Origin of the sequence: Kribbella deserti (assembly GCF_042434725.1) — a bacterium.
In the GTDB taxonomy this organism is placed as follows: domain Bacteria; phylum Actinomycetota; class Actinomycetes; order Propionibacteriales; family Kribbellaceae; genus Kribbella; species Kribbella deserti.
This window is the reverse complement of sequence record NZ_JBHLTC010000038.1, coordinates 1-87,494: the sequence shown is the minus strand read 5'-3', so window position 1 is coordinate 87,494 and position 87,494 is coordinate 1. Positions and strand designations below refer to the sequence as shown.

General features: G+C 67.6%; 76 protein-coding genes. 36 read left to right on the top strand and 40 right to left on the bottom strand.

The window, feature by feature from the left end; genetic code table 11:
- The first annotated feature begins 553 nt into the window (after positions 1 to 553).
- Positions 554 to 1,063 carry a PLD nuclease N-terminal domain-containing protein gene (locus ACFFGN_RS29920; RefSeq protein ID WP_380054397.1) on the top strand — a complete coding sequence of 170 codons (510 nt, stop codon included), beginning with the start codon at positions 554 to 556 and terminating at the stop codon, positions 1,061 to 1,063.
- A 256-nt stretch (positions 1,064 to 1,319) separates the two neighbouring features.
- Here ACFFGN_RS29920 and ACFFGN_RS29915 read toward each other — a convergent pair whose 3' ends face one another.
- Positions 1,320 to 1,613: a WhiB family transcriptional regulator gene (locus tag ACFFGN_RS29915; RefSeq protein ID WP_380054394.1), complete on the bottom strand. Its 294-nt coding sequence runs from the start codon at positions 1,611 to 1,613 to the stop codon at positions 1,320 to 1,322.
- Between the two features lie 182 nt (positions 1,614 to 1,795).
- Here ACFFGN_RS29915 and ACFFGN_RS29910 point away from each other — a divergent pair, with 182 nt between their 5' ends.
- The gene (locus ACFFGN_RS29910) at positions 1,796 to 3,205 is read left to right on the top strand and encodes a MerR family transcriptional regulator (RefSeq protein ID WP_380054391.1); all 1,410 of its coding nucleotides are present in this window, start codon (positions 1,796 to 1,798) and stop codon (positions 3,203 to 3,205) included.
- A gap of 36 nt (positions 3,206 to 3,241) precedes the next feature.
- Here the strand turns inward: ACFFGN_RS29910 and crcB (ACFFGN_RS29905) are convergent, their stop codons facing one another.
- The 4 genes from crcB (ACFFGN_RS29905) to ACFFGN_RS29890 all read right to left on the bottom strand — a co-directional run bounded on the left by crcB (ACFFGN_RS29905) (position 3,242) and on the right by ACFFGN_RS29890 (position 5,306).
- A complete protein-coding gene (gene crcB, locus ACFFGN_RS29905; RefSeq protein ID WP_380054389.1) occupies positions 3,242 to 3,586 on the bottom strand; it encodes a fluoride efflux transporter CrcB in 345 nt (114 codons plus the stop codon).
- Positions 3,583 to 3,981, bottom strand: coding sequence for a fluoride efflux transporter CrcB (gene crcB, locus ACFFGN_RS29900; protein WP_380054386.1), 399 nt, complete (start codon positions 3,979 to 3,981; stop codon positions 3,583 to 3,585). Before crcB (ACFFGN_RS29900) ends, crcB (ACFFGN_RS29905) begins: the two co-directional genes overlap by 4 nt.
- Positions 3,974 to 4,522, bottom strand: a complete 549-nt coding sequence (locus tag ACFFGN_RS29895; RefSeq protein WP_380054383.1) for a histidine phosphatase family protein — start codon at positions 4,520 to 4,522, stop codon at positions 3,974 to 3,976. Before ACFFGN_RS29895 ends, crcB (ACFFGN_RS29900) begins: the two co-directional genes overlap by 8 nt.
- An 82-nt stretch (positions 4,523 to 4,604) precedes the next feature.
- Positions 4,605 to 5,306 (bottom strand): hypothetical protein, encoded by a 702-nt coding sequence (locus ACFFGN_RS29890; RefSeq protein ID WP_380054380.1) that lies wholly within the window; start codon positions 5,304 to 5,306, stop codon positions 4,605 to 4,607.
- A 392-nt stretch (positions 5,307 to 5,698) separates the two neighbouring features.
- Between ACFFGN_RS29890 and ACFFGN_RS29885 the strand changes: the two genes are divergently transcribed.
- A complete protein-coding gene (locus tag ACFFGN_RS29885; protein ID WP_380054377.1) occupies positions 5,699 to 6,784 on the top strand; it encodes a 3-deoxy-7-phosphoheptulonate synthase in 1,086 nt (361 codons plus the stop codon).
- Between the two features lie 186 nt (positions 6,785 to 6,970).
- A complete protein-coding gene (locus ACFFGN_RS29880) occupies positions 6,971 to 9,052 on the top strand; it encodes a phosphocholine-specific phospholipase C (protein ID WP_380054374.1) in 2,082 nt (693 codons plus the stop codon).
- 6 nt (positions 9,053 to 9,058) lie between these two features.
- Here the strand turns inward: ACFFGN_RS29880 and ybaK are convergent, their stop codons facing one another.
- From ybaK to ACFFGN_RS29865, 3 genes are all read right to left on the bottom strand, one after another.
- Positions 9,059 to 9,547, bottom strand: a complete 489-nt coding sequence (ybaK, locus tag ACFFGN_RS29875) for a Cys-tRNA(Pro) deacylase (RefSeq protein WP_380054371.1) — start codon at positions 9,545 to 9,547, stop codon at positions 9,059 to 9,061.
- Positions 9,548 to 9,568: 21 nt separating this feature from the next.
- Positions 9,569 to 9,889 (bottom strand): hypothetical protein, encoded by a 321-nt coding sequence (locus tag ACFFGN_RS29870; RefSeq protein WP_380054368.1) that lies wholly within the window; start codon positions 9,887 to 9,889, stop codon positions 9,569 to 9,571.
- Between the two features lie 235 nt (positions 9,890 to 10,124).
- Positions 10,125 to 10,655, bottom strand: coding sequence for a suppressor of fused domain protein (locus ACFFGN_RS29865; protein ID WP_380054366.1), 531 nt, complete (start codon positions 10,653 to 10,655; stop codon positions 10,125 to 10,127).
- A gap of 62 nt (positions 10,656 to 10,717) precedes the next feature.
- Between ACFFGN_RS29865 and ACFFGN_RS29860 the strand changes: the two genes are divergently transcribed.
- On the top strand, positions 10,718 to 12,145 hold the full coding sequence (locus ACFFGN_RS29860; protein ID WP_380054362.1) for a 3' terminal RNA ribose 2'-O-methyltransferase Hen1: 1,428 nt from the start codon (positions 10,718 to 10,720) through the stop codon (positions 12,143 to 12,145).
- Positions 12,142 to 14,670, top strand: a complete 2,529-nt coding sequence (locus ACFFGN_RS29855) for a polynucleotide kinase-phosphatase (RefSeq protein ID WP_380054359.1) — start codon at positions 12,142 to 12,144, stop codon at positions 14,668 to 14,670. The genes ACFFGN_RS29860 and ACFFGN_RS29855 overlap by 4 nt, the downstream gene beginning before the upstream one ends.
- Before the next feature lie 97 nt (positions 14,671 to 14,767).
- Here ACFFGN_RS29855 and trpD read toward each other — a convergent pair whose 3' ends face one another.
- The 3 genes from trpD to ACFFGN_RS29840 form a co-directional block, all read right to left on the bottom strand.
- Positions 14,768 to 15,856: an anthranilate phosphoribosyltransferase gene (gene trpD, locus ACFFGN_RS29850; RefSeq protein WP_380054356.1), complete on the bottom strand. Its 1,089-nt coding sequence runs from the start codon at positions 15,854 to 15,856 to the stop codon at positions 14,768 to 14,770.
- A 1,075-nt stretch (positions 15,857 to 16,931) separates the two neighbouring features.
- A complete protein-coding gene (locus tag ACFFGN_RS29845) occupies positions 16,932 to 17,477 on the bottom strand; it encodes a flavoprotein (RefSeq protein ID WP_380054352.1) in 546 nt (181 codons plus the stop codon).
- Entirely contained in the window at positions 17,474 to 18,694 is a 1,221-nt protein-coding gene (locus tag ACFFGN_RS29840) for a helix-turn-helix domain-containing protein (RefSeq protein ID WP_380054350.1), read from the bottom strand. Before ACFFGN_RS29840 ends, ACFFGN_RS29845 begins: the two co-directional genes overlap by 4 nt.
- 283 nt (positions 18,695 to 18,977) lie before the next feature.
- On the opposite strand from ACFFGN_RS29840, the gene ACFFGN_RS29835 reads away from it, so the two are divergent.
- From ACFFGN_RS29835 to ACFFGN_RS29810, 6 genes are all read left to right on the top strand, one after another.
- The gene (locus ACFFGN_RS29835) at positions 18,978 to 19,112 is read left to right on the top strand and encodes a hypothetical protein (RefSeq protein ID WP_380054347.1); all 135 of its coding nucleotides are present in this window, start codon (positions 18,978 to 18,980) and stop codon (positions 19,110 to 19,112) included.
- A 201-nt stretch (positions 19,113 to 19,313) separates the two neighbouring features.
- A complete protein-coding gene (locus ACFFGN_RS29830) occupies positions 19,314 to 19,787 on the top strand; it encodes a hypothetical protein (protein WP_380054344.1) in 474 nt (157 codons plus the stop codon).
- Positions 19,788 to 20,154: 367 nt separating this feature from the next.
- Positions 20,155 to 20,433 carry a hypothetical protein gene (locus ACFFGN_RS29825; RefSeq protein WP_380054341.1) on the top strand — a complete coding sequence of 93 codons (279 nt, stop codon included), beginning with the start codon at positions 20,155 to 20,157 and terminating at the stop codon, positions 20,431 to 20,433.
- Between the two features lie 100 nt (positions 20,434 to 20,533).
- Positions 20,534 to 20,794 carry a hypothetical protein gene (locus tag ACFFGN_RS29820; protein WP_380054338.1) on the top strand — a complete coding sequence of 87 codons (261 nt, stop codon included), beginning with the start codon at positions 20,534 to 20,536 and terminating at the stop codon, positions 20,792 to 20,794.
- A 342-nt stretch (positions 20,795 to 21,136) separates the two neighbouring features.
- Positions 21,137 to 21,535, top strand: coding sequence for a DddA-like double-stranded DNA deaminase toxin (locus ACFFGN_RS29815; RefSeq protein ID WP_380054335.1), 399 nt, complete (start codon positions 21,137 to 21,139; stop codon positions 21,533 to 21,535).
- Entirely contained in the window at positions 21,535 to 21,960 is a 426-nt protein-coding gene (locus tag ACFFGN_RS29810) for an Imm1 family immunity protein (protein WP_380054332.1), read from the top strand. Before ACFFGN_RS29815 ends, ACFFGN_RS29810 begins: the two co-directional genes overlap by 1 nt.
- 258 nt (positions 21,961 to 22,218) lie before the next feature.
- Here ACFFGN_RS29810 and ACFFGN_RS29805 read toward each other — a convergent pair whose 3' ends face one another.
- A complete protein-coding gene (locus tag ACFFGN_RS29805) occupies positions 22,219 to 23,202 on the bottom strand; it encodes a carbohydrate kinase family protein (protein WP_380054330.1) in 984 nt (327 codons plus the stop codon).
- Positions 23,203 to 23,308: 106 nt separating this feature from the next.
- Between ACFFGN_RS29805 and ACFFGN_RS29800 the strand changes: the two genes are divergently transcribed.
- From ACFFGN_RS29800 to ACFFGN_RS29790, 3 genes are read left to right on the top strand one after another with little or no spacing between them, the layout of a single operon-like run.
- A complete protein-coding gene (locus ACFFGN_RS29800; RefSeq protein ID WP_380054327.1) occupies positions 23,309 to 23,956 on the top strand; it encodes an O-methyltransferase in 648 nt (215 codons plus the stop codon).
- Positions 23,953 to 24,582, top strand: coding sequence for an ABC transporter ATP-binding protein (locus ACFFGN_RS29795; RefSeq protein WP_380054324.1), 630 nt, complete (start codon positions 23,953 to 23,955; stop codon positions 24,580 to 24,582). Before ACFFGN_RS29800 ends, ACFFGN_RS29795 begins: the two co-directional genes overlap by 4 nt.
- Entirely contained in the window at positions 24,579 to 26,270 is a 1,692-nt protein-coding gene (locus tag ACFFGN_RS29790; RefSeq protein ID WP_380054321.1) for a DUF6297 family protein, read from the top strand. The genes ACFFGN_RS29795 and ACFFGN_RS29790 overlap by 4 nt, the downstream gene beginning before the upstream one ends.
- 207 nt (positions 26,271 to 26,477) lie before the next feature.
- Here the strand turns inward: ACFFGN_RS29790 and ACFFGN_RS29785 are convergent, their stop codons facing one another.
- Positions 26,478 to 31,331: a fibronectin type III domain-containing protein gene (locus ACFFGN_RS29785; RefSeq protein WP_380054318.1), complete on the bottom strand. Its 4,854-nt coding sequence runs from the start codon at positions 31,329 to 31,331 to the stop codon at positions 26,478 to 26,480.
- Between the two features lie 482 nt (positions 31,332 to 31,813).
- Between ACFFGN_RS29785 and ACFFGN_RS29780 the strand changes: the two genes are divergently transcribed.
- From ACFFGN_RS29780 to ACFFGN_RS29770, 3 genes are all read left to right on the top strand, one after another.
- Positions 31,814 to 32,149, top strand: a complete 336-nt coding sequence (locus ACFFGN_RS29780; RefSeq protein ID WP_380054315.1) for a PadR family transcriptional regulator — start codon at positions 31,814 to 31,816, stop codon at positions 32,147 to 32,149.
- A gap of 5 nt (positions 32,150 to 32,154) precedes the next feature.
- Positions 32,155 to 32,967 (top strand): HAAS signaling domain-containing protein, encoded by an 813-nt coding sequence (locus tag ACFFGN_RS29775; RefSeq protein ID WP_380054312.1) that lies wholly within the window; start codon positions 32,155 to 32,157, stop codon positions 32,965 to 32,967.
- Positions 32,968 to 33,148: 181 nt separating this feature from the next.
- The gene (locus ACFFGN_RS29770; RefSeq protein WP_380054310.1) at positions 33,149 to 34,063 is read left to right on the top strand and encodes an SGNH/GDSL hydrolase family protein; all 915 of its coding nucleotides are present in this window, start codon (positions 33,149 to 33,151) and stop codon (positions 34,061 to 34,063) included.
- 383 nt (positions 34,064 to 34,446) lie between these two features.
- Here ACFFGN_RS29770 and ACFFGN_RS29765 read toward each other — a convergent pair whose 3' ends face one another.
- Complete coding sequence (locus tag ACFFGN_RS29765) at positions 34,447 to 34,773, bottom strand: hypothetical protein (protein ID WP_380054307.1); 327 nt, start codon at positions 34,771 to 34,773, stop codon at positions 34,447 to 34,449.
- Between the two features lie 65 nt (positions 34,774 to 34,838).
- Here ACFFGN_RS29765 and ACFFGN_RS29760 point away from each other — a divergent pair, with 65 nt between their 5' ends.
- Complete coding sequence (locus ACFFGN_RS29760) at positions 34,839 to 35,369, top strand: GNAT family N-acetyltransferase (RefSeq protein WP_380054304.1); 531 nt, start codon at positions 34,839 to 34,841, stop codon at positions 35,367 to 35,369.
- Here the strand turns inward: ACFFGN_RS29760 and ACFFGN_RS29755 are convergent.
- From ACFFGN_RS29755 to ACFFGN_RS29735, 5 genes are all read right to left on the bottom strand, one after another.
- Positions 35,366 to 37,609: a pectate lyase-like domain-containing protein gene (locus ACFFGN_RS29755; RefSeq protein WP_380054301.1), complete on the bottom strand. Its 2,244-nt coding sequence runs from the start codon at positions 37,607 to 37,609 to the stop codon at positions 35,366 to 35,368. The genes ACFFGN_RS29760 and ACFFGN_RS29755 overlap by 4 nt on opposite strands.
- Before the next feature lie 57 nt (positions 37,610 to 37,666).
- Complete coding sequence (locus ACFFGN_RS29750) at positions 37,667 to 39,574, bottom strand: glycoside hydrolase family 3 protein (RefSeq protein WP_380054297.1); 1,908 nt, start codon at positions 39,572 to 39,574, stop codon at positions 37,667 to 37,669.
- A 246-nt stretch (positions 39,575 to 39,820) separates the two neighbouring features.
- Positions 39,821 to 40,219, bottom strand: coding sequence for a nuclear transport factor 2 family protein (locus ACFFGN_RS29745; protein WP_380054293.1), 399 nt, complete (start codon positions 40,217 to 40,219; stop codon positions 39,821 to 39,823).
- Between the two features lie 6 nt (positions 40,220 to 40,225).
- Positions 40,226 to 41,032 carry an MBL fold metallo-hydrolase gene (locus ACFFGN_RS29740; protein ID WP_380054289.1) on the bottom strand — a complete coding sequence of 269 codons (807 nt, stop codon included), beginning with the start codon at positions 41,030 to 41,032 and terminating at the stop codon, positions 40,226 to 40,228.
- 503 nt (positions 41,033 to 41,535) lie between these two features.
- Positions 41,536 to 42,030: a MarR family winged helix-turn-helix transcriptional regulator gene (locus tag ACFFGN_RS29735; RefSeq protein ID WP_380054284.1), complete on the bottom strand. Its 495-nt coding sequence runs from the start codon at positions 42,028 to 42,030 to the stop codon at positions 41,536 to 41,538.
- Between the two features lie 186 nt (positions 42,031 to 42,216).
- On the opposite strand from ACFFGN_RS29735, the gene ACFFGN_RS29730 reads away from it, so the two are divergent.
- Entirely contained in the window at positions 42,217 to 42,870 is a 654-nt protein-coding gene (locus ACFFGN_RS29730) for a 2'-5' RNA ligase family protein (protein ID WP_380054279.1), read from the top strand.
- 26 nt (positions 42,871 to 42,896) lie between these two features.
- Positions 42,897 to 43,418 (top strand): molybdenum cofactor biosysynthesis protein, encoded by a 522-nt coding sequence (locus ACFFGN_RS29725; protein WP_380054275.1) that lies wholly within the window; start codon positions 42,897 to 42,899, stop codon positions 43,416 to 43,418.
- Positions 43,419 to 43,491: 73 nt separating this feature from the next.
- Here the strand turns inward: ACFFGN_RS29725 and glnA are convergent, their stop codons facing one another.
- Positions 43,492 to 44,916: a type I glutamate--ammonia ligase gene (glnA, locus tag ACFFGN_RS29720; protein ID WP_380054269.1), complete on the bottom strand. Its 1,425-nt coding sequence runs from the start codon at positions 44,914 to 44,916 to the stop codon at positions 43,492 to 43,494.
- Positions 44,917 to 45,129: 213 nt separating this feature from the next.
- On the opposite strand from glnA, the gene ACFFGN_RS29715 reads away from it, so the two are divergent.
- On the top strand, positions 45,130 to 45,591 hold the full coding sequence (locus ACFFGN_RS29715) for an RDD family protein (protein WP_380054265.1): 462 nt from the start codon (positions 45,130 to 45,132) through the stop codon (positions 45,589 to 45,591).
- 285 nt (positions 45,592 to 45,876) lie between these two features.
- Here the strand turns inward: ACFFGN_RS29715 and ACFFGN_RS29710 are convergent, their stop codons facing one another.
- From ACFFGN_RS29710 to lipA, 3 genes are read right to left on the bottom strand one after another with little or no spacing between them, the layout of a single operon-like run.
- On the bottom strand, positions 45,877 to 47,136 hold the full coding sequence (locus ACFFGN_RS29710) for a class I SAM-dependent methyltransferase (protein WP_380054259.1): 1,260 nt from the start codon (positions 47,134 to 47,136) through the stop codon (positions 45,877 to 45,879).
- 9 nt (positions 47,137 to 47,145) lie between these two features.
- On the bottom strand, positions 47,146 to 47,841 hold the full coding sequence (locus ACFFGN_RS29705; protein WP_380054255.1) for a DUF4191 domain-containing protein: 696 nt from the start codon (positions 47,839 to 47,841) through the stop codon (positions 47,146 to 47,148).
- Between the two features lie 36 nt (positions 47,842 to 47,877).
- A complete protein-coding gene (gene lipA, locus ACFFGN_RS29700) occupies positions 47,878 to 48,849 on the bottom strand; it encodes a lipoyl synthase (RefSeq protein ID WP_380054250.1) in 972 nt (323 codons plus the stop codon).
- 24 nt (positions 48,850 to 48,873) lie between these two features.
- Here lipA and ACFFGN_RS29695 point away from each other — a divergent pair, with 24 nt between their 5' ends.
- From ACFFGN_RS29695 to ACFFGN_RS29675, 5 genes are all read left to right on the top strand, one after another.
- On the top strand, positions 48,874 to 50,238 hold the full coding sequence (locus ACFFGN_RS29695; RefSeq protein WP_380054247.1) for a sensor histidine kinase: 1,365 nt from the start codon (positions 48,874 to 48,876) through the stop codon (positions 50,236 to 50,238).
- Positions 50,239 to 50,252: 14 nt separating this feature from the next.
- Entirely contained in the window at positions 50,253 to 50,921 is a 669-nt protein-coding gene (locus tag ACFFGN_RS29690; protein WP_380054400.1) for a response regulator, read from the top strand.
- Between the two features lie 295 nt (positions 50,922 to 51,216).
- Complete coding sequence (locus tag ACFFGN_RS29685) at positions 51,217 to 52,116, top strand: ABC transporter ATP-binding protein (RefSeq protein ID WP_380054243.1); 900 nt, start codon at positions 51,217 to 51,219, stop codon at positions 52,114 to 52,116.
- Positions 52,113 to 53,339, top strand: a complete 1,227-nt coding sequence (locus ACFFGN_RS29680; RefSeq protein ID WP_380054239.1) for an ABC transporter permease — start codon at positions 52,113 to 52,115, stop codon at positions 53,337 to 53,339. The genes ACFFGN_RS29685 and ACFFGN_RS29680 overlap by 4 nt, the downstream gene beginning before the upstream one ends.
- Positions 53,340 to 53,447: 108 nt before the next feature.
- The gene (locus tag ACFFGN_RS29675; RefSeq protein WP_380054236.1) at positions 53,448 to 54,413 is read left to right on the top strand and encodes a LysR family transcriptional regulator; all 966 of its coding nucleotides are present in this window, start codon (positions 53,448 to 53,450) and stop codon (positions 54,411 to 54,413) included.
- Between the two features lie 221 nt (positions 54,414 to 54,634).
- Here ACFFGN_RS29675 and ACFFGN_RS29670 read toward each other — a convergent pair whose 3' ends face one another.
- Both ACFFGN_RS29670 and lipB read right to left on the bottom strand, forming a co-directional pair.
- The gene (locus ACFFGN_RS29670; protein WP_380054233.1) at positions 54,635 to 56,431 is read right to left on the bottom strand and encodes a hypothetical protein; all 1,797 of its coding nucleotides are present in this window, start codon (positions 56,429 to 56,431) and stop codon (positions 54,635 to 54,637) included.
- A 25-nt stretch (positions 56,432 to 56,456) separates the two neighbouring features.
- Positions 56,457 to 57,185 (bottom strand): lipoyl(octanoyl) transferase LipB, encoded by a 729-nt coding sequence (gene lipB, locus ACFFGN_RS29665; RefSeq protein ID WP_380054230.1) that lies wholly within the window; start codon positions 57,183 to 57,185, stop codon positions 56,457 to 56,459.
- A 72-nt stretch (positions 57,186 to 57,257) separates the two neighbouring features.
- Between lipB and ACFFGN_RS29660 the strand changes: the two genes are divergently transcribed.
- A complete protein-coding gene (locus tag ACFFGN_RS29660) occupies positions 57,258 to 58,727 on the top strand; it encodes a protein kinase domain-containing protein (RefSeq protein WP_380054227.1) in 1,470 nt (489 codons plus the stop codon).
- A 6-nt stretch (positions 58,728 to 58,733) separates the two neighbouring features.
- On the opposite strand, the gene ACFFGN_RS29655 is transcribed toward ACFFGN_RS29660, so the two are convergent.
- The 3 genes from ACFFGN_RS29655 to lpdA all read right to left on the bottom strand — a co-directional run bounded on the left by ACFFGN_RS29655 (position 58,734) and on the right by lpdA (position 63,299).
- Entirely contained in the window at positions 58,734 to 59,726 is a 993-nt protein-coding gene (locus ACFFGN_RS29655) for an epimerase (RefSeq protein WP_380054224.1), read from the bottom strand.
- Positions 59,727 to 59,774: 48 nt separating this feature from the next.
- Positions 59,775 to 61,763: a 2-oxoglutarate dehydrogenase, E2 component, dihydrolipoamide succinyltransferase gene (gene sucB, locus ACFFGN_RS29650; protein WP_380054222.1), complete on the bottom strand. Its 1,989-nt coding sequence runs from the start codon at positions 61,761 to 61,763 to the stop codon at positions 59,775 to 59,777.
- Between the two features lie 147 nt (positions 61,764 to 61,910).
- Entirely contained in the window at positions 61,911 to 63,299 is a 1,389-nt protein-coding gene (gene lpdA, locus ACFFGN_RS29645; protein ID WP_380054220.1) for a dihydrolipoyl dehydrogenase, read from the bottom strand.
- A gap of 145 nt (positions 63,300 to 63,444) precedes the next feature.
- Here lpdA and ACFFGN_RS29640 point away from each other — a divergent pair, with 145 nt between their 5' ends.
- On the top strand, positions 63,445 to 63,762 hold the full coding sequence (locus ACFFGN_RS29640) for a hypothetical protein (RefSeq protein ID WP_380054217.1): 318 nt from the start codon (positions 63,445 to 63,447) through the stop codon (positions 63,760 to 63,762).
- 254 nt (positions 63,763 to 64,016) lie between these two features.
- Here the strand turns inward: ACFFGN_RS29640 and ACFFGN_RS29635 are convergent, their stop codons facing one another.
- Positions 64,017 to 65,510, bottom strand: coding sequence for a leucyl aminopeptidase (locus tag ACFFGN_RS29635; RefSeq protein WP_380054214.1), 1,494 nt, complete (start codon positions 65,508 to 65,510; stop codon positions 64,017 to 64,019).
- Between the two features lie 215 nt (positions 65,511 to 65,725).
- On the opposite strand from ACFFGN_RS29635, the gene gcvT reads away from it, so the two are divergent.
- From gcvT to ACFFGN_RS29600, 7 genes are all read left to right on the top strand, one after another.
- On the top strand, positions 65,726 to 66,832 hold the full coding sequence (gcvT, locus tag ACFFGN_RS29630) for a glycine cleavage system aminomethyltransferase GcvT (RefSeq protein WP_380054212.1): 1,107 nt from the start codon (positions 65,726 to 65,728) through the stop codon (positions 66,830 to 66,832).
- A gap of 740 nt (positions 66,833 to 67,572) precedes the next feature.
- Positions 67,573 to 68,586, top strand: a complete 1,014-nt coding sequence (locus ACFFGN_RS29625; RefSeq protein WP_380054210.1) for an ABC transporter permease — start codon at positions 67,573 to 67,575, stop codon at positions 68,584 to 68,586.
- Between the two features lie 40 nt (positions 68,587 to 68,626).
- Positions 68,627 to 70,375 (top strand): ABC transporter substrate-binding protein, encoded by a 1,749-nt coding sequence (locus tag ACFFGN_RS29620; RefSeq protein WP_380054206.1) that lies wholly within the window; start codon positions 68,627 to 68,629, stop codon positions 70,373 to 70,375.
- A 101-nt stretch (positions 70,376 to 70,476) separates the two neighbouring features.
- Positions 70,477 to 71,466 carry an ABC transporter permease gene (locus ACFFGN_RS29615; protein WP_380054203.1) on the top strand — a complete coding sequence of 330 codons (990 nt, stop codon included), beginning with the start codon at positions 70,477 to 70,479 and terminating at the stop codon, positions 71,464 to 71,466.
- Positions 71,466 to 72,560 carry an ABC transporter ATP-binding protein gene (locus ACFFGN_RS29610; RefSeq protein ID WP_380054200.1) on the top strand — a complete coding sequence of 365 codons (1,095 nt, stop codon included), beginning with the start codon at positions 71,466 to 71,468 and terminating at the stop codon, positions 72,558 to 72,560. The genes ACFFGN_RS29615 and ACFFGN_RS29610 overlap by 1 nt, the downstream gene beginning before the upstream one ends.
- Before the next feature lie 8 nt (positions 72,561 to 72,568).
- Positions 72,569 to 73,594 carry an ABC transporter ATP-binding protein gene (locus ACFFGN_RS29605; RefSeq protein WP_380054197.1) on the top strand — a complete coding sequence of 342 codons (1,026 nt, stop codon included), beginning with the start codon at positions 72,569 to 72,571 and terminating at the stop codon, positions 73,592 to 73,594.
- Positions 73,595 to 73,715: 121 nt separating this feature from the next.
- Positions 73,716 to 74,282, top strand: coding sequence for an FHA domain-containing protein (locus ACFFGN_RS29600; protein ID WP_380054195.1), 567 nt, complete (start codon positions 73,716 to 73,718; stop codon positions 74,280 to 74,282).
- Between the two features lie 28 nt (positions 74,283 to 74,310).
- Here the strand turns inward: ACFFGN_RS29600 and ACFFGN_RS29595 are convergent, their stop codons facing one another.
- From ACFFGN_RS29595 to ACFFGN_RS29545, 11 genes are all read right to left on the bottom strand, one after another.
- Entirely contained in the window at positions 74,311 to 75,528 is a 1,218-nt protein-coding gene (locus tag ACFFGN_RS29595) for a low temperature requirement protein A (protein WP_380054192.1), read from the bottom strand.
- A gap of 93 nt (positions 75,529 to 75,621) precedes the next feature.
- Positions 75,622 to 76,905: a sugar ABC transporter permease gene (locus ACFFGN_RS29590; protein ID WP_380054189.1), complete on the bottom strand. Its 1,284-nt coding sequence runs from the start codon at positions 76,903 to 76,905 to the stop codon at positions 75,622 to 75,624.
- A complete protein-coding gene (locus ACFFGN_RS29585; RefSeq protein WP_380054186.1) occupies positions 76,902 to 77,726 on the bottom strand; it encodes an ATP-binding cassette domain-containing protein in 825 nt (274 codons plus the stop codon). The genes ACFFGN_RS29590 and ACFFGN_RS29585 overlap by 4 nt, the downstream gene beginning before the upstream one ends.
- Before the next feature lie 25 nt (positions 77,727 to 77,751).
- On the bottom strand, positions 77,752 to 78,825 hold the full coding sequence (locus ACFFGN_RS29580; RefSeq protein WP_380054184.1) for a substrate-binding domain-containing protein: 1,074 nt from the start codon (positions 78,823 to 78,825) through the stop codon (positions 77,752 to 77,754).
- Between the two features lie 664 nt (positions 78,826 to 79,489).
- On the bottom strand, positions 79,490 to 80,668 hold the full coding sequence (locus tag ACFFGN_RS29575; RefSeq protein WP_380054181.1) for an ROK family transcriptional regulator: 1,179 nt from the start codon (positions 80,666 to 80,668) through the stop codon (positions 79,490 to 79,492).
- Between the two features lie 101 nt (positions 80,669 to 80,769).
- Positions 80,770 to 81,672: an adenosylcobinamide-GDP ribazoletransferase gene (locus tag ACFFGN_RS29570; protein WP_380054177.1), complete on the bottom strand. Its 903-nt coding sequence runs from the start codon at positions 81,670 to 81,672 to the stop codon at positions 80,770 to 80,772.
- Positions 81,673 to 81,910: 238 nt separating this feature from the next.
- Positions 81,911 to 82,615 carry a bifunctional adenosylcobinamide kinase/adenosylcobinamide-phosphate guanylyltransferase gene (locus tag ACFFGN_RS29565; RefSeq protein ID WP_380054174.1) on the bottom strand — a complete coding sequence of 235 codons (705 nt, stop codon included), beginning with the start codon at positions 82,613 to 82,615 and terminating at the stop codon, positions 81,911 to 81,913.
- Entirely contained in the window at positions 82,608 to 83,483 is an 876-nt protein-coding gene (locus ACFFGN_RS29560; protein WP_380054170.1) for an ECF transporter S component, read from the bottom strand. Before ACFFGN_RS29560 ends, ACFFGN_RS29565 begins: the two co-directional genes overlap by 8 nt.
- Positions 83,480 to 85,141, bottom strand: coding sequence for an ABC transporter ATP-binding protein (locus tag ACFFGN_RS29555; protein ID WP_380054166.1), 1,662 nt, complete (start codon positions 85,139 to 85,141; stop codon positions 83,480 to 83,482). The genes ACFFGN_RS29560 and ACFFGN_RS29555 overlap by 4 nt, the downstream gene beginning before the upstream one ends.
- The gene (locus ACFFGN_RS29550; protein WP_380054164.1) at positions 85,138 to 86,241 is read right to left on the bottom strand and encodes an energy-coupling factor transporter transmembrane component T family protein; all 1,104 of its coding nucleotides are present in this window, start codon (positions 86,239 to 86,241) and stop codon (positions 85,138 to 85,140) included. The genes ACFFGN_RS29555 and ACFFGN_RS29550 overlap by 4 nt, the downstream gene beginning before the upstream one ends.
- Before the next feature lie 32 nt (positions 86,242 to 86,273).
- Positions 86,274 to 87,038, bottom strand: coding sequence for an SCO2322 family protein (locus ACFFGN_RS29545; RefSeq protein ID WP_380054161.1), 765 nt, complete (start codon positions 87,036 to 87,038; stop codon positions 86,274 to 86,276).
- Positions 87,039 to 87,494: the final 456 nt, after the last annotated feature.

The following is an 87,494-nucleotide window of genomic DNA, read 5'->3' as shown; positions in this document are numbered from 1 at the left end:
GGTCCGGCCCTCGATCCCGGCCACGGTCGGACGCGGAATGCGGTCCGGCCCTCGATCCCGCCCACGGTCGGACGCGGAATGCGGCAATCTGTGGAAAACCCTGCCGCGAGGTGCCTCCTCATGTCGCGCGTGCGCAAACACAACAGGCACCTCGCGGCAGGTTCTCCACAGATTGGCCAGTGCTCTTGCCGGATGGGGGTGCGCTGGGTACGGCGTGCGGGCGGCTGGGCCGGGAGGCGTGGTCGGGGTGGGTGGAGAGGGTGGACTTCCGGGTTTTTGTTGTTGTGGTGGATCGCATTTTGCGTCCGACCGTGGGGAGGGAGGCGGAGGGGCGCGGGGTTGGTTGTGCGCTTGCGCCGGTTTGGTTGGGGCGGGTGGGCCGTGGGGTTCGCGTGGTTCGGCCGGTACTGCGCCCGATCGTGACCACCGGGTAACGACGAGTAGCGGGTGGGGTGGGGGATCTGGCGGGGTATGGGGTGGCGTCGTGGTGTGCGGCGCGCGTGGTGGTGTCGCGTCGGCGGTGGAATGTGGTCGCGACCCGTAGTGTGGGGGTGTGGTCCGAATTCTGCCGTTCCTGATCAGCCTGGCCCTGAGTGTCTACGCGCTGTTTTCCTGTATCCAGACTCGCGATGAGGATGTTCCGCATCTGCCGAAGTTGTTCTGGATTGTCCTGATCGTGCTCGTTCCGTTTGTCGGGCCGATCACCTGGATCCTGATGTCGCGCGCGCACGCTCACAAGCAGCACGTGACCGGACGTTCCGGACATCCCAGCGCCGGGCCGCGACGGCCCGCGCCGAGGCAGGTCGCGCCGGATGATGATCCGGAGTTCCTCGCTTGGCTGGCGAAGAACCGCCCCGAGGCGCCGGGTGGCGCGGGCAAGCCCAGCGGCAAGGACGACAAGCCGGGGAAGAAGGACAAGCCGACCGGTCCGGCGGATACGTCCTCGGGCAAGTCCGCCAATCCGCCCGGCAAGTCCAGCTCAGCCGACACGCCGAAGGACGCCGACACACCGGCCGACCGTCCCGACCCTGACGACGGCGAGGCCGGCGACCTCTCCCGCTGACGGCGGGGACGGCACGCCCGGCCAGGCGCCGCTCGCCTTGTTCCGCGAGTGGACGTGCGACAACCTGCGCAGGATGTTCGCACACTCGGCTAGACCGAGGTGGCGTCGCGCTGGGCTCGGCCGTGGGTGGGCGCGTGTGGACGCGACGACTCGCGGCGGGAACTTGGCGCGGCGCGCGGTGGCCGGCTGTGGGTGGGCGTGGGTAGACGATCCGGCAGCCCTCGGGGGAGGACTGCCGGAAGGTCGCGTTCTTGGGTCAGGCGGACTTGCGGTGTTCGGGCAGGACCACGTTGTCCCGTTCTGATTCGGTGGTTCCACCCCAGACCCCGTACGGCTCGCCCACGGACAGCGCGTGCTGCCGGCACTCGGGCTGGACCGGGCAGGTGCCGCAAAGTGACTTGGCCACCATTTCGCGTGCCCTCTTGCGCACACCCCGCTCGGACTCGGGGGAGAAGAAGAGCTCCGGATTGACGTCCCTGCATGCAGCTTGGGACTGCCAGTCCCAGAGATCCATGAGCGGCGCGGGTAGGCGAGGCATCCCTCTCGACATGGCAACCTCCTTGACTCACCGTGAGCGCGGACGGGCGCTCGGTGAAAACTATGCTCAAAGCACTCGTACTTCAACCCTCGTTGTCTCAACCTTCGGTCGCTTCGTTATCGCGTTGTGCTGAAAAACGCTCAGTTCAAGCGTGAACCTTTAGTTTTCAAGCGGAACAACGGCATGATGACGCCATGTCGGAACAGGTCGATTCGGAGCACCTGAGCGTACGGATACCGAGTATTCGGCTCGATGCGTCGCTTGCCACCGGGACATGCCTCACCGTGGGTGCGGCCGCTCGGCGACTTGGCGTGGCCGCACCGACTTTGCGCAGCTGGGAGCGCCGGTACGGGCTAGGCCCGAGCGAACGTAGTACGGGCGGCCACCGCCGCTACACCGCCGAAGACCTCGCCCGGCTCCGTACGGCCCTGCAGTTGATCCACCGGGGTATGCCGACCGCTGCCGCGGTGGAGGCGGTCCGCGAGGCGCCGGTGCTTCCGCCCGTCGTACCCGGCGCGGGCTATCCCGGGCCGTCCGGTTCTGGCCGGACTGACGTACGCCGCGGAGGCGGTCCCGACTTCAACCGCGCGAACCGCGGCGGTCACCCGTCCGGCGCTGTTCCGGACCACGCCGTCAACCCCAGCCGCGAGGACCCAGCCGGCGAGCACCAGGCGCCGTACGACGGGGCCAGCGCTGAGACGCCGTACGAGCGGACGGACCGCGAGGCGGCGTACGACCGGGCGCAGGCGGAGTGGCGCTCGTACGACGGCGGCAACAACGGGGGCCACTGGGCGTTGAGCGGCGGGGAGTACGGCGGCCTGCGGGCGGTGCGGGACTTCGCCGACGCGGAGGCGTTCGACACCGGGCAGGGGCTTGCAGGCGTGGAAGGCGGCGACGGCTTCGCCCGGACGCCGGACCCGGTGAACGCTGCCGGGATGGCCTTCGGCGTACCTCGCCGCCAGTCGCAGCGAACGCCGGAGGTCACGACCGAGGAATTGTTCGCGCTCGCCAACGCGATGGACAGCGAGCGGTTGACGCATGCCATCGCGCGGGCGCTGGACCGGTCGGGGGTGGTCGACGCCTGGACCGAGCGGCTCGCACCTCTGCTGATCCAGGTGGGCGAGCAGTGGGAACGGACCCGCGCGTGCGTCGAGGTCGAGCATCTTGCCTCGGACTGTGTCGCGGGCGCCTTGCGCTACCACACCAGGCGTGCGATCGAACGGAATCGGCCCGACGCCGCGGAACGTCCCGTCATCCTGGCCTGCCTGGAAGGCGAGGACCACGCGCTGCCGCTGCTGGCGGTCGCGGCGTCGCTGGCGGAACGCCGGGTTCCGGTCCGTACTCTCGGCGCGGCCACTCCGGCCCGTTCGTTGTCGGATGCGGTACGGCGGGTTCGGCCGGCCGCAGTGTTCGTCTGGTCGAGTGCCGCGGGGACGGCGGATCTTCCCGCGCTGCGCGGTCTGGCGCGGACCCGGCCGACGTACCGGTTGGTGGTCGGTGGACCTGGTTGGTACGAGCAACCACCTATGCCCGAGCGGGTCGACTCACTGCACGAAGCCGTCGCGGCGCTGGTCAGCGCGACGCGGACGCCGGCCCAGCCGTAGGCGTGCGCCGGTTGGAACGTTCCACCGCCAAGCCTGCTAGGTGATGCTCTGCGCGAGTAGTGCGGCCGCTAGGCAGAGGGTGAGGCTTAGGAATGCGTTGGCGGTCGCGGCGCGTAGACGACCTGATTCGGCGAGAGCGACGGTGACGGCGGCAAAGGTGCTGTACGTCGTGAAGGCGCCACAGAATCCGATGCCGATCAGCAGCGATACAACACGATCGGGCTGGGGCGCGAGCAACCCCAGGACAAAACTGCCAAGTACGTTCACCAGCAGGATTCCCCACGGGAACGAGCCACCCGCCCATCGCGTGATCCAGCGATCAACCAGGTAACGCAGGGGCGCGCCGATCGCGGCGCCGGCGGCGACCAGTAGCAGGTTCATCGCGCCACCCGGACGGCGGAGCTGCCGAGGATCACCGCGAGCAGGGCGGCCGCGAGGGTGCCGAACAAGTACAGCAAGGCCGTCACCGGGTGGTCGGCGAGCAGCCCGCGCGTCTCCACGGCGTACGTCGAAAAGGTGGTGAATCCGCCGAGTACGCCGGTCCCGGCGAAGGCGGCCAGCAACGGCCGGGCCGGTCGCGCGCGGTGGAGCCAAGCGAGCAAGGCGCCCATCAGCAAGCACCCGAGCACGTTCGTGGCGAACGTCGCCCACGGGAAGGTCCCGGCCTGATGCGGCATCGCGTGGGCGAGCCCGTACCGCGCGACTGCGCCGATCGCGCCGCCGGCCGCGATCACGGCCAGCACCACCACCAACCGCGATGGCTCAGCGTCAGGCATCGGCGGCCGGGTCGAACCACAGGCGCTGGTGACCGCCATGCGGGGTGTCGGCCGCACCGGTGATCGCCTGGATCACCCGGTTGTGCGTGACCACCAGGATCGGCCCGTCCGTACTGGCGGCACATCGGCGCAGCGCGGCCGTGGCCCGCTCGCGGACCCGGGACAACGGCTCCCACCTGCGTGGTACGCCGTCCGGCCACTCGCCGTCGAACTCGGCCAGCTCCGCGGCGATACCCCGCACATCGGCCGGACCCCGCCAGGCACCACCCGTATCAGGCAGCCAGTCGCCGAAATCCAGGTCGACCCGCACACCGAGGGCCAGCCGATGTCCGATCAGCGCGGCACTTTGAATGGCCCGGGTGTACGGCGAACAGACCAGGTAGTTCGCGGCAACGCCACTGAGCTCGTCGGCCACGGCCACGGCTTGTTTGATGCCGACCGGGGTCAGCACGGCGAGTCCCGAGGACAAACCGGGCCAGCCCCGGCTGTCGATCGGTTCGTAGTCCGGTTCGCCGTGCCGGACCAGATAGATCAGTGTCACGAGGTAGTTCTACCGGAGAAACCCGCACTTCGCTTCCCGGTCAGGTGTCGGCCGGTTCGACCTGCTAAGCCGTGGGCGGTCTTCATGACCGGAAGTGCCGACCCCGGGAGCGCGGCGCGGACTCGCCCAGGAACGATCCGGCCGGGGTGGACGGCCGATAGCCGTGACTGGTCCGCCCATCCAGCAGATCGCCCCAGGCCTCGTCGCCGTGATGGCCGTCAACGACCGGCTCGCGCCGATACCGCCCACCCGGCTGCCGGCCCTCGCCCGGCACCTCCGACTCGGCAAACGGGCTCCCTGGAACCGACAGCCCAGGCTCAATGAAAGGGCTCGGCGGGACCGACGACCCCCGCTCGTCGAAAGGATCCGGGAGGTCGGCGAAGGGAGACGGCGCGTCGGCGAAGGGGGATGAGTCGGCGAAGGCGCTCGCCGGCGGTATCGAGGCCTGCAGGGGTTCGCTCCACTCGACCGTATCGGCTGGATCCGGCGGCGTCGGGACGAGCGGTGACCGCGCGCCACCGGGTGGCGTGGCCGGATACGGCAGCATCGGCGCACGGAAGGCGCTGCGATCGAGTTGGTCGAGCCAGTTCACCTCGGTGGCGCCGTGGTGACCGTGCACCGCGAGCACCGAGTCGAGATCGGGCCAGACGGCCGTCGCTGGATTGTCACCGCGCCAGCGCAGCGCCACCGAACCGTCGGTGAAAACGCAGCCCTCGGCAACCACCCCGGTGCCGGAGACTCCGCTCACGTCGGCGTGCCGCACCAGCTCGAAGATCCGGGGCATCACCTGCCGGCCCAGAGCCAGGCGGTCACCACTGGACCGGATTCGAACGCATTGTGCCGGCCCCCAAGCCGAGATACCACGGCGGTCTGTCCCTTCACGGACGGCTGCCGGGTCTCAGGGTTGCCCGGCTCACGACCTCAACGACGAACCGGTGTTAAGGGTTACTCCGGTGAGACGGCCATCTCGCTTCGTGTACGCTGGGCGATGTGAAGCGCAGCTATTGGCAGTTTTTTGAGTGGCCGGCCTTGGTGCCGGGCGACTCAGCTGCAAGCTGACGCCCCGAAATCACCGAAGCCGGCTCGAAGGCAAGGACAACCGTCCTTGCCTTTTCTCGTTCCCAGCCGGCGCTGATCTCGGGTCTTTCCGCGGCCGCCGGCGGAAAGGCACCCATCATGAACCTCGTGAACACCACTCCAACCAGCGTTGTCGACCGCCGTATCGACAAGGTCGTGCCGCTCGTCACCCCGGCCGAATTACTCGCCGACCACGTGCTCGATGAACGACTGACCGAAACCGTGCTGGCCGGCCGCCGCGCCGTCACCGACGTGCTCGACGGCACGGACGACCGCCTGATGGTTGTTGTCGGCCCCTGTTCGGTGCACGACGCCGCGGCCGCCCTGGAGTACGCCGACCGGCTGAAGGTCGCGGCCGAGCGGCTGTCGGACGGGCTGCTGGTGGTGATGCGGGTGTACTTCGAGAAGCCGCGGTCCACCCTGGGCTGGAAGGGCCTGATCAACGATCCGGCTCTGGACGGTTCGGGCGACGTGAACTCGGGACTGCGTACCGCGCGGACGTTGCTGCTGGAGGTGTTGTCGCGAGGTCTGCCGGTGGGATGCGAATTCCTCGACCCGATCACCCCGCAGTACATCGCGGACACCGTCGCGTGGGGAGCGATCGGCGCTCGCACGGTGGAGAGCCAGGTGCACCGCCAGTTGTCCTCGGGTCTGTCGATGCCGATCGGCATGAAGAACCGCCCCGACGGCAGTATCGCCACCGCCGTCGACGCCATCCGCGCGGCCGCCGTACCGCATGTTTTCACCGGTATCGACGCCAGCGGCCGGCCGGCCATCCTGCACACGCGCGGCAACGGCGACTGTCACCTGGTGCTGCGTGGCGCCGACTCCGGGCCGAACTACGACGACGCCTCGATCGAGGGCGCGCTGGAGTTGCTGCGCAACGCGGGTCTGCCCGAGCGCGTGGTCGTGGACGCGAGCCACGGCAACAGCCGCAAGGACCACAAGCGCCAGCCGTCGGTCGCGGCCGAGATCGGCGCGCAGGTTGCCGCTGGCAATCAGGCCATCACCGGAGTGATGCTCGAGTCGTTCCTGGTCGAAGGCCGCCAAGACCTGGACCCGACCCGCGAGCTCACCTACGGCCAGTCCGTCACCGATGCCTGCATGAGCTGGGAAACCACCGAGGCCGTGCTAACCGACCTCCACGCCGCCGCCCTCCAGCGCCGCGCCGGCAAGACCGCCTAAGTCCGACTCAGGACACTAGCGTTCATTCGTCGGAACCCGCCCTTTGAGCTCATCGGACCGGCACCGGTGCGTGGCCGGAAGAGGCGGATTCCGGCGAATGAACGCAACGGCGGTCGTGGTGAACTTCTGAAGAAGGGCGGGCATCGACTGGAGACAGGGGTAGGTAAAGCGTTTTAGGGTGCGGGCATGGTTGAGGTATCACGTCGTCAGGTGCTCGGGTCCGTTGCCGGTGGGGCGGTGTTGTCGCTGCTGCCGCCGTCGGTCCATACCGCGATGGCGCGGCCGATCCGGCCAGGGGGATTGGCCGCGGTCGAGCACGTCATCATCCTGATGCAGGAGAACCGCTCGTTCGATCACTACTTCGGCACGCTGCGCGGCGTCCGGGGGTACGGCGACCGGGTCCCGCTGCGGCAGCGCGACGGCAAGCCGATCTGGAACCAGCCGAAACCCGGTGGCGGTGAGGTGCTGCCGTTCTCGATCCGGGAGGCCGCCGCGGCCGCGGGACGCGCTCCGGGCGACATTCAGTACCTCGACGATCTTCCGCACGGTTTCAACGACGCCACCCAGGCCTGGGCCAAGGGCTGGCACGACGACTGGATCGCGGCCAAGACCGCGGCCTCGATGACGCACTACGAACGTCAGGACATTCCGCTGCAGTACGAACTCGCCGAGACCTTCACGATCTGCGACGCCTACCACTGCTCGGTCAACGGTTCGACCAACCCGAACCGGAACTACCTGATGTCGGGCACCACCGGCTTCGAGCCCGGTACGACGGCCCGCGCGGTGACCAACGCGGCGTACTCCTACGACCACTTGGGCTACAGCTGGACCAGCTACCCGGAGCGGCTGGAGCAGGCCGGGGTGTCGTGGCAGATCTACCAGGAGTGGGACAACTTCACCGACAACGCAGTCGAGTACTTCGCCACCTTCAAGGCCATCGGCAAGAAGATCCTCGCGAAGGTGGACGGCGGCTACCGCACCACCGAGGAGTTCTACGACAAGCTGTTCGCGAAGACGCCGGACGAGCGCAAGGCCGTGCTGGCGCAGTTCGAACTGGCGGTCGAGGCCCTGCCGGCCAAGGAGGAAGCCCTTTTCCGCAAGGCGATGTACCGCTCCGCGCCCGAGACGCTGGTGCCGCGCCTTCGGCAGGACATTGCCGAAGGCAACCTTCCACAGGTGAGCTGGTTGGTGCCCTCGGCAATCGATTCGGAACACCCCAGTACGTCCACCCCGGTGGGCAGCGCGAACCTGGTCTACGACCTGCTCGACGCGATCGCGTCGGACCCCGAGGTCTGGTCGAAGACCGTGCTGTTGATCAACTTCGACGAGAACGACGGCTACTTCGATCACGTGCCGCCGCCCGTCGCGCCGCGTCCGGCCTCGGGCCAGGGCGACGACTGGTACGACGGCCGCCCGATCGGCCTCGGCCCGCGGGTCCCGATGACGGTGGTATCGCCGTGGACGATCGGTGGCCACGTGAACTCGGAGGTGTTCGACCACACCTCGGTGATCCGGCTGCTCGAGCGCTGGACCGACGTGCACGAGCCGAACATCAGCCAGTGGCGCCGTACCGCGTGTGGCGATCTGACCTCGGTCTTCGACTTCCACCGGGCCGGCCGTCGCCCGGTGATCGATACGCCCGGGGCCGTGCCGGCGCCGATCGAACGGTGGCGTCCGGTACCGCCGACTGACCAGGCCGTACCGGTGCAGGAGCCGGGTCGCCGGCCGGCCCGGGCCTTGCCGTACCGCCCGGAGGTTTCGGGCGTCGTCGCGGGCCAGAGGTTGCGCCTGCGCCTCGCGAATCCGGGGAAGGCCTCGGCCCATTTCACGGTCTACCCGTACGGCGGCGAACTCGAGGCGCCGGCGCATTTCGACGTACGGGGTGAGCGGACCGAGGAGATCGCCGTCACCGGGCCGTACGAACTGGCCGTGCAAGGGCCGAACCGCTTCTGGGCCGAACTCGCCGGGGTCAGTACGGGCGAAGCCGCCGGGCTCGACGTCCGGATCAGCACGATCCGGGGCCGAGGTGGTCTCGAACTACTGCTGGTCAACACCAGCAGCCGCCCGATCGCCGTACGTGTGAAGGCCCTCGACTTCGGCCGCAAGAACCAGCAGATCGAACTGCGCGGACGGCAGACCCGAGCGGTGACATGGCCGACAGACCAGGGCTGGTACGACCTTGAGGTCACCTCACCGCAAGACCCGTCCTACCGCCGCCGCTTGACCGGCCATCTGGAAACCGGCCGTCCGAGCGTCACGCCGTAACCAGGCTCAGCGGGCGATGGCGGCCGTGCGAGCCTTGGTTACGGTGACCAGGTCGGTGGGGGCGAGGCCCAGGTCGAGGCCCCGGCGGCCGCCGGAGACGTAGACCTGCTCGTGACCGAGGGCGGTTTCGTCGAGCACGGTCGGCAGGGCCTTCTTCTGGCCGATCGGGCTGATTCCGCCGACGACGTACCCGGTGGTGCGTTCGGCCGCGGCGGGATCGGCCATCACGGCCTTCTTCGCACCGAGGGCGGCGGCGATCGCCTTCAGGTCGAGCTGGCGATCAACCGGCACGATGCCCACGCCGAGCCGGCCGTCGGCCTCGACCAGCAAGGTCTTGAACACCCGCGCCGGCTCGAGCCCGAGCGCGGCGGCGGCCTCAAGGCCGTACGAGGCTGCCGCCGGGTCGTGCTCGTAGGCGTGCACGGTGAACGGCACGGCGGCCTTGGTCAGAGCGACGGTCGCCGGCGTACCGGCTGATTGCTTCGCGCGAGCCATGCCGCGCAGCCTAGCGAGGGGTCAGACCGTGGTGGCGAAGGTGGGGCGGCGGGTGTGCCGTCCGGTCGCGAGAATGTGCGCCAGCTCGCCGGGCAGCAGGTCGGTGCCGGGCACGGGCTCCATCTCGGAGACGTCGAGCCAGCGCACCACGGTCGCACCGCAGTGGCCGTGCACGGCGATGATCGAGTCGAGGTCCGGCCAGACCGCGGTCGACGGGTTGTCGCCATGCCAGCGCAGCGCGACCGAGCCATCGGTGAACACGCAGCCTTCAGCCACGGTTCCGGTGCCGGAGACGCCACTGACGTCGGTGTAACGAACGAGTTCGAAGGTCTGGGGCTTCACCGCAGTACCTCTGGTTGAGCCAATCCTGATGTGTGGGCGCAATAACCGGAGTTATCCATTGTCCTTTCCCCGTGTCGATGTGTTGGCTGGGCCCAAGTTCGGCTCAGCCCAAAGGTTCGCCACAGGCCCGGGGACAGGAACACAAAGTCAGCGGGGAAGAACGGTCTGTAGCGAAATCCGTGAGGTAACGCTAGAGCCAAAAGGCCAGGGCGCGCTAGCGTTCAGCGCACGTGTCTCAATTTTCAATCGGTCCTGACCGCCTGTCGAACACCGGCGCCCGGGTGACGTCGAGCAAATCCGGTTCTTCTTGTTCGAACAATCCCGTCAGTACATCGGCCCCGTAGGCGTCCGCGAGAAAGATCTCCGGGTCCGTCAACGGAATCAGCGAGCGGATTTCCACCTCGCCGAAGGTATTGAACTCGGCCGGCAGATACGGATGGGTTGCGACCAGCAGTCCGGTGATACCGGTCCGCGCAAGCAGCGGCTGGTTGTTGCGGATGATCTGCAGATTCTCCAGCCCGCGTGCGCCCTTCAGGACCAGTTCGACCGCCGTGGTGAGGAGGAACCGGCCCGCGCCGTCCTGGCCGGGGCGAACCGAGCAGACCAGCTCCTGACCGAACGGCTCGGCCAGACCGGCCGTCGCGAAGCTGACGGACTCGTCGTTCTCGAACCGCCAGATGACCACCGCCGCGCTGCCGTCGGGAGAGTCGGCCGGAACCGCGGCGCCCGGGCCGAGGTGGGCGGCGAGGTGATCGGTGAAGTCCATCCGGACATTGTCCCGCGCGTAATTGCCAGCGCCCTGGCCGGGTCGCGTGGTCGAATGCCTGGGTGTTCCTCTCCCTCACAACGACCTCGTCCGGCCTGGGCGCCCCCGCGACCGATCTCGGCTTCCTCTTGCACAAGAACCCGGGCCGACCTCAGTCGATCACCGTTGCCGGTGGTACGGCGTATGTGCTGTACCCCGAGGCGACCGACGAGCGCTGTACGGCGGCGTTGCTGCTGGAGGTCGATCCGATCGCGTTGGTGCGGGCTGGTCGCGGTAAGGCCACCGAAGGGTTCACGCTCGGCCAGTACGTCAACGACCGCCCGTACGCCGCCTCCAGCCTGCTGGCGGTCGCGCTCGGCAAGCTGTTCCGTACGGCCATGACAGGTCGTTGCGACGCGAGGCCCGAGCTGGCGGCCCGGTCGATCGACCTGGAGATCCGCGTTCCGGCCCTGCCCTGCCGAGGTGGCGCCGCTCTGGCCGAGGCCTACTTCGGGCCACTCGGCTGGCAGGTCGACGCCCGGCCGGTTCCGCTCGATCCGGCCCTCGGCTGGGATGACTCGCGGTACGTCGATCTTCGGCTCACCGGCACGATGCGGCTGGCGGACGCACTGAACCACCTCTACGTACTGCTGCCCGTGCTGGATGACGCCAAGCACTACTGGGTCGGCTCGGACGAGGTCGACAAGCTGGTTCGCGCGGGCGCGGGCTGGCTCGCGGATCATCCCGAGAAGGCCCAGATCTCCCGGCGCTACCTGGCCCACCAGGGCCGGCTGGCCACGGCCGCGCTCGACCAGTTGGCGCTCGATCGACTGGCCTCCGTGGACGAGGCCGAACTGCCCGACGAGCCGGAGGCAGAGGTCGGCGATGACGACGGCGTGGTCCCGCTCGCCACCCAGCGCCGTACGACGGTGCTGGAGGTGCTGCACGAGATCGGCGCGCGCCGCGTCGCGGACCTGGGCTGCGGCGAGGGCGTGCTCGTTGGCTTGATGCTGGCCGATCCGGCGTTTGTCCAGGTGGTCGGGACCGACGTGTCAGCCCGTTCGCTGACCCGCGCCGAGCGGCGGTTGCACGTGGCCGAGATGTCCGACCGGCAGCGCGAACGACTGCGGTTGTTCCAGTCGTCCGTGACCTATACCGATGATCGGCTGGCCGGGCTCGACGCCGCCGTACTGATGGAGGTCATCGAGCACGTCGATCCGCCGCGCCTGCCCGCGTTGGCCCGGGCCGTCTTCGGCGCCGCCCGGTTCGGCGCGGTCGTCGTGACCACGCCGAACTCGGAGTACAACGTGCGCTATCCCGCCCTTGGGAACGGCTTCCGCCACCCGGACCACCGGTTCGAGTGGACCCGGGCCGAGTTCGCCGCGTGGACCTCCGAGGTCGCGGCCGGCTACGGGTACGACGTGGAGCTGCGTCCGGTCGGCCCGATTGACGCCGAGGTTGGATCGCCTACGCAGCTTGCGCTCTTCACCCGCCGGGAGGTGGCGGCATGACCACGATCGACGTACCGGCGCTGAGCCTTGTTGTACTGGTCGGTGCCAGCGGTTCGGGCAAGTCGACTTTCGCGCGGCGGCACTTCCTTGGCACCGAGGTGATCTCGAGCGACTTCTGCCGCGGGCTGGTCGCCGATGACGAGAACGATCAGGCGGCGACGAAGGACGCGTTCGACGTGCTGCACTACATCGCGGGCAAGCGGCTCGCGGCCGGGCGGCTGACCGTGGTCGACGCGACCAATGTGCAGCCCGAAGCCCGTAAGCAGTTGGTGGCGTTGGCGCGCGAGCACGACGTACTGCCGGTGGCGATCGTGCTGGATCCGCCGGAGCGGGTCTGCCTGGAGCGGAACGAGGCCCGGCCGGATCGCGATTTCGGCGCGCACGTCGTGGTTCGCCAGCGTCAGCAGTTGCGGCGCGGCCTGCGCAGTCTCAAACGCGAGGGCTTCCGCGGCGTACACGTGTTGTCCTCGGTCGAGGAGATCGATGCCGTCAGCATCGAACGGACCCGGCTGTTCAACGACCTCCGGCACGAGACCGGTCCGTTCGACGTCATCGGCGACATTCACGGCTGTCGGGCCGAACTGGAGAATCTGCTGGAACTCCTTGATTACAAGGTGATCCGCGATGCCGAGGGTCGTGCGGTTGATGCCGCCTGCCCGGGGCGGCGCGCGATCTTCGTCGGTGATCTGGTGGACCGTGGACCGGACACGCCTGGCGTACTGCGGCTCGTCATGGGCATGGTTGCCTCAGGCAACGCAGTCTGCGTCCCCGGCAACCATGAGGACAAACTGCTCCGGGCCCTGCGCGGCAAGGACGTTCGCAAGACGCACGGACTGGCCGAATCGCTGGAGCAACTGGCCGCTGAGCCGTCCGAGTTCCGTGCCCAGGTCGAGGCCTTCATCGACGGGCTCGTTTCGCACTACGTCTTCGACGACGGCAGGCTGGTCGTCTCCCACGCGGGTCTCGTCGAGCGAATGCACGGCCGGGCCTCCGGGCGCGTACGCGCATTCTGCCTGTACGGCGAGACGACGGGGGAGACGGACGAGTTCGGCCTGCCGGTTCGATATCCGTGGGCCGAGGATTACCGCGGCCGCGCGATGGTCGTCTATGGGCACACCCCGACGCCCGTACCCGAGTGGATCAACAACACGATCTGCCTCGACACGGGCTGCGTGTTCGGTGGTGTGCTGACGGCGTTGCGGTATCCGTCGAAGGAGCTGGTCTCGACGCCGGCACTCGAGCAGTACTACGAGCCGGCCCGGCCGCTGACCACCTCGACGGGCCGTGAGCCGGATGTGCTGGACATCGACGACGTCTCCGGGCGGCGGGTGATCGAGACCGCGCACCACGGGCGGCTCAGCATCCGCGCCGAGAACGCGGCCGCCGCGCTGGAGGTGATGAGCCGGTTCGCGATCGACCCGCGGCTGGTGCCGTACCTGCCGCCGACGATGAGCCCGGTCGCGACCTCCCCGATCCCGGGACTGCTGGAGCACCCGGCGCAGGCCTTCGACGCGTACGCCGGAATGGGCGTCGCGGAGGTGGTTTGCGAGGAGAAGCACATGGGCTCGCGGGCCGTCGTACTGCTGGGCCGCGACGACCTGTCGGAACGCTTCGGCCTGCCCGGGTTCGGCGCGCTGTACACCCGGACCGGGCGCTCGTTCTTCGACCCGGCGACCACCTCCGCGTTCCTGGCCTCGCTGCGGGACGTGGTGGCGAAGGCCGGCGTCTTCGACGACCTCGGTACGTCGTGGCTGCTGCTCGACGCGGAACTGCTGCCCTGGAGCGCGAAGGCCGGTGACCTGCTGCGCAACCAGTACGCCGCCGTTGGCGCGGCCGCCCGTACGTCGTTGCCCACGGCAATCACCGCGCTGGAGGCGGTCGCGGCGCGCGGGCTTTCCGCTGAGGTTGCGGAGCTGCTGGAGCGGATGAAGGCCCGTGCGGTCAACGCGGATCGCTTCACCGAGGCGTACCGGCGGTACTGCTGGCCTACCGATGGCCTGGAAGGCGTACGGCTGGCTCCGTTCCAGGTACTGGCCTCGGAAGGCGCGACGTACCACGACCGGCCGCACGCGTGGCACCTCGAGCTCGCGGATCGCCTGGTCGCGGCGGCCCCTTCGCTGATCGCGCCGACCCGTCGGGTGTACGTCGATCTCGCGGACGAGTCGTCGCGTTCGACGGCCACGTCGTGGTGGGAGGAGCTGACCGGCGCGGGTGGCGAGGGCATGGTGGTCAAGCCCGCGGGCAATCTGACCCGAACCGCGAAGGGCCTGGCGCAGCCGGGGTTGAAGGTGCGCGGGCAGGAGTACCTCCGGCTGATCTATGGCCCGGACTACACCGAACCGGCCAATTTCGATCGCCTCCGCAATCGGAACCTCGGGCACAAACGATCGCTCGCCTTGCGGGAGTACGCCCTGGGTCTGGAGGCCCTGGAGCGATTGGCCCGAAACGAGCCGCTCTGGCGCATCCACGAATGCGTTTTCGCCGTACTGGCCCTCGAATCCGATCCCACCGACCCCCGCCTCTAGCTCGGGCCTGCTCTTTCCTGCCGCGAGCGGTCGCGTTTGGACGCGTTGCACGCGTTGGACGCGGTTGGATGCGACCACTCGCGGTAGGGCAGGCGGGTTAGGCCCGGTGGATCCAGCGGTTGAGTAGGGCGTTGGCGGCGCCGGAGTCGATGGCCTCGGCACAGACGGCGATGCCTTCGCGGAGTTGTTCCGCCAGGCCTGTGACGTGGGTGTAGGTGGTTGGCGTGGCGGCGGCGAGAACGGCTGCCGCATTGAGCAGTACGACGTCGCGGATCCGGCCGCGCTGTCCGGCAAGGAGCTCGCGGGTGATGCGCGCGTTGTCGTACGCCGTACCGCCGCGCAGGTCGTTCAGCCGCGCGCGGGGGATACCGAGGTCAAGCGGATCCACCACGGTCCGGGTCGTCGTACCCGCGTGCACGATCCAGACCTCGGAGGCCGCCGTGGTGGTGAACTTGTCGAGCCCGTCGGAGCCGCGTACCACCAAGGCCGCCCGGCCGCGCAACGCCAGCACCTCGGCGACCAACGGCGCCATCCGCCGATCGGCGACCCCGACCACCTGGTACGCCGGATGCGCCGGGTTGATCAACGGCCCGAGCAGGTTGAACACCGTCGGCGTGGCCAGTTCACGCCGTACCGCGGAAACGTGCCGAAGGCCAGGGTTGAACCGAGGTGCGAACAAGTAGGTGATGCCGAGCTCCACGGCGGTCCGGGCGACCTGGCCGGAGGCTGGTTCGAGGGAGATGCCGAGGTGTTCCAGCAGATCCGCCGAACCGGTCTGCGAGCTGGAGGCCCGTCCGCCATGCTTGACGACGGTCACGCCTTCGGGCGCGGCCGCGGCAGCGACGATGGCTGCCATGGTCGATACGTTGACCGCGCCGGTTCGATCCCCACCCGTACCGGCGATATCGACCGTCGTACCGGGAATCGTCGCGGTGACCGCCTCCGCCAGCAACGCGTCCACCAGCTGGCCGATCTCGGCGGCGGTCTCACCCTTGGCCCGGAACGCCGTCAAGAACCCCGCAATCTGCGCAGCCGAGGCCTCCCCACGAACCATTCGCGCCACCGCCCAGCCCACCTCCGCGGCCCGAAGATCCTCCCGCGCCAGCAACCGCGTAATCACCCCAGCCCAGGTGATCCCTGCGGGCGAGGCCGGTTCGTCGTCGGTGAAGGTGGTCGTGGATGTCATCGCAGTCCCTCAGCTCAGGACCACCGGCAAGGCCACCGCAACAGCAAACGGCCGCCTCACCGAGGCGGCCGCGTTGTCTCGCGCAGAAGTAAGCCGGCCGCCTAAGCGACCCACCAACCCTTCCGACGCATATTCACCCCACCACAATAACCCGCCCCCGCGGGCGCACGACAGGACATCTCGCCACTGTCCACCGCGATGCACAAGGTGATCGTGACGGCCGCGAGGTCTTCGCTGAAGGTGTGGGCTGGTCACCGTCCGGCGCGCCGTTGGGAGAGTGGCTGGCCACGCGCGCGGTGGGTTACCACCTCGAATACGGCGGTGCCCTGAAACCCTCTACGAGTTAGATTGAATCGTGTGGAGGTGGTGGGCATGGCGGCACGGGCAGGGCGAGCGGGTGCGGGGCAGTCGGTGACGGGCGGTTTGCCGGTGGGATTTAGGCGGGTGTGGTCGAGCAAGGAAGAATTGCTTGGCCCGCTGGCCTTCTGACCCCCGGGGACCGGTGCCGGAAGCCCACCTTTAGTCACTGGTTGTGATGTCCTCGCGGGCGGTGCATGTCTCGTCTCGTCTCGCGTGGGTGTGCCTCTTCCCCCGGGCGAGGCCCGTTTTGCGAGACGAGACACACCCGCGAGACCATCACGCACGGTGACTACCGGGCGGGTGCTTCCGGCTCATCCGGTGCCGGTGCCGTTGTCGGCGTGGGCGGTGGGGTGGGTTGTGGTGGGGGTGTGGCGCGCCAGCGGCCCCGGCTGACTTGGACGGCTCTGCCCTGGTTCCGCAGCGCTTGCAGCTTGCGATAGACGACCGGCTTGCTCCGTTTCGTGGCGGTCGTCAGTTCGCTGATAGCGACCCCATGGGCCGGGGACTGTCGTAGTGCCTCCGACAGCGCTACATCCGGCCCGGACACGGCGGAAGCTGCCCCGGGGGTGCCCGGTGCCCTCGGCGGCCCGCCAGTGCCGTTCTGAGGGGGTTTTGCGGACTTTGTAGATGTCTCCGTCCTGGCGGATTAAGGGATGAATAGCAAAAAAGGCCGAACCCAAAGCTGGGATCGGCCTTTCTTTGCGCAGTTTGGCGCCTATGTATTCGGGCGCCGTGTCGCAGCGGCCAGCGCCAGACTCCACGGGAATCGCTTCGACGCCTCGCCGCCAGTTCGTGGCGGATGCGGCTCGAATTCGCCCGGTCCGAATAGAACGCGAATCCCTGCGCTTCTCAGCATCGCAACACTTTGAATGAACACGGGATTAGCGGCGAGCGCCTGATTCACAAAAGGAAGGGCCACGATCGAGACGCCGAGTCCGCTCAGTTCAGCGAGCTGACTCAGCACATAGTTGTCCGCAATTCCATGCGCCCATTTGTTGATCGTGTTGTATGTCGCTGGTGCGACGATCACGGCGTCAGGTTTGCCCACAGGACTGTCTGACGCCTGCTGATATGTTGTGCGGACTATTCGCCCGGAGATTCGCTCAAGTTCATGTAAATCAACGAAATAGTCAACGGCCGCCTGTGTTGCCAACACCTGAACAGTCCACCCATCCAACTGAGCCAACTCGACCAGTTTTGCGACGTCCGATGCTGGGCCTGCCCCGCAGGCAACTAGGTAGAGGGTCCGCGCTTCGCTCACGCCTCTACTCCCGCCCTAGTTGCGATCCGCTGAACAGTTCGCCCTAGTTCGCCTCCCGTGTTCCGGACCAGTGATCTAAGAAGCCCGTGAGCTAGCGGCCTACACCGGACCTCCTCGGGGGCAAGCCGCTCGGCTTCCCCGAGTGCTCGCGCGGCACTGTCGTACCGGCCCGTCTGGATGTTTGCAGTGGACAGATCGAGTAGGTAATTGGCCCGGCGTTCGGTGGGCAGCGTGGAGATGATCTTGGGATCAACGAGGGAAACGTAGCGCAGAGCCTCATTGCCCTCATTCAGTCGGGCCAAGGCTGAAACGCGGTGTACTGCAACATTCGCGCTGCCGAAGGTGCCCGGATCGCCACTAAGGCGAAGTTTGTTATCGATTGCGAGTCGATCAGCGTCTTTATGCATTTGCAGGGCCACGTGAGGATCGCCCTGCTTCGCCGCTGCGATCGAGCCAGCGAGAAACAACATTCCATACATCGGCAGAAGATCTTGGTCGCCGCCAACCTCTGGTCGCATCCTGTCCAGCATGCCACTTATCACCGCGAGGGCCTGACCCTCTTGCCCTGTACTCGTCATCGCCCGGGCTACGCTCCGCGTTGCTCGGGCCAGCGCCCACGTATCGTCTGACTGCAAAGCTGCCTGCATTGCGCGGTCGGCTGCTAGCCAGGCAATCTCCACAGCGTCGAACTTCAATAGCATCGATGATGCTAGGCGATATGTGGTCACCAATGCCCGTTGTGACGAAACGTAATTCTCAGCATCTGCCGTCAATGCGACCGACTGCACATTTCGGATGAGGTCCGGCAGGTGTCGCGCTACGACAGTGAAGTGTGAAGAAAGCCAAGCTTCGCCGATGTACGCAAGTTGTCCGTTGATTGCCTTCAGTGACGAAGTTGACTCGCGGGCACCTGAGCCGACGGCCAAGGACGGGTAGCTAGACAAGGCTGCGCGGATCGCCCGCACCTCGTTCGCGTCCACGCAATCGGCCGCCCGTCTAGCGCTTGGGCCATCGGTGAGCACCTTGGGGTCAACGCTTAATGCTTCAGCGACACGCTCCAACATCGGAAGACGCGCGAGGCTGCGTTCCCCCTTCTCGATCTTGTCCACCCACGAGATTGAACGTCCGACCATGTCCGCAAAGCGCTGCCGGTCGATATTCCGCCGCATGCGCCAGTACCGGACCCGACTGCCGACAGCCTGCGCCTGATCTTCCATCACCGGCTCCCTTCCTCGCAGAGTGGCGGAACTCCAGAGTACCGACAGACGAGTCACACATTTTGTACAACCAGATCCGGCCGGCGCAGGTCACCCTTCAGTGGACATCATCCATTTGTCAGTTCGCTAAGCCGCTGCGAAGCCTGCATCGGTAGGAACGGACCAGACTGAAAAAGCTGAGGGCAGCATGAAAAGTGGGCCAACTCGACATAACGAGCGACCTTGGGTCGCGAGCAGTAGGCGGCGAGTACGTCTGTGGTTCGGTACCCATGCCATCGCCGACGTGACCGAGCCAGCCGCGAAGGCGGCTCAGACCGAAGAGGGCTGGCGGCGGCGGTTCGCGGGCTTGCGGGTCACGAATGACGAGGCCGCCCGCGAACTGGACGCGCTGGCCCCCAGTTACCCGGTCGGCCGGTAGTGCCATGTTCGATCACCTCCCCCCGCTCGGGTGGGTTCTCGTGCTGGCAATCGTCGTCGTTTATGGGCTCATCTTCTGGGAGTTCCGCAATACCAGGCTGTCGGATTCACGGGGGATCGACTATGACGCGGGGACAACGGCGGCTCAGTTTCCTTTACCGGCTGAAAGGCTGGCTTCGAGCAAAGGCAAGGGGGTGGATCGATGATCTCAACGAGAGATTCCGCAGAGGCAGGGAAGATGACAACTCCGGGTAACGACTGGATCGCGTGGAACGACGCCATGTCTGACGAAGACGTGTTCCGAAACGCGCTGAAACCTCCAGCCGGAGACGAACACCCATCTCGGCGGGTCCCGGTCGCCGGTGCGGGAATCACGGTCGCCTACATCCACGAAAGCGCGAACTGGGACGACTACCGCGCCTGTTGGGAACGCGAACGCATCGGGCTTCTCGCCAGGGAACGCAACGTCGTTATACGCGCAACGTTCATAGACAAAGTCCAGTACGACCACAAGAACGGTTTTGTTGAGATGCTGCATAGCATCCGCCAGCGGCCCGTGCAGCTCGTCCTTATCCCGAGCCTTCAGCACCTGAGGCATTTGCGGTCGGCCGATAAGGCCGTGCGCATCCTGCGCGAGCGATTCGGCGCGGAAGTCGTCGGAGTCGAACCGGGATAACCCCACATGCGGCGGGGCGGTCGCTGTTGGTTCTCATAACCCCCATGTGAGAACAGAGTCCGGCGACCGTTCCGCCTTCCAAGCCGGAGGCCCTGCCTGTTCTCACGTTGTGGTCATTGCAGTGACACAACGGGGGTATATCCGTCGTCTGTCATGTGCGGCGGGTGTACGCATCTCACTCAATGGCAGGCAGGGTCTCCACCCACAAAAGAAAAGAGGCCGGGCCGTCCCCACCGATCAAAGCAAAGGACGGCCCGGCTGAAAGCCCCTCAGGACCTCCGGACCACATGTTACCGGGGGTCCTGAGGCTGCCCTGAACTGGCAGCGGACACGGACCCAATAACGCCTGAGGGGACCTTCCGCAGCCATGACCAGCCACTACATCCGCGACCTGCCCGCCGCCGACCTGCCCACCCTGGCCCGCTACTACCGCGCCGCCTGCACCTACGCCCGCTCGCTGCGCCGCACCCTGGCCCACGCGGGCATCCCGCCCGACGCCGTCCGCGTCACGGCCGGAGTCGAGTCGGACGGCCGACCCGTCGTCATCCTGACCGTCACTAGCGAAGGACTGCGTCTGCTGCGTCACGCCAGCGGCAAAGGTAGCGACCCGGGCCCATCCATCCAGCGGAACTCCGCCGCCGCGTGACGGCTGCTCTTCGCTGGTGTTCCTTGCACGCCCCTGGCGCAAGGAACACCAGCTGTGCCCGGTATCTCCAAGTCTCGAATTCTGAAAAGGTGAATGCCCCATGTCCGAAATCATGCAACTAAAAGAGCAGCTATATCAGGTTGCTAATGAGGCAACTCAAGGTGCGGGAAGCCTTGGTGGGTATAAGCAGCGATTCAGTCAAAGTAGCGCGCAGGTACTGGCGCTAATTGAGGGTTCCGCTACGAATGCGGATGATGACATTAGTGAACTTCTGCGAGCGGCGGGGACTGCCGTGGAGCAGGCAGCGGAGGCACTACAGATCGCGGCGCACGGCTGTAAGGCCTACGCGGATCAGATTTAGCGATCCGCGATGCCGTCAGAACTTCAACGGGTCGCGGCCGAACTGCTGGGCTGCATTGACGAACTCCCGAACATTGCGGCGTACCTAATGCGAATCGCTCAAAAATCTCGCCAACAGGCGGCCTATCTGATGGCTCTGGGCTCAAGTAATCCCGTGGTTGAAACAACAGTCGCGCAACTGGAAGCCGCTGCGAAAGCGTGTGAGAGGGCAGCACTATATTCAAACCCCGTTCGGACGCGAGCCCGGACGTGGGTCGAGCAAATGGTTTCTGGCGGGGGCGGGGGCCCATCCGAACCCCGGCCAACCGTAGCCCCGCCGAACGAGCCTAGTAAGCCTTCTGTGTTGCCTCCCGCCATCCGGCCAGACAAGGAAGCTTTCCTGAGAAGACTTCCCGTCCGGAAGCAGAAGGACCGGACGACTGGAATCGGCATGGACGAACACGGCCGACCCATCGAGATAGTGAGTGGATATGATGACCTTAGGAGGCAGATGCTGGATCTATGCGCTGAAAAGGGCTGGCCTAGATACAACCGCGCTTCTCACGTTGAGATCAAATACGCTCTAATGATGTGGCGCGGCGGTTTGAAGGATGGAAAATTGTTCATCAACAATCAGCCCTGCAAGGGTGATGACGGCACTTGCGACAAGATCCTGCCCGCTGTACTCCCGCCCGGCTCAAAGTTGACGATTTATGGTCAAGACGGATTTGAGAAGACGTATGAAGCAGAGGAATCGGAATAATGCCCTACACGCTAGATGCGACATTTGCAGCCGGGTCCAGGAAGAAGCAGATTGAGACCGAAGCTGACATAGAGGAATTCATCAGTGAACTGATGGATGTTGCGCGTGAATCGAGTGATCATTCTGTGGCGTGGCTCTGCGTAAATGAGCGGGCTAAGCTCCCCAGTGGCCTGGTAGATCACGAGATTTTAGTAGGTGTGGACCCTGCGCGCGCAGTATCTGGGTTCATCTTCGCGGACCGTAGCGGAGGCTATTACGCCCGAGGTGCTCACAATCCTCAAGGCGAGGTCGCGTACTTCTCCGATGGTCACCACGAGGAATTTCCGCCAGACTCCGAGGTTCCGCTGTCCCGCGTGTGTGACGCGCTCAGGGAGGTTCTTCGGACCGGGGAGCGTCCCTCTGACCTAGTTGCCGACAACTGGTGACCATCGAGCAGACTCGTTGTTGCGTTGCCGGGTCGCTACCGCGTGAATCGGGCCGTCGGAGGCACACACGGGGGGCAGCGGGCCGCGCAGTGGTCGCACCGGATGACTCCTTCTCCGCGTAGGGGGGCTCAGGTCGCTTGACTATCCGGGGTGGTAACCCGCCGTCCGGTCGGCTAGCCCCTCCGGCGGCTTGGGCCGAACGCGACCACCGACGCCGGGGCTGACCTGAGCCGCCCGAGCCGCCAGGGGCATTTGGGGCTAGTGGGTGAGGTTTAGGGCGGTGGCTGCGGAGGTGGCGGCTTCGGGGCCGTAGGCGGTGGTTAGGCGGTCCAGGAAGGACCTGTGGTCGAGGGTGTATTCCTGCGTGCCTACGGTTTCGAGCACGGTGGTGGCGAGGGTGCAGCCGATCTGGGCGGCCGGTTCGTGGTCGAGGCCGGCGGCGCGGCCGGTCAGGTAGCCGGCGCGGAAGGCGTCGCCACCGCCGGTCGGGTCGACCACGGCGGAGGCGGTTACGGCCGGGACCTTCGCGACGATGCCGCCGGCGTTTTCGACCACGACGCCGTCGCCACCGTGAGTGGTTACCCGTACGCCGACGCGGTCGATCACCTCGGCTGGGCTCCAGCCGGTCTTCTGGCAGAGCAGGCCGCTTTCGTACTCGTTGGTGAACAGGTACTCCGCGCCCTCGACCAGTTCGCGGATCTGCTCGCCGTCCATCCGGGCCAGCTGCTGCGACGGGTCGGCCGCGAAGGCGATGCCCTGGGCGCGCGCGGTGCGGGTGTGCCGCAACATGCCGTCCGGGTCGTCCGCGCCGATCAGCACGAGGTCGATACCGCCCGCGGCGGCGTGAATCGCGGCCAGGTCGAGCTCACGCGCTTCGGCCATCGCGCCGGTGTAGAACGAGGCGATCTGGTTGGCGTCCTGGTCGGTCGTGCAGGTGAAACGCGCGGTGTGCTGGGTCGCGGAGACCCGCACGTGCGAGGTGTCGACGCCCGCCTCGTCCAGGGCGGCGCGGTACTCGGCGAAATCGGGGCCGACGGCACCGACCAGCAGCGAGCGATGACCGAGCTGGGCCATGCCGTAGCAGATGTTCGCGCCGACGCCGCCGCGGTGCACGACCAGTTCGTCCACCAGGAACGACAGCGACACCTTGTGCATCTGCTCCTCGAGGAACTGCTCCTTGAAGCGGCCGGGGAACGTCATCAGAATGTCGGTCGCGATCGATCCGGCGACGGCGATCTGCATGGGGGAACTCCTCGGCGATGGCTGCGAACTCGCGGCGTGATTGCATGGGACGGCCTCAAGAGACTACCGGGGGCGCCCCGAATCAGCGAAGGAGACGGCGGACCGCATGGGCGGACAGGTGAACGTCACACCGCAGTTGCACGCTTACATGATCGAGCACGGCACGCCGCTGGACGAGATCGCGGCCGAGCTGGTGGCCGAGACGAACCGGCTCGGCAGCGAGGCTGAGATGCTCACCACACCCGACCAGGCCGCGCTGCTGACGCTGCTGACCAGGCTGACCGGAGCCCGCCGGGCGATCGAGATCGGTACCTTCACCGGGTTCAGCGCGCTCGCGATCGCACGCGGCCTGCCCGACGACGGCAAGCTGATCTGTCTCGACGTCTCCGACGAGTGGACGTCGATCGGCCGCCGGTACTGGGAACGGGCCGGGGTGGCGGACAAGATCGAGCTGCGCATCGGTGACGCGCACGCGAGCGCGGCCGAACTGCCCGGGGACGAGTTGTTCGACCTCGGCTTCGTCGACGCGGACAAGCCCGGCTACATCGACTACTTCGAGCAGGTCGTACGGCGGCTGCGCCCGGGTGGCCTGTTGATGTTCGACAACACCTTGGCCGGTGGCCGGGTGGTGGGCGAGCACGAGCAGGACCCGGTCGAGCGCAAGGAGTTCAACGCCCACATCGCGAACGACGACCGCGTTGATGTGGTGATTCTCGGTATCGGCGACGGCCTCACCCTCGTACGCAAGCGATGACGGGTCTGGTCGTCGAGGACCTGCGCCACCTGTACGCCGACCGGGCGGTGATCGACGGGCTCAGCTTCACCGTCGAGCCCGGTACGGCGGTCGCCCTGCTCGGGCCGAACGGCGCCGGTAAGACCACCGTACTGCGGTGTGTGGTGGGCTCGGCCGAACCAGCCGAGGGCACGATCACGCTCAACGGCGTCGCGGTGGACGAGCGCGATCCGGCCATTCGGCGCGAGGTGGCGACGCTGCTCGACGACCTCGACTTCTTCCCGGACCTGAGCGCGGCGGAGCATCTCGATCTGCTCGCGCGGGCCCACGGCAACGGTGATCCCGAGGCGCTGGTCGACGAACTGCTGGTCGACGTCGGTCTCGCCGCCGCGGCCAACCAGTTGCCCGGGTCGTTGTCCTCCGGCCAGCGCCGTCGCCTTGCCCTGGCGACGGCGTTCGTCCGGCCGAGGAGTTTGCTGGTACTGGACGAACCCGAACAGCGCCTTGACACCGCCGGTGTGCGCTGGCTGGGTGAACGCCTGATCGCGGAGAAGGAGTCCGGTACGGCGATCCTGTTCGCGAGCCATGATCCGGAACTCGTCGAGATCGTCGCGGACTCCACCGTGACACTCGATCCGCTGCCATGACGGCTTCTGCCGACGCGCTGGGTGACCCGGCCGCGAGTGCTGCGGCTGGTGCTGCGAATCCGCGGGAGGTTCGGCGGTGGTTGCGCGAGATCCGGCGCTCGCACGCGGATAGGTCGATCTGGCAACAGTTCGAAGACGCGTATATGTGGTTGTTTGCGGTGGTTCTCTTCGGCGCGATGGCCGGCAACGTCGTACTGAGCCTGAACGAACGCGTCACCGGCACGTTGTACCCGTCGACGCTGCAGCCCATCGTCGTACCGCTGGCGCTGGGCATCGCGTTGCGGTTGCTGGTGAGTCTCGGTCCGATCGCCGCGTCACCCGCGACCGGGTTCTGGCTGCTCAGCACGCCGCTGAACCGGTCGGCGCTGCTGCGCCCGTCGTACCTGTCGACCATCGCGATCACCGCCTTGTTCGGGCCGATCGTGGCGATGGTGGGCTGGGCCGCGCTCGGCTCGTCCTGGGCGGAGGTACTCGGCGCGGGCATCCTGATGACCGCCTTGCTCGGGTTGACCGCCTGCCTGGCGGTACTGGCGCAACGGCCCCGGCAGAGGTACTGGAACTCCCGCCACGCGCGCTGGCTGGCTGACGCGCTTCTGGTGGTGGCGGCGATTCCTGCGGTCTGGGAGATCTGGAACTCGATCGAGTGGCGCCAGACGTTTGAGAGCACTGAGGTCCTTACGGTGCTCTCGTACTCGTATAGCCCTCCGCACAAGCCCACGTTCTCCGAGGAGCTATTCGCTGACACACCCACGTTGATCGGCCTGACGGTGCTCGTCGTACTTGCGGGCCTGCTGCGGTTTACCCTTCGCCGGCTCGACCGGTTGAGCCGTACGGCAGTTGTTGCCGGCGGAGAGGCCATGGCCGGTTTGGCCGGCGCGGCGGCTTCGCTCGACCTCGCGTTGATCGCGGACATGGCGGTCAACCGGCACTGGCGACAGCGTGCGACCGTACGACGATCCCGCCGCGGTTTTTTTGTTGGCGCTCCCGCTCTGGTAACACGCGAAATGGTCCGCGTACTGCGTTGGCCCAGGCGGTTCGTGGTGGGGTTCGCGCTGTTGCTGTTGCCGTATCTGGCCCACCAGATCGGGTGGCGCTCGGTGGTTCCGGTCGTCGCCGCGCTGGCGGGATACGCGGCGGCCCGGCCGTTCGGCGATGGCCTGCGCTCGGTTGGACGTTCGGCCGGGTTGACCCGCGCGCTCGGGCTGTCACCGCGGGCGGTTCGCCTCGCGATGGCCGTCGTACCAGGCGTTTTCGCACTCATCTGGTTCTTCCTGGCCACTCCGGTCCTCGGGCCAACGCCTGAGGACATCAGCGCGCAGGGAGGGCTGGCGGGATACTCGAACCTCCTGGATACGAAAAACGGCACCCTGACCAGGGCGGAACTCGGGCTCGGGCTGGGATTCGCATCGCCTTGGGAGGGAGCGGTTGTCGCGTTGGGCCTGGCCATCGGCGTACTCGCGGGCGTCATCCGCTACGCGATCGCGCCCCCGCCGCGGTATGACGGCGTCCTGGTCTCCACCCCGATGGGCGCGGTCCCACCAGGGTTGTTCTCCCAACCCCTGCGCGGCGTGGACGTCGTACTCGTCTCCCTGGCTCCGGTCCTCTTCGGCCTCTCACCGCTCTGGATCATCGGCATCCCCACAGCCGTCCTGATCCTCGTCATCGTCATCGTCCCCCAACGCCACTGACCGCGATGAAGGCAGCGAAGCCGGCCCCCGCTCGCCCGTGCCGACAACGCACTGCGCCGCTATCTGGGGGACGAGTGAGGTCTGCCCGGGTTCTGGCTGGGCCGGCTGCCGAGTATTTGTACGACTACCTGGCTGCAACCGGGTAGCGGTCAAACAACTCGGCAGCGGCCACACCACAACCCCACCGGCTCTTCGGCGACGTACGGGCTACTTCTGTACTGCGCCCTGCGGGGTGTTCAGGAACGGATGGCCGTCCGGGCCGGTGCTTTGCCACGAGACCGCGGCGCCCGACGAAGCCAGGTGGACGTGTTCATCCTGGTAAAAGCCGTCTGCCGACGGTGGTGGCGGTGCTGCCCAGTGTTTCTTGGTCGACTTCGAGTAGACCATCAAACGCTGGGGTGCCGGATATTGGTAGGGCCGCCAGGCGATGCGCCTTCCGTCATCGCTGATTCCTGCGGGCCCGCCGGTGGCGTAAACGAAGACGTCGGCAGCGGTGAGCGGGCCGGTTCCGACCTTACGGGCGGCCAGTGCGGGCTTGCCGTTGACGGTCACGCTTGCCGCAATCCAGCTGCCATCCGCGCTGTAGACCACACTGCCGAGTCTGAGTCCCTGGTTCAGGTAGGGCAAGGTCTTCTCTCCGGTCCGGACATTGAGCGAGACCACCTGGTTTGTGGCGTTGTAGTAGGGACTTGCGGGATCCCGCGATTCGAAGTCGTACATCACCGTCTTGCCGTCCGGCGATACACCAAGGTGGGTGTGCGACCCACTTCCACAGGAAGTCTCCTCGAAGCAGTATTCGAGCAGCTCGGGATCCGCGATGCCCTTGACCGCTTGCCATATCCGGGTTGAACGGCTTGCGGGGTTACCGGTGAGGTAGGTGACCTTGGTCCCGTCCGCGGACAGCCGTAAGGAATTGATCTTGTCGGCGTGGGAGCTGAATGACCAGCGTTCGCCGGAGGCCAGGTCGCGAACGACGACGTAATTGTTGCGGCCGGACCCGTCATCCTTGCGATAGGTGATATAGCGCCCTTCACCACTAGTCGCATAATTCGGCGTGGTCAGCACGGACAACGTTCTGAATCCCCAGGCGATCGGCTCGGGAGTCACCTTGTCGTCCGCTCGGGAGACCGTCTCGTACGACCCGTCGGCCAGATCCCGCCGGACCAGATAGAACTTTCCGTCCGCCTTCTTGGTGGCGAAGAAGGCGTAGCGGCCGGAGTCGGACAGCGTGACACCGTCGATGCCGAGCTCGGTGCCTTCGACACCGCCGACGATGTCCGAACCGCCCGGATTCGCCAGTGTCGTCCACTCCGGGGTGAACGGCAGCGAGCAGCCCGTCTTGCCCGTACCGTCGAGGTTCAGCGCCGTGACGCAGGCAACGTGTACCTGCCCCGGAGTCAGCCCGCGCAGCGTGATCCGGTTGCCGTCTCCGGCCGGTACCAACTGCGCGCCGGTGTCGGGGAACGTCGTCACGACGTAGTGGTTGATCGGGTTGCCGCCCTGGTCCTCCGGCGTGTCCCAGGTGAGCAAGGCGGTATGCGTTCCGGCCGTGGCGCGTACGTTGCGCGGCTCGGACGGCACATGCGCGGTGACGAAGACGTTGGCCTTGCCTGTCAGCTCCGGATGCGCCCCGTTTGCCGGTACGGTCGCTGCGATCTTGGCGAATCCTTCGCCGCCCGGCGTGTACAAGCCGCTGGCCGAGATGGTGCCCGGGCCTTCAGTGATCTTCCACTGGGCCTGCTCGTCGGGCCAGCCCTTGATGCTCGCGGTGAACTGCTGCGTGCGCCCCACCGGCAGTTCGGCCGATCCCGGATCGATGATCAGGCCCTTGAACGGACCTCCCGAATCCCAGAGGGGCATCTCCACGCTCATCACCTTGGGCTCGCTCCAGCGGACGATTTCTCGTCGCATGAAGCGGAGTCGCACACCGGCGCCGATCTTGATCCCGAGTACCAAGGTCTGAGCCGGATCCTGGCTCGAGTCGAACTCGTACTCGAGGTACGGCGAGAGTTCGACCGCGGGACCACCCTGACCCCAGAACCACAGGGTGACGGCCGGCGTGATCCCAACCTGGATCTTGAGGTTGGCGAACGCCGTCGCCTTCACTTCGCTGGGCAGGTTCGGCAGCGGTTCGTTGATGCCGTTCGCTGTGACCTGACCGCTTTCGATGGTCAGTTCGGCCCCGAGCCGCCGGGCGAACGACGCTTCGAGGGCCAGTCCGGCCCGGCCCTCCAGGTCCGCGTAGATCTCGGCGTCCAGGGTTGGACAGATGACCACGGGCACGGGCCCGACCGGAATGGTGAAGCAGGCCAGTTGCAACGATCCGAGCTTCTTCCGGAAGGTTTTGGTGCCACCAAGGGCGATGTCGAGGCGGCTGGTCGAGGCCACGTCGAAGGTCTTCTTGAAGTGCGCGCTGGTGAGGCTGAGACCCTTCGTCCGGATCGAGGCATCGAACTGCGTGCCCATTTGGAAGGTGCCGGTGTACCGCAGACCGTTGTCGAAATCCTGCTCGGCCTCGATCACGATCCGGCCGTTCTGGATGTAGAGCTTGATATCCGGATCGCCAGTGGTCTTCATCACCCGGGCCGCGCCCTGCTTACGGGTCCTGCCACCGGCCGTTGCCGTGCGCAACTTGACGCCAGGAACGGCGGGCACGAAGCCGGTGACCTGGTCGGACATGGCGCCGAACTGGCTGGACACGCCCAGGTCGTCGTACAGCTCGTTGAGCGCGGCATCGATGGTGTTGAGTACCAGCAGGCCGTTGACCGTCTGAACCTTGGTAATCCGCCGGAGGAATCCGCGCGGCGTCGTCGCACTGGCATCCGCCACCACGTTCTGGCCGACCTGCAGCGCGGCCAGCTGGGTGGTCGGAGCCTCGATCACGATCGCGGTCGGAGTCAGCGACCTGATCTGGCGCTGCGACTGCGGCGTGAGCACGGTCGGTGCGACCTTCACCACCAGCACCGGCTTCACTGCGCTGGTCGGCGGGGTGGCCGTGCCAGTTCCGTGCACGTTCTTGGCTGCGACGGTGAACCGATAGTCGATCGCCGGATCGAGCCCGGTGACGGCGGCCGTGGCGGTCGTGACGTCCACTGTCCGCCCGCCCGGTGTGACCGTCACGCGGTAGCCACTGATCGGAGCGGTCCCCACGTCAATGGGCGCCTTCCAGCCGAGCTGAACGCTGCCGTTGGCCGACGGCGCGACTCGTACGTCGACCGGCACACCTGGTGCCCGAGCCGCCGATGGGGTTCCGGTGGAGACCGCGGCATCGCCGTACCCGGCCTTGTTGTGGGCGCGGATCTTGACCGTGTACTGCTGGCCGTTCGTCAGGCCGGTGAGTGCCGTGATCGTCGTATCGGCCGGCACCGTCTGGGTGATGCCGCCCGGTTCGGCGGTGACCTGGTAGCTGTCGATCGCCGCCCCGCCATCGGCAGGGCGGACCCACTGGACGTCGAGGCGTCCGTTCAGCGCAGTCACCGCGTCGATCGGCGGAACCAGCGGAACCTTCGCCGGCACCGGTGTCACCGAGCGGGGATCGGAGCCGCCCGAGCCCGTCGCGTTGGTTGCCGTCACCTTGATGGCGTACGCCGTACCGTTGGTGAGACCAGTCAGTACGGCTTCCCGGGCAGTGCCGGGAACGGTGCGGGAGGCGCCGCCGGGAGTGGCCGTCACGGTATAGCTGACGACGCTGTCGGTCGCGTCGGCCGGTGCAGCCCAGTAGACGGTTGCCGCGCTGTCCCGGGGGAAGACCGAAGTGATGAACGGCTTACCGAGCGGCGGCTGCGGTGCGGGCGTCACCGGCAGGCTCTCTGCGCTTTCCGCCGAGCGGCCGACGGCGTTCACGGCAGCGACCTTGAACGTGTAGGTCTCGTCGTTGCTGAGGCCAGTGATCGTGGCGCTCGTGGCCGTGCCGGGCACGGTGGTGACCTGGCCGCCAGGGGTGCGGGTGATCTCGTACGACTTCAGCGTCAGGTCGCCGGTATCTGCCGGGGCCTGCCAGGTCACGCTCGCCGCCGCGTTGGCGGGAGCAGCCTCAACGTTGGCCGGAGCGGTCGGCGTCTTGGGCTTGAGAGCGTAGGCCTGGAGGTCGAGGTAGACGCGGATGCCGGCGTTGCTGCGGTTGAGAATGGTGATTTCGCCAGTGGGACTTACGCGCGTGAAAGCCTGATTGAACGAGTACGGCGTGGGTGGGGCGATCGCGTCGGTGGCGAGCGGGGCGGTTTCACCGGTCGGATAGGTGACGATGTCGCCGCTGGTGGTGGTTCCGGCCACGATCAGGTTGAACGCCACCGCCGCCAGGCCGGTTGCCGGCAGGCCACCGGTTCCGGCCACCTTGAACACGCGGGTTCCGTTGTTCGCCGGGATGAGCGTCGTACCGGTGTCGAGCACCCGGGTCGCGGCCGGCACGGTCGCGATGCGGGTGGAAGCGACGGCGCTGTTGGTGGCGGGCGTGTAGTAGCCGATCACCTCGGCGACGAAGTGCACGACGCCGTTCGAGGTGTTGGCGACGACCAGCTTTCCGTCGGCACCGATCCTCGTCACCACGGTGCTGGTCTTGGAACGTTTGGCGGGCCAGACACTGTGCGCGACGCCAGGTACGGCCGTACCCGACGGATGAACGATCGCTCCGCCGACGGCAGCAGGGTTGAGCGCCGTCAGGCTGAGTACGACTGAGCTGATAGAACTCGCCGCGGGCAGGCCTCCGACTCCAGCCGCGAGGAACGGCAGGGTCGACTTCTTCGCCTCGATGGCGCCGACGGGCACGCCGCCGGTCCCGTTCTGAGTGTCGAGAATGCGGGTCTGTTTCAGCGGCACATACCGCGAGGCGGTTGCGGTGGGCGGCGCGTCGCCGGTCGTGTAGTAGCCCGCCACGTCGACGATGATGCGGACCGTGCCCGCGCTCGCGTTGTGGAAGCTCGCCTGGCCGCTGGCGCTGAGCCGCAGGATGGACGAGCCGCTGGCGTAGGCGTCGTTGGCCGCGAAGAGCACACCGGACACCGCGGGCCGCGTCGTACCGGCCGGGTACGGGATCACGCTGCCTTTCGCAGTCGGGGTGATCACAGAGACAGTGACCGCAACTGCCGCAACCCCCGTTGCCGGAATGCCATTGCGGCCGGTGAAAGCCGCAGTGACCGGCCTATCAGCGGGGACGAGTTCCGTCGCGCCGGTATCGAGCAGACGTGCTGGAGCCGCCAACGGAACGTACAACCCGCCACCGGCCGTCGGGGCGACGGCGGTCTCAGCGGTAGTCGTGGTTGCCCGGGCGGGGCTCTGGGTTGGGCCCTGGGCGGGGGCCGCAACGGCATATGTCGGTAGAAGTAGAGACAACAGGATTGGTATCGACAGCAGGCGGCGCACTTTTCCTCCACGGTAGGCGGACGTGAGAGTTATATGCGCGCGCACGCGGGTGAACGCCCCTATCTGCAGGAACTTGCAGCTCCACCTGCACCTTCCTGCAGGCGCTTATGGCGAGTGCTTCCGCGGGGGAGGGCGGAAGACTGCAGGTCTTGCTGGTGACCTGTTCGGGGAGTACCTTGTGGTGCATGGTAGCTGGTTTCACCCAATTGCGGCGTGGGGCGCTGGAGTTCTGCGTGCTGGCCTTGTTGCGGGATGAGGAGCGGTATGGGTTCGAGTTGGTCAGGGCTCTTGGTCAGGTGGACGGGCTGGTGACGAGCGAGGGCACGATCTACCCGTTGCTCGCCCGGTTGCGCCGGGATGGGGTGGTGGAGACGAGCTGGCGTGAGTCCGATTCGGGGCCGCCGCGGCGGTACTACCGGCTGACCGAGGCGGGGCGTCGGGCCCTGGCGGAGTTCGTTGGCGACTGGGAGCGGTTCCGCGATTCGGTGGACGGCATTTTGAAGCACGGGAGACAGGGATGACGGGCATGAACGAGGTCGACGCACTGGTGAGTGCCTACCTGGACCGCTTGGCCGAAGCGACGACGGCCGCTGGGCTGCCGGCGGACCGCGCCGAGGAGTTGCGTACCGAGGTGGCGGCGCACATCGACGAGGCCCGGGCCTCCGGTGCCGTTAGTGAGGCCGAGATTCGGGACGTGCTGGACCGGCTCGGTACGCCCAGCGAGATCGTCACGGCCGCGGCGTACGACATGACCTATCCGCCGCCGCCGGCCCCAGCGACGTACGCCGGTCAAGCGCCTGGCGCGCCCGAAACCTACGCGGAGCCTCCGCCGGGCATGGCCTATGGCACGCCCGGACCGGGGATGGCGTACGGGAAACCCGGACCGGCGATGACTTACGCCGGGGGACCGACGCCGGACGCGAAGTACGCCGCGCCGGAGCCCGGGATGTCGTACGACGGGCCGGTCGAACCGCGGTTGCGCAGCCGTGAGGTGGGTGCGCTGTTGTTGCTGCTCTTCGGTGGGTTCGTGCTGGCTATCGGCTGGTTCGCGGGCGTGATGTTGCTCTGGGCATCGAACCGCTGGACCACGGCGGAGAAGTTGCTCGCCACGCTGATCTGGCCGTTCGGTTACGCCTCGGTGGTGCTGTTCAGCACGATGCCAGGGCAGGTCTGCACTGGCGGTGGCTCGGACGAGGGCGGAGTGCCGTATGCCGAGGTGTGCACCGGATTCGCCTTGCCGACCTGGCTGGGTATTCCGATTTTGATCCTGCTCGTTCTCGCCCCGCTTGCCGTCGTGGGCCTGCTGATTCGCCGGGCCGCTCCGAATCGCGCCAGCTGAATTGCTGTTACATCCGAAGAAGCGCGGTCCTGCGCTTCTTCGGACGTATGCATGGGTGGCGTGGCCGTATTCGGTCGTCGTCAAGGCGTTGCCAGTGCGTGTGTGGGCCACTACTGTGAGCGAACTGTTAGCGCTAACAGATACCTCGTGGACTCCCACCGCCCCCGAACTGGAGACTGCCTTGAGAAAACTGATTCTGACGGTCGCGATGGCGATAACCGTGCCGTTGCTGACGGCCACCGTCCCGGCCAACGCGTCCATCGACCAGGTCGCCGCCCCGGCCTCAGTCGCTCCGACCTCAGCAGCCCCGGCCTCAACCGCTGCTGCCTCGAAGCCGGATTGTGCGGCGGCACGGCCGCCGTCGGCGAGCGCCATCGCTGCCGCCACGGTCCGCGTGTGGATGGCCGGCGACTCCACCATGGCCGACCGGTCCACCTGTCCCATTGGCTGGGGCAACAAGTTCGATGCCTTGTTCAACGATGACATCGTCGTGGTCAACAAGGCCGTCGGCGGTCGCAGCATCCAGACCTGGCTGTACGAAGGCAACGTCACCGGTACCAAGAACTCCGCCGGGGAATGCATCGTCAGCCCGAAGACGTACAGCCAGCGCTGGCTGGACATGCTCAACACCAGCACCGGCATGAAGGCGGGTGACTACCTGGTGATCCAGTTCGGCATCAACGACGGCGACCCGAACTGCCCGCGGCATGTCGGACCGTCGCTGTACCAGAGCTTGCTCACCACGATGGTCAACGCGGCCAAGAGCCGAGGCGTTCGCCCAATGATTCTGACGCCGGTCGCGGCGATCCGGTGCAGTGGCAGCACGGCCGTCGGCAACCGGGGATTCCTCTCCCAGACCTTCGCAGCCGGTTCCGCCACGGGAGCAGCGGTCATCGACCTGCACAAGCTGAGCTACACCTTGTACAACTCACTCAGGCTGTGCCCCAACGACGGCAACTACTCCGCCGGCGCTGTCGGCGCGTTCTTCTGTAACGACCACACGCACTTCGAGGCCGCCGGCGCGGACCGAATCGCGCGCGTGGTGGCCCAAGCCCTCCGCGACCAGAACATAACGCTCGCAAGTTATCTGCGCTAACCCGGCGCCGAACGCGCACCATCGGGTGGTGAGGTTCGCCCAGACGAACTTCACCACCCGCCCACCCGCCCCCGCCCCGGCGCCCCCGCCCCGGCGCGCCGGCGCGCCGGTATTCCGTTCATCGGACCCTTGTGCCAGGGCGTGTCGCGCTTCATCGGACCCTTATGACCAGCCATCGCCCCGCGTCGGCACCCCCAACGGTTCTTTAGGAGTCTGCTGGACGTTCTGCGGGACGAAATTTGGCCAGCAGACTCCTAAAGAACCCGTTGGGGGGTGCCAGTCGGTGGCGGGTGGCGGGGTGTTCGGTCGGCCATTTGCGCTCGATCTCGGGCTTGGCGTTCGCCTTGCGATGGCGGGATTACGTTCGCCTTGCGATGGCGGGATTAGCTGGGCTCACTTACGTATGCCCGCACGCCGCGCAACCGCTGCCGCAGACGCCAGGGCGGCGGGCTGATCCCGGCCCAGGCCTGTGTCGGTGTGTGACCGAAGGCGCGAAGTTCGAAGTACTGAAGGGCATCCGCGATCGAGACGTCCTCGCCATTGGGATCGAGGATCCGTACCCCGTCGACCCAATCCACCACCTCGAACAGCAGATCGCCGCCATCCCAATCCACCCCAACGCCAGACGCGCCGGCCAGTTCCCGCGAGTGAACCTCCACCCGGACGACCACCCCAGCCGCCGACGCGCGTTCGCGGATCAACGCGGCCAACGCCGTGCCGCTCGAAAGGCCTCCCCAGTGGTTCCACGGGGTCAGGGTAGGCGCATACTGCGCGGGTGGAGATCAGGACCGGGCGGTTGGTGGTCAGGCGGTTTCGCGCGGAGGACGCCGAGGCGTTTTCGGCGTACCGGTCCGATCCGGAGGTTGCTCGGTACCAGAGTTGGCAGGCGCCGTACCCGATCGACCAGGCGCGGGCCACGGTCGAGGCCTTCACCGAGGGGGATCCGGTGAAGCCCGGCTGGTTCCAGTACGCGATCGACCTCGACGGGAAGCTCATCGGGGATATCGGGGTGTTCCTGCACGACAACCTGATGCAGGCCGACCTCGGCTTCACCCTGGCTCCGGCGTACCAAGGCAAGGGGTACGCGGCTGAGGCCGTCGGCGCATTGCTGGACCACCTCTTCGACGGGCAAGGGCTGCACCGTGTCTCGGCGGAGTGCGACGTACGGAACGGGGCGTCGGCCCGCCTGCTGAAGCGACTCGGCTTCCGGCAGGAGGGCCTCCGCCCCGCGTACACCTGGTTCAAGGGGGAGTGGACCGATGACCTGCTTTTCGGTCTACTCGCCCGGGATCGTCAACCCGGCTAAGGGAAATTCACCCACGTCGCCTCGGTACTACCCGCTTGCGACGGGCCACCGCTGTTGTTGATGACGTGCTGGATCGTGCCGCGTCCGCCGAGGGATACGGTGATCATGTTGTGGAATTTCACCCCGGCCTTATTCGGCACTTCGAAGGCCCGTTCCGCGACAATGCTCGCATCCGAGGTGAACACGCAATAGCTGCCCAATCCCCACGCCTCATGGGTATTGACCGAATCAGCCACCTTGTACGCCGCGTAACCACGAGTGGAACCATTCATCCACGCGGCCTGGTTCGGCGGGTCGTACGGCATTTCGTTCTGGTAGAAGTACGTCCGGCCGCGTTCGCCGTTCCAGATCGTCTGGTACTTCTGGTAATGCTCGACAAACAGTCCGTACGCCGTCACGTCGTTGCCGTTGACAACCAAACCCGTAGCCGCGGTATTCGTGTTCCAGCCGACGCCGAACGCGTGATCGCCGCGCCAGAGCCACGCGTGATCGAGCAGAACGTGATTGCTGTTGATCCGCAGGGTTTCGGTCGCCCGGCCGACGGCGCTACCACCGATGCGGTAGTAGATGTCGTGCAGTGAGGTCGGGTTGGCCGCATGACTGGCCGACGAGCCGGACGGGCCGATCTCCATCAGCAGCGGCGAGTTTGTCGGGCCCGCGTCGATCAGTAGACCCGCGATCTTGACGCCGTCCACATCCGCGACGGACATCGCCATCGAACCGTTCTCGGTCAGAATCGTGGCCAGGCCGAGGCCGAGTACGACGGTGTTGGCGCGGGTGATGCGAATCGGCTCCGACACCCGGTGAATACCCGGCACGAAGATGAGATCCTTGCCCGCGGCAAGTTGCTGGTTGATCGTCGCGGCTGACGTACCCGGCTTGACGATGTAGAACTGGCTGATCGGCAACGATTGCCCAGCGGGCGTGCCACCTTCCCACGTCGTACCAGCCGAGTTGGCCCGCAGTGCCGGCACGAACACGTTGTACGAGCCGCCGTTGTCGATATAGAGGTATGGCTTCTCCCGGATGATCGGGGTCTGCGCGACGCGGGTGTAGTGCGGCGCCGGGAAGTTGCCGGCCGGGGCGTTCAGCGCGCCGAGGAACACCATGTTCCAGTTGTCGCCGGTCCAGCTACCCCAGTTGGTGTTGCGGGACAACCACTGCTGCTGGCTGCCCGAACGGACCTGGCCGTCGATCTTGCTGTCGGCCATGAACCCACCAGAGGCCCATCCGCCGTCGTCGAGCGCGAGGTTGCCGCGCACGTGCATGCGGCGGTACGCCGACGCCTGGGAGACGGCCCAGCGGTCGAGACCGTTCGGCGGGTTGACGCTCAGGCCTTCGGCACCGCGCCAGAAGTTGTGGGTCGCGTTCTGCGGTGGGAACCAGTCGGCCTCGACGTGTACGCCGCCGTTGATCGTGACCTGGTCCGGATGCAGACCGAGGCCGGCAACCTGGGTGAAGAAGCCGACGTTCGCATCCACGTTGTACGTGCCGGGCTTGAACAGCAGCGCGACACGTTCCTCGCCGTACTGGTTCTCCTCCTGCTGGGTGAAGACCTGGTTCAGCTTGTTCTGGATCGAGGCGTTCGACATCGACGGGTCGAAAACCGTCACGTTCGGGCCGAAGTCCGGGGTGCCGGGCGGGTTGGTCGGGGGCGTTCCGTCCACGGGCGTGATCCTGAACGATTGGGCGGCCGTGCCGTTGCAGGTGTACTGCTGCAACTGGATCCCGTCCGCGGTCGAGGCGCCGGGCACGTCGAGGCATTTGCCGCTGTGCCGGCTGACAAAGTGGTACGAGCCGTCGGCTTCTTCGACCGGCAGCCACTGCTGGTTGTTGCCACCGCCGTAGGTCCACAAGTGGATCAGACCACCGTCCGCGTTGGACACGTTCGCGACATCCCAGACCTGGGCCGGGTTGCCGCGCAGGTTCACCCGGACATAGCCATTACTGGTCTGCTGGAACTGCCATTGCTGAGCGGTCGTGCTGTTACAGGTGGTCTGCTGGACGGCCGTTTGATTCGCGGTCGCCCCTCCCCGTGCGTCCACGCATTTGCCGCTGTTCTTGCTCACCGCGGTGTGCCAGGCGGTGGGCGAGATGGCGGCGTTCGCCGTACCGGTGGACGCGATCGTGGTCAGGCCGGTCGTGACGACGGCGACCAGGGTCGCGAAGGCGATCGCGATCCACGCGGCCGGGCGGCGCGTTGGCGGCGGCGGTCGATGCTCGTCTGTACCTGCGGTCATGAAGGTCTCCTCTAAAGGGCGGTTGAAGAGTTACTGCATTACCGGTGCGCATTCGCATCACCGGACGCCGTAGGTCAGGCCGAAGCCGTACCGGAACAACGCGGGTTTGCCGTCACCGTCGTTGATCGGTTGCTGCGCGGCCGATCGCATCCAGGTCACCGGCAACTTCCCGGTCGGCGCGTAATCGCCGAACAGCACGTCGGCCACGCCGCCGCCCTCGGTCCCGGGCAACCACGCGGCAACGAGCCCGTCCCAGTTCGGGAGGTGTGCCGCGATGTCGAGGGGACGGCCCGAGACGAGTACGACCACCACCGGTACGCCACTGGCACGCAAGGCGTTGAGCGTACGCAGATCGGCCTCGTCCAGCCCCATGCCCTGCGGGCGATCACCTCTGCCCTCGGCGTACGGCGTCTCGCCCACGACGGCGATGGCCACCCGGTACGAGCGGTCGATGCCCGCGCCGTTCGCGTCGTACGTGATGGTCGTTCCGGGCCCGGCGGTTTCGCGAATCCCCTCCAGGATCGTCGTACCTGGGGTGATGTCGCCGCTGCGGCCGTGCCACTCCATCGTCCAGCCGCCGCTCTGGTTGCCGATGTCGTTCGCGTTCTTGCCGGCGACAAAGATCTTGCCGGTCTTCGCGATGGGCAGCACCTTGCCGTCGTTCTTCAGCACGACCTGCGATTTCCGCACGGCCTCGCGGGCGAGCGCGCGATGGGCGGCGTTGCCGACGGTTGGCGTGAAGGTCCGGTCGGTGAACGGCTTCTCGAACAGGCCCAGCTCGAACTTCTTGGTCAGGATCCGCCGGTTCGCGTCGTCGATCCGCGCCATCGGAACCCGGCCGGCCTTGACCTCGGCGCGCAGCAGGTCGAGGAAGTTCTGCCAGGTCTTGCCTTCCATCGCCAGGTCGATACCGGCGTTGATGGCCTGCCGGACCTCGTCCCCGGTCAGCCCGGGCCGGTTGTCGATCTGCTCGATGCCGTTGAAATCGGAGACGACGATGCCGGTGTAGCCGAGTTCCTTCTTCAGCACGTCGGTGATCAGGTACTTGTGACCGTGCACCCGGTCGCCGTTCCAGCTGCTGTAGCTGATCATGATCGACCCGACGCCGCGTTTGATCGCCTCGCGGTACGGCGGAAGGTGGATCGCGCGGAGCTGCGCCTCGCTGGTCTGGGTGTTGCCGCGATCGTCGCCGCCGGTGGTACCACCGTCGGCGAGGTAGTGCTTGGCCGTGCCCATCACCGCTCCCGGCGCGTTCAACTTGGCACCCTGCAGGCCCGTCACGTACCGCGCGAGGTTGGTCGCGAGTTCGGGCTTCTCGCCGGCCGACTCGTACGTCCGGCCCCAGCGGTCGTTGCGGGCCACGCAGACGCAGGGCGCGAAGTTCCAGTCGATCCCGGTGCCGGCGACCTCCTCGGCGACGGCCCGGCCGATCCGCTGCGCCAGCGCCGGATCGCGGGTGGCGCCGAGGCCGATGTTGTGCGGGAAGATCGTCGCGCCGTGCACGTTGTTGTGCCCGTGCACCGCGTCCACGCCGTACATCAACGGAATACCGAGCCGGGTGCTGAGAGCCGCCCGCTGGAAGCCGTCGTACATGTCGGCCCACCCGGTCGCGGTATTCGGCGAAGGGGCGGAACCACCGGCCGAGAGCACGGACCCGAGCAGGGCGCCGGTGACCTCGGGCATCCCGGCGGACTGCCGCTCGCCCTGCACCATCTGGCCGAGCTTCTCGTCGAGCGTCATCCGCGCCATCAACCGGCTGACCCGTTGCGCAACCGGGAGCGACGCGTCCGGGTAGGGGAGATGCGTCGGGGTCGAGCTGGTCTTCGGGCTGCTGGGTTGTACGTCGGCCTCGGGCCGGTCGCCGTTCGACGTACAGGCCGCGGCCAGGAGGAGAGAGGTCGTGACGAGGCCCGCGGTGAACGCCTGCCGGGGGGTTCCCGGGAAAGGCCGGCCAAGCGGGGTCATCTGAGCAGGTCCTTCCCGGCGAGCGGAGGTCGCTCCAAGGAAAGCGCATGCCGGGTACTTAGTTCAAGGCTTGCAATAAGGGTATTTTGCCGCATCGCCCGACTCTAGGCGGCCAGCCGGTTCCGGAACCGCGTTTGCTGCGGTGCTGCCTGCCCGTCGCCGGGACGCGCCGGGACGCGCCAGGACGCGCCGGGACGTCCCGGGTGTGCCGGGACGCCCCGGGATGGCGGCGCATGGGACCCGGGGTCAGGCGGACATCGCGTCGCGGACCTTCGCAGTGTCCACGAACTGCTCGAACCGCACGATGCGCCCACCGCGTACGACGAAGTGGTGCGCGACCCGGACGTCGATGTCCTTGCGGGTGGACTTGTTCGTCGCGGTGTAACGGGCCAGGACCACGACGTTCTCGCCGTCGACCACGTAGGTGTCGTCGTGGGCGATCCAGTCGTCCCAGTCCTTGCCCAGCTGCTCCATCACCGCGGAGGTAACACCTTCCGGCGTGCGGTACGTGCCCGCCAGCGGAAAGCCCGCCATCTCGGTCCACTCCACGTCATCGGCCAAGGTGGCTCGCAGCGCTTCCAGATCGCCGTTCGCGGAGGCCAGGTATTGACGGCGTACGACGTCAGCGGGGGAGATCCCGGTCATCGCGGATCAGCCCCAGGTCATTTCGCCCTTGGCCACCTTGGCGCCGAGCTGGGCCGCGATGAGCATGCCGGCCTCGGGGTAACGGGCCACTAGGGCCTCGGTCAGCGCCGCGCCGTCGGCTGCCCTTTCCAGCTCCGCCTCGAACGACGTGAGGTATTCGCGCGTGTAGTTGATCGGACTCGCATCGAGCGTTGCCGTGGGCAACCGGTGGCCCGGAACCGCGAAGGCCGGGTCCAGCGCCGTCATCTCGTCGAGCAGTTCGATCCAGGCGGTACGGTCCTCCGGCTTCGAGGTGTCGGCAACCCAGACGTGCTGGTTCTGGAAGAGCAGAACGCCCGCGACGATCGCACGGTGCTCTGCCTGCCAGAGGTAGTGCCGATCGGGCAGGCCGGGGTGACCGCCCTTGAGCTCGAACAGGTGGCCCTCGAAGGTGATGTCGCCGGTGAGCTCATTCAGCTCCACCAGGCGGGTCGGGCGGTTGACGCCGACGGGCTCCCAGGCCTTGAGCTTGCCCTCGTACGCGGCCTTGATGTGCTCGATGACCACGGGGGTGGCAACCAGTTCCGCCTCGGGGAACGCGTCCGCGATGACCTCGGCGCCCCAGTAGAAGTCCGGATCGGCGTGGCTGATGAAGACCTTGGTCAGCGTCTTACCGGAGTCGAAGATCTCGGCGACGAGGCGATGCCCGTCGGCGCGCGTGAACCCGGCGTCGATCAGGAAAGCCTGCTCTGCACCGGTGATCAGAGTCGCCGTCTTGTTCTTCGAACCAACAGGAAAGTCCAGGTCAATGACACGGAAGTCGAGGGTGCTCACAAAGTTCCTTCCAGAGGGAATCAGCAGTACGTCTGATCTAACAGAATCTGATTAGTCAGATATTCCGTCTCTGCGAACTTTCTTCGTCAACTGGGCTAACTCTTCGTAACGCGAGGCTCACGCCACCTCGCAGCCTCCCACGGTCTCTGCAGCTCTGACCGGCTCGGCCCTCCAACCGCTCGTGGGCTAGGAGGTTGGCACGGCCACGGCTGGGGTGGGCCGACATAGCGGGCCGTCGCCCTGGCCCTCGTGAGCGCGACCACCCGTGCGGGCGGGCAACCACCGAACGCGAGGCCGTCGCCCTCGTGCTGGCGCCTCGCCCCGTACCTCTCACGGGCTTGTCTTGGTGAGTCTGCTGGACATTCTTCGGCCGTAGAAATGTCCAGCAGACTCACCAAGACGGGCTGAGTACGAGGTGAAGAGGTGAGTCGGACCGGACGAGCGGGGGCGTTGCGTTGTCGGCGCCGGGCGGCTTGCGGCGAGTTGCCCTCACACCAGCTCTGTCAGCGGAGGCGGGGGAGGGAGGTGCGGGCGGCTTTGCTTACGGTGCGGAGGTCGGCGGCGAAGCGTTCGCGGTGTTCGGGCGGCAGGGGGGCCAGGAGGTATTCCTGGACGTTTTCGGCGTGGAGGCGGGCGGCTCGTACCACTGTCTTTTCCCCGAGTGGGGTGATTCTGACTAGGCGTACGCGTCTATCGCCTGGGGTGTCGCTGCGGACCACCAGCCCGGCTGCTTCCATGCGGTCCACCAGCCGGGTAACGCCGCCGGTTGTGAGGACGCGTTCCTGGGCGATGGCTCGCATGGACATGCCTGGTTCGCCGGCTCGTCCCAGGATCAGCAGCACCTCGAACATCACGTGGCTGATCCCGAACTCTTCCTCGATGGCGCGGCCGAGGATGTACTCGAGCCGGTTCGCGGCGCTCTGCAGTCGGCCGAACGCCAGGACCAGTTCATCGTTCGCTGCCTGCTCAGCCGTCGTGATCTCCCGGTCGTGTGCCATCGACCCACCTTCTCACCTCGGTCGGGGCGCACCCGCGTCGCGCCCCATCATCGGGCGCAATAAGGCCCGTCGCGCCAAGAAACGGCGCCGGGGCGGGGGAGGGCAGATCGGGGCGAGTGGTGGGCTTGGGGTGGCTGGGCGGCTTAAGGTCGGACTCCGTTACGACGCCAGATCGGAATACTGACCATGACGTCATCGCCCGAGTGGACGCATCGGCATCACGAGGAACTCCGGGACCACTGGTGGTGGCGTCCGGGGTGGAAGATCGGGACCCGCTTCTACGCCTGGCACATCACCGTCGACGATCAACCCGGGCTGCACGAACTCGCCGAGCGGTACCAGGCCGAGCTGGCCACCGTGCCCGGGCTCGATCTGATTCCCCGCGATTGGCTGCACCTCACCATGCAAGGTGACGGCTTCGTCGAGGACGTTCCACCCGAGCAAGTGGAAGCCATCCTCGCGGCAGCGCGGAACCGCCTGGGGGAGATCGCCGCGTTCGAGGCCCACTTCGGCCGGCCCGTGGTCACCGCGGAGGCGATCATCCTGCCGCCGGACCCGGTCGAGCCGTTCGACCAGCTGCGTACCGCCGTACGCGCGGCTATCGGCGATGCGCTCGGGCCAACCGCCGTACCCGAAGAGGCCAACGGCTATCGCCCGCACATCAGCTTGGCCTACGTCAACGCGCAGCAACCTGCCGCGAACGCCATCCAGGCCATCGAACGGGTCACGGCCGGCGCCGCGCGGACGTCGATCCGTACCGTCTCCCTGATCGAGATGCACCGCGACAACCGCATGTACGAATGGCGCACGGTCGAAGCCGTCCGGCTGGCCAACCGCTGATACGCCGTCTCGGTAGGGTTGCCGGCATGCCGGGCATAACCATTGAGATCGTGGCGCTGGTGGTATCGCCCATTCATGCTTTCGAAGGACGTCCGCAAGACGGGCCACGACCGGACCCGGCGCCGGTCGGCCGTGAGCAGGTGGAGGTCCGGGCGGGTCTTGGCCTGGTTGGCGATCGGTACTTCAACCGGCCGGGGCATCGCAAAGCAGCGGTGACCCTGTTCGACGCGGCGGCGCTGGACGACCTCGGCCTGGCAACCACGCCCGATCCACAGTCGACGCGACGGAACATCGCCATCCAGGGCTTCGCCGTCGACCAGCTCGCCGCCCGTGCCGGAAGCCCCGGTGCGGTCTTCGCCCTCGACAGCGGCGCCGGCCCGATCCGCTTCCAGGCCCACCGGCCGGCCAATCCCTGCGCCTGGATGGACGTCGCTGTCGCACCCGGCGCCTTCAAGGGCCTGCGCGGCCGCGGCGGCGTCCGCTGCGAGCCCCTCGACAACGGCCACCTCGACCTCGGCCCCGCCCGCCTGACCGTAGTCACCGGATGACAACGCCGGACGGCGGCCACCCCGAGGGGCGACCGCCGTCCGATGACGTGCGAAGTCGACGTACGACGAAAACTCAGACGTCGTAGTAGAGCTCGAACTCGTGCGGGTGCGGGCGGAGCTGGATCGGCAGGATCTCGTTCTCGCGCTTGAAGTCGATCCAGGTCTCGATCAGGTCCGCGGTGAAGACGTCACCCTCGAGCAGGAACTCGTGGTCGGCCTCGAGCGAGTTGATCACGGCCGGCAGTGAGGTCGGAACCTGGTTGACCGAGGCGTGCTCCTCCGGGGGCAGCTCGTACAGGTCCTTGTCGATCGGGTCGGCCGGCTCGATCTTGTTGCGGATGCCGTCGATACCGGCCAGCAGCTGAGCCGAGAAGGCCAGGTACGGGTTGGCGGACGGGTCGGGGCAACGGAACTCGATGCGCTTGGCCTTCGGGTTGGAGCCCGTGATCGGGATCCGGATGCAGGCCGAGCGGTTGCGCTGCGAGTACACCAGGTTGACCGGCGCCTCGAAGCCCGGCACCAGGCGGTGGTACGAGTTGACCGTCGGGTTCGTGAAGGCCAGCAGCGACGGAGCGTGCTTCAGCAGACCACCGATGTACCAGCGGGCGACGTCGGACAGGCCGCCGTAACCGGACTCGTCGTAGAACAGCGGGTCGCCGTTGCTCCACAGCGACTGGTGGCAGTGCATACCCGAGCCGTTGTCGCCGAAGATCGGCTTCGGCATGAAGGTCGCGGTCTTGCCGGCGTCCCAGGCGGTGTTCTTGACGATGTACTTGAACTTCATCACGTCGTCGGCCGCGGTCAGCAGCGTGTCGAAGCGGTAGTTGATCTCCGCCTGGCCCGCGGTACCGACCTCGTGGTGGGCGCGCTCGACGAGCAGGCCGCTGGTCTCGAGGTGCTTGGTGATGTCGTTGCGCAGGTCGGCGAAGTGGTCGACCGGCGGGGCCGGGAAATAGCCACCCTTGTAGCGGACCTTGTAGCCGCGGTTACCGCCCTCTTCAACCCGGCCGGTGTTCCAGGCGCCGGCGACGGAGTCGATGTGGTAGTAGCCCTCGTTCGCCTTGGTGTCGAAGCGCACGTCGTCGAAGACGTAGAACTCGGCCTCCGGCGCGAAGAACGCGGTGTCGGCGATGCCGGTCGACTTCAGGTACGCCTCGGCCTTACGCGCGATGTTGCGCGGGTCGCGGCTGTACGGCTCGCCGGTCAGCGGGTCGTGCACGAAGAAGTTGACGATCAGCGTCTTGTCCCGGCGGAACGGGTCGAGGTAAGCCGTGGTCGGGTCGGGCAGCAGCGACATGTCCGACTCGTGGATCTGCTGGAAGCCACGGATCGACGAGCCGTCGAACTGCAGACCGTCCTCGAAAACCTCGGGGCCGAACGACGACACCGGCACGGTGAAGTGCTGCATGATGCCCGGCAGGTCGCAGAAGCGGACATCGATGAACGCGACGCCCTCGTCCTTGACGTAGGCGAGCAGCTCCTCGGCGCTGGAAAACATACATACTCCTCGGGGTGGCTCAGAGATTGCCTTGACCGTAGGCCCCGCCGATTACTCGGCCGTGACCTCAATGTTTCGCGGATGTTACGCCCAGCGTGCCCAGTCGTTAAGGATCGGCGCTGACCCCGGGCCGGTGAGAGGCCCGCAGGCCGCCTGCTGACCTGGGCCGATGGGCCGTGCCGCCGGTTCAGGTCACTCGGTAACCTCGTCATCATGGCATCGACAGCGTCATCCGGCGCACAACCCAGCGGCGAGTTCCGCTATCCGGGCAGTCGTCTCGGACTGCCCGAGCAGGGATCGGGCTCGGTCGCGAGCTGGGCACGGCGGTTTCTGGCGCTGTTCATCGACTGGATCATCGCGGGCCTGGTCGCCTCGGCGGTCACCAGCCGGCCGTTGTGGGCTGGTGGCAACAACACCAGCACGGCGCAGCTTGTCATCTTCTTTGCGATGTCAGCGATTCTGAGCGGCCTGGCAGGCGCCACCATCGGTCACCGGATCTGCGGCCTGCGCGTCGGCCAGATTGAGGGCAACCAGGTCAGTACGGCGCCCGTCGGGTTGCTCAAGGGCGCGATCCGCTCCGGCCTGATCTGTCTGCTCATCCCGGCCGTCGTCTTCGACACCGATCGCCGAGGCCTCCACGACCGCGCCGCCAACACCGTCGTCCTCGAACGCTGACCCCAGACCTCCACAGCCGGTCGCGCGCAGCTGGCACCCACCCCGTACGGCGATCCGGCCCTCGACGCTATACGCCGAGGTCCACGTCGTACGGCGGTCCCGGCAGGGCGATCGGAATGACCGTCGACCGCCTCCGAAGGCGCGGGCTGCCGGCTTGTTTCGCCAGTACCTGGCTACAACCGGGTAGTGCGGACAAAACCCGGCATCGGCCACACGACTTTGATACGCCCGCAACCGCGCCACCTCGCGGCGCCGACTACCCGGAACGGCCGTCCGCGGAGTGGGTCAGCGGCGGGTTAGGCGGATTTGTACGTCGTCCAGGTAGCCGGAGCGGAAGCCGGCTTCGGAGTAGGCGAGGTAGAACTCCCACATCCGGCGGAAGGTGTCGTCGAAACCGCCCTGCGCGATCGCCGGCCAGCGTTCCAGGAAGCGCCCGCGCCAGATCCGCAGGGTGGTCGCGTAGTCCTGGCCGAGGTGGCGTAGCACCTGTACGTCGAGGCCGGTGTGCTGCGCGTTGACCTGCTCGATCGCCTGGACCGACGGCAGCAGACCGCCGGGGAAGATGTACTTCTGGACCCAGGTGAAGGTGTTCCGGGTGGCCAGCATGCGCTCGTGCGGCATCACGATGGCCTGGATGACGGCCACGCCGCCGGGGGCGAGGCGTCGTTCGATGGCGCCGAAGTAGACGGGCCAGTACTTCTCGCCGACGGCCTCGATCATCTCGACGCTCAGTACCGCGTCGAACTCGCCGATCTGGTCGCGGTAGTCGCGCAGCGCCACCTTGACTCGGTTCCCGTACCCCGAGGCCTCGACCCGGGCCTGCGCCTGGAGGGCCTGCTGCGGGGCGATGGTGATGGCCGTGACCCAGGCGCCGCGTTGAGCCGCGCGAATGGCGAGACTGCCCCAGCCGCACCCGATGTCGAGCACGCGCGAACCGGATTGCACCCCGGCGGCGTCGAGTACGGCGTCGAGCTTGCGGAGCTGGGCCGCCTCGAGTTCGCCGTACGTCGCGGTGTCGTGGCTGCCGGGTTCGAACATCGCGGACGAGTACGTCATCGACGGATCGAGGAACTCGGCGAACATCGCGTTGCTCAGGTCATAGTGCGCGCTGACGTTCTCCTGCGCGCGGGTGCGGTCGTTGTCCGCCTCGACCGGCTGGCTTCGGGTGGCGAGCCAGCGCAGCGACTGGGCCCATTTCGGCACCAGGTTGGTCTGCTTCTCCGCGCTGAACCGCTGCGCGAAGGGCAGTAGCAGGTCGGCCAGGTCGGTGCCCGGCGCCGGGTCCCAGTCGCCGGCCAGATAGGCCTCGCCGAAACCCGTGCCGGCGTCACTGCCGAGGCGGTCCAGGAACTGCCCGGCGCGATGCACCTTCATTACCGGACCGCCACCTTGGCCGAGCTGCTTACCGTCCAGCTCGATGGTGGCGGCCGTGTCCCGCGCGACGTAGCGCACGGCGGCGGCCGCGGCCGCTCGTCGTACCGGGTTGGCGCGTGGCTGGCTGACCTTCGCCCAACTCGCTGGTGCTGTTTTGAGATCCCCCGTCATTGCCGTTGGTCAGCGGCCCTTCATGGCTTGCCGCGCACCCTTGAGGTTGGACGGCATCGGGCCCTTCGGCATCGGTACCTGCGGGCGGACCGCGTCCAGCGCCTTGAGCCGTTGCAGGAGGTCAGTGACCTCCGAAGGCTGCAAGACGGCCGGAAGCTTCATCACGTGCTTCGTGAGCTTGCGGATGCCGATCTCGCCCTCGCCGTCACCGGCGACGATCTCGATCACCGGAGCGCCACCGGCCACTCGCACGTGCTTCTTGCGCTCGGCGGTCAGGAGGTTCTTCAAGCGGCTCGGCTGGCCTTCGCCGACCAGGATGATCCCAGGCCGGCCGACCACGCGGTGCACGATGTCAGCGTTTTTGGTGACCGCGACGGCCGGCGTGACCGTCCAGCCGCGGCGCAACGTCTGCAGCGCGGACGCGGCGGCGCCGGTCTGGCCCTCGATCTGGCTGTACGCCGCCTTCTCCACGCGACGGCCGAAGACCACCGTGGTGGCCAGCAGCGCCAGCGGGATACCGAGCGGAATCCACACGAACCACGGACCGACGAACAGGCCGAGCGCGACGAAGACCGCGACCACGGCCAGGAAGATGGCGGCCAGCAAAAGCCCGATCTTCGGGTCGGACTTCTTGGTCAACTGGTAGGCCGACCGGATCTGCTTGAGCCGGCCCTGCTTCTCGGGGGCTGCGTCTTTCTTCGCCATCGGTCCTGGTTCTGCCTTTTGCTCGGAGCGGACTCGTCAGGAGTTCGCGGTCATCCGCGACTCCACCGCCTGACGGTACAGCCGACCGGCCCGGTAAGACGAACGGACCAGCGGTCCGGACATCACTCCGGCGAAACCGATCGCCTCGGCCTCGGCCTGCATTTCGACGAACTCCTCCGGCCGGACCCACCGCTCGACCGGGTGGTGCCGCACCGACGGGCGCAGGTACTGGGTGATGGTGATGATCTCGCAACCCGCGCTGTGCAGGTCGGCCAGCGCCTGGCTGACCTCTTCGCGGGTCTCGCCCATGCCGAGGATCAGGTTGGACTTGGTGACCAGGCCGTAGTCGCGGGCCTGGGTGATGACGTCCAGCGAGCGCTCGTAGCGGAAGCCCGGACGGATCCGGCGGAAGATCCGCGGCACGGTCTCGACGTTGTGCGCGAACACCTCGGGCCGGGAGGAGAACACCTCGGCCAGCTGCTCCGGTACGGCGTTGAAGTCGGGCGCGAGCATCTCGACACCGGTGCCCGGGTTGAGCGCGTGGATCTGGCGAATGGTCTCCGCGTACAGCCAGGCGCCGCCGTCCTCGAGGTCGTCACGGGCCACACCGGTCACGGTCGCGTAGCGCAGGCCCATCTTGACCACGGACTCGGCCACCCGGCGCGGCTCATCGCGGTCCAGCGCCTCGGGCTTGCCGGTGTCGATCTGGCAGAAGTCACAGCGCCGGGTGCACTGGTCGCCGCCGATGAGGAAGGTGGCCTCGCGGTCCTCCCAGCACTCGAAGATGTTGGGACAGCCGGCCTCCTGGCACACCGTGTGCAGTTCCTCGTCCTTCACGAGTTTCTGCAGCTTCTGGTACTCGGGGCCCATCTTGGCGCGCGTCTTGATCCACTCGGGTTTGCGCTCGATCGGGGTCTCCGCGTTGCGCACTTCGAGCCTGAGCAGCTTCCGTCCTTCTGGGGCGATCGTCACGAGCACCAGCGTACGCCGCCGCTCACGAGGCTCCATATCGGGACACTAGGGTGAGCCACTGTGTCCCCAAGTCCTGGTAGTACCGATACCGGGCTGAGCTCCGCGCCCAGCCCGGTCACGCTGGAGTCGGCCGAGCCCGCTCGTACGTCGGTCTGGCGCCGCCCGAGGCCGTCGCAGCGGGCGCAGCGGACCGATATCGCGATCGGTATCGCGCTAGCCGTCGCGGGTGCCTTCGCGGCGGAGCTGATGCGTAGCGCCTCGCCGCAGCCGCTCGACATGGGTGCGGGCGGTATCGAGGGCTACTTCCTCAGCGCGGCCGTACCACTGACGCTGTGCTTCCGGAGGCGTTTCCCGCTCGCGACGCTCTTGGCGACCTCGGTGATGTTCTTCATCGCAGGGGAGCGTCTCCCGCTCATCGGCGGCGCCAACATCGTGACCCAAGTCACCCTGTTCATGGCCATTTACACGGCCGCGGCGTGGGCGCAAGACCGCAAGCGGTTCCAGATCACCATCATCTTCGTAGTGGTCAGCATGTTCATCTGGCTGGCCTTCGGCTTCGTGAGAGCTCTCCGGGCCGACGAGATCACCGGTTCCGGCGTAGACGGTCTGTTGTCGCCGTACGTCGCGTATGTCGTCCACAACATCGGCATCAACATCGCGTACTTCGTGGGCTCCTGGCTCTGGGGATTGACCGCCTGGCGTACGGCCCGGCAGCACGACGAGCTACTGCGTCAGGCGCAGGAACTGGCTGAGCAGCAGCAGGGCAATGCCAGGCGCGCGGTCATCGACGAACGGCTGAGGATCTCCCGGGAACTGCACGACGTCGTAGCGCACCACATCAGCAGTATCGGCGTACAGGCTGGTGGAGCCCGTCGAGTGATGGATACGAACCCGGAGGCGGCAAAGGGTGCTTTGAGCGTTATCGAGGAGTCCAGCCGTACGGCGGTCAACGAGATGCGGCAGCTGCTCGGAATGCTCCGCGCGGCCGATCCCGACTTGGACGAAGAAGTAGGCGTCTCAGCGGTCCGAGCCCCGCAAGCGAACGTGGACCGCCTCCCGGCACTTGTTGCCGACGCGAGCAACGAACAACTCTCTGTCGGGTACCACCAGATTGGGACGACGCAGAAGCTTCCCGAGACAGTGTCGGTTTCGGTCTACCGAATCGTGCAGGAGGCCCTGACGAACGTCCGGCGGCATTCGACCGCGCGGACCGCCAACGTCACCTTGCGCTATCTGGAGGACGCGGTCGAGATCGAGGTGATCGACGACGGGCGGCCCAAGCACGCGCCGGTCGGCAGTCGCCTCGGCCATGTCGGTATCCGCGAGCGGGTCGCCCTGCTCGGCGGCGAAAGTGAGATCGGTCCGCGGTCGGTTGGTGGTTTCCGGGTTCGCGCCCGATTCCCGGTGAAGGAGCAACAGCTGTGACAGACGGTACGCCGATGCGCGTCCTGCTGGTCGACGATCAGGACCTGGTCCGGGCCGGCTTCCGGATGATCCTTTCGGTCGAACCCGATATCGAGGTGGTCGGGGAGGCGGCCGACGGCGAACGGGCGATCGTGCTGGCCGACGAACTGCGGCCGGACGTGGTGCTGATGGACGTCCAGATGCCCGGGATGGACGGGATCGCCGCCACCCAGCGCATCGTCGAGGCCGGCGCGGGCAAGGTGATCATCCTGACCACGTTCGACCGGGACGACTACCTGTTCGAGTCCCTCGGCGCGGGCGCGAGCGGCTTCCTGCTCAAGAACACCGCGCCGGAGGACCTGGTCGAGGCCATCCAGGTGGTGCACTCGGGCCACGCGCTGCTGGCGCCGGAGGTGACCCGCCGGGTGATCCAGCGGTTCGCGGGCGGCGGCGAGCGGGTCTACCGCCCGGACCTGGTCGAGCACCTGACCGAGCGGGAGCGCGAGGTGCTCGGCCTGATCGCGCGAGGCCTGACGAACACCGAGATCGCCGGCCAGCTGTTCGTGGGGGAGGCCACGGTCAAGACGCACGTGTCCCGCGTCCTGCTGAAGCTGGGACTGCGCGACCGGGTCCAGGCCGTCGTCTTCGCGTACGAGTGCGGCCTGGTGGTCCCCGGTGATGACGCGGGTCCGTCGAACGGATGAGACGGCCGGTCCCACTGGGGGCCGACGTTTGTTCGGGGTTGGCTGACTAGCGTTGGCCTTGCCTTCAACGAAGGCGGTCACCGCGTATGTGGCCATCGGGGGCTGAGCTAGTGGTCTGTGTTGGATGTTGCTTGGCGCATGCGGCGCCCAGGCACGCACCTCATGGCACTGGCGAAGCGTCCACGATGCTCCGCATCGAGAACGCTCCTCCAGCACCGCGATGCACGCACCTGACCACCGCCATCACTCAAGCAACATCCAACACAGACCACTAGTAGAGGAACGGTGAAGCGGGATGCTGAGCGTTGCTGGGTTGACCCGGCGGTTCGGTGATCACGTGGCACTCGACGACGTGACCTTCGACGTGGTGCCCGGTCGGATGACCGGGTTCGTCGGGGCCAACGGCGCGGGTAAGACCACGACCATGCGAATCATTCTCGGCGTACTGGCGCCGACCAGTGGCGAGGTGCACTGGCACGGCCGTGCGCTGACGGCGGCGGACCGGCGCGACTTCGGCTACATGCCGGAGGAGCGCGGCCTCTACCCGAAGATGAAGATTCGCGATCAGCTCGTCTTCTTCGGCCGGTTGCACGGCCAGGGCGGCAGCCGCGCGCTGGACCGTACCAACCTGCTGCTCGATCGCCTCGGCCTGATCGAGCGTGCCGACGACGCGCTGGAGACGTTGTCGCTGGGCAACCAGCAGCGGGTCCAGATCGCCGCCGCGCTGATCCACCAGCCGGCCGCGCTGGTGCTGGACGAACCGTTCAGCGGGCTCGACCCGCTTGCGGTCGACTCGATGGTGGACCTGTTGCGCGAAGAGGTCTCCGCCGAGGTGCCGGTGCTGTTCTCGAGCCACCAGCTCGACCTGGTCGAACGCCTCTGCGACGACCTCGTCGTCCTGTCCGCGGGCAAGGTCGTGGCGGCCGGCCCGGTGGCCGAACTCGGCGGCGGGCCCGGGTCGACGTACCGGCTGGTGATGGGTGGCGCCGACGCCACACCGGGTGACGCGGGCTGGTTGCGCGACGTACCCGGGGTGGTCGTACGCGACGTCGCCGGCGGTACGGCGTTGTTCGACCTGGCACACCCGGGTCAAGAGCAGGAGATCCTGCGGCAGGCGATCAGCCGCGGCCCGGTGCTGGAGTTCGCACCGGAGCGCGTGGCCCTCAGCGACATCTTCCGGGAGGCGACCCGATGAGCACCGAGCTCAAGACCCGCAAGGCGGCACGGTCCGCCTCGGCCGGCACGCCGAGCGACGGCGGCGTACGGCACCCATGGCAGTTGGTGGCCGAGCGGGAGATCGTCACCAAGCTGCGGGACAAGACGTTCGTCTGGTCCACCGCGTTCATGTTGTTCCTGGTCATCGCGGCAATCGTGATCCCCAGCCTGCTCGCGGGCAACGACAGCCCGGACAAGATCGCGGTGGTCAACGACGGCGCTGCGTCGGTCGTGCAGCGCGCGAACGCCGTCGCCGGTGAAACCGCCTTCGAGGTACGGCGCGTGGCCTCGGAGGCGGAGGCCTCCCAGCTCGTGTCGGACGGTGAGGTCGAGGCGGCGCTGTTGCCGACAGCGGCCGGTTACGCCGTCGTCGGCGACGACCAGGTCGACTCGGGACTGGTCGGCCAGCTGCGCGAAGCCGTCACGAACGACGTGATGGAGCGCAACGCGCAGCGGTCCGGGCTTTCCCCGGCCGAGCTGCGGGCCGGCACCGTGGTGGAGGAGCGACTGCTCAATCCCGGGCCGTTGCCGGAGATCGTCGCGGGCTTCGCCAACATCGCGCTGGCGATGATCTTCTACGTCACCGCGCTCGGCTTCGGCATGATGATCGCGCAGAGCGTGGTGCAGGAGAAGGAGAGCCGCGTGGTCGAGATCCTGGCCGCGGCCGTGCCGATCCGGGCACTGCTGTGGGGCAAGGTGATCGGCAACTCGATCCTGGCGATGGGCCAGATCCTGATCATCGGTGCGGCCGCTTTGGCGGGCCTGATGTTCACCGGCAAGGGTGAGCTGCTCGACGTGGTGGCTCCGGTCGCGGGCTGGTTCGTGCTGTTCTTCGTGCTCGGATTCGTCGCGCTGGCTGGGCTGTGGGCGGTGGCCGGTTCGCTGGCCACCCGGCAGGAGGACCTCGGCTCCACCACGTTGCCGGGGCAGATGCTGCTGATGATCCCGTTCTTCTTCGCGGCCTTCGCCGGTCCAGGGCCGAAGGAGATCGCGTCGTTCGTTCCGATCGCGTCGTCGATGGCGATGCCCGGACGGATGCTGACCGAGGACGTGCCGCTGTGGCAGCCGCTTGCCGCGATCGTGATCCTGCTGCTGACGACCGTGGTGATCATCCGGGTCGGCGCCCGCCTGTACGAGCGCACGCTGCTGCAGACCGGCCGCAAGCTGGGCTATCGCGAGGCATACAAGCTGAAAGTGGAGTAATACATCGTGGAATCGCGGCTGGTGTTACAGGTCTTTTGACGGCTGTTACTCAACCGCAATACGTGTCCGCTGTGTGCCGTGCTGGTTACTCGGCTACGGTTTCGGCGCATGAACGTGGAGCTGCGTCACCTCAGAGTCGTGGTGCTGGTCGCCGAGGCCGGCTCGGTCGGGCGCGCCGCACGCTGGCTCAAGGTGAGCCAGCCGAGCCTGACCGCGCAGCTCAAGCGGATCGAGGCGGCCTTCGGTGGGGAGCTGTTCGAGCGCTCCCGCACCGGGGTCAAGCCGACCGCTCTCGGCCGGTACACGGTGGACCGGGCGCGCGCGATCCTCGTTGACGTGGACCACCTCGCGGCCACGGTGAGCGCGATGACCGAGGTCCAGCCCAGCGCCGTACGGCTCGGAGGTTTCCCGACCGCGCCGATGTCGGGGATCGCGAGCCGCCTGCGCGAACACGGCGAGATCGAGCAGGTCAGCATCGAGGTCGAGTGGGCCACCTCGGTATTGCTGCAGCAGCTGGAATCCGGCCGCCTCGACTTCGCCCTGCTGCGCGAGTTCCCCGGCTTCGAGGTACGGCTGCCACCAGGGGTCGACGCGTGCACGATCGTCGAGTCCGAGACGGCGTACGTCGTGATGGCGGTGGACCACCCGCTCGCTATCGCCAGCAGCCACCGGGGCGAGGTGGAGCTAGCCGATCTGGCCGACGAGGAGTGGATCGGCGAACCACCGGACGACAGCGGCTTCCACGTGTTGTTCCGCGCGGCGTGCGAGGCGGCGGGATTCACTCCGCGGGTCGAGCACCACTCGGTCGATACCTCGGTGCAGATGGGGTTTGTGACCAGCGGCCAGGGTGTTGCATTGGTCTCGCCCACGTCGTACCGCATGCTCGGGCCGGAGCTCACCACCCGGCCGCTGGCGGGCAATCCGATCCACCGCAAGCTGATGCTCGCCTGGAGCACCGATTCCCCGCGCGCCCAAATGGCCGCCGACGTCTGCCAAATGGCCACCCGCGCCTACGACGAAGCCCTCGCCGAACACGCCCGCCTAGGCCACCACCCCCACATGCACGTCGCCTAACCCCGCGCATCCTCCGGCGCATCCTCCGGCGTGTCATCGGACTCTTGTGACGAGGCGTGTCGGGGTTGATCGGACGCTTGTGACCAAACGTCGGCGTGTCGTCGGGCGCTTGTGACGCGGCGTGTTGCGGTTCATCGGACGCTTGTTACGGGGGTTGGCTTAAGAAACAGCGGAGCCCGGGCCGTGGTGGCCCGGGCTCCGCTGTTCTAGTTGTGATTTGGTCAGGCTGGGCCGGGAGACGGGCGGAAGGTGGCGCCGCCGTGGTGCGGTGCCTGGCCCGGCGGGTCTTCGGCCGGAATGGCGCGGAGGTTCCAACCGGTATCGGGCTCGTCCATCCGTTCCCGGTAGATCCCAGCCGCGTCCGCCGCCGCCTCGAACTGCGCCGTCTGCGCATCCGCCTCAACCTGCGGCGCCTTCGCGCCCGGCTCGTTGAGGCTGGGCTGGATCCAGGCGTTTGCGGTCGGCATACCGTTCGGTCCGGCGGATACGAACGCCTCGCCCATCGGCTCCGACGGCGCAACCGGCTGCTCGAACGGCGCTGCGTGCGCGGGCCCAGCCGGCGCTGAGGAGTTCGGGTCCGTGAGGTCCGGCGTCGGCGAGTTCGGCGCGGTGGAGGTCGGCTCGGGGGGTGCGGTCGGTACTGGCGCCGACGGGATCAAGGGCGTCGCAGCCGCGCTGGTCGCGGCGCCGAGCCCACCGGCAGCTGCAGCGGCTCCAGCACCTCCAACCATCCCCATGCTCGCCGACGGCGCAGAAGGCATCCCACGACCATCAGAACCACCTGAGCGGTCTGAGCCGTCAGGGTTATCCGAGTCAGCCGAGTTCTCCGAGCGCGTTTCGGCGGTCTGCTCGGTCTGAGGCGCTTCAGGGGCGTTTGCCGGCCGTGTGGTGGCTACCGGGGGAGTCAGCGGCAGCGGATCTTGTTCCAGCACAGGCGATTCAGCCTTCCGATCCTTGTCCTCGACCTGAGTGGTCTCGGAAGCCTTAACCGCGTCCCCGACGCCATCTCCCTCGACAGCCTTGTCCGCCGTGGAGGCTTCGTCCGGCGCGCCAACGACGGCGGTCGCCTGCTGGTCAGCAGACGCCTTCGGCTCGGCATCCGCCGTCTCACCGCTCACAGGGCTCTCCAACGCGCCGGTCTCGGTCTGCCCGGCCGGAGCGAACTGAACCGTCTCGTCCTTGCTAGAACCGGCAGAGCCCGCAGTGGCGTCGACGCCTTCGTCATCCCGCGTCTTGTCCGCACTGTCGGTGCTGCCGGTGGCGAACTGGGTCGTCTCCTCATTCGCGCTCTGCGGCTGGACCCGCTCGCCCGTGCTGTGGAACTGCACAGTCTGCTCAGCGGTAGATCCCGACGCGTACGCCGTCGTCTCGCCGTACGAGCCCTGGTGCGTCGCCAGTGGCGAGGCCTGGTTGTCGTCGCGCGCGACCGGGAACTCGCGCGTGGAGTCGATAGACGCGTCATCGGCGTACTGGTCGTACGGCTGGTCGTACTGCTCGACGAACCCGTGCGTGTGGCTTTCGAGCCGCGGCGGGTACGGATCGGCGTACTGCGAGGCCTCGGCCTCTTCCGCCTGAGCCGCGGCGGCCTGCTCCTGCGCCAGGCGAGCCTGCTCCTGCTTACGAAGGCGGCGGCGTCGTACGGCGCGGACGATCAGCTGGATCGCGTAGATCAGCGAGATCACGGCCAGAACCGGCACAAGGCCGCTCAGCACGCTCGTCCGCAGTCCCTCGATCATGCCGGTCGTAACGCCCGGTACGTCGTTGAGGAAGTTGTTGGTCCTGTTGGGGATCCAGTGCACCGCGTAGATCATGGTGCCGAAGGCAAGCGTCGCGCCGAGCGCGGCGGCACCGGAGGAGATGGAGACCGCGCCCCAGAACAGCAGCGCACCGATGCCGTAGGCAAGGGCCAGCTCCTTGGTGCTCAGCTCGACGCCACCCTCGGCGGCTAGCACCCCGAACGCGGCGGGTAGGGCACAGGCGACGGCTACTCCGAGCAGGAAACCGAAGAACTTGGTCATGGCCCAACCGTAACGACGTTTCTGCTCAGGGTAGTGGCGACACAGCCAAGCCGTAGGTGATCCCTGCCGGAGCTTCTTCCGGTTGGTCGAGATCCGGGCTGCGCTGGTAGTCGCTCCAGGCAAGGAGTTCGCTCAGATGACGGCGAACCGCATCGAGCACTTCGTCGATCGCGACCGGCCGTCCGAGCTCGGCCGACAGCGTGGTCACGTCTGCGTCGGCGATACCGCAGGGCACGATCCGGTCGAACCAGGCGAGATCGTTGTCGCAGTTCAAGGCGAATCCGTGCATCGTCACGCCCTGCGAGACGCGAATGCCGATCGCGGCGATCTTGCGGTCCCGGCCGCGCTCGTCGGCAGGCACCCAGACACCCGAGCGGCCCTTGATCCGGCCGGTCTTGACGCCGAATTCCGCGCAGACCGCGATCAGCGCTTCTTCCAGCCTGCGAACGTAGTCGACCACGTAGACGTGCGAGGCCAGCTTCACGATCGGGTAGCCGACAAGCTGCCCCGGGCCGTGCCAGGTGATCTTGCCGCCGCGGTCGACGTCGACGACCGGTGTGCCGTCGAGCGGCCGCTCGTGCGGCTCCGTCCGCTTGCCGGCGGTATAGACCGGCTTGTGCTCAAGAAGGATCACGGTGTCAGGACTGGTCCCGGCGGCGACGCCTTGATGCAGACGGCGTTGCTCGGCCCAGGCCCGCTCGTACTCGACAGCGTCATCGCCGAACCCGGCCAGCACGTATTCGATATCCCTCACCCTTCGAGTGTAGGCCGGGTGCCTGTGGATAACTTCGGAGGCCTTCGGCCGGATTGGTGCACCCTTTCTGGCATGGAGGATTTCGCTGGATTCTCAGTACGACGAACGCTCGGCGCGGGCTCGATCGGCACGGTGCAACTGGTGCGCGATCACGCCAGTGGGCGGTTCGCCGCGGTCAAACGCGTGCCGGTGGAGCGGGTGCCGTCCGAGCAGGCGTTCCGCGACCGCCTTGCGCTCGCCGCGCGTCTGGCGCATCCGCACGTTGCGCGCCAACTGGACGTACGGCGCACCGAGTATGAGTGGTTCGTGCTGAGCGAGTTCGTCCCGGCGGGAAACGTGGCGGACCTGCTTGCCCGGCGAGGGCGGTTGAGCGTGGCGGAGCTGGTGACGCTGCTGGTGCCGATCGCCCGCGCCCTCGCTGCTGCTCACCGGATTGGCTTGTGCCACGGCCATCTCGGGCCGGGCGACGTCCTGCTCACCGCCGAAGGCCGTCCGATCCTGACCGATCTCGGGCTTCATCCGGGGGAAGCAGATCCACAGGCCGATCTGGCGGCGCTTCATCGGTTGGCGCTCTTGGCCGGCGGGCCGGCGACGACCTTCACCGCCGCCCTGTTCGGACTGACTTCAGCTACGAAAACGGAGGGCGAGGCCGAGCGGCTGGCGGGGAGGCTGCTGGCGTTGGCGGATCCCGTGGCGATCGATCTGGGCTTCGCCGAGTCTGCGCAATCCCCGCCAGCGGCGAATCCCTTGACCACTTCGCCTGCCGGGGAGTCGGGATCAACTGGGTTCGCGAGTGGCGTACAGGCGGTGACGCTCTCGCGTGGGCGTGCGTTGGCGCGACCGAAACGTACGAAGAGCCGTCGTGCGTCGTCGGCCCGAAGGCGGAAGTCCTCTCGTGGATGGTGGTCCAGCCGGATGCCTAGGCCGGATACGCGCGTGGTCATGCTCGGTATCGCCGCGTTGTTCGCGACGGCCTTGCTGATCACCGGGGTACTGCTGATCGGCAGCGAAGGCGGTTCCTCGGCTGCAGCCGAGCCACCTTCGCCCAAGAATGCTGCGACTCCAACGGTTTCGGTCAGCGCGGATCCGCCAGCGCTTTCGCCTAGCAGTCCAACGAGTACGACGGCTGGGCCGCCGGTGGTTGGGCGAGACCCGGGCCGGGCGGTCGCGGGCTGGCTCGCGACATTGCGAATGCTGGATCGCCGTCGTGCGGAGGCCTTCGCCGTGGGGGATTCCTCCCGGCTGGAAGCGATCTACGCGCCGGGAAGTGCGCCGTGGCAGCGCGATCTCGCGCTACTCGACGACTACCGCAGGCGCGGCCTTCTCGTACAAGGTCTGACGATGAAGATCGAGAGCGTCGCGATACAACGCGAGGCCTCGACTTCCGCGGTGCTTCGGGTGGTCGACCGCCTCTCCGCCGGCGTGGTCCTGGATCACCGCGGCAGGCGAACCGTGCTACCGCCAGGCGCTCCCGCCAGCCGGCTCATCACCTTGACCCGATTCGGAAAGGAGTGGCGAATCGTGAGCATAGTCAGCGCCTGATCGGGCCTACTGCTTCTGCAGGGCTGCCGCTAAGACCGAGTCGATGGTGGCGTCGTTGAAGGTGAAGCCGGCGTCGAGCAGAGCGGCTGGTTCCGCGCGCTTGCTGCCGAGCAGTTCCCAGGCGAACTCGCCCACGATGGCCTTCATCGCGATGGCCGGTACCGGAACGATCGACGGGCGGTGCAGCGCGGAGGCGAGCGACTTGGTCAGTTCGGCGTTGGTCGGCGGGTTCGGAACGCCGAGGTTGATCGGACCGGACAGCTCGTCATGGTCGGCGACGAACCGGACCGCGCGAATCCAGTCGGTCAACGAGATGACGGGGAAGTACTGGGTGCCCGAACCGAGGCGCCCGCCGAGACCCAGCCGGAAGGGAAGGGAAAGCAATTGAAAGGCAGGACCCTGGCTGTCGAGTACGACGGCCGTGCGCAGAACGGCGACCCGGGCCCCGGCTTCGCGAGCTGGATCAGCGGCGCCCGACCAAAGCCGGGTCAACTCGGCGAGGAAACCGTCGCCGGTCGTCGCCGTCTCGGTGAGTACCTCGTCGCCCCGGTCCTTGCCATAGGCACCGGTTCCGCTCTGGACAAGAAATGCCGGCAGCTTCGGCGCCTGATCGGCACCACCCGCGCCGGCATCGCTCGTCGCGTCAGTGGTCGAGTTTTCCCCGGCCGAGTGGCCGGCCGCGCCACCGGTGGTGGCGGCGCGGGCGGCGATGGCTCGGGCCAGGGTGGCGGTGGTGGTGACACGGCTCTCGCGCAGCACCGCCTTGTAGGTGGGGGTCCAGGGCCGGCCGATGTTCGCGCCGGCCAGGTTGATGACCACGTCCACGCCGTCGAGGGCCGACGGATCGAGCTCACCTGCGGCCGGATCCCAGCGGATCTCGTCGGGCCGCCGGGGCGTGCGCCGGACCAGGCGGACGACCTCGTGGCCGTCCGCGCTCAGGTCCTTCGTCAGCGCCGTACCCAGGAAGCCGGACGAACCGGCCAGCAGGTATTTGCTCATCGTGTCCGCTCAACCCCGTCGTTCGGTCTGACTCGAATCGATCCCGGCTCAGACGTCGAACTGGGCTTCTTCCAGGCGCTGCTTGACCGCGGTCAGGTAGCGGGCGGCGTCCGCGCCGTCCACCAGGCGGTGGTCGTAGGTCAGCGCCAGGTAGACCATCTGGCGGATCGCGATGGTCTCACCGATCTTCGGGTCCGACAGCACGACCGGGCGCTTGACGACCGCGCCGGTGCCGAGCATGCCGACCTGCGGCTGATTCAGGATCGGCGTGTCGAACAGGGCGCCGCGGCTACCGGTGTTCGTGATCGTGAACGTGCCGCCGGCCATCTCGTCGGGCAGCACCTTGTTGGTGCGGGTGCGCTCGGCGAGGTCGGAGATCTTCTTGGCCAGGCCCGCGATGTTCATGTCACCGGCGTTGTGCACGACCGGGACCATCAGGCCCTTCTCGGCGTCCACCGCGATGCCGATGTGCTCGGCGCCGTGGTAGGTCACCTCGCCCTTTTCGTCATCGATCGACGCGTTGAGCTTCGGGTACTGCTTGAGCGCGTCGACGGCCGCCTGCACGAAGAACGGCAGGAAGGACAGCTTGACGCCCTCGCGGGCCTCGAACTCGGCCTTCTTGGCGTTGCGCAGCTTTGCGATCTCGGTGACGTCGACCTCGACGACAGTGGTCAGCTGCGCCGAGACGTGCAGCGAGTTGACCATGTGATTCGCGATGGCCTTGCGGATCCGGCTCATCTTCTCGGTCGTACCGCGCAGCGGGCTGACCTGGACCGGAGCCTTGGCCGCGGCGGGCGCGGCGTCGGACGGCGACCCGGCCGGGGCGGCAGCGGCGGCGGCCTTCTGGGCCTCGGCCGCGGCGAGCACGTCCTGCTTGCGAATGCGGCCGCCGACACCGGTGCCCTTGACCGAGTCGAGGTTCACGCCGTGCTCGGTGGCCAGCTTGCGGACCAGCGGGGTGACGTAGTTCGGGCCGTCACCGGCAGCGCCGTTCGACGACGCCGTGGACGACGGAGCCTGAGCGGCCGGCGCCTGCTGAGCGGGAGCCTGCGCTACGGGAGCCTGAGCCACGGGAGCCTGAGCGACCGGAGCCTGGGCCACCGGTGCCTGAGCGGCCGGCGCCTGCTGAGCCGGAGCGGCCGGCGCCTGCTGAGCCGGAGCGGCGGGTGCCTGCTGGGCCGGAGCCTGCTGGGCCGGTGCCTGCGGGGCGGGCGCCTGCGCGGCCGGAGCCGGGGTGGGCTCGGGAGCCGGAGCGGGCTTCTCTTCCTGCTTCGGGGCCGGAGCGGCCGGTGCGGCGGACTCGGCCGGAGCCGAACCAGCGGCGCCGACGATCGCGAGTTCGGCGCCGACCTCGACGGTCTCGTCCTCGGCGACCTTGATCTCCAGCAGCTTGCCGGCCACCGGCGACGGGATCTCGGTGTCGACCTTGTCGGTCGAGACCTCGAGCAGCGGCTCGTCCACCGCCACGTCGTCACCGACCTGCTTCAGCCAGCGGGTGACGGTGCCTTCGGTGACGCTCTCACCCAGCGCGGGCAGCGTCACGGACGTGCCGCCGCCGGAACCCGAAGCGGCTGGAGCCGCGGGGGCCTCCTGCGCGGGCGCTTCCTGGGCCGGAGCGGACTCGGCCTGAGCCTCCTGCGCGGGAGCCTGCTGCTCCGGGGCTGCCTGGGCAGCGGGTGCCTCGGCGGCGGGGGCGGCCTCGGCCGGAGCGGACTCGGCGGCCGGCGCCTCGGCGGGCGCGGCTTCGGCCGGAGCGGACTCAGCGGCCGGAGCGTCCGACGAACCGCCGGTGCTCTCACCCGCGTCGCCGATCACGGCGAGTTCGGCGCCGACCTCGACGGTCTCGTCCTCGGCGGCCTTGATCTCCAGCAGAGTGCCGGCGACAGGGGAGGGGATCTCGGTGTCGACCTTGTCGGTCGAGACTTCCAGCAGGGGCTCGTCCACGGCAACCGTGTCACCGACCTGCTTGAGCCAGCGGGTGACGGTTCCTTCGGTGACGCTCTCCCCGAGGGCCGGCAGGGATACAGAGGTCGGCATGACGGTGGTTGCTCCTTCGTCTCTTTCGGTCTCGGGCCAGCCTACGGTGCCGCTCGCCGCGATGGGATCTGGGTCACGGTGACGCGGCCCGAGGCTGTCAGACGTTGTCAGGTCAAACTTGGTCCGACCGGGTCGGCAGGGCCGATCTCAGTCGTGGAAGTGCAGGGGCTTACCGGCCAGTGCGAGGTGCGCTTCGCCGATGGCCTCGTTCTGGGTGGGGTGGGCGTGGACGAGCTGGGCCACGTCCGCGGGGTAGGCCTCCCAGTTGAAGATCAGCTGCGCCTCACCGATCAGTTCGCCGACACGCGAACCGACCATGTGCACGCCGACCACCTGGGCGTCCTTGGCCCGGACCAGCTTCACGAAACCGGTCGTCTTCAGGATCTGGCTCTTGCCGTTACCGCCGAGCGGGTAGTTGACCGTCTCGACCTCGCCGTACTTCTCCTTGGCCTGCGCCTCGGTGAGACCGACGGACGCGACCTCGGGCTCGCAGTAGGTGACGCGCGGAATACCCAGCTCGTCGATCGGCGCGGGCGCGAGGCCGGCGATCTCCTCGGCGACGAAGATGCCCTGCTGGAAACCGCGGTGGGCCAGTTGCAGCCCGGGCACGATGTCGCCCACGGCGTACACGCCGGGCACGCTGGTGCGCAGCCGCTCGTCGGTGGTGACGAAGCCGCGGTCGAGTACGACGCCGGCCTCCTCGTAGCCGAGGCCGGCCGTGTTCGGGCCGCGCCCAACCGCGACCAGCAGCACCTCGGCCTCGATCACCTCGGGCTCACCGGTGCCGCCGGCGCTGGCCACGGTCACCTTCACGCCGGAGTCGGTCACCTCGACGGACTGGAATCGCGTACCGGTTTTGAAGCCGATCTTGCGCTTGCGGAACGCCCGCTCCAGCGCCTTGCTCGAATCCGGGTCCTCGGACGGTACAAGCCGGTCGAGCGCCTCGACGATGGTCACCTTGGTACCGAACGACGTCCAGGCACTCGCGAACTCGACGCCGATCACGCCGCCGCCGAGCACCACGGCCGACTCCGGCACCCGGTCCAGCGTCAAGGCGTGCTCGCTGGCGATCACCCGCTGGCCGTCGAGCTCGAGGCCGGGCAGGGAGCGCGAGTACGAACCGGAGGCGAGGATGACGTTCTTGCCGGTGTACGTGGTCCCGTTGACCTCGACGGTGTTGGCGCCGGTCAGGCGGCCTTCGCCCTCGATGACGGTGATGCCGCGGGACTTGAGCTGTCCCTGCAGACCCTTGTACAGCCGGTCGACCACGCCGTCCTTGTACTTGTTGACGCCGCCCATGTCGACACCCTCGACACTCGACCGCACGCCGAACTGCTCACCCTCGCGAGCCGAATCGGCTACCTCGGCCGCGTGCAGCAGCGCCTTGGTGGGAATGCAGCCGCGGTGCAGGCAGGTGCCGCCGAGCTTGTCCTTCTCCACCAGAGCCACCGACAAGCCGAGAGTCGCGGCGCGCAGACCGGCGGAATAGCCGCCACTGCCACCGCCGAGGATCAACAGGTCGTAGGTGTTCGTCACAGGGATCTCCTCCGGTGCGCCGAGCGGGTGGATCGGCCACCCTCCGGATCGCGGCGGGCAACCGTGCGTCAGCGTCATCTTGTCACCGCCCGCCCAACGCGTGCCGTCCGGGCCGGATTTGCGGTGATGGTGGACACTTACCTCTATGAAGTGGTTCGGTCGCCGGCAGAAGCCGGGCACCCTGCGCAAGTCGGACAACCCCGATCAGGCGCATCTGCGCGAATTCGCCCAGACCCGCCAGGGTGTCGAGGGCTTCGTCGAGCCACGGACTGCCGTGACCGACTACACCCTGCTGCTGGTCGCCATCGACGGTGAATGGACTCGTCGCCGCGTCCCCTCGGTCGAATGGGCGCACACCTTCGCCAACAAACTCGGCATCCCGTCCTACGACGCCGCCGTGGTCGGCTACCCACCCCGCATGCGCGAGTACAACGCCCGCCAAAAACGCAACGGCCTCACCTAAATCCACCGGCCGTCGGTTTCCGCCGCGCACAGACACGCCCAGCCCTTGAGTGCGGTTCCCGGCTGCCCGGCGCATTCGTACGAGCACAATTTGCCGTCGTGTCACTGGTCATGCCCGTTCCCGGGGTGAACCGGGCAGATGCGACGACTCGCGGGGATAGGGAAGGCCCCTGCCCGGTTAGGGAAGGGGCCGTCGCAGGAGGTGGGGAAGGGCCTTCGCGGGAGGCGGGGGAAAGGGCCTTCGCGGGAGGCGGGTTAGGAGGCGGAGGCGGCTAGTTCTACCAGGGTGCGGACGCCGTAGCCGGTGCCGCCGCTGCTGGTGTAGCCGGACGCGCCGCCTTCGTTGAAGGCCGGGCCGGCGATGTCGAGGTGGGCCCAGTCGATGCCCTCGCCGACGAACTCGCCGAGGAAGGCCGCGGCCGCGAGGGCGCCGCCCCACGGTTCGCCGGTGATGTTGGCGAGGTCGGCGATCTTCGAGTGGGACTGGAGCTTGTCGAGCATTTCCGACGGGATCGGCAGCGGCCACATCGCCTCACCCGCGGCGAGCGCGGCGTCGACCACCCGGTCGCGGGCGGCGTCGTCGTTGGCGAAGGCGCCGGCGACCTTGTTACCGAGGGCCACCACGCAGGCGCCGGTCAAGGTGGCGACGTCCACGATCAGGTCGGGCGCGTCCTCCGAGGCACGGACCAGCGCGTCGCCGAGAACCAGGCGGCCTTCGGCGTCGGTGTTGAGTACCTCGACGGTCTTGCCGCCGTACATGGTGAGTACGTCGGAGGGGCGGGCCGCCGAGCCGGACGGCATGTTCTCGGCCATCGCGGCGTAGGTGGTGATCTGCACCGGCAGGCCAAGGCGCGCGATCGCGAAGGTGGCGCTCACCACGGCGGCGGCACCGGCCATGTCGGCCTTCATCGTGATCATGCCATTGGCCGTCTTCAGCGAGAGGCCGCCCGAGTCGAAGGTGATGCCCTTGCCGACAAACGACAGGTGCGTGACCGGCTTGCGCGGGGTGTAGCTCAGGCGGATCAGCCGCGGCGGGTTGGCCGAACCCTGGCCGACGCCGAGGATGCCGCCGTAACCGCCTTTGGCCAGCGCCTTCTCGTCCATCACCTCGACCTTGACGCCGTACTCCTTGCCGAGCTTGACGACCTGCTCGGCGAATTCGACCGGGTGCAGGTCTGACGGCGGCGTGTTGACCCAGTCGCGCGTGAGGTGCACAGCGTCCGCGACGACCTGCGCGCGCTCCAGGGCGGCCTTGGCCTCCTTGCCGCGCGCGAGGTCCGTCAGGATCGTGATGGTGCCGGGAGCGTCCGTACCAGCCTCGGACTTGTACGACGTGAAGGAGTAGCGACCGATCAGCGCGCCTTCCGCGACGGCGCGAACCGCCTCAGCGTCGGGAGTCGGCAGGGCGATCGCGACGGACTGGGCAGACTTAGCCGCGCGTATACCGACACCAGCCGCCGTACGCAGGTCCTCGGTCTTGAGCAGGCCGTCGGCGCCCGCAGCCAGTCCGACCGCGATCACCATGGCGGAGCGGCCGGGCTTGGGACCGGCGACCTTGGTCACCTCACCGGCGCGGCCGGTCGCACCGAGATCGGCCAGTACCTGCGCCAACTTGCCGCCATATGCGGCGTTCAGCGATTCGGTGCCGGCGGGCAGGGTGAGCCCAGAGTCCAGTTTGACGACGCCGATGACCACCACGTCCGTTTTGACGTTGGCTGCATCGGTCTTGCTCAGGCTCACGGTGCTCACGGGTAACTCAGTCCTCCCAGACCGGCGGATCACGCCGATCCAAACAATCGGTTTGGCTACTCCCGCGCATGCTACGCGGAGTGAACGCGAACGGAAGGCGCCAGGCTGAACGCGACAGTGCCGGTGGCACGAAGGAGACAAAGCCGCATGTACGACGTCCGGCCGGGCGGAGCAGGGCGAGCGACGTGGGACAGACCTGAGGTAAGTTCCGCTGCATGACCGAGTCCTCCGTCCTGAAGAAGTCCCCGCTGCATGAGCGGCACGTCGCGCTGGGAGCGAAGTTCGCCGAGTTCGGTGGCTGGGAGATGCCCCTGGAGTACAGCGGGGTCGTCGCCGAGCACACCGCCGTGCGTACCTCCGTCGGGGTCTTCGACGTGAGCCACCTGGGCAAGGCCACCGTCAAGGGCCCGGGCGCCGCGGCGTACGTGAACGCCTGCCTGACCAACGACCTGAACAAGATCGCTCCGGGCCAGGCGCAGTACACGCTGTGCTGCGCGGAGGACGGCGGCGTGATCGACGACCTGATCGCGTACCTGCACGCCGAGGACGACGTCTTCCTGATCCCGAACGCCGCCAACACCGCCGAGGTGGTACGACGGCTCGCGGCGCAGGCACCGGCTGGTGTCGTGGTGACCAACACCCACGACGACTACGCGATCCTGGCGGTTCAGGGCACCAAGAGTGACGAGGTCGTCGAGGCGATCGGGCTGCCGATCGGACACGACTACATGTCGTTCGTGGTGGCGGACTTCAGCGGTACGCCGGTAGTGGTCTGCCGAACCGGGTACACCGGTGAGCGCGGTTACGAGCTGGTCGTGCCGAACGCGGCGGCAGTAGCCGTCTTCGACGCGTTGCTGGCCGCGGGCGAGCAGTTCGGCATCGTGCCGGCCGGCCTCGGCGCGCGCGACACCCTGCGCACCGAGATGGGATACCCGCTGCACGGCCAGGACATCTCTCCCGAGATCACGCCGGTTCAGGCGCGTTCGGGCTGGGCCGTCGGCTGGAAGAAGGAGTCCTTCTGGGGCGACCAGGCCCTGCGCGCCGAGAAGGAGGCGGGCCCGGCCCGTCTGCTGCGCGGCCTCCGCGCCGTCGGCCGCGGCATTCCCCGTCCGCACATGGCCGTCGTCTCCACCGAAGGCACCACCCTCGGCGAGGTCACCTCAGGCACCTTCTCGCCGTCCCTGAAGAAGGGCGTCGCCCTGGCCCTCCTGGACGCCGGCATCAAAGAAGGCGACCAGGTCACGGTAGACATCCGAGGCCGCCAAGAGCTCTTCGACGTCGTCAAACCCCCCTTCGTCACCGTAAACGTCCGCGAAAGCTGACTCAGGCCGGTACGTCGGCGGCGGGTCGAGACGTCCTCCGCCTCGCCGCCGCCCGCCCGCCACTGCGCCGTACGACGCCCACCACTGCGCCGTACGACGCCCACCACTGCGCCGTACGACGCCCTCACCGCGCCGTACCACTCGCCGCCCGCCGTCGTCGCCGGAGCAGGCGAGCCGCCGGGCTGATCCGTTGCCTTCGGCAACCGACTGACGCTCGGCGGCGGCATTTCCCGGCTGTCAGGAGCCGAGTACCCGACCGTCGAGTTCTACCGCCGCCAACAAACTCGCGGCAGGCGTCGAAGCGCTTTTGCGCATTTCTCCCGAACGTGCCGCCGCTTTTGTTCGAATGCCGATTGAATTGCCCATGGTGATGCCGGGCACACGGCTTCGGGACCAAAGCGAGCCGCCGAACTGCCTGGTGAGAGCCCGATCAGCAGGCACTGTCCGTTTGGTGCCACTGACACCAAGTCAGAAATGTACGCAGTGCGGGCGAAGGATTGCATTCCGTTACGAACGCGGCCTTATATACCGGTCAGATACCTGTTCCGGTAACGATTTGTGCACTCCGGTTCGGAACCGCTGGTCCGGTGTCACAGTGCTGGGGCAGGCTACCGCCGGACTGCTAGGTGATTGTCAACTGCTTTAGCTGACCTTGCAGTTAGTTGCAGTTTCGGCCGTGCCCTGGGGAATACGCCGGCCGAACCTTGGCCTGTGTGACTGATCAAGCTGACGGAGTGCGCATGACCATTGGGGCACCTGACTCGAGCGTCGGAGCGGGCGGAGAGCCGATCGAGGCCGTTCCCGCTCGCCCGAAGGTGGTGGCGCACGGGAAGTCCCCGACGCGAATCGCGCTGGGCCGGTTGCGCAAGGACAAGGTTGCGGTCGTCTGCAGTCTGATCATTCTGTTCTTCATCCTGGTGGCGATTTTCGCGCCGGTGCTGGCCGCGCTCGAAGGCCAGGATCCGTATACGAACAACACCGGCCTGATCAACTCCAACACCTTGTTGCCGGAGTTCGCGGCCAATGCGGATCACTGGTTCGGCGTCGAGCCGCGCAGCGGCCGGGACCTGTTCGCACGCTGGGTGTACGGCGCTCGCCCGTCGCTGATCGTCGCGTTCGTCGCGACCGTCGTCAGCGGTGTCGTGGGCGTCACGATGGGGCTGCTGGCCGGCTTCCTCGGCGGCTGGGTCGACCGGGTGATCTCGTGGATCATCGACTTCCTGCTCAGCCTGCCGTTCCTGCTGTTCGCCATCGCGATGGTGCCGATCGTCGAGTCCTGGCGAGGTGGCTCGTTCAACCTCGCTCCGGCCGAGCAGGCCGATATCCGGTTCTACGTGCTGATCTTCGTACTGGCCTTCTTCGGCTGGGCTGGACTGGCGCGAATCGTTCGTGGCGAAGTGCTGTCCTTGCGCGAGCGCGAGTTCGTGCTGGCCGCAAAGGCGATCGGCGTACCAACGCGTCAGGTCCTGATCAAGGAACTGCTGCCGAACCTGGTCGCACCGATCGTCATCTCGCTGTCGCTCTCGCTGCCGGCGTTCGTCGCGGCCGAGGCAGGTCTGTCCTTCCTCGGTGTCGGGCTGGTGGAGCCGACTCCGTCCTGGGGTCAGACCATCGCGTCAGCGACCAACTACTTCCAGACTTTCCCGCTCTATCTGTGGGTTCCGGTAGTGGGCATCACCATTCTCGTCCTGGCGCTCGCACTGCTCGGGGACGCCGTCCGCGACGCCTTCGACCCCAAGACCCGCCAGCGCTGAGCTGGTGTTTGCCCTCGTGGCAGAAAAGGAGAACCGACTAATGGCTTGGAAACGGATCACCGCCCTGGCGGCGGTCGCCGCCCTCGGCGTCGCGTCGTGCGGCAGCCCGTCCGGAAGTTCGGGCAACAACAACGGCAACGAGATCGATACCTCGGCGCAGGCGCAGGTCATGGACGCGGCGGCCAAGGGGCCGGCGAAGCCGGTTGAGGGTGCCACGAAGGGCGGCACCATGACGATCCTGTCCGACGTGACGCCGAGCACCATGGACCCGACGAACACCTACTACGTCGACGGCAGCGCGATCCAGAAGCTGTTCTTCCGCGGGCTGACCCAGTACGACATCCGCGATGGTGCGCCGGTACTGGTGCCGGACCTCGCCGAGGACCTGGGCACCGTGTCCGAGGACGGTCTGAGCTGGACCTTCAAGCTCAAGAAGGGCATCAAGTACCACGACGGCACGCCGGTCAAGGCGGAGGACTACGCGTACGCGATCAAGCGGTCGTTCGCGCACGAGATCTTCAGCGACGGCCCGGCGTATCAGCTGTCGTTCTTCAAGGATCACGACAAGTACAAGGGCCCGTACGGCTCTGGTGGTGACTCCTATGCCGGCGTCGAGACCCCTGATGACAACACGCTGGTCATCAAGCTCGACAAGCCGTGGAAGGACCTTCCGTACTACGTGAGCTTCCCGCTGTTCACGCCGATCCCGAAGTCGAAGGACACCCGGCAGAACTACGAGAAGTCGCCGATGTCGACCGGCCCGTACATGGTCCAGTCGTACGCGCCCGGCACGGAGCTGAAGCTGACGAAGAACCCGAACTGGGACCCGAACACCGACCCGGTCCGGCACCAGTACGTTGACAACTTCGTCTTCAAGTTCGGTCTGGACCCGGTCAAGGTTCAGCGCCAGGTGCTCGCGAGTTCGGGTCCGGACGCGAACACGCTGAATTACAGCAACCTTGACTCGACCTTGCTTCCGCTGGTCACCGACCAGAACAAGGACCAGCTGATCAAGGCCCCGGGTACCTGCACGGTGTTCTTCACGATGGACAGCCGCAGAATCCCGATCGAGGTCCGCCGTGCGGTCGCAGCCGCCTACCCCTACGACTCGCTGCGCAAGATCGCCGGTCTGACCGACTTCGCCGACCCGGCCGCGTCGACCATTCTGCCTGGCGCGGTGCCCGGCTACGAGAAGTACGAGATCCCTGGGCTCAACGGTAAGGGTGACGGGGACCCGGAGAAGGCCAAGGAGATGCTGAAGGCCGCCGGCAAGGAGGGCTTCCAGCTCAGCTGGTACTACTCCAACGACGACAACATCGCCACCCAGGTCAGCCAGGCCCGCGCCCAGGCGCTCGAGAAGGCCGGCTTCAAGGTCAAGCCGATCGGCGTTCCGAAGGCCAACATCCGCAAGCTGACCGGCGACCAGAATGGTCCGGTCAACACCGGCAAGTCGCCGGCCGGCTGGTGCTCCGACTGGCCGTCCCCGACCAGCTGGTTCTCGGTTCTGTTCAAGTCGCAGGCCATTGCCGAGGGCAACAGTGTTGGTCAGCTCGAGAACAAGGAACTGGACGCCGAGATCGACCGCATCGAGGCGATGGACCCGAACGAGGCGCTGAAGAACGGCGAGTGGGCCAAGCTGGACCGGAAGATCCTGGAGGAGTACCTCCCCGCTCTGCCGATCCGGTACAGCAACGTCGCCTTCCCGGTGGGCAAGAACATCGGCAACCCGGAGGTCGACACCGCCTTCGGTATGCCGCACTTCGCCCGGATGTTCCTGAAGCAGTCGTAACGACCGTTACGGCTTGGTCCATCTGACAGAGTCCGATCGATCCGTGCCGGTGGCTGGGCAGCACGCCCGGTCACCGGCACGGTCGGCCAAAGGAGTAATCGGTGTTGTATTTCGTCGCGCGGCGAGCGTTGAGCGCCGTCACCGTCGTTCTGGCCACTTTGGTCGCGACGTTCGTGTTGTTCTTCGTCGCCCCGACCGATCCCGCCGCGGCCATCTGTGGTGAGCGCCAGTGCACCACGGAGCGGTACGAGGACATCCAGCGCAGTCTCGGCCTGGACAAGCCGAAGGTGGAGCAGTTCGCGGGATACATGAGCGGTCTGGTTGCCGGCCGGGACTTCGAGTCCCAGGGGTCGATTCGCCGCTGCGACGCGCCTTGCCTCGGCTACTCCTTCAAGTTCGACCAGTCCGTGTTCGAGATCATCAAGAGCCGCTTCCCGGTGACGGTGTCCCTGGCGGTCGGCGGTGCGGTGGTCTTCCTGCTGTTCGGTGTGACGATCGGCTCGATGGCGGCCAAGCGCCGCGGTACCACCGGTGACCGGATGCTGATGTCCTCGACGCTGGTGATGAGCTCGATCCCGTACTACATCGTCGCGCTGATGATCTCGCTCTACCTGACCATCTACTACACGATCCTGCCGCGCGGCGCCTGGGTCTCACCGCTGGACAGCCCTGGCGGCTGGCTACTCGGCATGATCACGCCCTGGCTGGTCCTGGGTATCTACAACTCCACGTCCTACAGCCGGTTCTCCCGTGGATCCATGGTCGAGACCCTGAGCGAGGACTACATCCGGACGGCCCGCGCGAAGGGTCTGTCCGACCGCAAGGTGACCTACAAGCACGCGCTCCGCTCGGCGCTGATTCCGGTCGTCACGATCTTCGGCCTCGATATGGCCGGCCTGCTCGGCGGCACGATCTTCACCGAGTACATCTTCGACATGCCCGGCATGGGCAAGCTCGCTCTCGACAGCCTGCGGAACTTCGATCTGCCCGTCATCATGGGTGTCGTTCTGGTCGGCGCGGTGCTGCTGGTGTTCATGAACTTCCTGGTCGACGTGCTCTACAGCGTGCTCGACCCGAGAGTGAGGCTGTGATGAGCGAGACCACCAGCTCTCCGACCACCGTGCAGCGGGAGAAGCGCGTCGGCGCGATCAGCCCGTCCGGTGAAGAGGCGTTCCTCGTGGTGGAGGACCTCACCGTGCAGTTCCCGACCGCAGACGGCCTGGTGAACGCGGTGAACGGCCTCAGCTACGCCGTACCGCTCGGGCGCACGCTGGCGATCGTCGGTGAGTCCGGTTCCGGCAAGTCCGTGTCGAGCATGGCCGTGATGGGCCTGCACGACATGCGCCGTACCCGGATGACCGGCTCGATCCGCCTCGGCGGCACCGAGATCGTCGGCCTGCCCGAGAAGGACCTGATGAAGGTGCGCGGTCAGACCGCCGCCATGGTCTTCCAGGACCCGCAGTCGTCGTTGCACCCGCTGTACACCGTCGGCAGCCAGATCACCGAGGCCTATCGGGTGCACCACGCGGTGTCGAAGGACGTCGCGAAAAAGCGCGCGATCGAGATGCTCGACCTGGTCGGCATTCCGAACCCGCAGCGCCGGTTCAAGCAGTACCCGCACGAGTTCTCCGGCGGTATGCGGCAGCGCGCGATGATCGCGATGTCGCTGGTCAACGACCCGAAACTGCTGATCGCGGACGAGCCGACCACCGCGCTCGACGTGACCGTGCAGGCGCAGATCCTGGACCTGCTGAACAACCTGCAGAAGGAGTTCGGCTCGGCCATCGTGATGATCACGCACGACCTCGGCGTGGTGGCCGAGATGGCCGACGACGTGCTGGTGATGTACGCCGGCCGCTGTGTCGAGTACGGCACGGCGGAGGACGTACTGGCCCGGCCCCGGATGCCGTACACCTGGGGGCTGCTCGAATCCATTCCGGTGGTTTCGGCCGAGAGCGAGCGGTTGCGCCCGATCAAGGGGCTGCCGCCGAGCCTGCTCGAACTGCCGAAGGGTTGCTCGTTCAATCCGCGCTGCCCGTACGCCGAGCGGGTCAAGGGCGAGCGCTGTTTCACCGACCTGCCCGATCTGCTGCCCGTCGACGGTGCCGGTACGCACACGTCCCGGTGCCACCTACCCGACAAGGCCTCGATCTACGAGGCCGAGGTCGAGCCGAGACTGGGCTGAGGAGAACGATGACGAACACTGAGCCGTTGCTCGAGGTCCGCGACCTCAAGATGCACTTCCCGATCAAGGAGACCGCGGGACTGGCCCGGCACCGCAAGGTGGTTCAGGCCGTTGACGGGGTCAGCTTCGACCTGGAGCCCGGCGGCAGCCTCGGCCTGGTCGGCGAATCCGGCTGCGGTAAGTCGACCACCGGGCGCATGATCACCCGGCTGCTCACGCCGACCTCGGGTTCGATCAACTTCAAGGGCACCGATATCGCCCAGCTGAAGGAGAAGCAGCTCCGGCCGTTCCGGCGCGAACTGCAGATCGTCTTCCAGGACCCGTACAGTTCGCTCAATCCGCGGCAGACGGTCAGCAACATCTTGTCGACGCCGCTGCGCGTACACAACCTGGTGAAGAAGGGCAAGGAGCTCGAGCGGGTCCAGGAACTCCTGGAGCGGGTCGGCCTCAACCCCGAGCACCACAACCGCTACCCGAGCGAGTTCTCCGGCGGGCAGCGCCAGCGCATCGGTATCGCCCGGGCGCTCGCGGTCGAGCCGCAGGTGATCATCGCCGACGAGCCGGTCAGCGCGCTGGACGTGTCGATCCAGGCTCAGGTGATGAACCTGATGGACGACCTGCGCAAGGATCTCGGTATCGCCTTCGTGTTCATCGCGCACGACCTCGGCGTGGTCAGGCACTTCTGCGACCGGGTGGCCGTGATGTACCTGGGCAAGATCGTGGAGATCGGCAGCAAAGACGAGATCTACGGTGCGCCTCAGCATCCGTACACCCAGGCGCTGCTGTCGGCCGCGCCCGACCTCGGCGTCATCCGCGGTACGCCGCCGAAGGAGCGGATCCGGCTCGTCGGCGACGTACCGAGCCCGATCGATCCGCCGAGCGGTTGCCGGTTCCGCACCCGCTGCTGGAAGGCCCAGGACATCTGCGCCGCCCAGGAGCCGCTGCTGGCCCGTCCGTCCAAGGCCGGCGAGAGCCACTTGGCCGCGTGCCACTTCGCCGAGCCGCGGGAGAACTTGATCGCCGCGACTGCCTGATAGTTCGCCGTACCGCCGCTTGAGCTAGTGGCGGTACGGCGTTCTGCCGCGGCTGGCGTTGCAGGGTCCTGCGACGGGGGCTTGCTGGACAGAGAGCGGGTGGTCAGCCGACAATCCTGAGATGACCTCCGCGCGGCTCCAGACGACTCGGCCCTCGGATGCCGAGCGCGATCGGGCCGTCGAGATCCTGCGTGACGGCGCGGGACTGGGCCGGATCTCGCACGACACCTTCGTGCGCCGGCTGCACTTTGTTCTCCGCGCGAAGAGCCGGGCCGAATTGGCTGACGCAACGCGCGACCTCCCCGGCGGCGAAGGCCGTGTGCGGGTACTGCTGCGCCGGATCACGAAGCGCCTGCCGCGCGTGACGGTCACGCCGTACCGCGCGATGCCGGTGGTTCCGAGTCTGATGCTGCCCGGGCCGGACGCCGTACCGGTCCGGATCGGGCGCGGTTATGCCGCCAACTTCCGCCTTGCCGACGACTCGGTATCCCGCTGTCACGCGGAACTCCGGCTGGTGGGGGAGAGCTGGATCCTGGCCGACGTCGGCTCGCTCAACGGGACGTTCCTCAACGGCCTGCGGATCACAAGCCCGGTCGAGGTTCGTCCCGGCGACCACGTGCGCTTTGGCGGCGTCGACTTCCAACTGCGGTGGACCGCGCCTTCGGCCACTACAACTCTCACCCGCTGAACTAGCCCGGTTGTAGGCGCTCCCGGGACTAAAGGGAGTGCGTACCGTGGCGAAGCTCCTCGCGCTGGGCGGCGTACCGAATCGTCTCGTAGCCGACAAGGGCCGCTGCGATCGCTGTAAGCACTACCAACTGGCCTAGTGCCGGAACCTTCGTAACCAGCGGTATGGCGACTACCGCCAGCCCGGCCGCGGCAAGACGGCTAACACCCACCTGGTGCGTCGTACGCCACTTGAAGCCAACATGGCCGAGTAGGTAGATCGCAACCCCAAGGAACAGGCTGTAAAGCCCGATGCCCTTCAAGGGGTCGGAGAGATCGTGGTGCTCGGCATCGCCGACGTACTCCAGGACCTTCTTCATGCCGAGTGCGAGCAGTACGACGCCCGCCACCATCGGGAAGTGCAGGAACGTGTAGGCGTCGCGCGCGAGCTTCGGGCGGGTCTCCTCCGGCTCGTTCGCGAGGGCGTGCTCGCCGTAGATCGCGGTGGCGTCGAAGTACGTCCACCACAGCGCCGCCGAGATCGTCAGGCCGAGCAACGACGCGACGACGATCGGCCAGGAGATCGGCAGATCGGTCACACCGACGCCGATGGCCACGATCGACTCGCCGAGCGCGACGATGATGATCAGGCCGTGCCGCTCCGCGAAGTGCTTCGCGGAGCGCAGCCGCCAGCCCCGGGCGTCGATCAGGTAGGTGCCGCCGTAGTCGGCCAGCAGCGCCGCGCCCCACAGCAACGTCTGGGTCTTACCGTGGAACTGGGAGGCGGCCGCGAGCAACGCCGTGCCAGCAAGCATGGACGGCGCGAACCGGAGCAGCGTGCGGCGCAGGACCGCGTCTCCGTCGGCGATCAGCCAGAACAGCACGAGGTGCAACGACCGGAAGACGAAGTAGGCGACCGCGATCACCACCGGGCCGGACAGCCCGCCCGGCAGATCGTGAAAGGCCTCCGGAATGGCCAGCGCGATGGCGAACATGGCCGCCATCGCCGCGAACAACACGAGCCGGACCGAACCCTCGTCGGCCTTGACCAGGTTGCACAGCCAGGAGTAGCCGATCCAGCTCCACCAGAGCAGGCCGATGATCAGTACGCCCCGGACCACGCCGTGCGCGGTCAGCTCGTGCGCCATCAACGCGGTGACCTGGGTGAGCGCGAAGACGAAGACCAGGTCGAAGAACAACTCGAGGGTGGTAACCGGATGGTCCGCGGTGGTGACGCGCGCGCGGATTGGCGGCCTGTGCTCTGTCATGACCGTCATTGTGCCGAACCGGACACCCCGCGGTCACCGCGAAAGGCCCCGGGTACGCCGTAAGCGCAACCGGGGCCCGCGTGGATGGCCGGATCAGGCGCGACCGCTGGCCACCCGGGTACGGCGGCTGAGCGAGTCGATCGTGACCGCGAGCAGCAACACGGCGGCGGTGACCATGTAGCGCACGCTCGAATCCAGGCTCAGCAGCGCGAGGCCGTTGGTGATCGACTGGATCACCAGGGCGCCGAGCAGCGCCGAGTACGCCGAACCGCGGCCACCGAAGAGGCTGGTACCACCGATGACGGCGGCGGCGATCGCGTTCAGGTTCCAGTCGGTACCGCCGCTGCTCTGGTTCACCGCGGCGAGCCGGGAGGCGGCCAGTAGACCGCCGACCGCGGCCAGGGTGGAGCACAGCGCGAACACCGACAGGTAGATCCCGCGCACGTTGATACCGGCCCGGCGCGCGGCCTCGACGTTGCCGCCGACCGCCACGACCGAACGGCCCCAGCGGGTCTTGCGAATCGCGAAGTCCATCACCACGACCAGCGCGAGGAAGAACACGAACATGGTGGAGACGCCGCGGTCCTGGCTGAGCACGATCACCGGCACGATCAGTACGGCGAACAGCAGCGCCGCCTTGAGCAGGATGATCGAGTTCGGGCTTGCCGACAGGCCGGCCTTGATCCGGCCACCGCGGGCGCGGATCCGGCTCAGCACGTACACCGCGACGATCGCGACGACCAGGCCGTACGCGAGCGGCGTCGGCAGGAAGCTGCGCTGCGCGAATCCGACCAGGGCGGAGTCGAACGGCAGGTTGAGCGAGCCGTCCTTGCCCAGGACAAGCAGTTGCAGACCCAGGAAACCGAGCAGACCGGCCAGCGTGATCACGAAGCTCGGTACGCCGAACCTGGTGTACAAGGCGCCGTAGAAGACACCGATCAGTACGCCGACCGCCACCGCGCCGAGAATGGCCAGCGCGATCGGCCAGTCCTGGTTGACGAACGTGACGGCCATGATCGCCGACGACAATCCGCTGACCGAGCCGACCGACAGGTCGATCTCACCGAGCAGCAGCACCAGAACGATGCCCAGGGCAATCGTTCCGAGCGCGGCGCTCTGCAGGGTGAGGTTGACCAGGTTGCGGCTGGACAGGAACGATCCGTTCGACGCCTGCAGCACGCCCCAGATGATGATCAGGCCGATCACCACCGGGATCGAGCCGAGATCGCCCGAGCGCATCTTGGAGACGAACGCCGCCCACGCGCCGCCGATACCGCGGCTCGCGATCAGCCGCTCGTCCTGCAGGTCGGCCGGCAGCGCGGCCGGGTCCTGTACGGCGACCACCTCGGACGGTGATCCCTTGACCGGGGTGGTCATGACTCGAGCCCTTCCGTGCTGCTGATCTTGTCCTGGACCCGGCGTGCCGCACGTTCGGACACGGCGTTGTCGGTCGCGCCGGTGATGGCGGCGATGATGTCCTGCGAGCTGGTCTCGGCGACGTTGAAGACACCGTTGTTCCGGCCGAGCCGAAGCACCGCGACCCGGTCGGCGACCGCCATCACGTCGGCCATGTTGTGGCTGATCAGGATCACGCCGTGACCCCGTTCGCGCAGCCGCTCGACGAGGTTCAGCACCTCGGCGGTCTGGGCGACACCCAGTGCGGCGGTGGGCTCGTCGAGCATCACCACCTTCGGTTCGCCGAGCAGCGACCGGGCGATCGCGACCGTCTGCCGCTGGCCGCCGGACAGGCTGGCGACCGGGATCCGGACCGAGGGGATCTTCGCGGACAGCTGCTTGAGCAGCTCCCACGAGGTCCGCTCCATCTCGATCTCGTCGAGAACCCTTCCCCGCCGCAGTTCGCGGCCGAGGAAGAGGTTCGCGACGACGTCGAGGTTGTCGCACAGGGCGAGGTCCTGGAAGACGGTGGCGATACCGAGCTTCTGCGCTTCGGCGGGGCTGGTGACGTGCACCTCGCGACCGTCGAAGGTGACCGTGCCGTCGTCGGGCGTGTACACCCCCGCGATGGTCTTGACCAGCGTCGACTTACCGGCGCCGTTGTCGCCGACCAGGGCAAGCACCTCGCCGGCCCGGACGTCCAGGTCGACGTTCTTCAGCGCCTGGACGGCTCCGAACCGCTTGGAGATGCCCTGCAGCGACAGCACCGTGCCGGTCGCGACCGGACTGGGGGTGACACTCATGAACCGAATCAGCCTCTCGGAGTGATTACTTCAGGCCGGCAGCGGCACAGGCGGTGGCGAAGTTCGCGGTGCAGATGTCCGACACCTTGTAAATACCGTCCTTGACGACTGTATCGGCGATGTTCGCCTTGGTGACGGCGATCGGGTCGAGCAGCGTGGACGGCACGCCCTGCACCTCGGTCTTGGCCTCGGGCTTGTCACCGTTGGCCAGCGCGAGCGCGGCCTTCACGGCGTCCTCGGCCTGCGGCTTGACGGCCTTGTAGATCGTCATCGCCTGGTCGCCCGACACGATGCGCTGGATACCGGCGAGCTCGGCGTCCTGACCGGTGACCGGGGGAAGCGGGTTCACGCCGCCGCCCTTGAGCGCGGCGATGGCGCCACCGGCGGTGCCGTCGTTGGCCGCGTACACGCCGACGAGACCCGACTTGATGGCCGAGAGCTGGCCCTCCATCCACGACTGGGCCTTGTCCGGGCTCCAGTCCGGCGTGTCGAACTCGGCCGCGATCTTGAAGCCGCTGCCGTCCAGCACGCTGTGCGCGCCGGCCTTGAACTGGGCCGCGTTCGGGTCGGTCGGCGAGCCGTTGATCATCGCGATGTTGCCGGAGGTCTTGCCGGCGTTCTTCAGGATGTCGACCAGGGTCTGGGCCTGCAGCTTGCCGACGGCCTCGTTCTGGAACGAGACGTAGTAGTTCGCGCCCTCGATGAAGCGGTCGTACGCCACGACGGGCACGTTCTGGCCCTTGGCGCTGTTCACGACCGAGGCGGCGGCCTTGCCGTCGACCGGGTCGAGCACCAGCACGTTCGCGCCCTGGGTCAGCGCGGCCTCAGCCTGCTGCTGCTGCTTCGCCGCGTCCTGGTCGGCGTTGCTGTAGATGACCTCGCAGCTCGGGCAGGACGCCTTCAGCGCCGCCTCGAACAGCGGACGGTCGAGCGCCTCGTAGCGGGCGGTCTTCGACTCCGGCAGCAGCAGGGCGATCTTCTTGCCCTCGGCACCGCCACCACCGGCCGCGGGCTCGTCGGAGCCGCAAGCGGCGAGCGAGAACACCATCGCGGCGGCGGTGACGCCCAGGCCGAGCAGCCGAACAGGGGATCGTGACATGTCGTACTCCTAAGACGTGAGGGCCCGGCGGGCCATCACCAGAGTCAAAGGGACAACCCACCTTGGCGTCAAGAGTTGAATTCAAGAAATAGACATTAGAACGTCACGAGTCCGTCACGCCCCCCTAACACCCCACCTCCACCACACCGGTATCCCACTCATCGGACCCTTGTTACGCGGCGTGTCGCCGTTCATCGGACGCTTCTGACCAGCCTCCGGCGTGTCGTCGGACGCTTGTTACACGGCGTGTCGCCGTTCATTGGACGCTTGTGACGACGGCGAGGGGCGGCCGGGCCGCTGGGTGCTCGGGGGTTCGCTCGGGTGGATTCCCTGCCGCCACTCGCCGCTGGCGCCGCCTCGGCTTCCCGTCTCCCCCGGATAGTGGCCGGCCCATCGCAGGTTTTGCGTTCATCGGTCCGAATCTGCCCTCCTCTTATGTGGGCCCACGCCTACGCGCCGTCCCGAGAGGGCAGAACTCGGACCGATGAACGCTTCCTGAGGGGCGCGTCACAAGCGTCCGATGAACGGCGACACGCCGCGTCACAAGCGTCCGATGAACCGCGACACGCCGCGTCACAAGCGTCCGATGAACGGGATACCGCCACGCCGTACGGCGAATGGGCGGGCGGGCGGTGGCGTTGTACGGCGATTGCGGGCGGCGGGATTACGGGCGGGCGGTGGCTTTGGCGTGGCCTAGAGCGGCGGCTAGGGAGAGGGCGCCGATGACGTCGGCTTCGTCGCCGAGTTCGGCCGGGCGGAGGTCGACGGTGGCGGCGGCGCTGGGGATGGCGCAGCGGTCGAGGGCCTCGCGAAGGGGGACCAGCACGAGGTCGCCGGCTTCGGCCATTCGCCCGCCCACCACGATCACCTCGGGGTTGATCAGATTGACCAGGCCCGCGACGGCGACGCCCACCCGGCGCCCCGCGTCCTCGATCACCCGGCGGCAGCCGAGATCGCCCGCCTTGGCCCGCTTGATCACGTCGCCCAGGCGCAACGGCCCGTGCGAGGCGGACAGCGAACTCAACAGCGCGCGCGAGCCGACGAACGTGTCCAGGCAGCCGCGATTGCCGCAGCGGCAGATCGGCCCGTTCTCGTCGATGGTGAGATGGCCGATCTCCCCGGCCGTTCCGGCGCTGCCGCGGAAGATCTCGCCGCCGACGACGATGCCCGCGCCCACGCCGTACGAGAACTTGATGTAGCACCCGTGCCGCACGCCGCGCAGCGCGCCGTTGCGCAATTCGCCCAGCGCGGCCAGGTTCGCCGTGTTGTCGAGGGCCACCGGGGCTCGGAGGTAGCCGGCCATCGCGGCGGCCACGTTGACCCCGCGCCAGCCGGGCAGTACGGCGTCCGACCCCGCCTCGCCGGTGACGGAATCGACCGGTGCGGGCAGTCCGAACCCGACTGCCTCGATGTCCTCGACGCCGTGGCCCGCGTCGTCGGCGAGATCGGCCAGCAGGCGTGCGGCGCGTTCCATGCCGTCGTCCGCGACGTGATCCGCCTGCAGGGGCATGTACTGCTGGCCGAGGATTTCGCCTTGGCCGTTCGCGATCGCCACCCGGACGTCGCGTTCGCCGAAGGCCACGCCCGCGAGCAGGCCGCCGCCGGAGGCGAGGGAGACCAGTACGGCGCGACGGCCGTTGCGAATGCTGCGGGACAGGGCGACCGCGCCGGCGCGATCGAGTTCGCGCACCATATTCGACACGGTGGCGGCGGAAAGGCCGGAGGCCTCGGCGATCTCGACCTGAGTGAGCGGTCCGAGCTGGCGAACCACGTCGAGCACCCGTTCGCGGTTGGCTTCGCGCAGCGAAGCCTGCGAGCCAGGCGCTGGACGGGTTGCGTTCATTACGTAAAGATAACGGATGTCGGCAGGTTGGTCACCGTGCCACGATCCGTATCGTCACCTTTCTCCCGGTCCAGCCTTGCCGGGCCCCATCCTGCCTGACATCAGAGCGCAAGCGCGACCACTATGAGGCAGATCGCGAAACCCGTCTCCACCCCGGCTCCGAGCACATCCCCGGTGATCCCTCCAAAGGCCTTCCGCGCCCGCCGTACCACCAGCAATCCAGCCGCCACCGCAGCCAAAACCGCGCCTGCGCCGAGCAGGCCGAGGCCCTCCGGCTGAAGCTGCTGCGCGCGCGCCGGCCGTTCCGCGAAGTCGGGCAACAGCGTCTTGCTGGAGATCAGATCGCGGCCGCCCTCGACGGCCGTGGTCTGACTCAGCAAAGGCGCAGCGCCGCGACCATCGCCGTACGGCAGGGGAGTGCTGAACCAGATCAAGCCAGCGGCGCCAACCAGGACGGCGGCAGTCGCGAAGACGGCGTACAGCGGGCGGACGGTGGATGCGACCATGGCGCCCAAGCCGTCGGGACGGGCAGACGGTACGCCGGTGCGGCAGGCCCACGGCAGCGTGAGGCGGCTCGCGACCGCGGCCACGAGGATGGCCTGCCAGCCAAGGCCGACCGAGACGCACGCGGTGAGGGCGGCGACGTTGATGAGCAGTACGGCGGCGATCGACGCGACTCCGAACGGGCCGACGTCGCCCTTCTTCATGATCGACAGCATGGTCTCGCGATCCCGGCGGCTGCCGAGTCCGTCGGCCATGTCCGCGAGGCCGTCGAGGTGCAGCCCGCCCGAGAGCCCGGCGAGTACGACGACCCCCAGTACGGCGGCTAGCAAGGGCGCATCCGGGCGGAGATGGTCGACGCCGGCCACCACGGCCGCGGCGATACCCCCGAGCACGAGGCCGACCACTGGCGCAAGGAGCATCGCGCGCCCGGCAACCCGCCGATCGACCGTGCCGGGCACGCCCGCGGGCAATATCGACAACGTGCCGAACGCCAATCGCACCGCGTCGCCCAAAACCCCTCCAACCCGCAGCAAACCGACCCCCTCGTCTATCACATCCACTCACCGGCAAGCGTTCATCGGTCCGAATCGGCCCTCTCGGGACGGCGCTCGCGCGCGGATCGGCCTGCGGGCAGGCGCAGATTCGGACCGATGAACGCAGACCGGCCGGGCAGAAGGGTCCGATGAACGGCGACACGCCGCGTCACAAGCGTCCGATGAACGGCGACACGCCGGGAGGCTAGAGGGGGTGGGGGTGGCCGGCGGTGCAGAGGAGGAGGGTGGTTGGGGGGTGGGCGATGGCGGTGTTGAGGCGGCCCATGAGGTCGCGGAACAGCCTGGTGGGGGCGTCGGCTGGGACGATGCCGGAGCCGACTTCGTTGCTGACGGCAACTACCCGGCGTTTGGTGGCGGCCCAGGCGGCGACGAGGTCGTCGATGGCCTGGTCCACCTCGGTGACGCGTTCGGGCGTGGTCCAGACGTTGGCGGCGTCCATGGTGCGGGTGAGCCAGAGCGTGAGGCAGTCGATCAGCAGCGGTGGGCCTTCGGCGGTGAGCAGCGGAACCAGGTCGATCGTTTCGACCGATCCCCAACTGGCCGGCCGACGGGCCTGGTGCAGGGCGATCCGCTCGGCCCATTCGGGATCACCCGCGGCGGTGTAGCCGGTGGCGACGTACAGGGTGTCGGGGTGCGGGGCCAGCAGGCGTTCGGCGAGGGTGGACTTGCCGGAACGGGCGCCGCCGAGCACCAGGGTGCGCTCGTACGCCGGGGTGGGCGTGGTCCATGAAAGGCGCTCGCCGGTTGGCGTCTGTACGTCGTACCGGAGGCCATCCGGGGTACGGACCGGTTGAACGGTGTAGCCCGCGATCGCGATCTGGCCGTCCGGGCGGAGCCGCAGTACGCCGTCGATCAGGGCGCCTTCGGCGTCGGTACTGAGGTCAGCCATCGGCCTTCTCCGGAAGTGGTTCGAAGACGGGACGAACGTCGAACGCGGCCTTGCGGGCGGTTCGCCGGAACGCCGTCAGGATGGGCCGTCCGAAGGCCAGCACCAGGCCGGCGCACAGCACGCCACGCGGGATGTCCCAGCCGAGCGAGGTGGCGGCGATGAAGAGCAGATAGCGGTGCAGGTTCTCCACCAGTGGTTCGCCCGGGATGAACGAGAAGTCGCTGCCGAAGGTGGCGAACGGCCAGAACCACAAGTTCATCACCAGGCCGTAGAGCACGCCCGCAACCAGTGAATACCCGGCCAGTACGGCGATCTCGGCGCGTCCGCTTGCCCGCGGCAACAACCCGGCCAGGCAACCGACCCACGCGCAGGCAAGCATCTGGAACGGCATCCACGGGCCGACGCCACCACTGACCAAAGCCCCGGCCAGCAACGACACCGCGCCCAGCACGAACCCGAACCCGGCACCGAACGCCCGCCCGGCCAGTACCAGCAGGAAGAACCCGGGCTCCAGTCCAGCCGTGCCCGGGCCTAGCGCGCGCAGAGCGGCGCCAACGGCCGCGAGCATGCCGAGCAGCGAGATGACCTTCGCGTCGACGCCGTTCTCCGAGAGCTCGGCGAGTACGACGGCGACCAGCAGGGGCAGTAGCAGGATGAAGAGCCAGGGGCCGTCGGTTGTATGCCCGATCGCGTTCTCCCCGGCCTGTTCGGTCGACCAGAGCAGCGGCCAGCCGAACGCGAGCAGCCCTACCGCCGAGGCGAGCACCAACGTCGCGGCCGACCGCGGCCGGAACCCGATCAACCGCTCAGCGGGCAGACCGCCCTCCAACCGGCCGGGGTCAGCAAAGCCGCCACGGCGCGATTTCACGACGCCTCGCCCAAAGCGGTCGCGACTTCACCAACGGTGAGGAACGGCAACGGAGCGAGGATCTTCGCGACCTGCGGCGCGAACGCGGGCGATCCGGCGATCACCGTCGCCGTCGGCCCATCGCTGACCAGCTCGCCATCGGCCAGTACCAGTACGCGGGTCGCGACCTCGGCCACCATCTCCACGTCATGCGTCGAGAGCAGTACGGCGTGCCCGGCGGCGGCCAGTTCGCGCAAGATCGTGACGAGCCGTCGCTTGGCGCCGTAGTCGAGCCCCCGGGTCGGTTCGTCCAGCAGCACCAGCGGGGGAGCACCGCAGAGTACGACGGACAGCGCGAGGCAGAGCCGCTGGCCTTCGGACAGATCACGCGGGTGCATCCGGTCGTCCACCTCGGGCGAGAGGCGGCGCAGCAAGTCGCGGCACGATCCGGCCGGAACGCCGAAGTCGTCGTCCGCGTGGGCGCATTCGTCCGCCACGGTGGCGGCGTACAGCAGGTCCGCGGGCTCCTGCGGCACCAGACCAACCGCATGCACCAGATCCTTCGGCCGCGCCTTATCCGGCGCTAAAGCCGCTCCAGCGCCACCCGAAGCCCCAGCAGAACGTGAACCGTCAGAGCCAGGTGTCACCGCAACCGACCCAGACCGGGGTTTGACCAGTCCGACCAAGGAATTGAGCAGGGTTGACTTACCGGCGCCGTTCCGCCCCATCAAGGCAACGACCTCCCCGGCGGCGATCTCCAGCGTCAACCCGCGCAAGGCCAGCGTCGGCCCGTACCCCGCCACCAAATCGTTGCACCGGGCAAGCACCCGTCCCGGTTCCGGCGCCACCCGCACCGGCACGCGCGCGGACAGGTCATTGCGCAGGGCAACGGCCGCTCGCCGCGCGTCACGGACCGACAGGGGCAACGGCGACCACCCGGCCAGCCGGCCGAGCTCCACCACCGGCGGCGCGACCGGAGCCGTCGCCATCAGCGCGGCCGGATCGCCCGTCGCGACGCTGGCGCTGCCACCCGGCACCTCGATCACGCGATCGGCGTACTGGATCACGCGTTCCAGCCGGTGTTCGGCCAGCACCACGGTGACGCCGAGGTCGTGCACGAGCCGCTGGAGTGCCGCGAGAACTTCCTCAGCGGCTTGCGGATCCAGCGCGGAGGTCGGTTCGTCCAGCACGAGCACGGCCGGATGCGCGGTCAGCGCCGCGCCGATCGCCGTACGTTGCCGCTGCCCGCCCGACAGCGACGTCAACGGCCGGTCGCGCACGTCGGCCAGCCCGAGCAGGTCGAGCGTCTCCTCCACGCGGCGGCGCATCACGTCCGCGGGCACGCCGAGCGACTCCATGCTGTACGCCAGTTCGTCCTCGACCGTGTCGGTGACGAACCCGGCCAGTGGATCCTGTCCGACGATGCCGACCACATCCGCCAGATCGCGCGGGCGGTGCAGCCGGGTGTCGCGGCCGTTGACGACGACTCGCCCGGCCAGCGTGCCGCCGGTGAAGTGCGGCACCAATCCGTTGATCGCGCGCAGCAGGGTCGATTTGCCCGAGCCGGTCCGGCCGATCACCAGGGCCAGTTCGCCTTCGGGGATCTCGAACGAGACGTCCCGCAGCGCCGGCTCGGTCTGGCCGTCGTAGGTCACCGTGACCCGGTCGAACTCGATCATGCCGGCACCGCCTCCCGACGTCGGCCGCCGCTCGGCGGCGGGGCCGCGATCGCCGGTAGCAGGCCGGCCAGAATGGCCATTGCCGGCAGCAACGGTAGCGGTGGTACGACCAGCGGCCCAGCCAATACCAGCCCGGCCACGCCGGTGCCCGCGGCAACGATCAACGCGCCTGCGGTCAGTACGCCGGACAACGTGACCAGCCATTCCGGCATCGCCCACGGGTCCGGCCGGTACCGCGTCCGCCCGACCCGCTGGTGCCCGATGGCCATCGCTGACACCGCGAGCAGTACGCCGATCGCCAGAGCCGTCGCGGCCACGGCCTCCGCCATCGCGTCAGTGAGCAACGCGTAGATGCCGATGGCCATCCCCATCAGCCCGAGCAGTACGAACGCCCCGGTGATCCGGCGCTGGCGCAACGGCGCCTGGGCGGTCCGGCCGTAGCCGCGCGAGTCCATCGCCGCGGCCAGTTCGACCGAACGATCGAGCGCGCCTTCGAGCACGGGCATGGCGGTGGTCCGGAACGAGCCCCGGCTCCGGCCGCGCAACCGGCGGGCGGCCCGGATCCGGCGGCTGTCGGTGACCAGCTGGGGCGCGAAGGTCAACGCGACCACACACGCGACTCCCATCTCGTAGAGGGCCCCGGGCAACGACTTGAGCAGCCGCCGCGGACTGGCCAGCGCGTTCGCCGCGCCGATACAACACAGCATCACCGCGAGCTGCCCACCGTCGTACAGCGCGGTGAGCAGGGCCTCGGCGGTGACGATGCCGCCGAGTTTGACGCCGTTGGCCCAGTCGGGCAGCGGGATCTGCGGCAGGGTGAAGAGGATGTGATTGCCCTGGGACCGGGTCGAGAGCAGGGCCTGCAGCACGATCCGTACGGCGATCACGACCAGGCCGAGCTTCAGGAACGCCACATAGCTGTTCGCCCAGGGCGCGTCGGTACGACGGGCCGCGACCACAAAACCGGCGACGACCAGGATCAGCAACAGCAGAAGCGGATTGCGGGTCCGGCTGGCCGCGACCGCCAGACCGAGCGCCCACAACCACCAGGCACCCGGGTGCAGAGCCCGGGGGAGCAGGGGATTGTGGATGGCCTTCACGACTCGATCTTCACTGAACGGTCATCGTGGCGTCAGGCCGAGGCGTTGCGGCGACGGCTGAGCACGAGCCCACCCATGCCGAGACCGGCGATCACGACCACGCCGATCACGATCGGCACCCACGGCGTGCCCTCGTCGTCGGCCGCGGGCGTGGACGAGGACCCGGGCGTGGACGAGGACCCGGGCGTGGACGAGGCCCCGGGCGTGGGCGAGGACCCGGGCGTGGGCGAGGTGCTCGCGGCCGGGGCCGAAGAACCGACCGCCGGCTTGATCTCGAGCTGCACAGGCGCGTCCGTGGCCGGAATGACGGCGTTCTTGACCTCGCCACCGCAACCGGTCGCCGGGTAGCCGTTGATGCCGCAGGTCAAACCGTTCTCGATCCGGACCGGGCCGATCGCCGCGAGCACCTGGGCGCCGGTCGACGCGGTCGCCGTCACCACGCAGGTACCGCTCGCAGCAGGCGGAGCCGACTTGTCCGCGGAATCCTCGGGAGTTCCGGAGTCGATGACCACGGCAACGCGCTTCTTGCCGGCCTCGGCGGGCGTGGACCCGCAAATGGCTTCGAAGTCACCAGCGGCACGCGGCGTACGCGACTTGGCGCCGGCGACGGCGTACCGCCAGCCCTCCACGGCGCCATCGGCCGGTACGACCTGCTCGGAGCCCTTCTGGGCGAAGGCCCACTGACCGTTCGTCCACTGGAAGTAGCCCCAGAAGCGGTAATCCGCCGCCTGGGCGACGGTGCCGGTCGCACCCAGCACAAGCAGGGCACCAAACAGCACGAGCACGATCCGGCGCACGAGGGACATCCTTTACTGACGAGGGAGACGGCGATCGGATGCTACCGCCACGCCCCACCGCCGCCCGCCCGCACACACTGCACATGCGAACAACCTCACGCCGGGACCGGCGTTCGTCGGTCCGGAGCTGGTTGGTCCGTGGTCACCCGCATGCTCCGCGCCGACTCCTGCCGGGTGGCGCGGGCGCACCTCCTCCCACGGTCGGACGCGAAATGCGGCGTCTCCCACGGTCGGACGCGGAATGCGGCGTCTCCGACGGTCGGACGCGGAGTGCGGCGTCTTCGACGGTCGGACGCGGAGTGCGGCGTTCGAGACAGGCCGGCTGCCGAGTTCTGGTACGACTACCTGGCTGCAACCGGGTAGTGGTCAAAAAACTCGGCAGCGGGCACCCCAAACCCCGGCAGCCGCGCGAAACCCCGGCAGCGGGCACCCAAATCCCGGCAGCCGCGCGAAACC

Excerpts from the sequence above, each read along its gene's own strand:
- ACFFGN_RS29775 (WP_380054312.1), top strand. The coding sequence starts at position 32,155 with ATGAACGAGGTCGACGCACTGGTGAGTGCCTACCTGGACCGCTTGGCC.
- ACFFGN_RS29795 (WP_380054324.1), top strand. The coding sequence starts at position 23,953 with ATGACGGGTCTGGTCGTCGAGGACCTGCGCCACCTGTACGCCGACCGG.
- gcvT (WP_380054212.1), top strand. The coding sequence starts at position 65,726 with ATGACCGAGTCCTCCGTCCTGAAGAAGTCCCCGCTGCATGAGCGGCAC.
- sucB (WP_380054222.1), bottom strand. The coding sequence starts at position 61,763 with ATGCCGACCTCTGTATCCCTGCCGGCCCTCGGGGAGAGCGTCACCGAA.
- ACFFGN_RS29755 (WP_380054301.1), bottom strand. The coding sequence starts at position 37,609 with ATGACCGCAGGTACAGACGAGCATCGACCGCCGCCGCCAACGCGCCGC.
- ACFFGN_RS29670 (WP_380054233.1), bottom strand. The coding sequence starts at position 56,431 with ATGACCAAGTTCTTCGGTTTCCTGCTCGGAGTAGCCGTCGCCTGTGCC.
- ACFFGN_RS29805 (WP_380054330.1), bottom strand. The coding sequence starts at position 23,202 with ATGCAGATCGCCGTCGCCGGATCGATCGCGACCGACATTCTGATGACG.
- ACFFGN_RS29825 (WP_380054341.1), top strand. The coding sequence starts at position 20,155 with ATGACCAGCCACTACATCCGCGACCTGCCCGCCGCCGACCTGCCCACC.
- ACFFGN_RS29685 (WP_380054243.1), top strand. The coding sequence starts at position 51,217 with ATGCTGAGCGTTGCTGGGTTGACCCGGCGGTTCGGTGATCACGTGGCA.
- ACFFGN_RS29730 (WP_380054279.1), top strand. The coding sequence starts at position 42,217 with ATGACGTCATCGCCCGAGTGGACGCATCGGCATCACGAGGAACTCCGG.
- ACFFGN_RS29710 (WP_380054259.1), bottom strand. The coding sequence starts at position 47,136 with ATGACGGGGGATCTCAAAACAGCACCAGCGAGTTGGGCGAAGGTCAGC.
- ACFFGN_RS29660 (WP_380054227.1), top strand. The coding sequence starts at position 57,258 with ATGGAGGATTTCGCTGGATTCTCAGTACGACGAACGCTCGGCGCGGGC.
- ACFFGN_RS29840 (WP_380054350.1), bottom strand. The coding sequence starts at position 18,694 with ATGGAAGATCAGGCGCAGGCTGTCGGCAGTCGGGTCCGGTACTGGCGC.
- ACFFGN_RS29910 (WP_380054391.1), top strand. The coding sequence starts at position 1,796 with ATGTCGGAACAGGTCGATTCGGAGCACCTGAGCGTACGGATACCGAGT.
- ACFFGN_RS29820 (WP_380054338.1), top strand. The coding sequence starts at position 20,534 with ATGTCCGAAATCATGCAACTAAAAGAGCAGCTATATCAGGTTGCTAAT.
- ACFFGN_RS29865 (WP_380054366.1), bottom strand. The coding sequence starts at position 10,655 with ATGGACTTCACCGATCACCTCGCCGCCCACCTCGGCCCGGGCGCCGCG.
- ACFFGN_RS29555 (WP_380054166.1), bottom strand. The coding sequence starts at position 85,141 with ATGATCGAGTTCGACCGGGTCACGGTGACCTACGACGGCCAGACCGAG.
- ACFFGN_RS29810 (WP_380054332.1), top strand. The coding sequence starts at position 21,535 with ATGCCCTACACGCTAGATGCGACATTTGCAGCCGGGTCCAGGAAGAAG.
- ACFFGN_RS29705 (WP_380054255.1), bottom strand. The coding sequence starts at position 47,841 with ATGGCGAAGAAAGACGCAGCCCCCGAGAAGCAGGGCCGGCTCAAGCAG.
- ACFFGN_RS29890 (WP_380054380.1), bottom strand. The coding sequence starts at position 5,306 with ATGCCCCGGATCTTCGAGCTGGTGCGGCACGCCGACGTGAGCGGAGTC.
- ACFFGN_RS29580 (WP_380054184.1), bottom strand. The coding sequence starts at position 78,825 with ATGTCACGATCCCCTGTTCGGCTGCTCGGCCTGGGCGTCACCGCCGCC.
- ACFFGN_RS29605 (WP_380054197.1), top strand. The coding sequence starts at position 72,569 with ATGACGAACACTGAGCCGTTGCTCGAGGTCCGCGACCTCAAGATGCAC.
- ACFFGN_RS29715 (WP_380054265.1), top strand. The coding sequence starts at position 45,130 with ATGGCATCGACAGCGTCATCCGGCGCACAACCCAGCGGCGAGTTCCGC.
- ACFFGN_RS29735 (WP_380054284.1), bottom strand. The coding sequence starts at position 42,030 with ATGGCACACGACCGGGAGATCACGACGGCTGAGCAGGCAGCGAACGAT.
- ACFFGN_RS29885 (WP_380054377.1), top strand. The coding sequence starts at position 5,699 with ATGAACCTCGTGAACACCACTCCAACCAGCGTTGTCGACCGCCGTATC.
- ACFFGN_RS29575 (WP_380054181.1), bottom strand. The coding sequence starts at position 80,668 with ATGAACGCAACCCGTCCAGCGCCTGGCTCGCAGGCTTCGCTGCGCGAA.
- ACFFGN_RS29830 (WP_380054344.1), top strand. The coding sequence starts at position 19,314 with ATGATCTCAACGAGAGATTCCGCAGAGGCAGGGAAGATGACAACTCCG.
- ACFFGN_RS29600 (WP_380054195.1), top strand. The coding sequence starts at position 73,716 with ATGACCTCCGCGCGGCTCCAGACGACTCGGCCCTCGGATGCCGAGCGC.
- crcB (WP_380054386.1), bottom strand. The coding sequence starts at position 3,981 with ATGCCTGACGCTGAGCCATCGCGGTTGGTGGTGGTGCTGGCCGTGATC.
- ACFFGN_RS29620 (WP_380054206.1), top strand. The coding sequence starts at position 68,627 with ATGGCTTGGAAACGGATCACCGCCCTGGCGGCGGTCGCCGCCCTCGGC.
- ACFFGN_RS29800 (WP_380054327.1), top strand. The coding sequence starts at position 23,309 with ATGGGCGGACAGGTGAACGTCACACCGCAGTTGCACGCTTACATGATC.
- ACFFGN_RS29590 (WP_380054189.1), bottom strand. The coding sequence starts at position 76,905 with ATGACCACCCCGGTCAAGGGATCACCGTCCGAGGTGGTCGCCGTACAG.
- ACFFGN_RS29675 (WP_380054236.1), top strand. The coding sequence starts at position 53,448 with ATGAACGTGGAGCTGCGTCACCTCAGAGTCGTGGTGCTGGTCGCCGAG.
- lipA (WP_380054250.1), bottom strand. The coding sequence starts at position 48,849 with ATGGAGCCTCGTGAGCGGCGGCGTACGCTGGTGCTCGTGACGATCGCC.
- ACFFGN_RS29640 (WP_380054217.1), top strand. The coding sequence starts at position 63,445 with ATGAAGTGGTTCGGTCGCCGGCAGAAGCCGGGCACCCTGCGCAAGTCG.
- crcB (WP_380054389.1), bottom strand. The coding sequence starts at position 3,586 with ATGAACCTGCTACTGGTCGCCGCCGGCGCCGCGATCGGCGCGCCCCTG.
- ACFFGN_RS29625 (WP_380054210.1), top strand. The coding sequence starts at position 67,573 with ATGACCATTGGGGCACCTGACTCGAGCGTCGGAGCGGGCGGAGAGCCG.
- ACFFGN_RS29690 (WP_380054400.1), top strand. The coding sequence starts at position 50,253 with ATGCGCGTCCTGCTGGTCGACGATCAGGACCTGGTCCGGGCCGGCTTC.
- ACFFGN_RS29750 (WP_380054297.1), bottom strand. The coding sequence starts at position 39,574 with ATGACCCCGCTTGGCCGGCCTTTCCCGGGAACCCCCCGGCAGGCGTTC.
- ACFFGN_RS29655 (WP_380054224.1), bottom strand. The coding sequence starts at position 59,726 with ATGAGCAAATACCTGCTGGCCGGTTCGTCCGGCTTCCTGGGTACGGCG.
- ybaK (WP_380054371.1), bottom strand. The coding sequence starts at position 9,547 with ATGGCTCGCGCGAAGCAATCAGCCGGTACGCCGGCGACCGTCGCTCTG.
- ACFFGN_RS29780 (WP_380054315.1), top strand. The coding sequence starts at position 31,814 with ATGGTAGCTGGTTTCACCCAATTGCGGCGTGGGGCGCTGGAGTTCTGC.
- ACFFGN_RS29880 (WP_380054374.1), top strand. The coding sequence starts at position 6,971 with ATGGTTGAGGTATCACGTCGTCAGGTGCTCGGGTCCGTTGCCGGTGGG.
- glnA (WP_380054269.1), bottom strand. The coding sequence starts at position 44,916 with ATGTTTTCCAGCGCCGAGGAGCTGCTCGCCTACGTCAAGGACGAGGGC.
- ACFFGN_RS29855 (WP_380054359.1), top strand. The coding sequence starts at position 12,142 with ATGACCACGATCGACGTACCGGCGCTGAGCCTTGTTGTACTGGTCGGT.
- ACFFGN_RS29565 (WP_380054174.1), bottom strand. The coding sequence starts at position 82,615 with ATGGCTGACCTCAGTACCGACGCCGAAGGCGCCCTGATCGACGGCGTA.
- trpD (WP_380054356.1), bottom strand. The coding sequence starts at position 15,856 with ATGACATCCACGACCACCTTCACCGACGACGAACCGGCCTCGCCCGCA.
- ACFFGN_RS29680 (WP_380054239.1), top strand. The coding sequence starts at position 52,113 with ATGAGCACCGAGCTCAAGACCCGCAAGGCGGCACGGTCCGCCTCGGCC.
- ACFFGN_RS29610 (WP_380054200.1), top strand. The coding sequence starts at position 71,466 with ATGAGCGAGACCACCAGCTCTCCGACCACCGTGCAGCGGGAGAAGCGC.
- ACFFGN_RS29745 (WP_380054293.1), bottom strand. The coding sequence starts at position 40,219 with ATGACCGGGATCTCCCCCGCTGACGTCGTACGCCGTCAATACCTGGCC.
- ACFFGN_RS29725 (WP_380054275.1), top strand. The coding sequence starts at position 42,897 with ATGCCGGGCATAACCATTGAGATCGTGGCGCTGGTGGTATCGCCCATT.
- ACFFGN_RS29915 (WP_380054394.1), bottom strand. The coding sequence starts at position 1,613 with ATGTCGAGAGGGATGCCTCGCCTACCCGCGCCGCTCATGGATCTCTGG.
- ACFFGN_RS29595 (WP_380054192.1), bottom strand. The coding sequence starts at position 75,528 with ATGACAGAGCACAGGCCGCCAATCCGCGCGCGCGTCACCACCGCGGAC.
- ACFFGN_RS29790 (WP_380054321.1), top strand. The coding sequence starts at position 24,579 with ATGACGGCTTCTGCCGACGCGCTGGGTGACCCGGCCGCGAGTGCTGCG.
- ACFFGN_RS29585 (WP_380054186.1), bottom strand. The coding sequence starts at position 77,726 with ATGAGTGTCACCCCCAGTCCGGTCGCGACCGGCACGGTGCTGTCGCTG.